Origin of the sequence: Arthrobacter sp. 18067 (genome assembly GCF_902706295.1) — a bacterium.
Classification (GTDB): domain Bacteria; phylum Actinomycetota; class Actinomycetes; order Actinomycetales; family Micrococcaceae; genus Arthrobacter.
The window spans coordinates 57,672-172,738 of the sequence record NZ_CACSJJ010000006.1 but is presented as its reverse complement, the minus strand read 5'-3'; the positions used below and the strand labels follow the sequence as shown (position 1 = coordinate 172,738).

Annotated in this window: 104 protein-coding genes and 5 tRNA genes (2 of these 109 cut by a window edge); 37 read left to right on the top strand and 72 right to left on the bottom strand. The window is 63.0% G+C overall.

Annotated elements, in window-relative coordinates:
* Positions 1-1,546: the 3' end of a DUF4082 domain-containing protein gene (locus tag GVL04_RS08130; RefSeq protein WP_159702302.1), read on the top strand. It extends 3,362 nt beyond the left edge of the window; 1,546 of the gene's 4,908 nt are visible here — the last part of the coding sequence; its start codon lies beyond the left edge, outside the window; the stop codon is at positions 1,544-1,546.
* A gap of 43 nt (positions 1,547-1,589) precedes the next feature.
* On the opposite strand, the gene GVL04_RS08125 is transcribed toward GVL04_RS08130, so the two are convergent.
* The 8 genes from GVL04_RS08125 to coaD all read right to left on the bottom strand — a co-directional run bounded on the left by GVL04_RS08125 (position 1,590) and on the right by coaD (position 7,937).
* Positions 1,590-2,618, bottom strand: coding sequence for a PD40 domain-containing protein (locus tag GVL04_RS08125; protein ID WP_159702299.1), 1,029 nt, complete (start codon positions 2,616-2,618; stop codon positions 1,590-1,592).
* Complete coding sequence (locus GVL04_RS08120; protein ID WP_159702401.1) at positions 2,615-3,838, bottom strand: MFS transporter; 1,224 nt, start codon at positions 3,836-3,838, stop codon at positions 2,615-2,617. Before GVL04_RS08120 ends, GVL04_RS08125 begins: the two co-directional genes overlap by 4 nt.
* An 86-nt stretch (positions 3,839-3,924) precedes the next feature.
* Positions 3,925-4,632, bottom strand: coding sequence for a hypothetical protein (locus tag GVL04_RS08115; protein ID WP_159702296.1), 708 nt, complete (start codon positions 4,630-4,632; stop codon positions 3,925-3,927).
* Positions 4,633-4,806: 174 nt separating this feature from the next.
* The gene (gene mutM / locus GVL04_RS08110) at positions 4,807-5,766 is read right to left on the bottom strand and encodes a bifunctional DNA-formamidopyrimidine glycosylase/DNA-(apurinic or apyrimidinic site) lyase (RefSeq protein ID WP_159702293.1); all 960 of its coding nucleotides are present in this window, start codon (positions 5,764-5,766) and stop codon (positions 4,807-4,809) included.
* 6 nt (positions 5,767-5,772) lie between these two features.
* Positions 5,773-6,483, bottom strand: coding sequence for a ribonuclease III (gene rnc / locus GVL04_RS08105; protein WP_159702290.1), 711 nt, complete (start codon positions 6,481-6,483; stop codon positions 5,773-5,775).
* Positions 6,484-6,506: 23 nt separating this feature from the next.
* A complete protein-coding gene (gene rpmF, locus GVL04_RS08100; RefSeq protein WP_011775139.1) occupies positions 6,507-6,710 on the bottom strand; it encodes a 50S ribosomal protein L32 in 204 nt (67 codons plus the stop codon).
* A 33-nt stretch (positions 6,711-6,743) separates the two neighbouring features.
* Positions 6,744-7,271, bottom strand: coding sequence for a DUF177 domain-containing protein (locus GVL04_RS08095; protein ID WP_159702287.1), 528 nt, complete (start codon positions 7,269-7,271; stop codon positions 6,744-6,746).
* 165 nt (positions 7,272-7,436) lie between these two features.
* The gene (gene coaD, locus GVL04_RS08090; RefSeq protein WP_159702284.1) at positions 7,437-7,937 is read right to left on the bottom strand and encodes a pantetheine-phosphate adenylyltransferase; all 501 of its coding nucleotides are present in this window, start codon (positions 7,935-7,937) and stop codon (positions 7,437-7,439) included.
* 35 nt (positions 7,938-7,972) lie between these two features.
* Here coaD and GVL04_RS08085 point away from each other — a divergent pair, with 35 nt between their 5' ends.
* Complete coding sequence (locus GVL04_RS08085) at positions 7,973-9,238, top strand: aminotransferase class I/II-fold pyridoxal phosphate-dependent enzyme (protein ID WP_159702281.1); 1,266 nt, start codon at positions 7,973-7,975, stop codon at positions 9,236-9,238.
* 131 nt (positions 9,239-9,369) lie between these two features.
* The gene (locus tag GVL04_RS08080) at positions 9,370-10,029 is read left to right on the top strand and encodes a spermidine synthase (protein WP_159702278.1); all 660 of its coding nucleotides are present in this window, start codon (positions 9,370-9,372) and stop codon (positions 10,027-10,029) included.
* Between the two features lie 18 nt (positions 10,030-10,047).
* On the opposite strand, the gene rsmD is transcribed toward GVL04_RS08080, so the two are convergent.
* From rsmD to GVL04_RS08060, 4 genes are read right to left on the bottom strand one after another with little or no spacing between them, the layout of a single operon-like run.
* Entirely contained in the window at positions 10,048-10,614 is a 567-nt protein-coding gene (gene rsmD, locus GVL04_RS08075) for a 16S rRNA (guanine(966)-N(2))-methyltransferase RsmD (RefSeq protein ID WP_159702275.1), read from the bottom strand.
* Between the two features lie 51 nt (positions 10,615-10,665).
* Positions 10,666-12,921 carry an ATP-dependent DNA helicase RecG gene (locus GVL04_RS08070; protein WP_159702272.1) on the bottom strand — a complete coding sequence of 752 codons (2,256 nt, stop codon included), beginning with the start codon at positions 12,919-12,921 and terminating at the stop codon, positions 10,666-10,668.
* Positions 12,911-13,969, bottom strand: coding sequence for a DAK2 domain-containing protein (locus tag GVL04_RS08065; protein ID WP_159702269.1), 1,059 nt, complete (start codon positions 13,967-13,969; stop codon positions 12,911-12,913). The genes GVL04_RS08070 and GVL04_RS08065 overlap by 11 nt, the downstream gene beginning before the upstream one ends.
* A gap of 22 nt (positions 13,970-13,991) precedes the next feature.
* Positions 13,992-15,014 carry a thiamine-phosphate kinase gene (locus GVL04_RS08060; protein WP_235036215.1) on the bottom strand — a complete coding sequence of 341 codons (1,023 nt, stop codon included), beginning with the start codon at positions 15,012-15,014 and terminating at the stop codon, positions 13,992-13,994.
* Between the two features lie 186 nt (positions 15,015-15,200).
* On the opposite strand from GVL04_RS08060, the gene GVL04_RS08055 reads away from it, so the two are divergent.
* Positions 15,201-15,710, top strand: coding sequence for a DUF3515 family protein (locus tag GVL04_RS08055; protein WP_159702263.1), 510 nt, complete (start codon positions 15,201-15,203; stop codon positions 15,708-15,710).
* Between the two features lie 26 nt (positions 15,711-15,736).
* On the opposite strand, the gene GVL04_RS08050 is transcribed toward GVL04_RS08055, so the two are convergent.
* The 6 genes from GVL04_RS08050 to leuC all read right to left on the bottom strand — a co-directional run bounded on the left by GVL04_RS08050 (position 15,737) and on the right by leuC (position 22,307).
* A complete protein-coding gene (locus GVL04_RS08050) occupies positions 15,737-16,870 on the bottom strand; it encodes a D-alanine--D-alanine ligase family protein (RefSeq protein ID WP_159702260.1) in 1,134 nt (377 codons plus the stop codon).
* On the bottom strand, positions 16,870-17,922 hold the full coding sequence (locus GVL04_RS08045) for an NAD(P)H-dependent glycerol-3-phosphate dehydrogenase (protein WP_159702257.1): 1,053 nt from the start codon (positions 17,920-17,922) through the stop codon (positions 16,870-16,872). The genes GVL04_RS08050 and GVL04_RS08045 overlap by 1 nt, the downstream gene beginning before the upstream one ends.
* Entirely contained in the window at positions 17,919-18,689 is a 771-nt protein-coding gene (locus tag GVL04_RS08040) for a 1-acyl-sn-glycerol-3-phosphate acyltransferase (protein WP_159702254.1), read from the bottom strand. The genes GVL04_RS08045 and GVL04_RS08040 overlap by 4 nt, the downstream gene beginning before the upstream one ends.
* 11 nt (positions 18,690-18,700) lie before the next feature.
* Positions 18,701-20,026 (bottom strand): UDP-N-acetylglucosamine 1-carboxyvinyltransferase, encoded by a 1,326-nt coding sequence (gene murA / locus GVL04_RS08035; RefSeq protein ID WP_159702251.1) that lies wholly within the window; start codon positions 20,024-20,026, stop codon positions 18,701-18,703.
* 210 nt (positions 20,027-20,236) lie between these two features.
* Positions 20,237-20,845: a 3-isopropylmalate dehydratase small subunit gene (gene leuD / locus GVL04_RS08030; protein WP_159702248.1), complete on the bottom strand. Its 609-nt coding sequence runs from the start codon at positions 20,843-20,845 to the stop codon at positions 20,237-20,239.
* Between the two features lie 10 nt (positions 20,846-20,855).
* On the bottom strand, positions 20,856-22,307 hold the full coding sequence (gene leuC, locus GVL04_RS08025) for a 3-isopropylmalate dehydratase large subunit (protein ID WP_159702245.1): 1,452 nt from the start codon (positions 22,305-22,307) through the stop codon (positions 20,856-20,858).
* Positions 22,308-22,441: 134 nt separating this feature from the next.
* Here leuC and GVL04_RS08020 point away from each other — a divergent pair, with 134 nt between their 5' ends.
* Both GVL04_RS08020 and GVL04_RS08015 read left to right on the top strand, forming a co-directional pair.
* Complete coding sequence (locus tag GVL04_RS08020; RefSeq protein ID WP_014922101.1) at positions 22,442-23,161, top strand: IclR family transcriptional regulator; 720 nt, start codon at positions 22,442-22,444, stop codon at positions 23,159-23,161.
* 7 nt (positions 23,162-23,168) lie between these two features.
* The gene (locus GVL04_RS08015) at positions 23,169-23,705 is read left to right on the top strand and encodes a DUF1697 domain-containing protein (RefSeq protein ID WP_159702242.1); all 537 of its coding nucleotides are present in this window, start codon (positions 23,169-23,171) and stop codon (positions 23,703-23,705) included.
* Here the strand turns inward: GVL04_RS08015 and GVL04_RS08010 are convergent.
* The 10 genes from GVL04_RS08010 to GVL04_RS07965 all read right to left on the bottom strand — a co-directional run bounded on the left by GVL04_RS08010 (position 23,702) and on the right by GVL04_RS07965 (position 34,237).
* A complete protein-coding gene (locus tag GVL04_RS08010; protein ID WP_159702239.1) occupies positions 23,702-25,321 on the bottom strand; it encodes a GTPase in 1,620 nt (539 codons plus the stop codon). The two genes, GVL04_RS08015 and GVL04_RS08010, sit on opposite strands and share 4 nt — an antisense overlap.
* Positions 25,318-27,099 carry a dynamin family protein gene (locus GVL04_RS08005; protein WP_159702236.1) on the bottom strand — a complete coding sequence of 594 codons (1,782 nt, stop codon included), beginning with the start codon at positions 27,097-27,099 and terminating at the stop codon, positions 25,318-25,320. The genes GVL04_RS08010 and GVL04_RS08005 overlap by 4 nt, the downstream gene beginning before the upstream one ends.
* Positions 27,100-27,206: 107 nt before the next feature.
* Positions 27,207-27,282: transfer RNA gene (locus tag GVL04_RS08000), tRNA-Glu, on the bottom strand.
* 127 nt (positions 27,283-27,409) lie between these two features.
* Positions 27,410-27,481, bottom strand: a tRNA-Gln gene (locus GVL04_RS07995).
* Positions 27,482-27,618: 137 nt separating this feature from the next.
* A complete protein-coding gene (locus tag GVL04_RS07990; RefSeq protein ID WP_159702233.1) occupies positions 27,619-28,347 on the bottom strand; it encodes an HAD family hydrolase in 729 nt (242 codons plus the stop codon).
* 15 nt (positions 28,348-28,362) lie between these two features.
* Positions 28,363-29,883 (bottom strand): glutamate--tRNA ligase, encoded by a 1,521-nt coding sequence (gltX, locus tag GVL04_RS07985; protein WP_159702230.1) that lies wholly within the window; start codon positions 29,881-29,883, stop codon positions 28,363-28,365.
* Positions 29,884-30,013: 130 nt separating this feature from the next.
* Entirely contained in the window at positions 30,014-30,790 is a 777-nt protein-coding gene (locus GVL04_RS07980) for a fumarylacetoacetate hydrolase family protein (RefSeq protein WP_090818840.1), read from the bottom strand.
* Between the two features lie 23 nt (positions 30,791-30,813).
* The gene (locus GVL04_RS07975) at positions 30,814-31,611 is read right to left on the bottom strand and encodes an MBL fold metallo-hydrolase (RefSeq protein WP_159702227.1); all 798 of its coding nucleotides are present in this window, start codon (positions 31,609-31,611) and stop codon (positions 30,814-30,816) included.
* A gap of 343 nt (positions 31,612-31,954) precedes the next feature.
* Positions 31,955-33,067: a branched-chain amino acid aminotransferase gene (locus GVL04_RS07970; protein WP_159702224.1), complete on the bottom strand. Its 1,113-nt coding sequence runs from the start codon at positions 33,065-33,067 to the stop codon at positions 31,955-31,957.
* Between the two features lie 117 nt (positions 33,068-33,184).
* Positions 33,185-34,237, bottom strand: a complete 1,053-nt coding sequence (locus GVL04_RS07965) for a 3-isopropylmalate dehydrogenase (RefSeq protein ID WP_159702221.1) — start codon at positions 34,235-34,237, stop codon at positions 33,185-33,187.
* A gap of 182 nt (positions 34,238-34,419) precedes the next feature.
* Here GVL04_RS07965 and GVL04_RS07960 point away from each other — a divergent pair, with 182 nt between their 5' ends.
* From GVL04_RS07960 to GVL04_RS07945, 4 genes are all read left to right on the top strand, one after another.
* Entirely contained in the window at positions 34,420-35,547 is a 1,128-nt protein-coding gene (locus GVL04_RS07960) for a sensor histidine kinase (protein ID WP_159702218.1), read from the top strand.
* A gap of 3 nt (positions 35,548-35,550) precedes the next feature.
* The gene (locus GVL04_RS07955; RefSeq protein WP_159702215.1) at positions 35,551-36,264 is read left to right on the top strand and encodes a response regulator transcription factor; all 714 of its coding nucleotides are present in this window, start codon (positions 35,551-35,553) and stop codon (positions 36,262-36,264) included.
* Between the two features lie 88 nt (positions 36,265-36,352).
* A complete protein-coding gene (locus GVL04_RS07950) occupies positions 36,353-37,147 on the top strand; it encodes an ABC transporter ATP-binding protein (protein ID WP_159702212.1) in 795 nt (264 codons plus the stop codon).
* Between the two features lie 3 nt (positions 37,148-37,150).
* Positions 37,151-39,619, top strand: coding sequence for an ABC transporter permease (locus GVL04_RS07945; protein WP_159702209.1), 2,469 nt, complete (start codon positions 37,151-37,153; stop codon positions 39,617-39,619).
* A 126-nt stretch (positions 39,620-39,745) separates the two neighbouring features.
* Here the strand turns inward: GVL04_RS07945 and metG are convergent, their stop codons facing one another.
* The 9 genes from metG to GVL04_RS07900 form a co-directional block, all read right to left on the bottom strand.
* Complete coding sequence (gene metG / locus GVL04_RS07940; protein WP_159702206.1) at positions 39,746-41,305, bottom strand: methionine--tRNA ligase; 1,560 nt, start codon at positions 41,303-41,305, stop codon at positions 39,746-39,748.
* A 35-nt stretch (positions 41,306-41,340) separates the two neighbouring features.
* A complete protein-coding gene (locus GVL04_RS07935; RefSeq protein WP_159702203.1) occupies positions 41,341-42,096 on the bottom strand; it encodes an ABC transporter ATP-binding protein in 756 nt (251 codons plus the stop codon).
* Positions 42,093-44,903, bottom strand: a complete 2,811-nt coding sequence (locus GVL04_RS07930) for an FtsX-like permease family protein (RefSeq protein ID WP_159702200.1) — start codon at positions 44,901-44,903, stop codon at positions 42,093-42,095. The genes GVL04_RS07935 and GVL04_RS07930 overlap by 4 nt, the downstream gene beginning before the upstream one ends.
* A gap of 215 nt (positions 44,904-45,118) precedes the next feature.
* The gene (serA, locus tag GVL04_RS07925; RefSeq protein ID WP_159702197.1) at positions 45,119-46,714 is read right to left on the bottom strand and encodes a phosphoglycerate dehydrogenase; all 1,596 of its coding nucleotides are present in this window, start codon (positions 46,712-46,714) and stop codon (positions 45,119-45,121) included.
* Between the two features lie 288 nt (positions 46,715-47,002).
* Entirely contained in the window at positions 47,003-48,028 is a 1,026-nt protein-coding gene (gene ilvC, locus GVL04_RS07920; RefSeq protein WP_159702194.1) for a ketol-acid reductoisomerase, read from the bottom strand.
* Between the two features lie 67 nt (positions 48,029-48,095).
* Positions 48,096-48,608 carry an acetolactate synthase small subunit gene (gene ilvN / locus GVL04_RS07915; RefSeq protein ID WP_021470923.1) on the bottom strand — a complete coding sequence of 171 codons (513 nt, stop codon included), beginning with the start codon at positions 48,606-48,608 and terminating at the stop codon, positions 48,096-48,098.
* Positions 48,609-48,610: 2 nt separating this feature from the next.
* The gene (locus GVL04_RS07910; protein WP_159702191.1) at positions 48,611-50,515 is read right to left on the bottom strand and encodes an acetolactate synthase large subunit; all 1,905 of its coding nucleotides are present in this window, start codon (positions 50,513-50,515) and stop codon (positions 48,611-48,613) included.
* Between the two features lie 294 nt (positions 50,516-50,809).
* A complete protein-coding gene (ilvD, locus tag GVL04_RS07905; protein WP_159702188.1) occupies positions 50,810-52,531 on the bottom strand; it encodes a dihydroxy-acid dehydratase in 1,722 nt (573 codons plus the stop codon).
* A 96-nt stretch (positions 52,532-52,627) separates the two neighbouring features.
* The gene (locus GVL04_RS07900; RefSeq protein WP_159702185.1) at positions 52,628-53,560 is read right to left on the bottom strand and encodes a LysR family transcriptional regulator; all 933 of its coding nucleotides are present in this window, start codon (positions 53,558-53,560) and stop codon (positions 52,628-52,630) included.
* Positions 53,561-53,801: 241 nt separating this feature from the next.
* On the opposite strand from GVL04_RS07900, the gene GVL04_RS07895 reads away from it, so the two are divergent.
* The 4 genes from GVL04_RS07895 to GVL04_RS07880 all read left to right on the top strand — a co-directional run bounded on the left by GVL04_RS07895 (position 53,802) and on the right by GVL04_RS07880 (position 56,340).
* Entirely contained in the window at positions 53,802-54,695 is an 894-nt protein-coding gene (locus tag GVL04_RS07895; protein WP_235036212.1) for a hypothetical protein, read from the top strand.
* 38 nt (positions 54,696-54,733) lie between these two features.
* Entirely contained in the window at positions 54,734-55,879 is a 1,146-nt protein-coding gene (locus GVL04_RS07890; protein WP_159702182.1) for a sorbosone dehydrogenase family protein, read from the top strand.
* Positions 55,880-55,996: 117 nt separating this feature from the next.
* Positions 55,997-56,072, top strand: a tRNA-Lys gene (locus GVL04_RS07885).
* Between the two features lie 192 nt (positions 56,073-56,264).
* Positions 56,265-56,340 (top strand) — tRNA-Lys (locus GVL04_RS07880).
* An 88-nt stretch (positions 56,341-56,428) separates the two neighbouring features.
* On the opposite strand, the gene GVL04_RS07875 is transcribed toward GVL04_RS07880, so the two are convergent.
* Positions 56,429-56,896, bottom strand: a complete 468-nt coding sequence (locus GVL04_RS07875; RefSeq protein WP_159702179.1) for a MarR family winged helix-turn-helix transcriptional regulator — start codon at positions 56,894-56,896, stop codon at positions 56,429-56,431.
* Between the two features lie 84 nt (positions 56,897-56,980).
* Between GVL04_RS07875 and bcp the strand changes: the two genes are divergently transcribed.
* From bcp to GVL04_RS07840, 7 genes are all read left to right on the top strand, one after another.
* Positions 56,981-57,454: a thioredoxin-dependent thiol peroxidase gene (gene bcp, locus GVL04_RS07870; RefSeq protein ID WP_159702176.1), complete on the top strand. Its 474-nt coding sequence runs from the start codon at positions 56,981-56,983 to the stop codon at positions 57,452-57,454.
* 63 nt (positions 57,455-57,517) lie between these two features.
* A tRNA-Leu gene (locus tag GVL04_RS07865) sits at positions 57,518-57,599 on the top strand.
* 277 nt (positions 57,600-57,876) lie between these two features.
* Positions 57,877-59,529 (top strand): ABC transporter substrate-binding protein, encoded by a 1,653-nt coding sequence (locus GVL04_RS07860; protein ID WP_200846791.1) that lies wholly within the window; start codon positions 57,877-57,879, stop codon positions 59,527-59,529.
* 79 nt (positions 59,530-59,608) lie between these two features.
* Positions 59,609-61,114 carry a malate:quinone oxidoreductase gene (locus tag GVL04_RS07855; protein ID WP_159702170.1) on the top strand — a complete coding sequence of 502 codons (1,506 nt, stop codon included), beginning with the start codon at positions 59,609-59,611 and terminating at the stop codon, positions 61,112-61,114.
* A 67-nt stretch (positions 61,115-61,181) separates the two neighbouring features.
* Positions 61,182-64,397, top strand: coding sequence for an efflux RND transporter permease subunit (locus GVL04_RS07850; protein WP_159702167.1), 3,216 nt, complete (start codon positions 61,182-61,184; stop codon positions 64,395-64,397).
* Positions 64,398-64,546: 149 nt separating this feature from the next.
* On the top strand, positions 64,547-65,671 hold the full coding sequence (locus tag GVL04_RS07845; RefSeq protein WP_159702164.1) for an LLM class flavin-dependent oxidoreductase: 1,125 nt from the start codon (positions 64,547-64,549) through the stop codon (positions 65,669-65,671).
* Complete coding sequence (locus tag GVL04_RS07840; protein ID WP_159702161.1) at positions 65,671-66,132, top strand: MarR family winged helix-turn-helix transcriptional regulator; 462 nt, start codon at positions 65,671-65,673, stop codon at positions 66,130-66,132. Before GVL04_RS07845 ends, GVL04_RS07840 begins: the two co-directional genes overlap by 1 nt.
* Here the strand turns inward: GVL04_RS07840 and GVL04_RS07835 are convergent.
* Positions 66,129-66,935, bottom strand: coding sequence for a transglutaminase family protein (locus GVL04_RS07835; RefSeq protein ID WP_159702158.1), 807 nt, complete (start codon positions 66,933-66,935; stop codon positions 66,129-66,131). The genes GVL04_RS07840 and GVL04_RS07835 overlap by 4 nt on opposite strands.
* 70 nt (positions 66,936-67,005) lie before the next feature.
* Positions 67,006-67,869 (bottom strand): hypothetical protein, encoded by an 864-nt coding sequence (locus tag GVL04_RS07830; RefSeq protein ID WP_159702155.1) that lies wholly within the window; start codon positions 67,867-67,869, stop codon positions 67,006-67,008.
* Positions 67,870-67,924: 55 nt separating this feature from the next.
* Between GVL04_RS07830 and GVL04_RS07825 the strand changes: the two genes are divergently transcribed.
* The gene (locus tag GVL04_RS07825; RefSeq protein WP_159702152.1) at positions 67,925-68,593 is read left to right on the top strand and encodes a DUF1684 domain-containing protein; all 669 of its coding nucleotides are present in this window, start codon (positions 67,925-67,927) and stop codon (positions 68,591-68,593) included.
* Here the strand turns inward: GVL04_RS07825 and GVL04_RS07820 are convergent.
* Positions 68,590-69,786 (bottom strand): SLC13 family permease, encoded by a 1,197-nt coding sequence (locus GVL04_RS07820; protein ID WP_159702149.1) that lies wholly within the window; start codon positions 69,784-69,786, stop codon positions 68,590-68,592. The two genes, GVL04_RS07825 and GVL04_RS07820, sit on opposite strands and share 4 nt — an antisense overlap.
* 117 nt (positions 69,787-69,903) lie before the next feature.
* Between GVL04_RS07820 and GVL04_RS07815 the strand changes: the two genes are divergently transcribed.
* The 3 genes from GVL04_RS07815 (at position 69,904) to GVL04_RS07805 (ending at position 71,926) form a co-directional block, all read left to right on the top strand.
* Complete coding sequence (locus tag GVL04_RS07815) at positions 69,904-70,476, top strand: DM13 domain-containing protein (RefSeq protein ID WP_200846786.1); 573 nt, start codon at positions 69,904-69,906, stop codon at positions 70,474-70,476.
* A 98-nt stretch (positions 70,477-70,574) separates the two neighbouring features.
* Positions 70,575-71,423 (top strand): fumarylacetoacetate hydrolase family protein, encoded by an 849-nt coding sequence (locus tag GVL04_RS07810; RefSeq protein ID WP_159702146.1) that lies wholly within the window; start codon positions 70,575-70,577, stop codon positions 71,421-71,423.
* Between the two features lie 17 nt (positions 71,424-71,440).
* Positions 71,441-71,926: a GtrA family protein gene (locus GVL04_RS07805; RefSeq protein WP_159702143.1), complete on the top strand. Its 486-nt coding sequence runs from the start codon at positions 71,441-71,443 to the stop codon at positions 71,924-71,926.
* Here GVL04_RS07805 and GVL04_RS07800 read toward each other — a convergent pair whose 3' ends face one another.
* The 6 genes from GVL04_RS07800 to GVL04_RS07775 all read right to left on the bottom strand — a co-directional run bounded on the left by GVL04_RS07800 (position 71,927) and on the right by GVL04_RS07775 (position 78,386).
* The gene (locus GVL04_RS07800) at positions 71,927-73,093 is read right to left on the bottom strand and encodes a cysteine desulfurase family protein (RefSeq protein WP_159702140.1); all 1,167 of its coding nucleotides are present in this window, start codon (positions 73,091-73,093) and stop codon (positions 71,927-71,929) included.
* 14 nt (positions 73,094-73,107) lie between these two features.
* Positions 73,108-73,986, bottom strand: coding sequence for a carboxylating nicotinate-nucleotide diphosphorylase (nadC, locus tag GVL04_RS07795; RefSeq protein ID WP_159702137.1), 879 nt, complete (start codon positions 73,984-73,986; stop codon positions 73,108-73,110).
* Entirely contained in the window at positions 73,979-75,733 is a 1,755-nt protein-coding gene (locus GVL04_RS07790) for an L-aspartate oxidase (protein WP_159702134.1), read from the bottom strand. Before GVL04_RS07790 ends, nadC begins: the two co-directional genes overlap by 8 nt.
* A 43-nt stretch (positions 75,734-75,776) precedes the next feature.
* Complete coding sequence (nadA, locus tag GVL04_RS07785; RefSeq protein WP_159702131.1) at positions 75,777-77,084, bottom strand: quinolinate synthase NadA; 1,308 nt, start codon at positions 77,082-77,084, stop codon at positions 75,777-75,779.
* The gene (locus tag GVL04_RS07780; protein WP_089595490.1) at positions 77,081-77,800 is read right to left on the bottom strand and encodes an NUDIX domain-containing protein; all 720 of its coding nucleotides are present in this window, start codon (positions 77,798-77,800) and stop codon (positions 77,081-77,083) included. The genes nadA and GVL04_RS07780 overlap by 4 nt, the downstream gene beginning before the upstream one ends.
* Positions 77,801-77,912: 112 nt before the next feature.
* The gene (locus GVL04_RS07775) at positions 77,913-78,386 is read right to left on the bottom strand and encodes an Lrp/AsnC family transcriptional regulator (RefSeq protein ID WP_159702128.1); all 474 of its coding nucleotides are present in this window, start codon (positions 78,384-78,386) and stop codon (positions 77,913-77,915) included.
* Between the two features lie 174 nt (positions 78,387-78,560).
* Between GVL04_RS07775 and GVL04_RS07770 the strand changes: the two genes are divergently transcribed.
* The 5 genes from GVL04_RS07770 (at position 78,561) to GVL04_RS07750 (ending at position 83,363) form a co-directional block, all read left to right on the top strand.
* Positions 78,561-79,946 (top strand): amino acid permease, encoded by a 1,386-nt coding sequence (locus GVL04_RS07770; protein WP_159702125.1) that lies wholly within the window; start codon positions 78,561-78,563, stop codon positions 79,944-79,946.
* A 138-nt stretch (positions 79,947-80,084) separates the two neighbouring features.
* Entirely contained in the window at positions 80,085-81,131 is a 1,047-nt protein-coding gene (locus tag GVL04_RS07765; protein ID WP_159702122.1) for a thiamine pyrophosphate-dependent enzyme, read from the top strand.
* Complete coding sequence (locus GVL04_RS07760; RefSeq protein ID WP_159702119.1) at positions 81,124-82,209, top strand: alpha-ketoacid dehydrogenase subunit beta; 1,086 nt, start codon at positions 81,124-81,126, stop codon at positions 82,207-82,209. The genes GVL04_RS07765 and GVL04_RS07760 overlap by 8 nt, the downstream gene beginning before the upstream one ends.
* Positions 82,202-82,531, top strand: a complete 330-nt coding sequence (locus GVL04_RS07755) for a biotin/lipoyl-containing protein (RefSeq protein WP_017200407.1) — start codon at positions 82,202-82,204, stop codon at positions 82,529-82,531. Before GVL04_RS07760 ends, GVL04_RS07755 begins: the two co-directional genes overlap by 8 nt.
* Before the next feature lie 4 nt (positions 82,532-82,535).
* On the top strand, positions 82,536-83,363 hold the full coding sequence (locus GVL04_RS07750; RefSeq protein ID WP_159702116.1) for an alpha/beta fold hydrolase: 828 nt from the start codon (positions 82,536-82,538) through the stop codon (positions 83,361-83,363).
* 57 nt (positions 83,364-83,420) lie between these two features.
* Here GVL04_RS07750 and GVL04_RS07745 read toward each other — a convergent pair whose 3' ends face one another.
* Positions 83,421-83,834, bottom strand: a complete 414-nt coding sequence (locus tag GVL04_RS07745) for a MarR family transcriptional regulator (RefSeq protein ID WP_159702113.1) — start codon at positions 83,832-83,834, stop codon at positions 83,421-83,423.
* An 86-nt stretch (positions 83,835-83,920) separates the two neighbouring features.
* On the opposite strand from GVL04_RS07745, the gene GVL04_RS07740 reads away from it, so the two are divergent.
* Complete coding sequence (locus GVL04_RS07740; RefSeq protein ID WP_200846790.1) at positions 83,921-84,589, top strand: phosphoribosyltransferase; 669 nt, start codon at positions 83,921-83,923, stop codon at positions 84,587-84,589.
* Between the two features lie 72 nt (positions 84,590-84,661).
* Here GVL04_RS07740 and GVL04_RS07735 read toward each other — a convergent pair whose 3' ends face one another.
* Positions 84,662-85,996 (bottom strand): MFS transporter, encoded by a 1,335-nt coding sequence (locus GVL04_RS07735; RefSeq protein ID WP_159702107.1) that lies wholly within the window; start codon positions 85,994-85,996, stop codon positions 84,662-84,664.
* A 139-nt stretch (positions 85,997-86,135) separates the two neighbouring features.
* On the opposite strand from GVL04_RS07735, the gene GVL04_RS07730 reads away from it, so the two are divergent.
* Positions 86,136-86,873 (top strand): IclR family transcriptional regulator, encoded by a 738-nt coding sequence (locus GVL04_RS07730; RefSeq protein ID WP_200846785.1) that lies wholly within the window; start codon positions 86,136-86,138, stop codon positions 86,871-86,873.
* 121 nt (positions 86,874-86,994) lie between these two features.
* Positions 86,995-87,786, top strand: a complete 792-nt coding sequence (locus GVL04_RS07725) for a MoaF C-terminal domain-containing protein (RefSeq protein WP_200846784.1) — start codon at positions 86,995-86,997, stop codon at positions 87,784-87,786.
* A gap of 72 nt (positions 87,787-87,858) precedes the next feature.
* Here the strand turns inward: GVL04_RS07725 and GVL04_RS07720 are convergent, their stop codons facing one another.
* Positions 87,859-89,334, bottom strand: a complete 1,476-nt coding sequence (locus GVL04_RS07720; RefSeq protein WP_159702102.1) for an APC family permease — start codon at positions 89,332-89,334, stop codon at positions 87,859-87,861.
* A gap of 248 nt (positions 89,335-89,582) precedes the next feature.
* Here GVL04_RS07720 and GVL04_RS07715 point away from each other — a divergent pair, with 248 nt between their 5' ends.
* The gene (locus GVL04_RS07715) at positions 89,583-90,542 is read left to right on the top strand and encodes a helix-turn-helix domain-containing protein (protein WP_159702099.1); all 960 of its coding nucleotides are present in this window, start codon (positions 89,583-89,585) and stop codon (positions 90,540-90,542) included.
* 40 nt (positions 90,543-90,582) lie between these two features.
* On the opposite strand, the gene GVL04_RS07710 is transcribed toward GVL04_RS07715, so the two are convergent.
* The 6 genes from GVL04_RS07710 to GVL04_RS07685 are packed head-to-tail and all read right to left on the bottom strand — an operon-like array spanning position 90,583 to position 97,353.
* Entirely contained in the window at positions 90,583-92,193 is a 1,611-nt protein-coding gene (locus tag GVL04_RS07710; RefSeq protein ID WP_159702096.1) for a sulfatase, read from the bottom strand.
* Positions 92,190-92,993, bottom strand: a complete 804-nt coding sequence (locus tag GVL04_RS07705; protein WP_200846783.1) for an ABC transporter ATP-binding protein — start codon at positions 92,991-92,993, stop codon at positions 92,190-92,192. The genes GVL04_RS07710 and GVL04_RS07705 overlap by 4 nt, the downstream gene beginning before the upstream one ends.
* A 47-nt stretch (positions 92,994-93,040) precedes the next feature.
* The gene (locus GVL04_RS07700) at positions 93,041-93,820 is read right to left on the bottom strand and encodes an ABC transporter permease (protein ID WP_159702090.1); all 780 of its coding nucleotides are present in this window, start codon (positions 93,818-93,820) and stop codon (positions 93,041-93,043) included.
* A complete protein-coding gene (locus GVL04_RS07695; RefSeq protein ID WP_159702087.1) occupies positions 93,820-94,593 on the bottom strand; it encodes an ABC transporter permease in 774 nt (257 codons plus the stop codon). Before GVL04_RS07695 ends, GVL04_RS07700 begins: the two co-directional genes overlap by 1 nt.
* A 27-nt stretch (positions 94,594-94,620) precedes the next feature.
* Positions 94,621-95,613 (bottom strand): ABC transporter substrate-binding protein, encoded by a 993-nt coding sequence (locus tag GVL04_RS07690; RefSeq protein WP_159702084.1) that lies wholly within the window; start codon positions 95,611-95,613, stop codon positions 94,621-94,623.
* Between the two features lie 45 nt (positions 95,614-95,658).
* Positions 95,659-97,353, bottom strand: coding sequence for an amidohydrolase (locus GVL04_RS07685; protein WP_159702081.1), 1,695 nt, complete (start codon positions 97,351-97,353; stop codon positions 95,659-95,661).
* A gap of 229 nt (positions 97,354-97,582) precedes the next feature.
* Here GVL04_RS07685 and GVL04_RS07680 point away from each other — a divergent pair, with 229 nt between their 5' ends.
* Entirely contained in the window at positions 97,583-98,188 is a 606-nt protein-coding gene (locus GVL04_RS07680; RefSeq protein WP_159702078.1) for a TetR/AcrR family transcriptional regulator, read from the top strand.
* Here the strand turns inward: GVL04_RS07680 and GVL04_RS07675 are convergent.
* The 6 genes from GVL04_RS07675 to GVL04_RS07650 form a co-directional block, all read right to left on the bottom strand.
* Positions 98,185-99,549 carry an MFS transporter gene (locus tag GVL04_RS07675; RefSeq protein ID WP_159702075.1) on the bottom strand — a complete coding sequence of 455 codons (1,365 nt, stop codon included), beginning with the start codon at positions 99,547-99,549 and terminating at the stop codon, positions 98,185-98,187. The genes GVL04_RS07680 and GVL04_RS07675 overlap by 4 nt on opposite strands.
* Before the next feature lie 86 nt (positions 99,550-99,635).
* On the bottom strand, positions 99,636-102,671 hold the full coding sequence (locus GVL04_RS07670; RefSeq protein WP_159702072.1) for an AAA family ATPase: 3,036 nt from the start codon (positions 102,669-102,671) through the stop codon (positions 99,636-99,638).
* Entirely contained in the window at positions 102,668-103,843 is a 1,176-nt protein-coding gene (locus GVL04_RS07665) for an exonuclease SbcCD subunit D (RefSeq protein ID WP_159702069.1), read from the bottom strand. Before GVL04_RS07665 ends, GVL04_RS07670 begins: the two co-directional genes overlap by 4 nt.
* 71 nt (positions 103,844-103,914) lie before the next feature.
* Positions 103,915-104,865 (bottom strand): aquaporin, encoded by a 951-nt coding sequence (locus tag GVL04_RS07660; RefSeq protein ID WP_159702066.1) that lies wholly within the window; start codon positions 104,863-104,865, stop codon positions 103,915-103,917.
* Positions 104,866-105,023: 158 nt separating this feature from the next.
* Positions 105,024-105,368 carry a DUF202 domain-containing protein gene (locus tag GVL04_RS07655; protein ID WP_159702063.1) on the bottom strand — a complete coding sequence of 115 codons (345 nt, stop codon included), beginning with the start codon at positions 105,366-105,368 and terminating at the stop codon, positions 105,024-105,026.
* Between the two features lie 19 nt (positions 105,369-105,387).
* Positions 105,388-105,744, bottom strand: a complete 357-nt coding sequence (locus tag GVL04_RS07650; RefSeq protein WP_175538584.1) for a YidH family protein — start codon at positions 105,742-105,744, stop codon at positions 105,388-105,390.
* An 82-nt stretch (positions 105,745-105,826) separates the two neighbouring features.
* On the opposite strand from GVL04_RS07650, the gene GVL04_RS07645 reads away from it, so the two are divergent.
* On the top strand, positions 105,827-106,897 hold the full coding sequence (locus tag GVL04_RS07645) for an ADP-ribosylglycohydrolase family protein (RefSeq protein ID WP_159702057.1): 1,071 nt from the start codon (positions 105,827-105,829) through the stop codon (positions 106,895-106,897).
* A gap of 8 nt (positions 106,898-106,905) precedes the next feature.
* On the opposite strand, the gene GVL04_RS07640 is transcribed toward GVL04_RS07645, so the two are convergent.
* The 5 genes from GVL04_RS07640 to GVL04_RS07620 form a co-directional block, all read right to left on the bottom strand.
* Positions 106,906-107,457, bottom strand: coding sequence for a DUF4395 domain-containing protein (locus GVL04_RS07640; protein WP_200846782.1), 552 nt, complete (start codon positions 107,455-107,457; stop codon positions 106,906-106,908).
* Positions 107,458-107,534: 77 nt separating this feature from the next.
* Positions 107,535-108,545: an exonuclease domain-containing protein gene (locus GVL04_RS07635; protein WP_159702054.1), complete on the bottom strand. Its 1,011-nt coding sequence runs from the start codon at positions 108,543-108,545 to the stop codon at positions 107,535-107,537.
* Positions 108,546-108,641: 96 nt separating this feature from the next.
* Complete coding sequence (locus GVL04_RS07630) at positions 108,642-109,328, bottom strand: hypothetical protein (protein ID WP_200846781.1); 687 nt, start codon at positions 109,326-109,328, stop codon at positions 108,642-108,644.
* Entirely contained in the window at positions 109,325-110,272 is a 948-nt protein-coding gene (locus GVL04_RS07625; RefSeq protein ID WP_159702051.1) for an ABC transporter ATP-binding protein, read from the bottom strand. Before GVL04_RS07625 ends, GVL04_RS07630 begins: the two co-directional genes overlap by 4 nt.
* Entirely contained in the window at positions 110,269-110,670 is a 402-nt protein-coding gene (locus GVL04_RS07620) for a GntR family transcriptional regulator (RefSeq protein ID WP_200846780.1), read from the bottom strand. Before GVL04_RS07620 ends, GVL04_RS07625 begins: the two co-directional genes overlap by 4 nt.
* A 129-nt stretch (positions 110,671-110,799) precedes the next feature.
* Between GVL04_RS07620 and GVL04_RS07615 the strand changes: the two genes are divergently transcribed.
* Positions 110,800-111,564, top strand: coding sequence for a DedA family protein (locus GVL04_RS07615; protein WP_159702383.1), 765 nt, complete (start codon positions 110,800-110,802; stop codon positions 111,562-111,564).
* A 72-nt stretch (positions 111,565-111,636) separates the two neighbouring features.
* Here the strand turns inward: GVL04_RS07615 and rdgB are convergent, their stop codons facing one another.
* From rdgB to GVL04_RS07590, 5 genes are all read right to left on the bottom strand, one after another.
* Complete coding sequence (rdgB, locus tag GVL04_RS07610) at positions 111,637-112,299, bottom strand: RdgB/HAM1 family non-canonical purine NTP pyrophosphatase (RefSeq protein WP_159702045.1); 663 nt, start codon at positions 112,297-112,299, stop codon at positions 111,637-111,639.
* On the bottom strand, positions 112,296-113,054 hold the full coding sequence (rph, locus tag GVL04_RS07605) for a ribonuclease PH (RefSeq protein ID WP_159702042.1): 759 nt from the start codon (positions 113,052-113,054) through the stop codon (positions 112,296-112,298). Before rph ends, rdgB begins: the two co-directional genes overlap by 4 nt.
* Positions 113,055-113,101: 47 nt before the next feature.
* On the bottom strand, positions 113,102-113,899 hold the full coding sequence (locus GVL04_RS07600) for an MBL fold metallo-hydrolase (protein WP_159702039.1): 798 nt from the start codon (positions 113,897-113,899) through the stop codon (positions 113,102-113,104).
* Positions 113,896-114,966: a glutamate racemase gene (gene murI / locus GVL04_RS07595; RefSeq protein ID WP_159702036.1), complete on the bottom strand. Its 1,071-nt coding sequence runs from the start codon at positions 114,964-114,966 to the stop codon at positions 113,896-113,898. The genes GVL04_RS07600 and murI overlap by 4 nt, the downstream gene beginning before the upstream one ends.
* Positions 114,967-115,030: 64 nt before the next feature.
* Positions 115,031-115,067, bottom strand: partial view of a DUF2017 domain-containing protein gene (locus tag GVL04_RS07590; protein ID WP_159702033.1) — the end only. The gene runs 530 nt beyond the window's last position; the window shows 37 of its 567 coding nt (coding positions 531-567); its start codon lies off the right edge, out of view — the gene reads right to left on this strand; it ends in the stop codon at positions 115,031-115,033.

Genomic DNA, 115,067 nt, shown 5'->3' with positions numbered 1-115,067 from the left:
CGCTCCGTTGGCGGCAGGGACCTCGTACACGGCGACGGTGACAGCTACGTCGGTCTCCGGTCAGCCGATGTCCGCTGGTGGTACGTGGACCTTCACCACAGTTCCTGCACCGCGCACGCCGGGCGTGTGTCCGTGCACGCTCTATCAGGACACGGTGACACCCACGACGCCCGACGCCGATGACGGCGTTCCGTTGTCCCTCGGTGTCAGGTTCGCCAGCGACACTGCGGGCCAGATCACCGGCGTGCGTTTCTATAAGGCGGCCGGTAACACGGGAACACACACCGGATCGCTCTACACGGCCGCAGGACAACGCCTGGCAACTGTCACGTTCACCAACGAATCAAGTACAGGTTGGCAGACCGCAACATTCAGCCAACCGGTGGCTATCGAGGCCGACACTGAGTACGTTGCCGCGTACAAGGCTCCCACCGGCAAGTACTCCTACACCGCCGGCGGATTTGGTGCGGGCCTCACCAGCGGTCCGTTGCGTACTGACACAGATTCGGGGGCCTTCGCCTACAACAGCGACTTCCCGGGTTCCTCCTCCACCGCCAGCTATCTGGTGGATGTGGTGTTCGCTACGGCAACGCAGCCCCTGACAGTATCCGAACAGGTACCGGCCCCGGGGGCCACAGGCATTCCGACAGATGTGAAGCCTTCCATCACCTTCTCTTCCGCCATTAATCCAGGAGCGTCGTTCACCTTGACAGCGAACGGCAATCCGGTAGCCGGTGCAGCTGCCCTTTCTGCGGACAGCAGGACCGTAACCTTCACGCCAACCGCGGCACTGCCCAACAGCACCGTGATATCCGCCAGCGTGGCCAACGTCGTCTCCCAACAAGGGCAGGCTTTCGCCACCACCACCTGGCAATTCACCACCGCCGCCCCCACCGTCCAGGTGTCCACGATCTTCGGCTCGCTGACGCCCCAAACGGTCTCGGCGCCGGACATCCTGTCGGTCGAGCTGGGGACAGCCTTCACTGTTTCCCAGGCCGGGAACGTGACAGGCATACGTTTCTACAAGGGGGCCGGCAACACTGGAACCCACGTGGGATCACTCTGGAACTCGGCGGGCACCCGCCTGGCACAGGTGACCTTCACCAACGAGACGGCCACGGGCTGGCAAACAGCTACATTGGCTGCCCCGGTGGCGTTGGTGACAGGCCAAACCTACGTGGTCTCGTACAGGGCACCCAACGGCCGCTACTCCTACACCTCGGCGTTCTTCAACCAGACCTACACAAGCGGTGTGTTCACAGCCAGTGGCCCGAACAACGGCCGGTACCGGTACGGCTCCGGCGGAGTTATGCCGGCCAGTTCCTGGAACGCGACCAACTACTTTGTGGATGTGGTGTACTCCACCACCGCTCCCCAACAGTTGGTTGCACCGTCACCATCACCCACAGCTACTCCTACGGCCACGCCTACTCCCACACCCTCACCCACGGCGACGTCCACCGCCTCACCGAGTCCTTCACCGAGCCCCTCGCCAAGTCCTACGCAGTCCGGCGGGTTGCTCTGCGGGTTGCTCGGGCTCTGCTGAGGCCACCGGCCAGCCTGCAACAGCCTTCAACGGACAAATACTTTCAGCGGACAACGCTGGGTGACCACGCATGGGCAATGAACATAACCGGCTGGGAACCCGGAGTGGTGCCCAGCTGCCAGATGTTGCTGTCCCCTTCCACAGCCTCATCTGCCAAACCGTAGAGAAGGTTTTGGTTGTCCAGCCATTCGATCTGGTCATCCACGCTGCGCTTCTCGGAAAGGACCGTCTCCTGTCCGGTCGCGAGGTCAAGCACAGCGACTTTCCAATGGGCAGCCAGTGCTCCGCCGTCGTTCTTCTTGTAGGCGATCCGCGTGCCGTCAGGCGAGATCGATGGGCATTCCACGTTGTCGTGGATGGCAGTGAGGGTCTTGGCGGACAGACTCCCCCGGACCAGCCAGATGCGACCCGACGATGCAGCGGTGGCATAGAAGAGGTCACTCTCGCCCGGGGCGAAGGTCACCCCCCAGATGTTCCTGTCCGTTGCCACCAATCGCTCACCGTTCACCATCAGCGCGAAGTCCTCAAGGTTCCCTGAGCTCCCGCCCGGCAGGCTGATCTCGGTGGCCGTGGAAAAACCCGCTGTCGCATAGGAGTGGCCGGTGACAAAGACGGTCGTGGCGATCATGGAGCCGTCAGCACTTACCCTTGTCCTGCTCGGAATACCAGGGACCGGCCACGAGCGTTGCACCTGCCAGTCGCGGTTCAGGACGGCCGCTTCGAACGAGGTCACCAGGCCTCGGTTTGTCTTGAGGCACACCACGGTTTCGGCTGTTCCATAGACGCGGTCGCACTCCTGTTCACTCACCGCCCGTGAACCGCCCGGAGCGGTGAGCGGGACTGTTGCCGCGTTGCCATAACCCTGGCCCGATGCCGTGTTCCGAAAAAGGACGAAGGGAGCATTCGGAAGCGGCTGGCCCGCCGTGACACCCACGGATGATGCTGCGGTCCGGCTCTCTTCAAAACGCTGGTAAGCGCCAAAGGCGTAGATGCCTGCCCCCACCAGGACAAGTACGGTGACAGTGAGGAGAATGCCCCATCGCATCTTTCCTCCGGTCAGCGTTCCGCTCATGTGCGGCCGCCTGTGTCCGCGCCAACTCGGGGCGTGGCACTTCTCAGTACAAAGACGACAGCCACCACTGCACAAGCCAGCAAGCCGCCTGCCACCACCATGGCCGTTGGTGCGCCCACGGCATACCAGAGCACTCCAAAGCCCGCAGAAGCGGTCATCCTGCTCAGCGCCACCACCGTTTGTGCCGACGCAATGCCGGTGGCAAGTTTGCCTGCCGGTGTGAGTTGGCTGGCCAAGGCGGCCAGTACCCCATCGGTCGCCGCGTAGAACGCTCCCAGCAGGACCAAGCAGCCCAAGGTTCCCCACAGCCCTCCAAAGGGTGCGGCGGCGAGGAGATAAGTAGCGAGCAACGCGATGTGTCCGCCGACGAATACAGGCACCTTGCCTACCCGGTCAGCCAGCCGCCCCAACGGAATCGCGAGAGCCAGGAAGACCACATTGGTGCCTACGAACAACAACGGAAACCATTGGACGGCGAACGAGTCCCTGGCTTGCAGCACCAGGTAAATGAAGCCGTCACCGATGGTCACCAGACCCAAAAGGCCGGCAGCGATCAGAAGTTTACCGAGCCCAGGTTCCTTCAAATGGCTCCACGAGAAGGCGAAGAGCCGCCTGCCCTCCCGCCCGTCAGCGCTTTTCAGGCCATGGGCACTGATATCCGGAACAACCAAGGCGAGGACGGCAACCCCGATCACTGCGAAGGCGAGAGACACCACAAAAACGGTGCTGAAACCGTTGGGAATCATCAAGAGGACAAAGAACGCGATGAGCGGCCCGGCTGCGGCCCCAATATTGTCCAGCATTCTGTGAACGCCGAAGGACCGGGCCAAATGTTCGGGTTGGGCGGACACCGAGATCAGCGCGTCCCTGGGAGCCGTGCGAATGCCTTTGCCAATCCGGTCGCCGGTCACAATGGCCGCGATAGCCCAGAACCCTCCAGCGAACAGGAAACCAACCCTGGCAAGCATCGACAAGCCGTAGCCGGCCAAAGCTATCCGCTTTGGATGGCCGCTGCGATCGGCTGCCCAACCGGCCGCGATCCTGACGATCGCGCTGGCGCCCTGGTTGATGCCGTCAATAAAGCCAAAGGCGATGGTTGACAGTCCGAGGAACCCCGTCACATACAAGGGAAGTACTGCCGTGACGGATTCAGAGGAAACATCCGTCACCATGCTCACGATGCCCAACCACAGGATTACCGGAGACAAACGGAACGGCACCTCTGCTTTCAGTGCCGTTCCGTTGCCCTGTGATTTGTCCCGTTTACCGCCGCTGCGATCTGAGAGCGAAATGTACATGGATTCCCCTACTCCGCCGTTGTGTGCAGGCTGCCCAACAGCTGGAAGCGTGAGCTTCCTGTCCCCGTCGTCGACACAGAAACAGTCACCGTGTCTGTGCCTCTGACGAAGCGTGCGGCCACGGCACCGTCCGTCGCCGGGGCTTCCTCGGACCAGAAGCCGTGGGAGACCAGCGATTGGCGGAAGGAATCCAGGACCTCGGCCCGCGGCTTGGCAATGATGCCGTCCGCTGTCAGTTGGAGGATGTTGCCGGATGTTGAAACAGACGTGGACCCGATGGTGGTCCCGGATGGCAGCGAAAGGACTCCATCCGGCCAACCGTCCACCAGTACACCGTCCGCGCTGCCAGGTGCCGGGAGCGCCCCGGTAATAAGAGGTTCCGGCGTGGTCGGTTCGGGCAATCCAGTAGGAGTAGCGGTTACTGGCGGCAGGACCTCGAGGGGCTTTGGGGTGGGCGCGCCGGCATTACCTTCGGTGCCGCCGCTCCCGCTGCCGCTGCCCTCGGTTCCGCTGTTCGCAACGTCCGACGCCGTACTTCCGGGCGTGGGCGTGCCGGCACCGGTGGAACTACCACCAACGCCGGGGCTTGAACTGGACGACGACGGGCTCTGCGCGGATGTGGATCCTGGCTTTGCCATTTGGTCGAGCACAATGGCCACGGCGGCGATCAGCACAGCAAGGCAAAGACCAGCTATGACGAGCCGCCGCGCCATCATGGCATACCTGGGCTGCGAAGAGGTCGGTTGCCCCTGGATTCAAAAACGGCTGCAGGTAGAAATGACGCCACCCACATTGTGGTGGCGTTGACCTTTGCGATGGCGATTCGAAGCGCCAAGCTGTTCATGGGGACAGTCTGCCATTGTGATCCCGATTCCGGAACAGTTTTGGCGCTACCAACGTCCGTTCCGTGGTCGGGGTTGGCACACCGGGCAAGTATAGGAGGAACGGTTCATGAACTGTTCCCTCTTCATGATGCTGTGCAGGCCGATTGCCTCGCAGCGGCCGCACAATTCGCCAGCACGCCCATAGGCATTGAGCGACCGGGCGAAGTAACCGGAATCGCCGTTGACATTGACATAGAGGGAATCGAAACTTGTCCCGCCTGCAGCCAACGCGGCGTTCATCACGTCCTTCACGGCCTCTACCAGCCGCTCGGCATCGGCACGGCGCATCGTGTCCGTTGCCCTGGCGTAGTGGAGGCGGGCGCGCCACAAAGCTTCATCGGCATATATGTTGCCAATGCCCGATATGACGGACTGGTCCAGCAGCGCCCTCTTGATGCCTGTTTTGCGGTTCTTGATCTTTCGATAGAACGCGTCGAACGAAAAGTACGGGTCAAGCGGATCCCGGGCAATGTGGGATGCTTCTTCCGCGATCTCGGGCAAGGGCGTTTCGCCCAAGCCGCCGGGGCCGCCGTCGGACGTCGGTACCAGTGCCGTCACGAACAGGCCGCCAAAAATCCTTTGATCCACGAACCGCAACTGCTCCGGCATGCTTTCCACCGGGCTGAGCTTGATCCTGACCTTGAGGTGCTTTTCGTCCGGTACGGCCGGGTCCTGCATCAGCAGTTGGCCGCTCATTCCCAGATGCGCCATCAGCGCCACTTTGGGGAGGTCTTCGGGTGTGGCATCGTGCGGAGTGTTCATGGCCAGGGGCATCCAAAGGAACTTTCCCCGGCGAACGACGTCCAGCACAGTGGCGTGCTCAAGGTTCCCGATGAAGTCTTCCGTGCCGAGGGCATGTCGTCGGATGGAGCGTGGATCGATGACCTCGACGCCGGTGATGGAACGTCCACGGACCCAACGGGCGAGGCCGCGACGCACTACCTCTACTTCGGGAAGCTCAGGCATGGGTGTTCAGGCAGACGCAGGACCGGCAGGCGTCGGGTCCAAGGCGGTCAAGGCGCGCCAGGCATCAGCGGCTGCTTCCTGTTCCGCTTCCTTTTTGGAATGGCCTGAACCGCGGCCGTAAGGAGTGCCGCCGATGTTCAGTACTGCCTCAAAAGTGCGGGCATGGTCCGGCCCCGAACCTTCCACTGCGTAGTGGATGGCACCAAGTTGCCGGCTGGCAGTGAGTTCCTGGATGCTCGTCTTCCAGTCGGTCCCTGCGCCAAGGGCGCCGGCGTCCTTGAGGAGCGGACCCACCAGGCGCATGACCAATTGGCGTGCGGTTTCCATGTCGTTCGACAGGTACGTGGCGCCGATCAAGGCTTCCATGGTGTCGGCCAGGATGGAGGCTTTGTTCTTACCGTCGGTCAGCTTCTCGCCTTGCCCGAGATAGATGAACTCGCCAACGCCGATTTCGCGGCCGATCCCGGCCAGCGCACGCGTGCTGACGACGGCGGAGCGCCGCTTGGCGAGCTCACCTTCGGGCAGCGTGGGGTTCTCACGGTAGAGAGAATCGGTGACGGAGAATCCCAGGATTGAGTCGCCGAGGAACTCGAGGCGCTCGTTGGTGGGAATCCCGCCATTCTCATACGCGTATGAGCGATGTGTCAGAGCAAGACGAAGCGTCTCGGTGTCAATCGAGACACCGAGACGCTTCAGAAGCTCTTCAGTTGAAGACATCCTTAGTCAGCCTGTACGGCAGATTAGGCGTCTGCGACCTTGCGGCCCTTGTATTCAAGGAACAGCGCGGTGCCGGCAGAGTCAGTAACGACCTTTGCCTGGTGCGGCAGGCTGTAGGTAACCTGACCGTTTTCGATGGTCTTGACCAAGTTGGGGGCAGTTGCCTTCCACTGGGCACGGCGGGCGCGTGTATTTGCGCGAGACATTTTCCGCTTGGGAACAGCCACGGCTATCTCATTTCTCTCTTAGACGAACACTTACTAATCGGTTTGCCGGTCAGTCTTAGCCAGATCAGCTAGGGCAGCCCAGCGAGGGTCAATGACCTCGTGGTGGTGCCCCGGCTCGTCTTCCAGGCGCGCTCCGCATTCGGAACACAGACCCTGGCAGTCTTCCCGGCACACCGGCTGGAACGGCAGCATAGTGACAACTGCGTCCCGCAACACCGGCTCAAGATCGATTAGATCGTACTCGACTCGACGTTGCTCTTCATCGTCTTCTTCGCCCGAAAGCTCAAAGCCTTCGTAGAAGAAAAGTTCTTGCACATTGACCTCAAGGTCATACGCAAGGGGATCCAGGCATCGACCGCATTCGCCAGTTACTTCGACGTCTACGGTTCCGGATACCAGAATTCCTTCGTGTACGGCCTCAAGACGAAGATCCAGCTCGACATCCGAGCCTTCCTTTACGCCAATGAGCGCCACACCAAGGTCACTTGGCGCAGGTACATGCTCGTTGAGTGTCCGCATGGTCCCTGGACTACGTCCAAGGTCCTTGACTACCAGCGCCAAGGGCGAACTTGCATCTCGCTTAATGAGAACTCCTGTAGAACATATGACCGACGTACCATCTTAGCCTGATCACGCTTGAGGACTCAAACCGACGCCGGGCGCGCGCAAATGCACGTGGTTTCAGCTTGGGGCACTCCGCATAAGGGCGCGAGGTACCCATCAAGACTACCCTTTGCGCGGGTGTTCCGTTGCAGGCTCGCCCGCGAGCAGCCGCTTAAGCACGGATTTGGGGACAAAATCAGAGATATCCCCTCCCAGCACGTTGACCTCTTTGATGAGCGTGGAGGACAGGTGGACGTAGTGTGCTTCCGCCGGGAGGAACACTGTCTCCACTCCGGCCAGCTGGCGGTTCATCGTGGCCATCGGCAATTCGTAGTCGAAGTCAGAGGACGAACGGAGGCCTTTGACGATGGCCGAGATGCCCCTGTGACGGCAGTATTCCGCCAACAGTCCTTCACCCATCGGCTCGACGATTATCCCTCGAAGCGATGCCAGCGTTTCGCGGGCCATCTCCATCCGGTCTTCGAGGCTGAACCGGTACTTCTTGGCGTAATTGGTGGACACGGCCACAATGACTTCGTCGAACAAGCCCGCGGCCCGCGCAATGACTTCGAGATGTCCGTTGTGGATAGGGTCAAAGGATCCAGGGCAAACCGCGCGTCTCATGAGACGAACCTACCCCATAGCTTCACCGGGATACCATGGCTGACATGGCATCCGCAGGCAGCAGCCCCTCCCTAGATATCAGCGCCGGCACCACCCCGGACACCGGCGCAGCACCGTGGCAACGGGCCGCCATCGGAGCCAACCTGCTCTCGCCCGAGGGAGGGCTGGGAGTGACCATCTTCGAAGAGATGACCACGCTGGCACTCTCCACCGGCGCCATCAACCTCGGCCAAGGTTTCCCTGATGAAGACGGACCCGCCGAGATCAAGGCGGCTGCCCAGACTGCCATCGAATCGGGAGCAAACCAATACGCACCGGGCAAAGGCGTTCCCGCCCTCAGGGAAGCCATCGCGGCACACCAGCAGCGCTTCTACGGGCTGGCCCCGGATCCGGACACTGAAGTCCTGGTCACCACCGGCGCGACAGAAGCGATCGCCGCCACTCTGCTTGCCTTCGTCCAGCCCGGCGACGAAGTACTGACCTTTGAACCCTTCTACGACTCCTACGGGGCCATCATCGGCATGGCAGGCGCCACCCACGTCACCGCTCCCCTTCTGGCCCCGGACTTCCTTCCCGATCTGCCGGCACTTGAAAATGCCTTCAGCAGCCGCACCAAAATCGTCTTGCTGAACAATCCGCATAACCCCACAGGCGCCGTTTTCCCCGAAAGCGTCCTGTCAAGGATCGTGGAACTTGCCGCCAAATACGACGCCATCATTGTCAGCGATGAAGTCTACGAGCACCTGACCTTTGGCGTGGCCCACATCCCGATTACCTCCCTGCCAGGAGCAGCGGAGCGGACCATCACCATCTCCTCCGCCGGAAAGACCTTCTCCTTCACGGGCTGGAAAATAGGCTGGCTCAGCGGACCCGAACACCTGGTATCAGCTGTGCGGACCGTGAAGCAATTCCTGACCTACAGCTCCGGTACACCCTTCCAGAGTGCCATTGCCGTTGGCCTCGGCCTTCCCGATGAGTTCTACACAGGCATCGCCACGACGCTCCAACACAAACGCGACATCCTGGCCGAAGGGCTGCGCGCAGCAGGGTTCGACGTCTACACCCCCAGCGGCACCTACTTCATCAACGTGGACACAGCGCCGCTGGGCATCCGCGATTCCGTGGACCTTGCACGACGCCTCCCCGGACTCGTTGGCGTGGCAGCCATTCCCGTTCCCGTTTTCTGCCACCCGGAAGGAGCTGAGCGGACGCGGAGTTTGCTCCGGTTTGCCTTCTGCAAGAAGACTGATGTCCTGGAAGAAGCTGCCAGCCGCCTGGCCACGCTCAAGGACCGGCTCTGAATCCCACAGGCTCCGGCCAGCACTACGCCACGCGCTTCCTCCGCACAACGGGGCAGCACGCCACCATCGAACCTGACTCCCTCATTGAGGGCAGCTTCGTCCTCAGCATCGGCGGCGCCGAGCAATCACACGTGAATCTCGCGGAACCAACTGAGATCTTCTACGAGTACCTGCGGAGAATCGGCCATGTGGTGGACCTGGCCGCTGAACCAGCAACACCCATCACAGCCCTGCATTTGGGCGCAGGCGCGCTCACTCTTGCCCGCTACATCGAGGCCACTCGCCCGGGTTCTGAACAGTACGCGGTTGAACTCGAACGCGAGCTCCTGGACTTCGTGCTCCAAAAGCTGCCCATGCCTGCGGGCACCACACTGCACAACCACATCGGCGACGCACGCGATGCCTTGGCGGAGCTTCCCGTCCAGGTGCGGTTCGACGTCGTGATTCTCGATATCTTCTCCGGGCCTGATGCCCCGGCCCACATTGCCTGCAAGGAGTTCTACGAAGAAGCCGCGGCGCGGCTGCAGCCCCACGGGGTGTTGATCATCAACGTCGGCGATGAACCTGCGCTGACACTGGTACGCAGCCAGGTGGCAGCCATGCGCAAAGCCATGCCTGACGTCGCCGCCTTCGCTGAAACGGGAATGTTCGCAGGCCGTTACCCGGGCAACATCATCCTGGTAGGCACCCGCGGGCCATGGTCACCGGAGTGGACAACGGAGCTTCTGGCGCGGGGTCCGCATCCAGCCACCGTCCTCACCGGCATCGACCTGGACCGGATAACCGGCTAGCGGGGCGGCTTCGTCCTGTCAGGCCGGTTCAGCGAACCAGAGTTTGGTCTCGCCATACTTCTTGTCCGCGAAGCATTCCAAGGACTCAGGCCACGCTGGTTCAGGGCTCCGTGAACTTCGTTCCACCACAATGACAGCGCCCTCATCCATGTGGGGCGCCAATTTTGCGAGCACCGCACTCAAGGCTGGTTCCTCCAGGGGGTAGGGCGGATCAAGGAAGACAAGATCCCACACGTCAGTGTCCCCCGCGCGTTCCAGGAAGGACTCCACCTTGGAGCGGTGGACCGAGACCTTCCTGACGTCCAAAAGCTGGTTGACCAAGTCCGCATTGCGCTGGCACACGTCGCTTGCTTTGGCATCGAACTCCACGAGATCCACGGTGCGGGCACCCCGGCTGGCGCTTTCAATCCCCAAGGCACCAGAGCCCGCATAGAGGTCCAGGACCCGGGCGTCGTCAATGACCGCCAAGGATTCCAAACGGGAAAACAGCGCTTCCTTGACCCGGTCCGTGGTGGGCCGCGTAGCGGTTCCGGGGACGCTGGTGAGCGGGTTTCCGCCGCCCACACCGGCAATAATCCGGCTCACAGGCGCACGCCATGAATGGACGCTACGCGGCTGTGGCCGGCCCTTGGATGTCTAACCGCGTTCAAGGAACGCCTCCTTTTCGGGGTTCAAGTATTCGTCAATTGCCGCAGCGAGTGCCGGCTGGTGCTGCAGGGATGGGTCCTCTGCCACAAGGCTTTGTGCATCTGTACGCGCGCGGGCAATGATGTCCTCGTGGTCAAGGACACGGAGCAACTTCAGCGTGGAGCGGCCACCGGATTGCGAGGCACCCAGGATGTCGCCTTCGCGGCGGAGCTTCAAGTCTTCCTGCGAGAGTTCAAAGCCGTCAGTGGTCGAGGCAACTGCCTCAAGCCGCCGGCGGCTCGGGTGTCCGGGTTCCAGCGTGGTGACCAACAGGCAAGTACCCGGCAGTCCTCCACGGCCCACCCGGCCGCGGAGCTGGTGAAGTTGCGAAATTCCAAAGCGATCGGCGTCCAGGATCACCATCAAGGTGGCGTTATGGACATCCACACCCACCTCGATGACAGTGGTGGAAACGAGCACCTTGGTCTGGTTGGCTGCGAACGATGCCATGGTCTCGGACTTCACTTGCGCGTCCTGCCGGCCATGGAGCGGAGCTACGGGAACACCCGCCAGGGCCGGCTCCTGCAGCAGGCTTTCGACGACGGCCGTCACCGACGCCAACTCCCGCGCCGACCCTTCATCTGCAAGGTCGGCGTCGCTGGGTTCCGCTTCGCCCGGGCTGAAGTCGCCGTCGTCGTCGTCTCCAATTTTGGGACACACCACGTACACCTGATGGCCTGATTCAACTTCTTCGCGCGACCGCTTCCAAATACGGTCCACCCAGCCGGGATTCTCCACCAGTCCCACCACGTGCGTGGAAATTGGCGCCCGGCCGGCGGGAAGCTCATCGAGGATGGAGGTCTCAAGGTCACCAAAAACCGTCATCGCCACGGTGCGCGGAATAGGGGTGGCAGTCATGACCAGCAGGTGGGGCGGCCGCTGCGCCTTGGCCCGGAGGGCGTCACGTTGCTCCACGCCGAAACGGTGTTGTTCATCAACCACGATCAAGCCGAGGTCCTGGAAGCTCGTTTTGTCGCTCAGCAAAGCGTGGGTGCCGATCACGATTCCGGCATTACCCGAGGCAGCGTCCAACATTGCCTGCTTGCGCGCCGCCGTGGGCATGGAGCCCGTCAAGAGTGTGACCTGCACGGAGTCCGGCGACGAGTCCCCGCCGAGCATCCCTGCGCCCCCGAAAACATGATCGCCCGCCAACGACCCCAAAGTCCTGCGGATGGAGTGGAAGTGTTGGGCCGCCAGCACCTCAGTGGGCGCCAGGAGCGCAGCCTGGCCGCCAGCGTCAACCACCTGCAACATGGCGCGCAAAGCAACGATGGTCTTGCCGGAACCCACTTCGCCCTGCAGCAGCCGGTTCATGGGTGTGTCCCGGGCGAGTTCTTCAGCAAGGGTCTTTCCGACGGCGGATTGGCCGGCGGTCAGCGTAAAGGGCAGATTTTGATCAAACTTGCTGAGCAACCCACCCGCCCTGGGTCGTCGTGCGGTGGCTTCCTCCGCCGCAAGCTGGGCGCGTCGGCGGGCCAAGGCCGTTTGCAGCACGAGGGCTTCCTGGTACCGAAAGCGCTCCTGGGCCCGCTGCCAATCCTTGGAGGTCTCAGGTGAATGGATCAAGCGGTAAGCCTCAGCGACGCTGAGCAACCTGTCCCTCTGGACGATGCTTGCCGGAAGTGGATCCTCCAATGCATCAAGGTCCATGGTCTGGAGCAGGGCAGTAATCACTTTGTGGATGGACCAACTGGTCACCTTGGCCGTTGCCGGATAGACCGGGATGGGCATCGCTGCCAGCTTTTCGGGGTCCATGGAGCCTTCCGCCCCGGGATCCTCGTCCAGCAGCAGGAAGTCCGGGTTGGTCAGGCCCAGCGCACCGCCATAGCGGCTTACCTTGCCAGAGAACATTGCCCGGCGGCCGGCAAGGAGTTCTGCCTTGGCCCGGAACCCATTGAAGAAGCTGACTTTCAAAGTACCTGGAACGCCGCTGCCTCCAGCCTCGTCCGTCACCACCACGTCCGTGATGGAACCACGGCGGGCCCGCATCTGGCGCGTACTGTTGGACAGGACACGTGCGATGAGGGTGACTTCTTCATCCAGTGGCAGATTGCTGATGGGGGTCAGCTCACCGCGGCTCAGATAACGGCGCGGAAAGTAGTTCAGCAGGGCACCTGTGGTTTTGAGACCCAGGTGCTTTTCGATGACTGCTGCCGACCGCTTACCGATTCTCCGCTCGAGGGGTAGTTCCAGCTCAGTAATCATGCCGTGACTGGCCTGTAATGCTGGGCTCTTGACCTTTGGCAGGATCCTCTTCAGCCGATTCCAGCATGTTGCCGCGGGCCAGGGCCAACTGGCTGACGGCGATGTCCGTGGGCTCGCCCAGCGAGCGGATAAGGGCTACTGCCGGCTCCGGGTCAGGGACGTGGACATGGACCCGCCACCGGTAGCTGGCTTCCACTGTCGATTCGTCGTCGTCATCATCCTGGTTTTGAGCACCGCCCACCTGGCTCATGATGACCGAATCGCCCATCTCATCCAGCCGTTGCCGCAAAATAGCTGCATTCAACGGCGAGAGGTTAATGGTGCACATCACTTCCACGCCGTCATCGGCCGGCATGTGCTCATGGATGTGGGGATCCTGCAGTTTGTAGCCATGGAGGCCGTCCAGGAGTTCGTCCTGGAGCTCCTCACCGAGGACGGCTGACCGGAGGCAGTCAAGGACCAGCAGCATGCCCACGCCGCCGGCATCAACCACGTGGGCTTCGTGCAGTTGTGCGAGTTCGTCCTCGGTGCGGACCACGGCCTGGAAGGCAGCTTCCACTACGGCATCGAGTGCCAGGCCCAGTGCATGGTTGCTGTCGTCGGCGTTATGGGAAGCGTCCACGGCCTGTGCCGCATGCGCAGCTGCCTCCAGGACCGAAAGCATGGTCCCGGCTACCGGTTCGCTCAACGCGGACCAGGCCCGGATCTGGGCCCTGTTCAGGGCAGTGGCGAGAAGGGGCGCGCTAAGGCGTGATTTGCCGGCCAACGGCTCAGCGGCGGCACACAGGAAGACAGCAAAGAGAGTGCCCGAGTTTCCCCGGGCCTGCTCCATGGCTGCCTGCCCGGCACGCGACAAAACCGCGCCGACGTCGTTTCCGGTTTCGCTCGTGTCCGGCGCCGGGCCGTCAAGGGCGGACACAGCCGCCCGAACCGTGAGATACAGGTTGGTGCCGGTGTCACCGTCAGCCACGGGGAAGATGTTGATCGCGTTGAGGCGGTCGCTGTGGTTGCCGAGAACCACCTCCGCCTTGCCGAGCCAACGTCTCATGGCGTGCGCATTCGCGGCGATCTTAGTCTGCAAAGTGATCCCATCCAACGGTGTCAGCAGCTTGCCCGGCAATCCGGACGCCGCTGCCTGGCGGCTCGACAACGGCTTGAACTGAGCCTATCGCAGTGAACCCACGCGGCAGCTGAATTCCGGCTGGGAACGTAGCTAGCAATCCATGGTCCTCTCCCCCGCCGAGAACCCAGGGCATAGCGTCCCGGCCCAGCAATGCAGCTGCCGGTTCCAAGGGCAGCGCGTGGATCTTTAAGGCCCCCGGATCAAAATCCAGGATCACGTGACTGGCCGCGGCCAACCTGCTGCCGTCGCGGAGCAGCCCGTCGGAAATATCCAACATAGCGGTGGCACCGCCTTGCGCAGCCAGTGGTCCGGCTTCAAGTGGTGGCTGCGGACGGCACTGGTTGTCCACCAATCCCCGCAGCTCCGGCGTCAGGCTGTCCAAGGGAACGTTGCTCTCCAGCAGCGCCCAGCCGGCCCCTGCCCGCCCCAAGGTCCCCGCGACCGCAACGACGTCACCCGGCGTGGCCCCGGACCTCAGCACCGGCGCCATTCCGCCCAGTGTTCCGACGACAGCCACAGTCACTGCGAGTTCACGGCCCCGTCCGAGGTCTCCCCCGGCGACAGAGCAATCAGGGGCGCCCAAGCCAATAATCGCCGCCGTGAGGCCATCAGCGAAGGCCTCTACCCATTCCACCGGTGTAGACGGTGGCATGGTCAGGCTCACTACCAGGGACGTGGCGCTGCCGCCCATGGCATTGATGTCACTGAGGTTTTGGGCTGCAGCCTTCCAGCCGACGTCGAACCCGGTGGTCCGGTAACCGTTGCTCCACTCCAGCCTGAAGTCCTGGTCCTGGGTTTGGGTATCGATGGAGATCAGCGTTCGGCCGTCCGGGGCCGCAATCAGGGCAGCATCGTCCCCCGGTCCCAACAGGATGCCGGGACTGCGGTTCAGGCGCGGAAAGATCCTGGCAAGGAGCTCGGATTCCGAAAGGTCTTGGACGGTTAACTGTTCTGCTGGCACTGCACTCATCTGTTGTTCGGGCACTGCACTCATCTGTTCTCCGGGCACTTCACTCATCTGTTCTCCGGGCACTTCACTACGCTATCGCGATCCACTGACAGAATAACGCCGCGGCCCATCTCCAGCGGAGGAACGGCAATGTGACCACGGATACACGAAATCCGGTGGGCAGTGCCCGCGGGATAGGCTGGATGGATGCATCAAAAGACCCTTCGCCGGACTGCGCTGGCTGTTTGCCTGGCCTCAGCTTCCGTCCTCGCTTTGTCGGCTTGTTCACCCGCAGTTGACGTCACGGCTGCGGCAGACGCCGCCAATCCTGCTTGTGCCCCCATGATGGTCGCCCTGCCGGACCAGATCGGCGATGCAGCACTCCGCAAGACCAACAGCCAGGCCACTGCGGCATGGGGTGACCCTTCTCAGGTCATCCTCCGGTGCGGTGTGAACGTTCCAGGACCAACCACGGACCGTTGCGTAAGTGTCAATGACATCGACTGGGTCATCAAGGAAGGCGATCCCGTCTACACCCTGACCACTTTCGGCCGCGAGCCGGCCACCGAGATCCTGATTGATCCGGTCAAGCTGGAGGCGGCCAACATCAGTTCCGCAACAGTCCTGACCGAACTCGCAGCAGCAGTGGGCAAGATCAAGGCCACTGGAAAGTGCGTAGGCCAGGAAGACCTGCAGAACCTGCCCACCAGCAAGTAGCGGCAGTTCCGCAGGCCGCCCGGCAGCTAGCGGAGGCCCGTTTTGCGGGTCAGCGCCAAATGAATCAGTTCGTCGATCAACTCGCCGTAGGCGAGGCCTGATGCCGCCCACATTTGCGGGTACATACTCTTGGGCGTGAAGCCCGGCATGGTATTGATCTCATTGATGATCAGTTCACCGGCAGGGGTGTAGAAGAAGTCCACCCGGCTCAGGCCTTCTGCTCCCACGGCGTCGAAGGCCACGGCTGCAAGTTCGCGCACACGGCTGATCGCTTCGTCCGGCATGTCGGCCGGGCAGCTCAGCGCTGCGGCGCCGTCCTCCACGTACTTGGCGGCGAAGTCATAGAACTGGTGCTCTCCGGCAGCCACCGCAATTTCACCGGGCATTGAGGTCCGCGGCGTCTCCGTGCCGCGTCCTTGGAGCACTGCGCATTCAATCTCGCGGCCAACAATTCCGGCTTCGATGACCAGCTTCAGGTCATGGCGGCGGGCTTCTTCGATTGCTGCGTCAAGACCCTCCATGGAATCCACCTTGGAGATTCCCATGGACGACCCTGCACGGGCCGGCTTGACGAAGACGGGGAACCCGAGCTTGTCGACACGCTTCCGGACGGCCTCCGCATCGGTCAGCCATTCGCGGTCCGTGACGGCAATGTACGGTCCAACGCCCAGGCCGGCAGATTCGAATACCACCTTCATGAAATGCTTGTCCATGCCAACAGCCGAGGCCAAAACGCCGGCGCCCACATAGCGGGTATCGGAGAGTTCCAGAAGGCCTTGGATGGTTCCGTCTTCTCCCCAGGGCCCATGCAGGAGGGGAAACACAACGTCCACGGAACCCAGCTCCTGCGGAACGGCATTGGGCTCGGTCACGATGAGCTGGTGTTCGCCACCCACTTCGGCCAGGGTGACCGTCCTGCCCGAAGGCGCCACCTCGGGAAGCGCTGTGGAACTCAACGACCACTGGCTGGTATCTCCGGAAGCAAGCACCCATTGTCCCGACTTGGCGATTCCAATGGGTATGACCTCGTATTTGTCCTTATCGATGGCTCCCATGACACCGGCCGCAGTGACGCAGCTGACGGCGTGTTCGCTGGAGCGACCTCCAAAGAGAATTGCTACGCGGGGGCGGCCCGCAGGGGTGGAGTTATCTGTCACCATCAGTAGTCGCCTTCGGACTTCAGGGCCCGGGCCAGCAGTCGTGGTCCCAGGTCATCAACGGACATTCTGCCTTCAAGCACCGCTACTACGGCCGCTGTGATAGGCATTTCAACGTTCAGTTTGCCAGCCAACTCATGCACGGCGGGGCCGGATTTGATGCCTTCGGCGGTCTGCGTCATCTGTTCCGCCACCTGCTCCAGGCTGAGTCCCTCGCCGAGCAAACGGCCTGCGGCGTGGTTGCGGGACAGTGCTGACGAACACGTGGCCACCAAGTCGCCAAGTCCGGCAAGGCCGGCCATGGTGTGGGCTTCTCCGCCAAGAGCAAGCGCAAGCCGGGAGGTCTCAGCGAGTCCTCGCGTAATCACCGAAGCCTTGGTGTTGTCACCCATTTGCCGGCCCTCGCAAATGCCCACGGCAAGCGCGATCACATTCTTGACGATCCCGCCGATCTCAACACCCACCACGTCTGTGCTGGTGTATGGACGGAAATAGGGGGCTGTGCAGCACAGGGCAATTGCAGCGGCCGTTTCGGCGTCGCTGCAGGCAACCACGGAAGCGGTTGGTTGCTCCCGGGCGATCTCCATCGCAAGGTTGGGGCCTGAAACCACTGCTACCCGGGAGGCTGGAAGCCCCAGCTCCTGCGCAATGACTTCACTCATCCGGGCGTCAGTTCCCAGTTCCAAGCCCTTCATCAGGGACACGACCACGGCATCGGGGGCCAGCAACGGCTTCCACTCACCCAGTTGCGGCCGCAGTGATTGGGCCGGCACCGCCAGGACCACCAAGGTGGCGTCCTTGAGGACCTCCGCCACATCCGTGGATGCGGAGACCGAGCCAGGAAGCTCGATGTCTTTCAAGTACTGCTCGTTGCGATGCTGGGAATTGATCTGCTCCACGACTTCTGCGCGGCGGCCCCAGATCCGGATGCTGCGTTCGGTACCCGTAGCCGCTGCAGCGTCCGCCAGGATCTTGGCAAACGTGGTGCCCCATGATCCGGCACCCAAAACCGCCACAACGTCCGGCGCATGGACAGTGCTTTGGAGAATGGTCATTTACCTTCCTCAGGTTCCGGTGCGTCTGATCCGCGCTCAACGAAGCGGCCGTGCTTGGACTGTTTGTGAACAGCAGGATCCCAGCGTTCAGCTGGAGCGGCCTCATTGCGAAGCGTGGCCAGAAGTCCGGTGATGGCTTCCATGATGACTTCGGTGGCCTCGGTCAGGGTGGCACGGTCCATCGGCCGGTCGCTGAAGGCGCTGAGGTCCACTGGTTTCCCGATCAGGACGCGTACCGTTTTGCGCGGGAAAACGTGAAAACGCTTGGCATAGCGCGGGAAGACTTCGTGGGCACCCCAGTGCGCCATAGGCACCACCGGAGCACCCGTTTGCAGGGCAAGCCGGGCAGCCCCGGTGTGTCCCTTCATAGGCCAAAGATCGGGATCGCGGGTCAGGGTTCCCTCGGGATAGATGATGATGGCACCGCCGGCATCCACCACCTCTTTGGCGACTTGAAGCGAGCGGTTCGCTCCCGCCGTCGAGCGTTCAACCGGAATCTGCCGGGTGGCATGAAGCAGGGCTCCCAGGACAGGGACCTTGAAGAGTCCGGTCTTCGCCAGGAAGTGCGGCGGACGCTTCTGGTTGTACACCATGTGTCCGATCACGATGGGATCGATCTCTGTGCAATGGTTCGGCACAGCGATGAAACCGCCGGGTGGAAGGTTCTCGATCCCTTCCCACTTCTTGGCCATCAGGATGTTCATCAACGGGCGTGCGAGGCCCGCCAGCAGCATGAACGTGGCACGGCTCTTGGCCGATTCCTTCAAAGGATCCCCCGCTACTTGGTGGTGGTGATATCGAAATCGGCGCCGAGGCCGGCCAGTTTCTCGGTAAAACGCTCGTAGCCGCGGTTGATGATGTCGATGCCTGTGACCCGGGAGGTTCCGGTGGCGGCAAGCGCCGCGATGAGGTGGCTGAAACCACCGCGAAGATCCGGGATGTCGATGTCGGTGCCACGGAGCGGGGTGGGGCCCGAGATCACCGCTGAGTGAAGGAAATTCCGCTGTCCGAACCGGCAGGGTACGCTGCCAAGACACTCACGGTGGACCTGGATGTTGGCACCCATCCGCGCCAGGGCATCAGTGAATCCGAAGCGGTTCTCATAAACGGTCTCGTGGACGATCGATACGCCCTCGGCCTGCGTCAAGGCCACTACCAGGGGCTGCTGCCAGTCTGTCATGAAGCCGGGGTGCACATCCGTCTCGAGGACCAGGGGGGAAAGCTTGCCGCCTTGATGGTAGAAGCGGATGCCGTCGTCGCCGATGTCCATCCCGCCGCCTACTTTGCGGTAGGTGTTCAAGAACGTCATCATGTCGCGCTGGGAGGCACCTTCGACGAAGATGTCACCCCGGGTAACCAAGGCAGCCGATGCCCAGGATGCGGACTCGTTGCGGTCCGGGAGTGCACGGTGGTTGTACCCGCGCAGGTCCTTGACGCCCTCAATCCTGATGGTCCGGTCAGTCTGGACGCTGATGATGGCGCCCATTTTCTGCAGGACCGCAATGAGGTCGATGATCTCGGGCTCCGTAGCGGCCCCGATAAGCTCGGTAATGCCCTCGGCGCGCGTTGCGCTGAGCAGGACCTGTTCGGTGGCGCCAACCGAGGGATACGGCAGGGAGATCTTGGCTCCGTGGAGACCGTGCGGGGCGGAGATGTGGATGCCACCCGGGCGCTTCTCCACTACTGCACCGAACTGGCGCAGAACATTCAAGTGGTAGTCAATGGGCCGGTCGCCAATCTTGCAGCCACCCAGATCCGGGATGAAGGCCTCGCCAATGGCGTGGATCAGGGGTCCACACAACAGGATGGGAATCCTGGAGTCGCCGGCATGGGCATCAATGGCTGTGCTGGAGGCCGTCTTGGCATCCTTTGGATCCAGGGTGAGATCACCCGTTACCGGATCCTTCGCGACGGTCACGCCGTGCAACTGCAGCAGGCTGGTGACAACCTCTACATCCTTGATTTCCGGCACGTTCCTCAGCACCGATGGTTCACTGCCCAGCAATGCCGCCACCATGGCTTTGGGCACCAGGTTCTTGGCACCGCGAACGGTCACTCGTCCTGTTAACGGGACGCCACCGCGGATTGTCAGAACACTACTCATCTATACCGGTTTCCTCACGACTACTCGCCCCCCAAACTTACAAAGGCTCCAGCTAAGCATAGAAGCTCGCGTTACCGAACCGAAATGGACGCACCCGGCGGCAAAGGTCTCAGGCATCAGTTGAACGTTGACGAAAAAGGACCGGCAGGCAGTCCCCAAGGGTGCCCACCGGTCCAAATAGCCACAGAGCTGCGGCCTCACAACAAGAAGCTATCCAGCATCAACTTTCGCGGGAAGCGTCTTCGGTTTGAAGGATGGACGCGTGGCCTCGTAGGCAGTGATGTCTTCTTCGTGCTGAAGTGTCAGGCCGATGTCGTCGAGTCCTTCCAGGAGGCGCCACCGGGTGTAGTCGTCGATGTCGAACGGCGCAACAATGTTGCCGCACTCCACCGTCTTGCTGACCAAGTCAACCTTGACCTCAGTGCCGGGATGATTTTCCAGGACCTTCCAGATCAGTTCGATGTCATCCTGTGCCACTTGGGCCGCGAGGAGTCCCTGCTTCCCGGAATTCCCCCGGAAAATATCGGCAAACCGGGAGGACAGGACGGCTTTGAAGCCATAGTCCTTCAGAGCCCAGACAGCGTGCTCACGGGAGGAGCCCGTTCCGAAATCGGGTCCGGCCACCAGTACGGAGCCGGCGTTGAACGGGGCTTGGTTGAGGATGAAGGACTCGTCCTTGCGCCATGCGGCGAACAACGCGTCTTCGAAGCCTGTGCGCGTGATGCGCTTGAGGTAGACCGCGGGGATGATCTGGTCGGTGTCCACGTTGCTCTGGCGCAGCGGAACGCCGATGCCGGTGTGGGTAGTGAAAGCTTCCATGGTGATCCTCCTAGACTGCGATTCCGGTGAGTGTGCCTGCAGCAGCGGACTCAAGGTCCGACGGCGAGCTCAGCGTGCCACGGACGGCCGTGGCAGCAGCCACTACAGGAGAGACCAGGTGGGTGCGGCCACCCTTGCCCTGGCGACCCTCAAAGTTGCGGTTGGACGTTGATGCGCACCGCTCACCCGGCTCGAGCTGGTCCGGGTTCATGCCCAGGCACATGGAGCATCCGGCAAAGCGCCATTCAGCACCAAATTCCTTGAAGACCTTGTCCAGGCCTTCAGCTTCGGCCTCCAACCTGACACGGGCCGATCCCGGGACCACCAACATGCGGACCTTGGGGTCCTTTTCACGGCCGCGGATGATGTCGGCGGCTACGCGGAGGTCCTCGATGCGGGAGTTGGTGCAGGACCCCAGGAAGACCGTATCCACACGGATGTCTTTCATGGGCGTCCCTGCTTCCAAGCCCATGTACTGGAGTGCGCGCTCGGCGGCAGCCTTGGCGTTCTCGTCACCGAAGTCCTCCGGGGACGGGACCTTGGACGAGAGGGAAACGCCTTGGCCGGGGTTGGTACCCCACGTCACGAAGGGTTCCAGGGTGTCGGCGTCGAGGTCCACCTCGACGTCGAAGGTCGCGTCGGCGTCCGTGTGCAGCGTGTTCCAATACTCGACGGCGGCATCCCAGTCCGCGCCTTCGGGCGCGTGGGGGCGGCCCTCCATGTAGTCGTAGGTGGTCTGGTCCGGAGCCACCATGCCGGCGCGGGCGCCGGCTTCGATGGACATGTTGCAGATGGTCATGCGGGCATCCATGGACAGCGCCCGAATGGCGGAGCCACGGTATTCCAGCACGTAGCCCTGACCGCCACCGGTGCCGATCTTGGCGATGACGGCAAGGATGATGTCCTTGGCGGTGACCCCGGGTCGCAGGGTGCCTTCAACGTTGATGGCCATGGTCTTGAACGGCTTCAAGGACAGTGTCTGCGTGGCCATGACGTGCTCAACCTCGGAGGTACCAATACCCATGGCCAGCGCACCAAAGGCGCCGTGGGTGGAGGTGTGGGAATCGCCGCAGACCACCGTCATACCCGGCTGGGTCAGGCCCAGCTGCGGACCCACGACGTGCACAATGCCCTGCTCCTTGTCGCCCAGGGAGTGGAGGCGGACGCCGAATTCCCTGCAGTTTGCACGCAGGGTTTCAATCTGGGTGCGGCTGGTCAGATCGGCAATCGGCTTGTCGATATCCAGCGTGGGAGTGTTGTGGTCCTCCGTGGCAATGGTGAGGTCAACGCGGCGCAAGGGCCGGCCAGCCAGGCGCAGGCCTTCAAATGCCTGCGGGGACGTCACTTCATGGACGAGGTGCAGGTCGATGAAGAGAAGGTCGGGCTGGGCATTGGCTCCTTCGCCCTCACCTTTGCGCACTACGTGCGCATCCCAGACTTTCTCGGCCAGTGTCTTTCCCACGGCCTTGCTCCCTTCACTGCGGTTGGATGGAGGCCATCCACTTGAACTGTTCTTCATCTACTGAAGCAGCAGGCTTGTGAAATAGGCCAGTGAAACAACTTGCATCTCAGATAATGAGACGGCAATATCATTACATGGACAATTCTAGTGGAGTCGGTGTCATTGATAAAGCGGCCCAGGTACTCGATGCACTCGAGGCCGGGCCCACGACACTCGCGCAACTTGTAGCGGCCACGGGCCTTGCCCGGCCTACGGTTCACCGGCTCGCGCTGGCACTGGTTCATCACCGGTTGGTGAGCCGCGACATCCAGGGACGCTTCGTCCTCGGCAGCCGTTTAGTGGAGCTCGCATCCGCCGCAGGCGAAGACCGCCTCATCGCCTCGGCAGGCCCGGTCCTCATCCAGTTGCGTGACGCCACCGGTGAAAGCGCCCAGATCTTCCGCCGGCAGGGTGACTGGCGTGTTTGCGTGGCCTCGGCAGAACGCCCCATCGGCCTGCGCGACACCATTCCGGTGGGCACCCAGCTCTCCATGAAGGCCGGCTCCGCCGCCCAGGTGCTGCTGGCGTGGGAAGACCACGACCGCCTGCTGGAGGGGCTGCAGAACGCCCGCTTTACCCCCACCGTCCTGGCAGGAGTACGACGCCGGGGCTGGGGTCAGAGCCTGGGCGAACGCGAGCCTGGGGTCGCCTCGGTTTCCGCCCCGGTGCGCGGACCCTCGGGAAGGGTCATCGCCGCTGTGTCGATTTCCGGCCCGATCGAGCGCCTCACACGCCAGCCAGGCCGCCTGCACGCCGAAGTGGTCTGTAATGCTGCCCGGGTGCTGACTGAGGCCCTCCGGAAGAACAACGACTAGGTTCAGCATGAACAATTACGCCGTATTCCTTCGCGGCATCAATGTGGGCGGCATCAACATCAAGATGGCCGAACTCAAGACAGCGCTTCAGGACTACCCGTTTGGCAAGGTCAAAACCCTGCTGGCCAGCGGAAACGTTGTGCTGCAGAGTGCACTCAGCGCCAAAGACGTCAAAGCCCGGTTTGAAGAGTGCCTCCGGAAGACGTTCGGTTACGACGCATGGGTGGTGGTGCTCACGGCAGCCAGGGTTGACGAACTGGTCCAAGCCTGCCCGTACCCTGCCGACGACAAATCCACGCACAGCTACATCACACTTGCCTCCGATACCGCGATGCTTGACGACCTTTTCGAGGCCGGGGCTGCCCTTGGCGGGGTGGAACAAGTGCGGCTGGGCCCCGAAGCCTCCGCGTGGCTGGCTCCGGCAGGTGGAACCTTGGACAGCCCGTTCAGCAAGCTTTCCGCCAAGGCACGCTACAAAGCCAGCACCACCACCAGGAATCTTCGCACGCTCATCAAAGTCCGGGACGCCGCAGCAGCGCTCTAGGCCGAACGTGCCGTTTTCAATGCAGCGTTGAAAGCCTTCAAGCGCGTGATCTCCACGTCGACAGGCTCCACGATCCGGTGCTCGGCAACACGTGCCACTGCGGACTTCAACCGCTTCGCTGCCCCGGACGCTCGCGCTCTCGCTGCCCAACCGCCCACTATGCGGCCAGCGACGGCCAGGACAATGCCCAGCAGGACTCCCCCAGCCACCATCAGCGTCGGCCAGGGCCAGCCCTCTGTCCGTGGCACCTCCGGCACAGGCATCTGGAAGTAGCCAAGGGCAGCCAGGACGCCGAGCCAGCCCAGCCCTCCAACGGCGAGGAGCAGTGCCAGCCATTGGAGGGTATTGAACAGCACCCACCACAAGGGACGCTTCATCGCTTTCAGGTCCGTTCCGGCGATGGCCTGATCCAATGCATCAGGCAGTTGTTCCCTGCCATCTCGTGCCACACTTCGGATAGCTGCCCGCCAGGGTCCCGGCGCCCCGGTGGATGCCTCGTCCACAAAATCCCTGACGGCCGCATCCGTCCGCGCGCGCTCTGGTGCGCCGGCAGGAGGTAGTGAGGTCCGGCTGAGCTCAGGCTTGGTATCCGCCCTGCCCAGGTTCAGTCGCCGAAGCGGGTCCGGTCGAAAGCGCAACAGCCACCGCGTCACAGGCCAACCCGTCCTGCGGGCCGATTCCCTCTTGAACGACCGCTGGACCGCATCCACCACGACAGGTACGTTGGCCGCCGTCGCCAGTTCAGATGCGAGCCGGGATTTTGCCCGTCCGTTGATGCCGCGGGCTTCACCTTCGCCGGAGGCAAGAGCGAGTTCCGCGGCGGCCTTCGCTACGTCGGCTGCAAGGCGCTGGGTTGTTGCCTCCCGCTGTACTACGACGTTCCTGATGGCCCCGCGGACGGCCGGGACGCCGTCGCCAGTCAAGGCCGATGCGCCCAGAACGCGGACCTTACCCAGTCCATCACGCTGCAGGATTCCCTCCAGCGATTCCATGACGGCGGAGGCGTCGGCGGCGCTGAGCTTATCCACCTGGTTCAGGACAACCAGGGTAACGGCGCCGTGGGAGGCCATGGGCCGAAGGAAATCATTGTGCACGGCGGCGTCGGCGTACTTTTGCGGATCCAGGACCCAGACCAGGACGTCCACCATGCCCACCATGCGCTGGGCGATCTCGCGGTTTTCCATCCGGGTAGAGTCGAAGTCGGGCAGGTCCAGGAGCACCAGGCCGGTGCCCTCCTCAGCCAGCCCGGGAACCGGCGGCAGTGTGTGGCGTTCCTTGACGTCCAGCCAGTCGAGCAGGGGCCCGCTGCCGTCTTCACCCCAGATTCCTGCCAATGGCGAGGACGTTGTGGGCCGTCGGGCCGTCGCGGTGGCGAGCCCGCTCCCGGACACGGCGTTGAACAAGGACGATTTACCGCTGCCGGTTGCCCCGAAAAAGCCCACCACGGTGTGTCCCGCGGATAATGACCGCCTCGACGTTGCGCGTTCCAGGACGTCGTAGACAGACTGCAGGTCCGCGTCCGGGAGCACGCCTTCGGCGAGTTCGCGGGCTGTGTTCAGAGATTCGAGGCGGCGCTGCAACTGGGAAGATTCACGGACCTGGCTGTGGCGGCTCATACGGCTCCCGCCAGGCGGCCGAGTGCCTTGGCGTGCCGTGCCAGGTCATTGCCAGAGCTTGGATGCGCGGCCTCAAGCCTGTTCAGGAACCGCTGCTTCTCTTCGTCCAGAAGCCTTTGGCACTGGGTGTGCAGGTCATCCCGCGCCTGTTGGGCAAGGCGCCGCACCGCGTCCTCGCCGAACACTGCCTCCAACAGCTTCTGGCCAACCACAGCCGTTCCGCCTGCGATGCCGATCTCCAAACCACTCAAGCCTGCCGTCATGGAGAACACCACCACCATAAGCGCTGCGCCAAGCCCGTTGACGCCGAAGGACAACCACCGGGCTTGGGTTCGCTTTCCCTGGCCCTGCGTACGGATCATCTCCATCAGACCCTCCTGCCAGGACCGGATCGCGGCAGCAGCCTTTGCGTCAAAGTCGTCGCTGGTTCCGGACAGGTCATGGGCGCCGAGGAGTTGTCGGCCTGCGGGGTCCGAACGCCATCGCCTGTCCACGTTCTCTGCTGCGTTGGCAGCTTCATCCAGGATGACGGCCTGCAGCCCGGTTTCGATGGCGGTCTCAACCTTCACTGCCGGGGCGGGTTCGCCGCGGAAGAAGGCCCCCACGCGGTCCCGGAAGCGGCCAATGTTCTGCTCGACAGCCCTAAAGAACTCGCCGGTGCCGACGAAGTCCTGCCACCGGGCCAGTACTTCGCCGCGGAGCAATGCTCCGTCCTTGGTCGCCTCAAGAATGCGCGAAAGAGCCTGCCCATACTCCGCGATGCACACTGCCTGGAGTTCATGCGCAGCGGCATCCTGCTCCGCGGCAGCGTTGGCGATTCCTTCCAAACGAACGCTGACGGCCTTGACGGCACCGTTGAGCGTCCGCCGGGCCACATCCGCCCTTCCCGCCGCATTGGCGGCGAGGGCGCCCAACCACCGACCCAGCGGGGCCACCGATTCCGCGGGGAGCATTCCAAGCCCGTCCAAGTCGCTTTCCGGAACGACGAAGAGTTTCGCTGCCCCGAGCCCCTGCCGGTCAAGCATTGCCTGAAGGTCGGTCTTGACTTCGTCTTCAGCGGCACCCGGCACCCGGTCCAGCACCACGGCTACGGTGATGTCCCGCGAAGCCGCGTCCAGGAGCAGACGCCAGGGTACGGCGTCGGCGTATCGGTTTGCTGTGGTGACAAACACCCAGAGGTCCGCGGCAGCAAGCAGCTGTCCAGCCAGCCTGCGGTTGTCATCGGAAATCGAGTCGACGTCAGGCGCGTCCAGGAGTGCAATTCCCTGGGGCACCGCAGTATGACCTACCAATACCAACGACGTGATGGCCTGGGCGTCGGGGGCGGCACCTGCCTGGTTTGCCGGCAAAGGACTCGTTGAGACAGCGCCTTTGATGCGGTCCAGGCTCGGAAGAATCCTGTGGCCTTCAAACCACCGGGCATCCTCGGGATGGTGCAGCAAGATAGGCTGGCGCGTGGTCGGCCTGATGGCGCCCGCACGTGTCACCGGGTACCCCACCAGCGCGTTGACCAGCGTGGACTTGCCCGCACCAGTTGAACCGCCGACGACGGCCAACAGCGGGGCATCCAAGCTTCTGTAACGTGGAATCACGTAGTCGTCGAGCTGCGCAAGGGACTCGCGAATCCATCGGCGGGCTTCCTCGGCGTCCGGCACGGCGAGCGGAAGGGTGGTGGCCGCCAGTTCCGCACGGGCCGACTCCAAAGTTTCGACGGCGGCCGCCGCACCTTGGGCTACGGAATGTTCCCGGCTTGATGCCGGGTCTTGGTTTGCGGTCACAGCATCATCATGCCAGCCCGATCCACCTTGCAAGCGTGGGGCTGGCACAGCGGATGGAAAACGGAGAAAAAAGAAATCCCCCGGAACCTGGGTTCCGGGGGATTCTGTGGTGACCCCAGCGGGATTCGAACCCGCGTTACCGCCGTGAGAGGGCGGCGTACTAGGCCGCTATACGATGGGGCCTTGCACTTTTTATCACCGTTTCCGGCGATCAAGCTGAATGAGTATTTCATACTTTCAACTTCGCTCCAAATCGCTTCAGCGACTTGGAAGTTCCGAATTTCCAGCGTGTTTACGCGGATTTTCAGAGCTGGGATACCAGGACTCGAACCTAGAATGACGGTACCAGAAACCGTAGTGTTGCCAATTACACCATATCCCAAAGTGACTTTCGGACCGGAGTTCCGCGCTTCGGTTTCCCTTAGCTTTTCCCTCCGTGCCCCTCAGCACGAGTAATGACTCTACCGGAGTCTTGCCGCCTGCACAAATCGAGAAGCCGTTACCTGCATCACATGATTCTCAAGCCGCAGTAGGAGCTTTTGCCAGCAGCCGCGACAGTGAGTCAACCTGGCGTCCGGTGAACTCTTCCACCACTTCCCCGGTCCTGTTGAGCCACACGCCAATGAGTCCGGCCGCCGAGGCACCATCAGCATCGAGCAGCCTGTTGTCACCGACGTAGAGAGTCTTCTCCGCCGCAGTACCCAACAGGCGCACACCCTCGAGGTAGATGGCCGGCTCCGGCTTGGCCGCGCCCACAGTGTCTGTGCCCACCAGGACCTTGATCCTGGAAAGGCCCGCACCGTCCAGCTTGGCGCGCTGGTAGTCATGAACGTTGTTGCTGACGGCTCCGTAGGGAATGCCGGCGGCATCGAGTGCGTCCAGAACCTCTTCGACGTCGTCGAAAGCCCTGACATACGCCGTCTGGCGTTGGTGGTACTCACTTACCCACGCCTGCGATTCGTCACCATCGCCGAGCTCCACGCCAAAATGGCCCAGGGCAGCCCTGCCGCGAAGCAGTCGCTGCTCGTTGAAGGTCAGCTCGCCGGCCAGATAGCGGTCGTAGAAGTGCGTGGTTTCGTGCGTGAAGATGCGACCGAACTTCACCCACCCGGCCTGGTCGAGGCCGGGCAGGAGATGTTCACTGACGTCACGCAAAGCTGTTGTCATGGCGTACTCAAGGTCCACCAAGGTGTCGTCGATGTCGAAGAGGACACCGTGGATGGTGCCGAAAGAGCTTGCGATAGCCATGACGTGGGGCCGCTCTTAGCCGCGGAACGCGCGAACGCGGCCAAGGGACGAGTCCTTGCCCAGGATCACCATGGATTCGAACAGCGGCGGGGAAATACGGCGGCCTGAGATGGCAGTACGCACAGGCCCGAACGCCGCACGCGGCTTGATGCCCAGGTCCTCGACCAGCGCCTGCTTCAGAGCGCTCTGGATGTTCTCGGCCGTCCACTCTTCGATGGGCTCCAGTGCCGCGAGGGCAGCGTCAAGGACTTCCTCAAGGTTGGCCGGGAGGCCCTTGCGCGCGTCGTCGGCAACGTCGATCGCATCGTCTGCCTTGAACAGGAAGGCCAACATCTCGGGAGCCTCGCCCAGAAGGGTGATGCGTTCCTGAACCAGCGGGGCTGCCTCTGCGAGGATCTCTTCCTGCCGCGGAGTGAGGATCTCACCTACGAAACCTGCTGCACGGAGGTACGGAACCAGCCGCTCTTTGAAGTCCTCCGGAGCGAGCATCCGGACGTGGGTTCCATTGATGGCTTCGGCCTTCTTGATGTCGAAGCGCGCAGGGTTGCCCAGGACATCGTGGATGTCGAAGTTCGCCACAAGCTGCTCCACCGTGAAGATGTCCTCATCCGCACTCAGGGACCAGCCCAGCAGCGAGAGGTAGTTGAGCAGGCCCTCGGGAATGAAACCACGTTCGCGGTGCAGGAACAGGCTGGACTCCGGGTCACGCTTGGACAGCTTCTTGTTGCCCTGGCCCATGACATAGGGAAGGTGGCCGAACTCCGGCATGTACTCGGCCACACCGATGGCGTAGAGCGCGCGGTACAGTGCGATCTGGCGCGGGGTGGAGCTCAGCAGGTCCTCGCCGCGCAGGACGTGGGTGATTCCCATCAACGCGTCATCCACCGGGTTCACCAGGGTGTACAGCGGGGCGCCGTTCGCGCGGACCACTGCAAAGTCGGGGACGGAGCCGGCCTTGAAGGTGATCTCGCCGCGGACGAGGTCGTTGAACGTGAGGTCCTCGTCCGGCATGCGGAGACGCAGGACAGCCTCGCGGCCTTCGGCTTTGAACTGTGCCAGCTGCTCCTCCGTCAGGTGGCGGTCGAAGCCGTCGTAGCCCAGCTTCGGGTCGCGGCCGGCCGCCTTGTGGCGGGCTTCGATCTCATCAGGAGTGGAGTAGGACTCGTAAACGTGTCCCCCGGCCTTGAGCTTGGCGATGACGTCCTGGTAGATCTCGCCGCGCTGCGACTGCCGGTACGGCTCGTGCGGTCCGCCAACCTCTACGCCCTCATCCCAGTTGATGCCGAGCCACTTGAGTGCATCCAAAAGCTGGTGGTAGCTCTCTTCGCTGTCACGGGCAGAGTCCGTGTCCTCGATACGGAAGATCAGCTTTCCACCGGTGTGGCGCGCATAGGCCCAGTTGAACAGGGCGGTGCGGATCAGGCCAACGTGCGGTGTTCCCGTAGGTGACGGGCAAAAACGCACGCGGACCGGAGTCTCGGCGTTGACGGCAGGGATGGCGCTGGGGGCAGCGTTCGACGCAGAAGCAGTAGTCATAGTGGTTCCAACTTTACCGCTTGGCGCCGCTCAGGTTTCCCGGTCGGAAGCGCTCGACGGCGGCACTTACCTTTCGTGTGAAAGGCGCGTGCCGCCGTCGGGGTTTGGCGTTTGAGGTTTCGCCGGGAGCTTAGCGGCGAACCACCGGGTTGGAGAGGCGGCCGATGCCTTCAATCTCCACTTCGAACCGGTCGCCCTCGCTGACCAGGCCAACACCCGCCGGGGTTCCGGTCATGATGACGTCACCTGGGAGGAGCGTGAAGGCATGCGAAACGATCGAGACGAGTTCGCGGACGCCGCGGATCATCTGGTTGGTGCTGCCGTCCTGGCGGAGTTCACCGTTGAGGCGGCCCTGGATGGAGAGGTCTTCGTGGTCGAGTTCGGTTTCGATCCACGGACCCAGCGGCGCAGAGGTGTCGAAGCCCTTGGCGCGGGCCCACTGAAGGTCCGTTTTCTGCACATCGCGGGCGGTGAGGTCATTGCCGCAGGTATAGCCGAAGATGACGTCGTCCGCGCGCTCTTCCGGGACGTCCTTGCAGATACGGCCGATCACCACGCACAGCTCGGCTTCGAAGGAGACCTCCTCCGAAAACTCGGGGAGGATGATGGGGTCGTTCGGGCCGATCACCGAGGTATTGGGCTTCAGGAACAACAACGGCTGCTGGGGAACTTCATTGCCCAGTTCCGCTGCGTGCTCGGCGAAGTTCCGGCCGACACCTATCACCTTGCTGCGGGGAATGATGGGCGCCAGGAGCCGCACGTCCTCGAGCTTGTGCTTCACATGGGTACGTTCGACGCCGTTGAAGAACGGGTCACCATTAATGACAGTGATTTCCTCACTGCCGGGCTCACCTTCGACAACGCCGTAAAGGGGATCAGAATCAACTACAAACCGGGCGATACGCATGGGCTCAAGCCTACAGTCCGGGCTTAGCTCCGGAGGTAATCCAACTGGGCCGCAACGGAAGTCTCAGCGGCCCACCTGACGGAAGCGTCGACGTCGGGATAGACAGCGTCGGTGACGGCGGGTATCGAGGCGTCCGCGCCCAACTGGTCCAGCGCTACCCTGATTTGATCGAGCCGCTGCTCCCGGTGTTCGCGGTATTCACGGCATTTCGCATCCAACGCAGGGAGCGCCGGGCCGTGCGCTGGCAGGAGCGTTGCGGCGCCGAGGGTTTCCAAACGGTCCAAGCTCGCGAGGTAGTCCCCCAGCCTTCCGTCCGGGTAGTCCAGCACTGTGGTGCCGCGCCCCAGGATGGTGTCCCCCGTCAGGACTGATCCGTGCGGACCGTCGTCCGGGAGATGGAAGCACACGGAGTCGGAGGTGTGGCCCGGGGTTGCCACGACGCGGATTTCGACGCCACCTGCGTTCAGGACTTCGCCATCGTGGAGGGGCTCTCCGCCATGGCAGTGTTCCGGGGATACTGCGCGGACCGGGGCGCCCGTTAGTTCGTGGAAGCGCGCGGAGGCCTCCGTGTGGTCTGCGTGCCGGTGGGTGATGAGCACAACGTCCACCGCGCCGGCCGCGGCCAACTCGGCCAGGTGCTGTTCGTCTTCCGGGCCCGGGTCCACTACAGCCACGTGTCCAGAGCCCGGCGCTCCGATGACGTAGGAATTGGTGCCGTCCAGGCTCATCGGTCCTGGGTTCGGGGCCAATCGGAAACGGGTGAGCTCACTGCTGCGCTGCAGGGAAGAGTCGTTGGAGGTCGCTGTTGATTCAGAAGTCACTGTCCCATCTTGGCACCGAAGCGACGCTCTCTCACCAATCACCCCCATCCACCCATCCCTCTCTCACCAAACCACCGTCAAAAGGCCCGACGCCGTCACCCGGCTGTAGTGCCGTCGTCGCCGATTAGAGCGCCTCCCACAGGAGGTGAGAGAGCATCCACAAAAAAGGCGCCCATTGGTGAGAGAGCATCCGCAAAATGGCGCCAGTTGGTGAGAGAGCATCCACAAAAAAGCGACGAGGGGTGAGAGAGCATCCCGGGAAGCAGAACGGCGGCCCTTCCGCTTGTCACCAAGGGAACGGACCGCCGTCGTGCGTTTCGGTTGTGTCAGGAAATACTAAGGCTTAGACCAGGCGTGTCAACCAGCCGTGGCGGTCCTCGACGGTTCCGGTCTGGATGCCAAGGAGCTGCTCGCGGATAGCCATGGTGGTCTCGCCCGCCTTGGCGTCCTCGGAGCCGATGAATTCCGTGGCGTCCTTGAGGACACCGATCGGCGTGATCACAGCAGCGGTTCCGCAAGCGAAGACCTCGGTGATCTCGCCGGAGGCAACGCCATCACGCCACTCATCCAACGTAATCTTGCGCTCGGTGACTTCCCGGCCCATGTCCTTGGCCACCTGGATGACGGACATCCGGGTGACGCCTTCCAGGATGGTACCGCTGAGCGCGGGAGTGACCAGCGAGCCGTCCTTCATGACGAAGAAGACGTTCATGCCGCCGAGTTCTTCCACGGCGTCGTCATTGAAGTGGTCCAGGAACAGGACCTGCTTGCAACCGTTGGCTTCGGCTTCCTGCTGCGCGATCAGGGAGGCAGCGTAGTTGCCGCCGCACTTTGCGGCGCCGGTTCCGCCGCGGCCGGCACGGGCGTATTCGCGGGAGATCCAGATGGAGACAGGCTTGAGTTCGCCGCCGAAGTAGTTGCCGGCGGGAGAAGCGATGACGCGGAAGGACACTTCGCGGGCAGCGCGCACACCCAGGAACGCCTCGGTAGCGATCATGAACGGGCGCAGGTAAAGGGCTTCGCCGTCGCCGGAAGGAACCCATCCCTGGTCTGCCTGCACCAGTTCGCGGATGGCGCCGAGGAAGTACTCTTCCGGAAGTTCCGGAAGCGCGAGACGACGGGCCGACTTGTTCAGGCGCGCAGCGTTGGCCTCCGGCCGGAACGTCCAGACGGAGCCGTCAGCGTGGCGGTAGGCCTTGAGGCCCTCGAAGATTTCCTGGCCGTAATGCAGCACAGCAGCCGAGGGGTCCAGGGAAATGGGTCCGTAAGGCTCGATCCGGGCATTCAGCCAACCGCCATTGCCATCGGCGTCAACTTTGTAGTCGACGACGGCGGTGTGGTCGGTGAAGTAGTCGCCAAAGCCTGGGTTCGCCAGGACGGCTGCACGCTCCTCAGCAGACTTCGGTGTTTCCGAAAGCTGCTGGCTGAATTCGACGCCATGGGCAGTCTGAGTCATGTTTCCTCCACAGTCAGCTACCTGGCAGGGCGAACCGGGTCCCAAAGGGTGTGGTTCAGCGATGGACCAGGGAAGCAGGTAAATAATTCAAGACAAGCTTACGCCTGAGAATTGGGCCTAAAGTGCGGCCGCAATGGCGTCGCCAATGGCAGCTGTGCTGCGTGGCTCGCCGGTGCGGCTCTCGACGTCGGCGATCACTGCCGCCTCGATCTTGCGGGCCGCCGTGGTGTAGCCAAGGTGGTCCAGGAGAAGCACTGCGGAGAGGATGGCCGCGGTGGGATCGGCTTTCTGCTGACCGGCGATATCCGGAGCGGAGCCGTGGACGGGTTCAAACATGGACGGCGCTGTGCGGTCCATGTTGATATTGCCCGATGCCGCCAGGCCGATGCCACCGGTGACGGCAGCAGCGAGGTCGGTAAGGATGTCGCCGAACAGGTTGTCGGTGACGATGACATCAAAGCGGGAGGGGTCGGTCACCATGAAAATGGTGGCAGCATCGATGTGCAGGTAATCGTGGGTGACCTCGGGGAATTCCTTGGCCACGGCCTCGACGGTCCGCTTCCACAGGTGCCCGGCGTAAACCAGAACATTGTGCTTATGGACGAGTGTGACGTGCTTGCGCGGACGCTCGCTGGCGCGGCGGAACGCATCGCGCACCACGCGCTCAACGCCATGGGCGGTATTGAGGGAAACTTCGGTTGCAACCTCGTGCGGAGTGCCGCCACGCAGTGTGCCGCCGTTGCCGACATAGGGACCCTCGGTACCTTCGCGGACCACGATGAAGTCGATGGTGCCGGGGTTCGCCAAAGGGCTGCCGACCGTTCCATACAGACGGGACGGGCGCAGGTTCACGTAGTGGTCCAGGCTGAAGCGGAGCTTGAGCAGCATCTCGCGTTCGATGATGCCGGAGGGGATTCGCGTATCGCCGGGGGCCGCACCCACTGCGCCGAAAAGAATGGCATCGCGCGTGCGCAGGTCTGCCAGGACCTCATCCGGAAGGGTCTCGCCAGTCTCAAGCCAGTGCTGGGCACCGAGCTTGTAGTTGGTCAGCTCGAGGGTGACACCCTCCGTGGCGACAGCCTTTTCAAGGACCTTGACGGCTTCGGCGATGACCTCTGGGCCAATGCCGTCGCCAGGGATGACAGCGAGATTGATGGACGTTGCACTCATAGGTCTATCTAGCCAAGCAATCCACATGCTGGTCAAAATCGTCTCATTCTGCGAACACTCGAACCCGCGCGAAGTCAGACCACGGCATGATGTCCGGGCCGGGACCAAGCGCATAGAGTTTTAGCGTGGACAGAAGGCACGCAGTATATGAATGGTTCCGGATCAATCGCTTCAAAGTGGATATGACGGCCACCTCGCTGCTGATACTCCTTTTCGGTCCGGTCTACCTGCTCGCCTCCCGGCCCTGGCTCTTTGTCCTTTCGTGCAGCCTCCTGCTTCCGCTGGCTTGGCGACGTACGCGCCCGGCTGTGGCGGCCGGCGTCGTCATTCTTGTGTGCCTCATTCAGTGGGCAGTAGGCTCCGAACCGGTGGCGGGCCAAATCGCCGTCCCACTCGTCATCTACGCAACCGCCGCCTACGGGCCGGCCTGGGCGAGCCGCACGGTGCTGGTGGCCGGCATGCTGGGTGGCATCATGCTGACCACCCGCGAATATTCCAGTACTGCCGAGTCGGGGATCATGGGGCTCACCATCGGAGCGCTCTACACGGTCCTGATATGGATGCTGGTCCTGGTGAGCTGGACCTTGGGCGACCTCACCCGGGTTCGGCGGCTCCAACTTCAGGCGCTGGAGGACCGGACCCGGCGGCTTGAAGTCGAACAGCAGCAAGAGCGCCAGTTGGCAGCTGCCGACGAACGATCCCATATCGCCCGGGAAATGCATGACATTGTTGCCCACTCACTGTCGGTCATCATCACCCAAGCGGACGGCGCCCGATATGCGGCGGCGGCAAAACCAGAGCTCGCCACCGAAGCGCTGGCCACGATTGCTGCCACGGGCAGGGACTCACTGGGAGAAATGCGCAGGCTGCTGGGGGTACTCCGCTCCGACGACGATTCCCCCACACGTCCGCAACCCCGGTTGTCAGACCTGGACGAACTGCTCCTGGGCTTCCGCGCCGCTACCCTCCAAGTGGCTTTTGAACAGAGCGGTGTCCCCCGCCGGGCACTCCCCGCGGGGGCTGAACTCACGGCCTACCGAATCATCCAGGAAGCCCTCACCAACGTCATGAAGCATGCTGGACCGAAGGCGACGGCGGGCGTCACCCTGACGTGGCAGGCCCGCGGCCTTCAACTGGATATCGTCGACGACGGCCGGGGCGCCGCTGCTGATCCGCCGTCCGCCGGGGGCGGCAACGGCCTGCGGGGAATGGGCGAGCGCGTCTCGCTCTACGATGGTTCTTTGGCCGCAGGCCCGGAACAGGGCGGCGGTTTCCGCGTGTCCGCTTTTATCCCCTATTCGGAGGCCTAAACCATGTCTGACGTTCCTGCGCCTATCAGGGTTGCACTCGTTGATGACCAGCATCTGGTCCGTTCGGGCTTTGGCATGCTGATCAATTCGCAGCCGGACCTGGAAGTAGTCGCCGAGGCGGCAAACGGGATCGAGGCTGTCCAGGCCCTCGCCGCCACCACTGCCGATGTGGTCCTGATGGATGTACGTATGCCCGGGATGGATGGCATCGAGGCAACCCGTCGCATCCTGGAGCAGGCAGCGGCGCAACCCGCTGGTTCCCAACGCGCGGAAATCAAGATCGTTGTCCTGACCACGTTCGATCTGGATGAGTACGCTCTGGCTGCTATCCAAGCCGGTGCCAGCGGATTCCTCCTGAAGGATGCGCCACCCGAAGAACTCCTTGAAGCAATCCGGACCGTTTACCGTGGGGACGCCGTGATCGCTCCCTCCACCACCAGACGCTTGCTGGACCATGTGGCGCCGCTGCTGAGGACACAGACCCCTGAACGGAGTGAGCACGCCGCTGCCGTAGAGCGCCTGACGGCCCGCGAGCGTGAAGTGTTCCAACTGATCGCCCAGGGGCAGTCGAATCCCGAGATTGCGGCGGGCCTGTTCCTGTCCGAGGCAACAGTGAAGACCCATGTGGGCCATATCCTGGCCAAGCTTGGCGCCCGGGACCGTGTGCAGGTAGTGGTGATTGCGTACGAGACAGGGATCGTGGCGCCGGGGACCTGAGAGCTCAGACCACGGTATGAGCACCCCTGCCGGATAATGGGCCCCAGGCCCGATCCCGGCAGGAGGCACCAAAACATAGCGTGGAACCATGACAACATTCACGCCTCTCCCCCACCCGTCAGGAACCGGCCGCCCCACGGGATCGGACGCAGACCAGGTGCGTCCCGCCGTCGAGGCTTTCAAGCTGACAAAGAGCTACGGCCGGGCTGATACCTCCGTAACGGCCCTGAACGAGGTGTCGGTGAGCTTCGACGCCGGCAAGTTCACTGCCATCATGGGCCCATCCGGTTCAGGCAAGTCCACGCTCATGCACTGCCTTGCCGGCCTTGATACTGCGGATTCCGGACGGATTGTGCTGGGCGGCACGGAATTGACGGGGCTGAACGATCGTCAGCTCACCGCCCTCCGCCGGGAGCGCATCGGCTTCGTCTTCCAAGCATTCAACCTGGTGCCCACCTTGACGGCCGAACAGAACATCACGCTTCCGCTTGCCTTGGCGGGAACCACCGCCGACGCCGGGTGGCTGGATACCGTGGTCAGCACGCTTGGGCTCAAGGACCGGTTGAAGCACCGCCCGCATGAGTTGTCCGGCGGCCAGCAGCAGCGCGTGGCCGTAGCCCGCGCCTTGTTGACGCGGCCCGACGTCGTGTTTGGCGATGAACCCACTGGCAATCTCGATTCCAAGGCCGGCGGCGAAGTCCTTGCGCTGCTCCGCCGGAGCAGCCAGGAGATGGGCCAAACCATCATCATGGTCACCCACGATCCCGTGGCCGCCAGCTACGCCGACCGCGTGGTGTTGATGAGTGACGGCGGCCTGGTGGGCGAGATCCACGATCCAACGGCAGATTCCGTCCTGGCCGCACTCGGCAAGCTGGGGGCCTGAGGCATGTTGCGTGTTGCCCTTTCCCAATTGACGACGCATTTCCGGCGGTTCGTTGCGATCGGTCTCGCCGTGATGCTGTCCGTCATGTTCCTCTCCGCCACGCTGATGGTGGGCGCCAGTACGAAGGCGTCCTTGGGTGCCAGCATCGGCGAGGCCTACCGCAACGCCGACCTCGTTGCTACGTCCAAGAACGGTGAAGCGTTCACACAGGCGGCAGTGGATGCAGCCGCGTCCTCCCCTGCCGTGGAGGATAGCTATGCCGAGCGCTCCACATATGTCACGTTCGAGGCCGGTGGCGGCGAGCAATATGGGCGGCTGCGAAATGCAGCCCCCGGGTCGCTTGAAGGCGCGGTCCTGTCGTCTGGATCCATGCCAGCCAAGGCTTCGGAGGCTGTCATTGACGTCAAGACAGCGGAACATCTGGGCCTCGCCATTGGGAGCACACTCGAGCTCCACGGGGCCGGACCCGTCAAGAATGCCAAAGTGACGATCACGGGCCTGACACAGGCCACGAATGATCCCTTCTCATCATCGGCCGCACAGTTGGTGGCGTCCGAATCGGTCCTGAACGCGGTCCAGGATGCCGGGGCCGGGTTCACGGGACTGCAGTTCTCGCTCAAGCCCGGCGAAGACGTCACCGCGGCCAAGGAGTACATCACCCACCGCATGGAAGCTGCGGGCGCAGTTGGGCCCGTGTTGGAAACGGCGCCGGAAAGGGTCACTTCCACCGTGGCCATGCTCAGTGCGGGCCAGGACCAGCTGACGGTGGTGTTGCTCGCGTTCGCGGGCGTGGCCATCCTCGTCTCCACCCTTGTGGTGGCCAACACGTTCTCCGTATTGATTGCCCAACGGACAAGGGAGCTGGCACTCCTGCGATGCCTTGGTGCCGGGCGGGCACAGATCCGCGGATCGGTTATGGTCGAGGCTGTCGTGGTGGGATTCATCTCCTCGGTGCTCGGTGTCCTCGCCGCGACAGGCCTGATGACCGGATTGATTGCCTGGGCCAAGTCACAGCCCGAGCAAGCGTTTGCGACGTTGGCGGTGCCGCCGTCGGCCATCATCGCCGGCTTGGTGGCCGGGACACTGTTGACGGTCCTCGCAGCCTTGGTGCCCGCGAAGGCAGCGACCGCCGTCGCACCTCTTGCGGCCTTGCGGCCAGCCGACGATGCCTCCGTTCGGAACCGGCGCGGCAAGGTCCGGCTTATTCTTGGCCTGTTGGCCTTGGCTGGCGGGACAGCCCTGCTGGTGTACGGCAGCATGAACGTTTCGCTTGGAATCGCGCTGCTGGGTGGTGCTGCCTCGTTCGTAGGCATTCTGCTTTGCTCCACCCTGTTCATCCCCACAGTCGTGGCCCTGGCCGGCCGCCTGGCCGCGCCGGCCGGAGTACCGGGCAAGCTTGCCGCCGTCAACGCCACGCGCAACCCTGCCCGCACTTCGGCTACCGCGGCTGCGCTTCTGATCGGCGTCACGCTGGTGTCCCTGATGATGACGGGCGCAGCGACCTCCCGGCAGGCGTTCAACGACACCTTGGCCGAGAACTATCCCGTGGACCTGTCCGCGCAGACAGCAGTGGACGGCTCTGGCGAGCCCAGCCAGGCTCTGGAAAGGATTCAGTCCCTCGACGGCGTCAGCGCTGCGGTCTTGCTGCAGCCGGTGGGAACACTGAGCGACACCACTACCCCTGACCGCGGCACGACCATCTACGGCCTCTCCGCGGCAGATGCTGCGTCCGTGCTCCGCGACAACAATCTGAAGCCGCTCCCGGGCACCGTGTACCTTCCCGAGGATTCTCCGGAGGGACCCGCCACGATCACGACGGCGGCCGGCAGCGTTTCACTCGACGCCAAGGTTTTGCGGACCCGGCACGTTCCGGCCTTCGTGGAAAGCACCAGCATCTCCTCCGACCCACTGCCGGGAACTGCCTCCATGGTGTGGGTGAAACTGGATGATTCCGTGTCCACGGACCGGGTGCAGGCCATCCAGAAGGAAGTCGCAGCAGCACTTGGCGTTCAGGAACGTACTGTCAGCGGGGCCGCGATCGAGCGCGTGACGTTCAACAGCATCATCGACGTGCTCCTGCTGGTGGTCACTGGGCTGCTCGGCGTCGCAGTGGTCATTGCCTTGATCGGTGTGGCCAATACCTTGTCCCTGTCTGTGCTTGAACGAACCAGGGAGAACTCGCTCCTTCGGGCGCTGGGCCTGACCAAGGGCCAACTGCGCGGGATGCTGGCCATCGAGGCAGTACTAGTAGCAGGCGTAGCCGCCATCATGGGTGCCGGCATGGGCATCGTTTACGGATGGCTGGGGGCACAGGCAACCCTGGGCGGCGTGGCGACTGTTGTCCCAGCGGTGCCGTGGCTGCAGCTGGCAGGGGTCTTTGGGGTGGCTGTGGTGGCCGGGCTGCTCGCGTCCGTGATCCCGGCCCGACGCGCTGCACGCCTGTCACCGGTTGAGGGGTTGGCCACCGCGTAGCCACCAACGCTCTCTCACCTAATCCCGCTTAAAGAGAAACGCTCTCTCACTTCCCGCCAGCGGACCGGCAGGAAGTGAGAGAGCGTTTCGCGTTTGATGGCAGGACGTGAGAGAGCGCCCTAAGTCTTAGGCCTCGACGGGTTCCTCGTACCTCGGGAACACCGGCGCGGGGGCCGGCAACTCCGTTCCCGCCACGATCGGAGTGGCGATGGCGGCGAACTGCCGGGCTTCGCCTTCGGCCTGGCCCAGGACTTCCAGCAGCTTGGCCGACGACGACGGCATGACCGGTTGCGCGAGGATCGCCACAATCCGGACTACCTCCAGCGTGACGTACAAGACTGTGTTCATGCGCTCGACGTCGGTCTTGCGCAGCACCCACGGAGCCTGTTCGGCAAAGTAGGCGTTGGTGTCGCCAAGGACAGTCCAGATTGCCTCCAGGGCGCGGCTGAATTCCTGCTTGTCGAACGCAGCACGGGCAGTTGCCAGCAACTCCCCTGCCTGCGCCAGCAAAGCGTTGTCCTCAGCCGTGAAGCCGCCGGGCACAGGGACTTTTCCTTCGCAGTTCTTCGCCACCATGGACAGCGAACGCTGTGCAAGGTTTCCGAAGTTGTTGGCGAGGTCCGAGTTCATGCGGCCCACGATGGCTTCATGGTTGTAGTTGCCGTCCGCGCCGAAGGGAACTTCGCGGAGGAAGAAGTAGCGGCACTGGTCCAAACCGTACTGGGCAACAAAATCCTGCGGTGCCACCACGTTGCCCAAGGACTTGGACATCTTCACACCGTTGTTGGTGAGGAAGCCGTGGATCATGACGCGCTTGGGCAGCTCAAGCCCTGCGCTCATGAGGAACGCCGGCCAGTAGATCGCGTGGAAGCGGGAAATATCCTTGCCAATGACGTGAACGTCAGCCGGCCAGAACTTCTTGAAGGACTCAGACTCAACGTCCGGGTAACCGACGCCCGTCAGGTAGTTGGTCAGGGCGTCGACCCACACGTACATGACGTGCTTCTCATCGCCCGGAACAGGGACACCCCAGTCGAAGGTGGTGCGGCTGATGGACAGGTCTTCCAGGCCACGCCTGACGAAGCTGATGACCTCATTGAAGCGGGACTGCGGAGCGCCGAACTCAGGCTGTTCCTCGTAGAGCGCCAGGAGCTTCTCCTGGTAGTTGGACAGCCGGAAGAAGTAGCTTTCCTCAGCCGTCCAGGTCACCAGGGTGTCCGTCTCCTTGGAGTAACGGAGACCGTCTTCCTTCACTTCGGTGTCGTCCTCGACGTAGTACGCCTCGTCACGGACCGAGTACCAGCCCTCGTACTTGGACAGGTAGATGTCGCCGTTGGCTTCCATCTTCTTCCAAATGGCCTGCGAGGCGGCGTAGTGGTCCTGGTCCGTGGTGCGGATGAAGCGATCGTGGGAGATGCCCAGGTCCTGGCTCATCTGCTTGAAGGCAGCAGAGTTGCGGTCCGCGAGTTGTTTGGCAGTGATGCCTTCCTTCTCGGCGGACTGCTGCATCTTGAGTCCGTGCTCGTCCGTTCCGGTCATGAAGAACACCTCATGGCCATCCAGGCGCTTGAAGCGCGCCATGGCATCAGTGGCAATGACCTCGTAGGCGTGGCCGATGTGCGGTACGCCGTTGGGGTAGCTGATTGCGGTAGTGATGTAGAACGGGGATTTCTCTGGAGACGTCACTCTAAGAAGTTACCTTTATTTGGGATGAAATAGCTTTAGTTAAGTTCGGTCAGCGTATCGCTGAGCCGCACCAGCTCATGGTCGTGGGAGGCTACCAGCACAGCGATGCCGTCACTCGTGGTGTCCTTCAGAATTCCGATGATGCGGTTGGCTGCGGCCCGGTCGAGGCTCGCGGTGGGCTCATCCACTACCAGTACGCGGGTGCCAAGGATCAGTGCGCGGGCGATGGCCACACGCTGGCGCTCACCGCCGGAGAGCTGGGCGGGACGGTGACGCATGCGTCGTCCGAGGCCCACCAGGTCCAGGAGGTCCTTGGCCATCTCAGTCCGCTGTTCCACTTCCCCATCCGGCACGGCGGGAAGGAGGACGTTTTCCAGGGCACTCATGCCGTCAATCAGGGCACCACCCTGATCCACGTAACCGATGAGTGCACGGCGGCGGTCTGCGATCTCGTCGTCGCCCATGGTGTCCAGCGGCAGGCCTTCCCAAAAGACCTTGCCCGACGTCGGGAGCGTCAATCCGGCGCTCACCGTCAGGATGCTGGTCTTACCGGAGCCGCTTCGGCCCGCGATGCAGTGCATCTCGCCGGCGTGCAGCGTGAGGTTGAAGTCATCGACGACGTCGACTTCCTCAGCGCCGCCCTTGTCGCCACCGTAGTGAATGGTGACCCGGCTCAGTTCCAAGGGAGTTGCGTGGTCCGCGGCCTTCACGATGGTGTTGGCGCGGGTTTGCAGCGACTCGTCCGTGGACTCCGGGGTGGCCGTCAGCTCGGGGTTGAGGTTGTCAGTCATTTGACTACTTTCGTTGCAATCGGAATCCAGCAAATTACGGCCAGCAGACCGGCCAGTCCGGCCCAAAGAGCCGCGTAGGGAGCCAGGAGCAGTCCCAGCCCGAGGGCGCCGAGGACACCCAGGGGAAGTGCCACTGTGCCTACAAGTGCGTTTTCAAAGAAGCGGACCTGCCCAAGCATGTCCGGGTTCCAGCCCATGGCCCGCAGGGTACCCAGGTACTCCCGCTTTGCATGAAGTTCAAAACGCCCGGTGACGAGCGTCAGCAGCAGGCCGACGACCACACCGAAGATGGCCAGGATGACACTCGGCAGGGCAATGCTCGCAGCTGCCAGGCCACTCAAGGCACTGGCACCTGCTGCCCTGGGGATGTCGATCAGCAAGGCGATCAATGCACCCACAGCAGCACCGAACACGCCTACTGCCACTGCCAGCGAAATCGAGTTGAACCTGTTGGTGGTCAGTTGCCTGTTGGCGAATGTCAGCGGTGAGTCCACTGTCACGAGGCGGTCATCATGCTGCGGTTCCTGATCGATCACTACGCGATGACGCAACTGCTGGGCAGCCAGCAGCGCTGCACCGACATAAATGACCAGCATGGTCACTGACACGATGACTGTGGCGAGGTTCCAGCTCAGCAGGCTGAGAATGAGGCCCGCTGCAGCGAGGGCTGCGGCGCCGACAGCAAATTCTTCAAGGACCCAGGATCGGATGCGTTTCTGCGTCCAACCCATCGCCCGGAGGATTCCGGCTTCGCTCCGGCGCTGCCGGATGTAGCTCACCGTGGACGCGCCTGTCAGGAGCGTCGCGCCAAGAAGCGTCAGGAAGAGCAAGGTGATGTTGGTACCGGTCAGGGAACCCGAAACGGCGTCGGCCGCATCCTGGCGGACCCAGGACTGCTGGACGGTGCCCAGCGGCGATTCCTTGCCGGCGTCGTCCTTGCTGTACCCGGGGACGAAGATATTGGCGTCTTCACGTGCGGAACCGGCCACGACAGTGGCTTCGAGGCCGAGCTCGCGGATCTGCGTCGCAAGCTTCTCGACCTCCGGCTGCGCCGTCTTCCAGTTGCCGGTGGCGGATGCCTTGACCCGGATGGCGTCAATGACGTCGGCGTTGGTGTCGTAGCCGCGCGCCGCTGCCAGACCGTAGTAATCGGTGATGGCGCCTGCGGACTGGCTGACCAGGCCTGTTGCACTCAACGAGGGCTTCAGTTCCGTGCCGTCGACATCCTTACCTTCAGCGTCCTTGCTGAGCGTCATGGGGGTGGGATCGTAGCCGCCAAGGGGCAACTTGTTGACGTCCCCTGCTGCGGACTGGACATCGGCGGGATCAAAGGTGCCATAAACCATGGGCAGCGGCGCTGCCGGCTTCTTACCCGTTTCCAGGTCTTCCCGGTAGGAACGCTCATCAACCGGCTTGCGCTGCGTCTGGTCCACGGCCGCGCCGAAGGACGACTTCTCGGGCAAGCGGTTAACAGTGACCCACTCCCCCGGCGTCGCGCTCTTGTCAGATGCGCCGTTGGAGGCCTCGTCGCCGTCCTTGTACTGCGGCGCTGCGGCAAATGCCGTGCTCCACGTGGCCGGGTTGTACAGGCCCTGGCTGAAGGAGGCGGTGCTGCCCAGAAGCTTGCTGTGGTCCGTGGATCCCGGCCATTCGAGGGCAAACGGGGACTTGGAGACGAACGGGAGATAGTCCTTGTCCAAGGACCGCGTCACGGTGCCGACCTCGTTGACCACCTTGCCGCTTGCGTCAAGTTCCTCGATTTTCACCGAGTACTGCAGGTCAAGGGAGGTGCCGGAACGAACAATCAGCGGAATGGCCTGGGAATCATCGGTCAGCAAACCGTCACGCTTGGCCTGCTGGTACTGCGTCATCAGCGGCGCCCAGTACTTGAGCTTGACGCCCAGGAAGTCCGGTCCTTCTTCCAGTTGGTCCATGCTCAGGCCTGTAGTGAACAGGCTCTCGAAGTGGCGTCCGATGGCACCCGCGTCACGGGCGTCGGCCGGCGGAGCCTTCTCAAGCGGAGCCAGGAAGTCACCTGCGGAGCCCAGCAGCGCACGCTCGGCGGCAGGGTCGACTGCGACGACGGATTCGGTCACCTCAGGTGCCAGGGGGAGCGCCACGGAGAGGTTGAAAAGGTTGTGCTCTGAACCGAGTGCCGGAGCAGGGAACTTGACTCCTGTCTCGCCGTCCGGGCCTGCGATCCGGACGTTGGTGCCGCCGGCTGCCTGCTCCTGGATCAAGCGGCCCTTGCCCAAGGTGCCTTCAGCGCTGGTCTTGAACAGCGTCTGCTGGTTCACCCCGTCCGAGCTCGTGGCCGAGGCGGTCAAGCGGTATTTCTTGGGGCTATCGGACAGCACCGATTCCGCAGCAGGCCACTTGCTGGAATCCATGGCGGAAGGATCCCCTGCGGTCACCGCTCCGGCCAGGCCTGCGTTGTACCCGAGGTAGTCCATGGCATTGAGGCGGGGGGCCTCAAGGTTCTGCGATACGCGTGAGACGAGGCTGATGGGCGCGGCCACGGCCGTTTGGCCCATGGTCCGGATCTTTTCCAGCTGCTCGAAGCTGATGCCGCCTTGGCCGTTGGCGATTTCCGGCTGGATCAAGGCACCGCCGTCGCCGTCTTGGGCCTGGTCAGGCTTCGCCTGCACCAGGATGTCGTAGAGTCCCCGCGAGTTCTCGTCCACTGTCCGGTTCAAAGCAGCCTGCGACTGGCTTTGGACGAGGACGGACAAGCACATTGCGACGATCAAAATGGCCGCGGTCAGCAGCAGCACACGGCTTCTGATGAACCTTTGGACGGCGTTCATTGGGCTCCCTGAGACCTTGATTGCGGGCGCGCACACAGAGTCCGTGATTCCTCAAAAGACACAAGGGAATACCGGGCTGTATGTGCAAAAGTTGTGGCCGGCCTGCTGCCGGGTCCGAATCACGGACTCAGCCATTGTAAGCAGACCGGCCACTCCTGCGTGCCAAAGGTGTGTCGCCGGCACGCGAACTTAGCGGGTGGAAATCAGTTCCAGTCCTAGTCCTCCAGGTCCACTTCCCGGACCATGTCTGCGCCAATACCGGCCTTGATGGCCTCCAGGACCTGCTGCGGAACGGAACTGTCGATGGTCAGGAGCGCAAGAACCTGGCCGCCTTCAGTCTGGCGGGCCACCTGCATGCCGCCGATGTTGATGTTGTTCATGCCCAGGATGTGTCCGATGGTGCCGATCACGCCGGGACGGTCGGCGTAGGCCACAACAACCAAGTGCTCGCTGATGGGGATTTCTACGTCGTATCCGTTAACGCCCACGAGCTTCTCCACCTGCTTGGGACCCGTCAGGGTACCGGCAACGGAGATCTGCGAGCCATCGCTGAGCGCACCGCGGATGGTCAGGACGTTGCGGTAGTCCTCTGCGTCCGGGGTGGTGATGAGGCGGGTATTGATACCACGCTGCTCGGCGATGACCGGAGCATTCACGTAGGAGACCTGCTCGGTGACAACGTCGGCGAATACGCCCTTCAGTGCAGCCAGCTCAAGCACCTTGACGTCCAGTGCCGCAATTTCGCCAGCGACCTCGACGTCGATCTGCGTCAAGGATGCGTGGGTCAGCGCAGTGAAGATCCGGCCCAGCTTTTCGATCAGCGGGATGCCCGGGCGCACGTCGGGAGCGATAACGCCGCCGGCAACGTTAACAGCGTCCGGAACAAGTTCTCCCGCAAGCGCCAGGCGGACCGACTTGGCAACAGAAACGCCGGCCTTCTCCTGGGCTTCGTCAGTGGACGCACCAAGGTGCGGGGTGACAATAACGTTGTCCAGCTCGAAGAACGGGAGGTCGGTGCTGGGCTCCTTGACGAAGACATCCACGCCGGCGCCGGCAATCTGGCCTTCCTTCAGAGCGACATAAAGTGCTTCTTCGTCCACCAGCCCGCCACGGGCAACGTTGATGACGTAAGCCGATTCCTTCATCTTGCGGAAGGCGTCCGCGCCCAGCATGCCTACCGTCTCGGGAGTCTTGGGCATGTGGATGGTGATGAAGTCGGAATTCTGCAGAAGTTCATCCAGCGTGACCAACTTGACGCCCAACTGGGCAGCGCGGGCCGCCGTGATGTAGGGATCGTAGGCGAGGATCTCGGTCTCGAAGCCCTGCAGGCGGGCTGCCACCAGGGCGCCGATGCGGCCCAGGCCGATGATGCCGATCTTCTTCTCGAAGAGCTCGATGCCGGTGTACTTGGAGCGCTTCCACTCGCCGTTCTTCAGCGCGGAGCTGGCCTGCGGAATGTGGCGGGCGAGGCTCAGGATGTGGCCCACGGTGAGTTCCGCGGCCGAAACGATGTTGGACGTGGGGGCGTTGACCACCATGACGCCGGCCTGCGTGGCGGACTTGATGTCCACGTTGTCCAGTCCGACGCCTGCACGGGCGATGACCTTGAGGTTCTTGGCCGCAGCGATGGCTTCGGCGTCCACCTGGGTGGCCGAACGCACCAGGATGGCATCGACGTCGGCGATTGCGGACAGCAGCTGGGAACGGTCGGCGCCGTCGGTCTGTCGGATTTCAAAGTCCGGGCCCAATGCCTCGACTGTGGCGGGCGAAAGTTCCTCGGCGAGGAGGACGACGGGTTTGCTGGCTGACACGGGTGGCACCTTACTTTGGACAACTTTGGGACAGAACTGGACAAGGAGCGGATGCGTGGCCCGGGGCACGGCGCCGGGACCAGCCCAGAATATCGAATCCGGGCGGGGATTCCGGTGCCGGCGAGGGATGTTACGGCCGGACCGGTAGCTGTTGTGAAGAAGTTCACAGCCTGGGTGGCTGAGCAATTCGGTGGAGAAACGACGGGTAAAACGGCGACGCCCGCCCGGCTGTGTTGGCCGGACGGGCGTCGTGCAGGGCATGCGCCGCTGGGCTCATGCGTCCAAGGATCAGCGGGCTGCGGAACCTTCAACGTAGTCAGCGTCCTGCTGCTGCCAGGAGAACAGGGAGCGCAGTTCGCGACCGACCTCTTCGATGGGGTGCTGCTCTGCCTTGGCACGCAGTTCCTTGAACTCGGCGCCGCCGTTGTCCTGATCGTCGATGAAGCGCTTGGCGAACGCACCGCTCTGGATGTCGGCGAGGACAGCCTTCATGTTTTCCTTCACCTCGGGGGTGATGACGCGCGGGCCGGAGACGTAGTCGCCGTACTCTGCGGTATCGGAAACGCTCCAGCGCTGCTTGGCGATGCCACCTTCCCACATGAGGTCCACAATGAGCTTGAGCTCGTGGAGAACCTCGAAGTAGGCGATCTGCGGCTGGTAGCCGGCCTCGGTCAGGGTTTCGAAGCCGTACTGGACGAGCTGGGAAACACCGCCGCAAAGGACGGACTGCTCGCCGAAGAGGTCGGTTTCGGTCTCTTCGGTGAAGGTGGTCTTGATGACGCCGGCGCGGGTGCCGCCGATGGCCTTGGCGTAGGACTTCGCCAGGTCCCATGCGGAACCGGAAGCGTCCTGCTCAACGGCGATGATGTCCGGGATACCGCGGCCGGCTTCGAATTCGCGGCGCACGGTGTGGCCCGGAGCCTTCGGAGCGATCAGGATGACGTCAACGCCGGCCGGAGCCTCGATGTAGCCGAAGCGGATGTTGAAGCCGTGTGCAAAGGCAAGCGCCTTGCCCTCGGTCAGCTTGTCCTTGATGGAGTCGTTGAAGATCGAGCGCTGGTGCTGGTCCGGTGCCAGGATCATGATGACGTCTGCCCATTCGGCAGCGTCGGCAACGTTCTTGACCGTGAAGCCTGCATCCTCTGCCTTGGCGGCCGACTTGGAGCCGTCCTTCAGTGCAATAACAACCTCGACGCCGGAATCGCGCAGGTTGAGCGCGTGGGCGTGGCCCTGGGAACCGTAGCCGACGATGGCTACCTTGCGGCCCTGGATGATCGACAGGTCTGCGTCGTCGTCGTAGAACATTTCAGTCACTTGCGTAACTCCTCTTGAGTGGTTTTCTTAGATATTGATTGTGGTGCTGCGGTACTGGACGCACTGCTCACGCGGAGCGGAGCGCCCTGTCACTCATGGAGCGGGATCCCCGTCCAACGGCCAAGGTGCCGGACTGCACGATTTCACGGATGCCGAACGGCTCGAGCACTGAGAGCAGCGCAGCGAGCTTCTCGGGGGTACCGGTTGCCTCGATCACCAACGAGTCTGTGGACACGTCGACGACGGCGGCACGGAACAAGTCTGCAGCTTGGGTAACCTGCAGGCGTGTCGCGGCATCCGCACGTACCTTGACCAGGATGTGGTCGCGTTGTACGGAAGATTCAGAAGTCAGCTCCACAATCTTGATCACGTTGACCAACTTGTTGAGCTGCTTGGTGACCTGCTCAATGAGGTCGCCGTCGGCGTCGACGACAACCGTCATGCGGGACATTCCGGGGACCTCGGTGGGTCCCACAGCCAGGGAATTGATGTTGAATGCGCGCCGGGCGAAGAGGCTGGCCACGCGGGTCAGCACGCCGGGCTTGTCTTCTACCAGAACGGACAGTGTGTGGCGGGTCATGCCTAGTCCTCCTCTTCCCATTCCGGGGTCATGTTGCGGGCAACCTGGATCTGGTCATTGCTGACGCCCGAAGGCACCATCGGCCACACCATCGAGTTGGGGCTGACGACGAAGTCGATGACCACCGGGCGGTCGTTGATCTCGAGTGCCTTCTGGATGGTGGCGTCGATGTCTTCGTCACGCTCACAACGCAGTGCGGCGCAACCGTAGGCATCGGCCAGTTTCACGAAGTCCGGGATCCGGACGGTGTCGTGGCCGGTGTTCAGGTCCGTGTTGGAGTAGCGGCCCTCGTAGAACAGCGTCTGCCATTGGCGGACCATGCCCAGCGAGGAGTTGTTGATGATGGCCACCTTGATGGGGATGTTGTTGATGGCACAAGTAGCCAGTTCCTGATTGGTCATCTGGAAGCAGCCGTCACCGTCGATGGCCCAGACCACGCGGTCCGGCTCACCAACCTTGGCACCCATGGCTGCCGGAACCGAGTATCCCATGGTTCCTGCTCCACCGGAGTTCAGCCAGGCGTGGGGCCGTTCGTACTTGATGAACTGGGCGGCCCACATCTGGTGCTGGCCGACGCCGGCAACATAGATTCCTTCGGGACCAGTGAGCTCGCCGATGCGCTTGATCACGCGCTGCGGTGCGGTGAGCCCATCTTCCGGCTCGGTCCAGCCCAGCGGATAAGTATCGCGCAGGTTGCCAAGGAAAGCCCACCAGGCATCCAGGTCCGGGGTGCCGCTCAGTTCAAACTGTGTCTTCACCGCTTCGGTGAGCTCCGGAATGATCTCCTTGACCGAGCCAACGATCGGGACGTCGGCGGTGCGGTTCTTGGAGATTTCCGCGGGGTCGATGTCAGCGTGGATGACCTTGGCAAACGGGGCGAAGGTCTTCAGCACGCCGGTGACGCGGTCATCGAACCGGGCGCCGAGGGTGATCAGGAGGTCGGCCTGCTGGAGGGCAGTAACGGCGGAGACTGAACCGTGCATGCCGGGCATGCCAACATGCTGGGGATGCGAATCAGGGAAGGCACCGCGCGCCATCAACGTGGTGACCACGGGGGCGCCGGTAGCCAGCGCGAGTTCCATGAGCTCTGCCGAGGCGTGGCCCTTGACAACGCCACCGCCCACGTACAGGACCGGCTTGCTTGCTGCGGCGATCAGCTTGGCAGCTTCGCGGACCTGCTTGTTGTGGCCACGGACCACTGGACGGTAGCCAGGCAGGTCAACCTTCGGAGGCCAGGAGAACGTCATCTGGCCCACCTGGGCGTCCTTGGCAATGTCCACCAGCACAGGACCGGGACGGCCCGTGGAAGCAAGGTGGAAAGCCTCTGCCATGACATGCGGAATGTCGTTGGGGTCCGTCACGAGGAATGAGTGCTTGGTAATGGGCATCGTGATTCCCACGATGTCCGCTTCCTGGAAGGCATCGGTACCGATGACTCCGCTGGAGACCTGGCCGGTAATGGCCACCATCGGCACGGAGTCCATGTGGGCGTCCATGATGGCGGTAACGAGGTTGGTGGCACCGGGTCCCGAGGTAGCGATGCAAACGCCAACCCGTCCAGTGACCATGGCGTAGCCTTGCGCGGCGTGGCCGGCTCCCTGTTCGTGACGGACCAGGATGTGATTCATGCTGGAAGCCATCAAGGGGTCGTAGGTGGGCAGGATCGCGCCACCGGGCAAACCGAAAATATCGTCCACGCCGAGTTCTTCGAGCGAGCGGACAATTGCTTGCGAGCCGGACATCACCGTTGGGGGTACAACGGTGTTCGGCCCAAGTACAGGAGAGAGAGGCGCAACAGCGTCGACGACGACGGCCTCAGCCGTACGGTCGACCTTTTCCGGAGCTTTGTGGGCTCCAGCGGACTTTGCAGCCATCAGCGAGGGGCTGATCGGCGATCCTTTGCTCATCGGACTCTTCCTTAGTGGATCTTCAATAGATGGGTCTTGCTTAGGGGAATAAAAAAACCCCTCAGCCTTCCGGCTCTTCGAGGGGTTTGCGCGTGACAGTTCGTTACCGGTCGGACTAAGCCACGCGCTTGGTAAGGACGACGACGCCGACGGTAACGAATGTGATCATGCGTTCAGTGTTCCCTCAAAGTGAGATACGTGTCAATTGACCACTACCGTATCTCACTATTTGGACAGCATTGTCCGCCCACCGGACTCCGGCTGTCTCAAGGCAGCCGGAGTCTACGGCAGGAACTACCCGCAGTACGCCCCAGTGGAGGCGCTGTGGACCAACTTGGCGTATTTGGCCAGGACACCCTTGGTGAACTTGGCCGGCAGCGGCTCCCAGCCCACCTTGCGGGCTTCAAGCTCGGCTTCGTCAACCAGGAGGTCGAACGATCGGGCCGCGATGTCGACGCGGATGCGGTCGCCATCCTTCACAAAGGCGATAGGACCGCCGTCGACCGCTTCCGGCGCAACGTGGCCGATGCACAGGCCCGTGGTACCACCCGAGAAACGGCCATCGGTGAGCAGGAGGACGTCCTTGCCCAGGCCCGCGCCCTTGATGGCCCCGGTGATCGCCAGCATCTCCCGCATGCCGGGGCCGCCCTTGGGTCCTTCGTAGCGGATGACCACAACATCGCCCTTATGGATTTCGCCATTGTCCAGCGCGTTCAGGGCGCCCTGCTCACGCTCGAACACGCGGGCGGTACCCTCGAAGACGTCGGCGTCGAAGCCGGCGCTCTTCACCACGGCTCCTTCCGGGGCCATGGTGCCGTGGAGGATGGTGATGCCGCCGGTCTTGTGGATGGGGTTGTCCAACGCGCGGAGGATCTTGCCGTCAAGGTCCGGCGGGTTGATCGAGGCGAGGTTTTCGGCCAGCGTCTTGCCGGTAACGGTGAGGCAGTCGCCATGCAGCAGTCCGGCGTCGAGCAGCGCCTTCATGATGACCGGCACGCCGCCGATCTTGTCCACGTCAGTCATGACGTAGCGGCCGAAAGGCTTGAGGTCCCCGAGGTGCGGAATCTTGTCACCAATGCGGTTGAAGTCATCGAGCGTCAGCTCGACTTCCGCCTCGCGGGCAATGGCCAGGAGGTGCAGCACGGCGTTGGTGGAACCACCGAATGCCATGGTGACGGCAATAGCATTCTCGAACGCCTTCTTAGTCATGATGTCGCGGGCCGTGATGCCCAGGCGCAGCAGGTTGACTACCGCTTCGCCGGACTTGCGTGCAAAGTCATCACGACGGCGGTCTGCCGAGGGTGGGGCGGCCGAGCCCGGAAGGGACATGCCCAGGGCCTCGCCAATGCAAGCCATGGTGTTGGCGGTGTACATTCCTCCACAGGCGCCTTCGCCGGGACAAATGGCCTTTTCGATGCGGGTGAGGTCCTCCAAGCTCATCTTGCCGGCAGCGCAGGCACCAACGGCTTCGAAGGCGTCAATCAGGGTGACTTCCTTCTCCGAGCCGTCCTCAAGCTTGACCCAACCCGGCATGATGGAGCCGGCGTAGAGGAAGACTGCGGCAAGGTCCAGGCGGGCAGCGGCCATGAGCATGCCCGGAAGGGACTTATCGCAGCCCGCCAGGAGAACCGAGCCGTCGATGCGCTCGGCCTGCATGACGGTTTCCACGGAGTCGGCAATGACTTCGCGGGAAACGAGGGAGAAGTGCATTCCCTCATGGCCCATGGAAATGCCGTCTGACACGGATATGGTGCCGAACTGCATCGGGAAGCCACCGCCGGCGTGGACGCCTTCTTTGGCACCCTGCGCGAGGCGGTTGAGGGAGAGGTTGCAGGGGGTGATCTCATTCCATGAACTGGCGACACCAATTTGGGGTTTGGCGAAGTCGTCGTCGCCCATGCCGACCGCACGGAACATGCCACGGGCAGGTGCCGCGTGAATGCCGTCGGTGACGACCCGGCTGCGGGGCTTGATGTCCGGCGTGTTGTCTGTCGCAATCTGGGTGGTGTCACTCATGAGCAAAGTCTATGGGTCCCTCGAGTCCGCCAGTACTGTTCTCTGCCGGTTTATGCGTGATCAGCCGAATATTGCGGTCATATCCTGGTCCGGACCTCATATGTCGTGGTGGGATTCTTGGAGTTCCCTGCCGATTGCGGCTGCCTCGTCCTTGAGCATGTCCACCACCAGCGAGATGGTAGCCCGCGCGGCAACCTCCTGGCGCAGCAAGGCAACGATGCTCCTGCTGGCTTTAACATCCGTGAGCGGCCGAAGGACCAAACCCCGTCGTGCACTGGCCCGGGCCGTATAACGCGGGAGAAGGCAGATCCCGTGGCCGGCACCCACGAGGGCTTCAAGCACCCTCAGATCCGGATACCGCTGGCCCCTCGAAGCCTGCCTGCCGGCTTGCAGTTCGATCTGCCGAAGCACGGTGTCGAAAGGGAATCCCTCCGGGACACCGATCCAGGGGTAATCCACGACGTCCTCAGGACTCAACCCCGCCTTGGCCGCCAAGGGGTGGCCGGCAGGCATCGCGACATCCAGGGCTTCTTCCAGCAGCGGCACCACCGTCAGTCCCTGACGCGCAAAAACCTCGGGCCCGTCCACGCTGTGGGCAAGGACTATGTCGTAATCCGCCACCAGGGGCGCGAAATGGGCCGTACCCGGGTCCTCGAAGTGGGCATCAAAGGTGAGGCCGTCCACAGCCGCGACCCGATGCAACACCCCGGGCAACAGCATCTCGGCCGCACTGGGGAAGAAAGCTGCCGAAACGCGCGCCTGCCAGCCCTTCCTATAGGTGTCGATGGTGGATTCCGCCTTTGCCATGGCCGTGGCGACGTCGGCGGCAGCGGCGGCCATCGCGTGTCCGGCCTCCGTGAGCTGAACACCCCTGCCCACTTTCTCCACGAGCACAACGCCGATTTCCGCCTGCAGGGCCTTCAACTGCTGGGAGACAGCCGAAGCCGTGACATTCATGGCATCAGCCGTTGCGCCGACGCTTTGCCGGTCTGCCAACTCGCGCAGAATCTGCAACCTTTTGAAGTCCATTCAGCCAGCCTAGGGGACCCGCCCGAATTCCTTTCCACGGCATTTTGCGGCCCCGGCACATTCCTCAGCACGCTGATTAAGTTCCATGGAACAGCAGGTCAAACGCTGGACAGCCCATTAGGAGGCACGTAACGTCAGGAACACCACGAACTGCACCGCTGTGAGCAGAAGGGCATCCACCATGGACTGGTTAATTTGGGTCATTGTCATTGTGTTGGTCATTGCTATTGTCTGGTGGCTAATGAACCGCAACAAAGCACGTAATTCCGTCTCAACCCATGCTCCTGCCGCAATGGAGCCCAGCAACACCTCGCCCCTTCCGGATGCAGCCGCCGCGACAGCAGGAGTAGCCGGCCTGGCCGGGGTAACAAATTTGGGCAAGGCAGCCGCCGAGGGCAGCGGCCCCGCCGGGGAAGAATCCATCAGTGACGAACCAAGCGGGATAAAGGCCGGCAGGGATGAAGAGACCACCAGCGGCTCCTCCACAGGCGACCTCGACGATGTGCCGGAGACCCACTCCCCCAAACCCCAACCAGCGGAAACTCCGGGCTTGACGGTGGAAGAGCCTGTCATAGCCGCACCTGTGATTGAGGAGCCGGTGATCGAGGAGCCGGTGGTGGACGAGCCCGAAGTGGACACCGATGCGAAACTGCACGCTGCCGACGCCGGCGACGTTGACGACTGGGATGCAGGTTCTTCACAACCAGCCGCCGCAGCGCAGTCTCCGGCACCACCAACACCGGCGCCTTCGCCCCAGGTGACCGCCGATGATGTCAGCAGGGCCGACGACGCAGCCGACAAGGCGGAGTGGGAATCGTCATGGACCGATGAGAGCGGCGCCCCGGTCCATCACCATGAATACACCGATGCGCACTCCCCTACGCTGCCGGGCGCAGAGTCTGCGGCGGCTGAGGATTCCGCGACATCCGGGCACCTTGCCGCCGAACACCCTTATGGAAACGGGTCCTCCAGCAATCCAGGAGATGGCTACCTCGTGAAGGCCAACGCCGCCGACATGACGTACCACGACGAAGACGCGGCCGGGTACGACGACGTCACCGCGGACGTGTGGTTCGAGTCGGCCGCACATGCAGAAGCTGCAGGCTTCCGGCCACCCAGGCGCAACAGGCACTGAACCGGCTGTATCCGCAGGCATCGGTAACGGACGCAGACATGGGCGGGCGCGCAGTGGTAGGGCGAACCTCCCTCGTGCCTGCCTCTGCTTTCGCCTTGATCCTGGCACTGGCGTCATGCACGGGCAGTCCATCGTCCCCGGGATCTGCAGCGACCCCTGGCGCGACAGCCACCTCCTCAACTGCCAGCCCTGGGGGCGGTCAGGGCACACTGGGCACCCAGCCCGCCACTGATGTACTGGGAAAGCTCGACGTCGGGTTGCAGCTCCCATGGTCCGTCGTCTTCCTGCCGAACGGCACAGCGGTGGTATCCGAGCGCGATTCCGCCCAGGTCAAGGGCATTCGCGACGGCCGGGCCACAACAATAGGCGAGATTCCCGGCGTCGATCCCGGAGGCGAAGGCGGCCTGCTGGGTCTTGCTTTGTCGCCGATGTTCCCCACAGACCGTTGGCTGTATGCCTATTTCACTTCTGCGAGCGACAACCGTATTGCGCGGATGCGGCTCGACGAGGACGCAGGGGGGAGGCTGTCACTCGGCGACCCGGAAGTAATCTTCACCGGCATATCCAAGGCATCAACCCATAACGGTGGCCGGATCCGCTTTGGCCCCGATGGATTCCTGTACGTAGGGACAGGCGACTCGCAGCGCAGGGAACAGCCGCAGGACACAAATGCCCTGGGTGGCAAGATCCTGCGCCTTACTCCGGAAGGACGTCCCGCCCCGGGAAATCCGTTCGGCGAAAATCCCGTCTACAGCTACGGTCATCGCAATGTCCAGGGCTTGGCATGGGACAGCGAAGGAAGGTTATGGGCCAGCGAGTTTGGTCCGGACGTGGATGACGAACTGAACCTCATAACGCCGGGAGGCAACTACGGATGGCCGTCAGTGACCGGCGCGCCCGGCAGGGCCGGACTGATCGACGCCAAGGTCGTATGGCCCTCAACATCCGAGGCATCCCCAAGTGGGCTGGAAATCGTGGACGGCGTGGCCTACACGGGTGCCCTGCGAGGTCAGCGGCTCTGGGCCGTTCCGCTCAAAGGCGAGACAGCTGGTGAACCTGTGGGCTATTTCACAGGCGAATATGGGCGCCTGCGGGACGTGGCCCGAGCTCCGGACGGCACGCTGTGGGTCCTGAGCAACAACAAAAACCCCGACTTCGTGCTGATCCTGCGGGGCTCATCCTGAGGTTCACAGCCGGTTGAGAGGCGATTTCCCACTTCGGTGGAAGTCGTGTAGAGTTACATGTCGTTGCGGAGATCGCCGGGGAATGAAAAGCCCCTGGGTTGATCGAATTCAACAGCTGCACCTCTAGCTCAACTGGCAGAGCAATTGACTCTTAATCAATGGGTTCCGGGTTCGAGTCCCGGGGGGTGCACCAAAGAAAGGCCTTGGAGTGAATTTCGCTCCAAGGCCTTTTTGCTTTCCCGGGAAATCCTTGAAAGCAATTACATGGCGTGCATCACGCTCGCCCCTCCATGGTCACGAGCCTGCAAAAAGTGGTGTAGAGTTATTTGTCGTTGCGGAGCTCGCCGAGGAATGCGAATTACTCGAAGCGCCCCGACAAAAAGCTGCACCTCTAGCTCAACTGGCAGAGCAATTGACTCTTAATCAATGGGTTCCGGGTTCGAGTCCCGGGGGGTGCACCAAGAAGAAAGGCTCCGGATCGTATTCCACGATCCGGAGCCTTTCTTGCTTCTCCGCCAGGGCTTCCCGGGAGGGAAACCCTGGCGTTCTTCAAACTTGGGGTACGTCGGTGCCATTCTCCGTGGAATCCGTTTCCGGGGCCGGCAGGCCAGCCAACCCCCGGACTACTATCCTTAGTTCCTCCCGCAACCGTGCGGTATCAACGGCAACAGGGGACAAGACATCCTGCTCAAGCTTTACGGCTTCCGCGAGGGCTGCGCTCCCGGCCTCGGTAAGGGTGACCACGTGGCTCCTGCGGTCGGAGTCGCTGCGTTGGCGGGTGATGTGCCCGTGCAACTCCAGCCGCGCGAGGGTGGTGCCCATTGTCTGGGCCTTGACCCGCGCAACTTCGGCCAGCGCCGCCTGCGTAATTGCACCCTTGGCGGCAAGCACCTGCATGGCAATGACTCCGGCGTGGGTAAGGCCGATGGACTTCAGTTTTTCGTTCCACGAGATTTCCACCAGGCGTGCAGCTGTCGAAAGCAATCGGGTGGTGGGCCATCTCTCCATATCTGGCATGCCGACAGTATATGCGTGGAGGGGATGAGACGCGGCTTCTCCGCACTAAACTGGGAAATCGCGATCGTAAGCAAGGAGCATATTTTGGCAGAACGACTTATCCCGGGCGACGTTGCCCCGAACTTCACCCTTCCGGACGAAACGGGCAATAGCGTCAGCCTGTCGGACTTCCGTGGGCGAAAAACCATCGTCTATTTCTACCCGGCAGCGTCCACGCCCGGCTGCACCAAGGAGGCGTGCGACTTTCGCGACACCCTTGGGTCCCTGCAGGCTGCCGGCTACGACGTCGTTGGCATCTCCCCCGATCCCGCCAAAGCGCTGGCAAAGTTTTCGGCCGAGGAACAACTGACATTCCCGCTCCTCTCGGACGAAGACCACGCCGTCGCGGACGCCTATGCGGCGTGGGGTGAGAAGAAGAACTACGGCAAGACCTATATGGGACTGATCCGATCCACCATCGTTGTCGACCCCGAAGGAAAAGTGTCCCTGGCGCAGTACAACGTTCGCGCCACGGGCCACGTTGCCAAGCTGCGCCGGGACCTCAAGCTGGACAAGTAGCGGGTACACTGTAGTCCGGTATATGGCAGGGTCCGTCCAACAGGACGGCACGCCTGCCGGCCAGCGCGAGTGGTGAAATTGGCAGACACGCAGGATTTAGGTTCCTGTGCCTTCGGGCGTGGGGGTTCAAGTCCCCCCTTGCGCACAGTGTGAAACAGTGTGAAGAAGCATAGTGGTTCTGAAACACAGTGGTTGTGAATCACTGTGGTTAGGAAACGCAGTGGCCTTGGGCCACACGGAACACCCCCGGTCGCAGAAGTCTGCAGAGTCGGGGGTGTTTTTCCTCAAGCAGCGGGGACGGCTTCCTGAAGATGCGCTGGGAGGTGCACTCAGGACGTTCAACTAGACTGGAATGCGGTCTGGCCGAAGCCGGCCACAGTACTTCCAACCGGCTTGAGGGGACAAGAGTGGCAAGCAGCAAAATGCGTCGCCTGACCGTACAGTTCGGAGCTGCCGTTGCGGTTCTGGGACTGGCAGCGTGCACCGGATCCCCCGGGCCGGCACCCTCTTCGTCAGCAAGCAGTTCCGCCCCTGTGGAACCCACTGCAACCTTCAACTTCGGCACGGCCTCCATGCCCTTGGGGCTCGACCCCGCCATGACGGCCGATTCCGAGTCCTACCGGATCACCCGCCAAGTCCTCGAAGGACTGGTCGGCGTCGACGGCGCGACAGGTGAGACCACTCCCCTCCTTGCCACGGAGTGGAAGGACAGCAACAACGGGCTCAGCTACGATTTCACGCTGCGCTCCGAAGTAACGTTCCATGACGGCACGCCGTTGGACGCTTCTGCTGTCTGCGCCAACTTCAACCGCTGGTTCACCTTCCCTGCAGACCTCCGAAAGCAAGCACCCGGGATCTCGTTCCAAGGTGTTTTCAAGGCCTACTCCGACGAACCGGTGTTCTCCATCTTCAAAGACTGCAAGGTGGTCTCGGCCAACGATGTCCAAATCAACCTGACCCGCCCCTTCACCGGTTTCCTGAAGGCGTTGACGCTCCCCGCCTTCGCCATCTCCTCCCCGGCGGCCCTTGAAGCACAAAAGGCCAACGTCCTTGACCAGACCCGCAATGGCCAGGCCGTGTCCGCCTACGCCTCCCATCCCGTAGGAACGGGGCCCTATGAGTTCAGCGCATGGGACGAGAACAAAGTGGCGCTCTCCAGCTACAAGGGCTACTGGGGAAACAGGGGCCAGATAGCCACCATCAACTTCATTCCCTACGATCGTGCTGAAACGCGGCAGCAGGCCCTCCTGGACGGCAAGATCGATGCCTACGACCTAGTGACGTCGGGGACCTTTGACCAATTGGTCAAAAAGGGTGTCCAGATCATCCAACGCGACCCCTTCTCCGTGATGTACCTCGGCATCAACCAAGCCGTGGCGCCCCTGGAAAAGCTCGAGGTCCGCCAGGCAATCGAAATGGCAGTCGACAAGGAAACGCTGATCCGCCGGTTCTTCATCGACAACACGGCGCAGGCATCACAGTTCGTGCCGCCCAAGCTCAGCGGCTTCAACAACAATGCCCCCTCCCTGGGGTACAACCCGGAGAAGGCCAAGGAACTGCTGGAAAAGGCGGGCTATAAGGGCGAGGAAATCAAGTTCTACTACCCCTTGAACGCCACCCGTGCCTACATGCCCACTCCTGAGAAGATTTACGCCGAGATCAGCCGGCAACTGGTTGCAGTGGGCTTCAACATCAAGCCGGTGCCAGTGGACTGGGAAGACGGTTACCTGCAACGGGTTCAGTCGGCGGGCGACCGCGGCCTGCACCTTCTGGGCTGGAACGGCTCCTACGCCGACGCCGACAACTTCCTCGGGCCACTGTTCGGTGAGACCCGGGCAGAGTTCGGCTACTCGGATTCGGAAGTCTTCCACAAGATCGAGCGGGCACGTGCCATGCCCAACGGGGACGACCGAAACGCCCAGTACCAGGCCATCAACGCGGAGATCGCGGCGTCGGTCCCTGCCGTCCCGATTGCCTTCCCGATCTCGGCCTTGGCGTTGTCCAACAAGGTGGAAAGCTACCCGGCTTCACCAGTCCTCAACGAAGTTTTCACAAACGTCCGCCTAAAGCCTTGACGATTCCCCGCAATTTCAGTATTGAGTCTGCGCGGGGATATTCTGTGACAGCCAGTGCCGCCGCTAACGGAGATTGATCGTGACCTTCATTTCCAAGACTCAACATGCCGACGTCGTCCTTATTGGCGGCGGAATCATGAGTGCCACCCTCGGTGCGTTCATCAAGCAACTTGAACCCACCTGGACCATCTCCCTGTTCGAACGACTCGACGAAGCGGGGCTTGAGAGCTCCGGGCCGTGGAACAACGCCGGCACCGGACATGCCGCGCTGTGTGAGCTTAATTACTCCCCCGCAGCCAAAGACGGATCCGTGGACCCGTCCAAGGCCCTCCACATCAACGAGCAGTTCCAGCTCTCACGCCAGTTCTGGTCCCACTTGGTGGACAGCAATGTCATCGGGTCCCCCAAGGGCTTCATCAACACCGTTCCGCACATGAGCTTCGTCATTGGCGATGACCACTCGAACTTCCTCAAGACCCGGTACGAGGCCCTCAAGCCCAACACGCTGTTCCGCAGCATGGAATACACCGAGGACCAGGACCAGATCGCCAAGTGGGCCCCGTTGATCGTCAAGGGACGGGACCGCAAGCAGCGCGTTGCCGCCACCCGCGCAGCTGAAGGTACCGACGTCGACTTCGGCGCCCTGACACGGGAATTGACCACCTACTTGCAGGACGGCGGCGCAGAGGTCAACTACGGCCACGACGTCACCAACATCAGCCGCGCAGCAGGTGGCGGATGGGACTTGTCCATCAAGCACACCAAATCCGGCGAACACGGCCGCATCCACGCCAAATTCGTCTTTGTCGGAGCCGGCGGCGGCGCCCTGCACCTGCTGCAGGCCTCCGGCATTCCCGAAAGCAAGGGCTACGGCGGTTTCCCCGTGTCAGGACAGTTCTTCCGCTGCACGGATGATGCCATCACTTCCCAGCACAGCGCCAAGGTCTACGGCCAGGCGTCCGTGGGTGCTCCTCCCATGTCGGTCCCCCACCTGGACACCCGATACGTGGATGGCAAGCGCTCCCTCCTCTTCGGCCCGTATGCCGGCTTCTCCACCAACTTCCTGAAAACCTCCAGCTATCTTGACCTCCCCCTGTCCATCCGTCCAGGAAACATCATCCCGATGCTGGCAGTGGCCAAGGACAACATGGACCTCACGGCATACCTCATCAAGGAGGTCGCCAAGCGTCACGAGGCCAAGGTGGAGGCCCTTCGGGAGTACTACCCCGAGGCTGCCGGTGCCAATTGGGAATTGATCACCGCAGGCCAGCGTGTGCAAATCATCAAGAAGCACCCCCAGAAGGGCGGCGTCCTGCAGTTCGGCACCGAGGTCATCGCCTCCCGCGATGGTTCCATCGGCGCACTGCTTGGAGCTTCCCCTGGAGCTTCCACCGCCGTGCCCATCATGATCGAGCTGCTGCAAAAGTCCTTCCCCAAGAACTTCAAGGGATGGCAGTCCAAGCTCAAGGACATGATGCCGGGCTACGGCGTCAAGCTCAACGAGAACCCGGACCTCGCCGCCGAACTGGAAGCAAGCACCGCGCGGTCCTTGCAACTGGAAGTGGCCAACGCCGTCCAAAGCTAGGCCATACCCGGGGCTGCGGCCGGTTCCCGTCAGACGAATCGTTTCGTAGACCCTGGGAGTCAATGCAATGTTCCGCCTGGCCAAGCTTTCTCTGGGAAACCGGGCCCTGATCGCGCTGATCACCGTCTTTGCGGCGGTGTTCGGCGTGATCACCATGGGGTCCCTTAAGCAGGAACTCATCCCGTCCATCGAGTTCCCGCAGATCACTGTGGTGACTTCCATGCCTGGCGCTTCGCCTGAGGTCGTGGACAAGCAGTTGAGCCAGCCACTGGAAACAGCACTGAACAGTGTCGAGGGCCTGGAATCCACCACGTCAACGTCCCGCAACGGCGTATCGCAGATCACCATGGTGTTCACGTACGGCTCCAACCTGGACAGGGCCCGCAACCAGATCGACCGGGCCATCTCGAACGCCAAGCGGGTGCTGCCCGCCGACGTCGAACCCCAGTCCATAGCCGGGAACATCAGCGATTTCCCCATCGTCTACCTGGCGGTGTCCTCGGACAAACCGCTCAGCGAACTCAACGCCGACCTCCTGCGGTTGAGCGTTCCCCGCCTCCAGAAGATCGACGGCGTCCGCGGCGCCGATGTGACGGGCGGTTCCAGCCAGCACATCCTGATCCAGCCCCGTCCGGCAGACCTGGCAAGCAGTGGCGCTTCCATCCAGGCCATCAGCAACGCCTTGAAGAACAACGGCACTTTGGTTCCTGTGGGCACAATCGAGGACCAGGGCAAGACGTTGTCCCTCCAACTCGGCAGTCCCGTCGACTCCCTGGACATCATCAAAGGACTGCCCTTGGCGGGGGCGAAGGGTGCTGCCACCATCGGGGCGGTGGCCGACGTCAGCATCGAGGACGACGCCGCCACCTCCATCACGCGCACGAACGGCAAACCGACTCTGGCACTGTCCGTCACCAAAAAGCCTGAGGGCGATACCGTCGCGATCTCCCATGCAGTGCGTGACGCGATCGGACCGATGCAGGACGAGCTGGGCAACAATGCCACGTTCACACCGGTCTTCGACCAGGCCCCGTTCATCGAGAAATCCATCAAGGACCTCACCACGGAAGGACTGCTTGGCCTGGGCTTCGCCGTGGCCGTCATCCTGGTGTTCCTGATGTCCGTACGGTCCACCCTGGTCACAGCCGTGTCCATCCCGCTCTCGCTGCTGATCACGTTCATCGGCATCTCCGCGACCGGATATTCGCTCAACATCCTCACTTTGGGGGCGCTGACCATTGCGATCGGGCGCGTGGTTGACGACTCCATCGTGGTGATTGAGAACATCAAGCGACACCTCAGTTACGGCGAACACAAGCTCACCGCCATTCTGACCTCCATCCGGGAAGTCGCCGGAGCCATCACCGCTTCCACCCTGACCACCGTGGCTGTCTTCCTGCCCATCGCCTTCGTGGGCGACCTCGCCGGGGAACTGTTCAGGCCTTTCGCCCTGACCGTGACCATCGCTCTTCTGTCGTCGCTGTTGGTATCCCTCACGATCGTTCCCGTACTGGCCTACTGGTTCCTCTCCTCGGCGCCAAAGGGCGCTGAGGCTGCAGCGTCCGCCCAGGCAGCGGCCGAGAAGGCCCGTGAGGCCGAGCAGCGGAGCCGGCTTCAGCGCGGGTACCTACCCATCCTGGCGAAAACCCAGAAACACCCGGTCATCACGTTGTCTGCGGCGGCCTTGGTCCTCGTGGCGACCATTGCAGTGTCTCCGCTCCTGGCCACCGACCTGCTGGGGCGCTCCGGCGAGAACAGCATGACGGTGCGCCAGGTCCTGCCGGCTGGGACAAGCCTGCAGGCAACCAGCGATGAGGCCGCAAGGATTGAGGACGCCCTCAAGGGCATTGAGGGCATCAAGGACGTGCAGGTCACCTCCGGAAATGCGCAAACGGGCTTCGCTGCCCTGACATCCACCGGTTCATCCAACTCGACGTTCACGATTGTCACCGACGAGAAAGTGAACCAGACCAAACTCCAGGACGAGGTCCGTTCCAAGCTTGAGGGGGCCGCGGGGAAGGTCACCGTAGGGTCCCAGCAAGGCGGATTCGGAACGTCCTCCACCGTGGACATCACCATCCGGGCCGCGAACTCCGCCGATCTCCAAACCGCCAGCGATGCCTTGGTCAAAGCCATGGACGGAGTGCCCGGAAGTTCCGAGGTGGCAACCAACCTCGCCTCCAAGCAATCGGTGGTTCAGGTCCGGGTTGACCGCGCCAAGGCCGTGGCGGCCGGCCTGACAGAGGAGCAGGTGGGAGCCTTCCTTGCCTCCACTGTCAGCCCCATCCCTGCCGGCACCGTCAGGATCGACACCAACGACTACCCTGTGCAGATCGGTGAGGGTACGCGCTTCACCAGCATTGCCTCGGTGCGGGCACTTCAGCTCCCGGCAGCACGCGGTGGGGTGGCGCTGGAGTCCATCGCCGCCGTCGAACAGGTGGACGCTCCCGTTTCCATCACCAGCAGCAACGGGCAGCGGACCGCGCGGGTAACCGTGACGCCGTCGGGTTCCAACCTGGGCAGCGTCAGCACAGCGGTGCAGGAGCGCCTGGCGGAGGTGGAGCTGCCGGCAGGGGTTACTGCCACCATCGGTGGGGCAACTACCCAACAGGCGGAGTCGTTCCGGCAGTTGGGGCTGGCGCTGCTGGCCGCCATCGCCATCGTCTATGTGATTATGGTTGCGGCCTTCAAGTCTCTGATACAGCCGCTGATCCTGCTGGTCTCGGTCCCCTTCGCCGCAACGGGCGCTGTTGGCTTGCTGCTGGTAACCGGCGTTCCGCTGGGCCTCCCTTCGCTGATCGGCATGCTGATGCTGGTGGGCATCGTCGTGACCAACGCGATCGTCCTGATCGACCTCATCAACCAGTACCGCAGGCCGCACGACGGCAGCCCGGGCATGAACGTGGCAGACGCCATCACCCACGGTGCGCGCCAACGCCTCCGCCCCATCCTGATGACGGCGCTGGCCACTGTATTTGCGCTGACCCCCATGGCACTTGGACTCACGGGCGGCGGTGGGTTCATTTCACAACCGCTGGCCATCGTGGTGATCGGCGGGCTGGTGTCCTCTACGGCCTTGACGCTGGTACTGGTCCCCGTCCTCTACAAATTGGTGGAGGGCCGCAGGGAGAAGAAAGACCTGCAGAAGGCTCTGCAGGACAAGCCGGAGCCGACGTCGGGCAACGGATCTGCCGGAGGTCCGTCGGATGAGTTCCAGGACTGGACCACGGGCATGATTCCCCGCGTCAAGGGTCGCCGCGCGGCCCACAATCCCGGAGAATAGCGGACTCCCAACAGATTGACCCTTGATGGGCAGGGCCGGGAACAATTCCCGGGCCTGCCCTGTTACAGCCATCGATACATGCAAATGCATCTAGTTTGGGTTACACTGTTTACAGAGCCCGGGACCACGGGCAGGGAGAAAGGCACATCATGCAGATCGGCGTATTCAGCGTCAGTGACATCACCACTGACCCCACCACGGGCCGCACGCCCACGGAAAACGAACGCATCAAGGCCTCCGTTGCGATCGCCAAAAAGGTCGAAGAAATCGGCATGGATGTCTACGCCCTTGGCGAGCACCACAACCGGCCGTTCTTCTCCTCCTCCCCTACCACGACCCTGGCGTACATCGCCGCGCAGACCGAGCGCATCACCCTCTCCACCGCCACGACACTGATCACCACCAACGATCCTGTCAAGATTGCCGAAGACTTCGCGATGCTGCAGCACCTGTCCGACGGCCGTGTGGACCTGGTTCTCGGCCGCGGCAACACGGCACCGGTCTACCCTTGGTTCGGCAAGAACATCCAGGACGGCGTAGAACTCGCCATCGAAAACTACAGCCTGCTCCGCAAGCTGTGGGACGAGGACACGGTCAACTGGTCCGGCAAGTTCCGCACTCCGCTGCAGAACTTCACGTCCACACCACGCCCGCTCGACGGCGTCGCCCCCTTTGTCTGGCACGGTTCCATCCGCACGCCGCAAATCGCAGAAGTTGCGGCATACTTCGGCGACGGCTTCTTTGCCAACAACATCTTCTGGCCGAAGGAGCACTACCAGCAGCTGATCGGCCTCTACCGTGAGCGCTACGAACACTATGGGCACGGCAAGGCAGACCAGGCAATCGTGGGACTCGGCGGCCAGTTCTTCATGAGGAAGAACTCCCAGGACGCGGTGAAGGAATTCCGTCCGTACTTCGACAACGCGCCGGTCTACGGCCACGGACCGTCGCTGGAGGACTTCACCTCACAGACGCCCCTGACCGTGGGAAGCCCCCAGGAAGTCATCGAAAAGACGTTGACGTTCCGTGAGGCCTTTGGTGACTACCAACGCCAGTTGTTCCTGATCGACCACGCGGGCCTCCCCCTGAAGACCGTCCTTGAGCAGTTGGACCTCTTCGGCGAGGAAGTCCTTCCCGTCCTGCGCAAGGAGTACGCTGCCCTGAAGCCGGCCCACGTGCCGGACGCTCCAACGCACGCGTCCCGCGTTGCCGAAGCACTGGAAGCCAAGGTCAGCGAATCCGCATCCGCAGGCGCCACGGGGCAGGACGCCTGATGTCCAGCCCGTCGGCGTCCTCCGCCGTTCGCCTCGCCGCCGAGACCTGGGAGTCGTTGTTCCGCTCCCAGGTGGCGGTGATGCGGAAGCTCCAGTCCGGACCGGCGTTCAAAACCCTCCCCGTCAAGGAATACGACGTCCTTTTCACCCTGTCCAGATGCCCGTCGGGCCAGCTCCGGCTCAATGAAATCAACGACAAAGTGCTGCTGAGCCAGTCCAGCTTGAGCCGCTTGGTGGACCGGCTGGAGAAGCGCGGATTGGTAGAGAGGACAACAGCCCCCGACGACGGCCGAGGAGTATTGCTCTCGCTCACCGAAGCGGGCAGTGAGCTTCAAAAGACCATCGGCCGGGAACATGTCCGTGACATCGCGCACTTGGTGGCACCCGCTCTAACTGTCGAAGAACAGCGTGAGTTGTTGCGCCTGACTGAGAAGCTTCGGGCATCCGTGGCGGGACACTAACGCAGGCTGATGAGCTCCCGGGGGTCGTCCACCGGGAGCTCGCCGTTGACCGAGGCGCTCACCTTGAGGGTCTTGAGCGACAGGCTGCCACCCACGGTGGACAGGAACGCCGTGTCCGAGGAGTCACGTCCTGCCGTGATGCGGAGCATGGACCTCCGTGGTGCCAAACCTGTGGGATCGATGATGTGCCAGGCACCGTCAATATACGCTTCGGCCACCGCATGGAAATCCATGGGGCTCAAGCCCGGCGCGTAGACCGCTGCGAGTCGGGCGGGGACATCTTTTGCCCTCAACAGCGCAATGGCGAGGTGGGCAAAGTCGCGGCACACACCCTTGCGGTGAAGCAGGGTTTCCACGGCCCCGTCCGTACCCCGTGAAGAACCGCTGACGTAGCGGAGCTCCCCATTGACCCAGTTGCGGACGGCGTGGAGCAGCTCGGCTCCCTGCAGGCCACCGAACTCGGCGTATGACGTGGGCAGGAGCCGGTCAGACTCCGCATATCGGCTGGGACGTACGTACCGGATCAGTTCCATGGGAGAGGACTCATCAGGGACGCCAAAGCCGTGGACAGTGGCACGGTACTCCACGGACACTTCGCTCGGTTCACTGAACTCCATGTAGTGGAAGCGGCCTCCGTGGTGGTCACTGAGTTCGGCGAAAGGAACGTCCACCCCGGCCGTGGTGATGGACAGGGTTTCCGTCACTGACTCGTAGCCAGGGTTCCCGGCCACGGCAATGGCCATGGCCACTTTTGTGTTGGCTGCGGTCTTGAAAACGAGCGTGGCAGCAACGTTGCGTTCCATTGATCTCCGGGGTGGGTTGCGGCGGGCAGCCCCCATCGCCGCCATATGTGTGAACCAGCCAATCGCAGGACTACAGATTGACCTTCAGAGACAGTAGCATCCGCTGGACATTGGCGAATTCAGAACCATGGACCGCGTACTTCGCCGCCAGGTCCAAAGTGTCGAACGCCTTGGCCGGCGCCACCTTCTCGTCAGTGGCGAAGGAACGTATTGCCGGCACGTCCCCGAAGGAATAATCGCCTTTCCCGGAGGGACCCTGTACTCGGTTCCGGAGTTCGCAGGACTGCCCGTCCGCCCCCGCCACCATATTGGTGATGCCGTAGGAGCCGAAGAACTTGTAGCCCTGGATTACCCGGAAGACCACCCGCGGATCAATGGTGTCCGGACCGTCGGAGTGCGGGATGTCCAAGGGCACGCTGCTGATCACCACGTAAGGGCGCCCCTGTCCGGCAGGGCAGGCAACGGGAGTGGCTGGTGGGAGCCCGGTTTGCAGGGTGGCAAGGTATCTTCCTGCAGCATCCTTGACTTCCACCTTAACGGCTCCCGACAAGGAGCCGGCGTCGGGTGATACCGACTGGGCAATCCAGTCCCGGGGAAGATCGAAGCTGACGGTCTTGGCAGAGTCCGTGTAGGTCTTCCATGACACCGCGGTTGCCTGTGCACTTGGGCTGGCAGTGGCTTGATCCGTGGACGTCCCCTCCGAACCCGGCGTCACGGACGGTGGGCTACCCGCATTCCCAGGTTCCGGCGTCGTGCTGTCTGTTGGCGTCCCTGTTCCGGACTCCGAACTGTTGGGCTTTGACGTAGCCGTGGACGTTACCTGTGGTCCCTTGTTTTCGGCGGAGCAGGCTGTGGTCGCCGCGAGCACTGCACCCGCCAGCGCCAGGGCAGCAAGCTTCACTGGAACGCACTTCAGGTTCATGATGCCCTTCATGACCACAGCCTATCGGCGGCGGTGCCGCGACACGCACAGGACTAGGCTGGGGGGTATGGCTCCCGATCAGCAGGACTATTTCGAGGACGACATCCCCACCATGTCAGCGGTTGATATAGCTGACTGGCGCCTGCGGACGTTCGCTCTTTACGACAAGGTGCGGCAGCTTGCAGCCACCAATCCGTTCGATGCGCACGTTTTCTGGCGCCAGGAGCGGGACCTGCTGTTCGCCACCCATCCCGCATCGGCGCTGACGGCGGACATGAAGGCTTCCTTCTCAGGTCTGCGCACAGCCGGGTATGATCCCGCTTTCCGCCGACACGCGGCCTTGTCGCCGGAGGGTGCCGGGCAGGAAATGAACGTTGAGACCGGCACTGACGGTGTGGTGCCTTTTGTTCGCATCGGCACTTTCGAGCTGCCCGGTCTTGGCTCGCTGGCGGCCTGGAGACTGCGGAGCTATGGCGGCGGGATCTTCGTACCTTTCCGCGACGCAACGGCCGGGAAGGATGGCGGTAGCTACGGAGCCGGACGTTACCTGCTGGACACCGTCAAGGGCTCCTTCCACGGAACCAGGGGAACTGCAGGAAACCAGGAATTCATCCTCGACTTCAACTTTGCCTACAACCCCTCCTGCGCCTACAACGAAGCGTGGGCCTGCCCCTTGGCCGGGCCGGACAACCGCCTGGCTACGGAAATTCCCGTAGGCGAACTGTACTTGGGCTAGCCAAAAACACCTCCGGGGCCAACAGCTGCGAGCGCCGCGATGGCCGCCACTATTGTCAGGGGTGCCACGACCAGGCCGAACACCGCATAACCCTTCCACTTGATCAGCACGTTCATCCGCACCAATCGGTCATGCCATAGCAGGGTGGCCAGGGAAGCCCACGGCGTGATCAGCGGTCCCGCATTCACACCGACCAGCAGTGCGGCCATTCGCTCGGGACTTCCGGCCAAGGGTTCCGCCAGAAGGTAGGCGGGCAGGTTGTTGACTACGTTGGAGCCGAGGGCGCCTGTCATGGCCAGCCTGAGCAGTTCAACAAACCCGCTTCCCTGGCCTGCTACCTGTCCCAGCAGTACCGAGGCGCCGAGGTATTGGGTGGCCTCAACCACCAGGAAAAGGCCACAGGTGAAGAGCAACAACGACCAGGGAATCAGGGCCACCTTGAGCACCTTGGGGCGCCGGATGGCAAACACGCCCGCCAGGATGAGGGCAGCCGCGGTGGCAGGAATCCAGATGGCAACCCCGGACACCAGGGACGGCAACAGCAACACCAGGACCACGGCGCTGACCACGAGCAAGACTTTGTCGGAGGCTGCGGTGGATGAGGGTGTTTGAACGGGACGGGCGGAATCGAGAGCATAGGTCTTGCGAAGTTCACGCCGGAATACCAGTGCGATGAAGGCCAACGGAACAAGGACTGCAGCCAGCGACGGTGCCCACATCAGCTGGGCAAACTGTGCGGGGCTGATGCCGCCCAGGTTGTGCTGCGCCAGAAGGTTGGTCAGGTTGGAAATGGGGAGCAACAGGCTGGCGGTGTTCGCCAGCCACACCGTTGTCAGCGCGAAGGGCAGGACCGGCAGTCCGGCTTGGCGGGCCACCGTGACCACCACGGGGGTCAGGAGCACCGCCGTTGTATCCAATGACAGGAACACGGTGCTCAGGGTGGCGAACAGTGCCACAAGCAACCACAGCAGGACGCTGCGCCCACGGCCCCACCCCCGCAAATGGCGCGCGATCCACTGGAACGCGCCGGCTTCGCTGACGAGCTCCGTCACCACGGTCATGGCAACCACGAATGTCAGGATGGGTGCCACCCGGTCCCCCAGGACCGCCACTTCCTGCCACGGCAGGACACCCGTGGCGACGGTTACCCCACCCGCCACGAGGAGAACCAATCCGATGATCGCCAGCCGCATGAGTCGGATTCTAAGCCCCGTCCCTGTGTATCTTCCGGCGACACAGGCTGAATCAGCGTCATCGTACTGTAAGCAATGAAGCCCCCGAAGCAGGGCCCGGAAGCCTAGCCTTGAACCATGAACCGATTGCGGAGTTCGTTCCGGACCCACAAGACCCTGGCGGCGATGATTGCGGTTCTGGTCCTTTCCGCCGCGGTGGTAGGGGCTGCCCTCTTCCAGCCGTGGCGATTGTTCACCAGCAGCAGCGTGAACGAAGCCCTGCCCGCCGCCGAAGTCTCGGCGGGTGCGGCTGGTGAGGGTGAAGCCGCAGCCGCCGATCCCCCGCCGACCACAGCGCCGGCCCTCACAGCACCGGTGATTCTCAGTTCAGGCACGTTCCAGTCCCAGGAACATGCAACCACCGGCACCGCGCAGTTGCTGATGCTCCCCGACGGGAGCCATCTGCTGCGCCTCGATAACCTGGCCAGCAGCGATGGGCCAGACGTCAAAGTTTGGCTCAGCGGCTTGGAAGCCGGCGGCGACTGGTTCAAGTACCGTTCGGGGCGCTATGTGGACCTTGGTGCCATCAAAGCCACGCACGGCAACCACAACTATGCGATCCCGGCCGGCACCGACCTCGAAGGGTTGACCTCTGTTGTCCTCTGGTGCGACCGCTTCAGCGTGGCCTTCGGATCGGCGCCGCTCACCTGATGCGTTGCGGCGCACTCCGCGCGCCTTCGAAGGGTCGCGGGGCGTAAAGCGGGCCCTGCAACGCAGAACAGGCACACCCGAGGACGTAGGATGTCATCATGACTTCACGCCTTCCCCTCCGCATCGCCCGTGTCCGACCCATCTCACCGCAGTCACCGGACGAGCAATTCTTCGTGGCCAATGATGCCGAAGACTTCGACACGCGCGCGGGCAGGGAATGGACCGTCATCGACTCTCCGTTCCCGTCTTCACGGGCTAACACCAGCAGCCCCGCCCGTCCCGGGTGGGAGACCGGCGCAGCAGCCAGCGAAGACTCCTTCACCTTCCTGGCCCCGTCCGTCCCCGTCAACGTGTTCGGCATGGCCCACAACACCGGGCAGCCGGGCCGGGACCTGCCGCCGCAGGCTTTCCACAAAGCGGCCTCGAGCGTCATCGGCCCGGGCGAGGCGATCCAGCTGGGCTCCACCGTTGGTTATGTGGACCCGGAAGCCGAACTGACCGTCGTCGTCGGCAGTACTGCGCGCGGCTTGACGCTCGAAACGGCACGTTCGGCAATCCTTGGCTACACGATCGGCAACGACGTCTCGGCGAGGGACCTTCAAAAGACGGACGAACTCTGGATCAGCGCTAAAAGCCAGGACACCTTCACTCCCGCGGGTCCGTGGATGGTCACAGACCTGGATGACGCCAACCTGGAGATAGGAATAGTCCACAACGGTACCGAACTGAAGACCGCCAGTTCAGCGGACCTGGGCTGGAAAGTGGACGAAATCATGGTGTACCTGACCTCGTTCATGACACTCCAACCCGGCGATCTGGTGCTCACAGGTTTCCCCGCCGAGTGCGCCCGCATCCACCCCGGAGACACTGTGGTGTGCCGGGTTGAAGGAATCGGTGAGCTCCGGAACCCCGTTACGAGCGCTTCCTGGGAGGTCGCGCCGGCATAGTGTGTCAGGCTTAACCCATGGAGACAGCCGCGGATGCCACTGAGCTACGGCCGTCTCCCCCACATAAGCCATCGCGCAGACGGCACCGCGGAGTCCTCAAGTACCCGGTGGTGCGGCAACTGATCCGCTTTACCGGCGTTGGAATTGTGTGTACTGCGAGTTCCCTGGCCATCTATGCGTTGCTGCGTCCTTGGATTGATCCCCAGCTGGCGAATGCCGTGGCGCTGATTCTGACGTCGTTGATGAACACGGCGCTGAACCGCCGCTTGACCTTCAAAATCACCGGTAAGAAGAAGCGCACTCAGGATCACCTGAGTGGGGTCATTGTGATCGCCATTGCCTTGGTGATTACCGGGGGCAGCCTCGGGGTACTGCATCTCTTCCGTCCGGACGCTACTGTCTCCGAGGAGCTGTGGACCACCACGTTGTCCGGGTTCGTCGCCACTGCAGTCCGGTTTACCCTGCTGCGGCACTGGATCTTCCGGCGTGCACGGCACGTGTAACTAACCCGATTGCGGGGACGCCAGATTCCGGACGCGTCCGACGGCGGTTTCCACGGCGGAGGCAGCCTGCTCCAGGTCGGCGTCGGTGACAGTTGAGGTGAAGCTGAAGCGGACAGCCGTCTGGGCCGTTTCAGGGGCGATGCCAAGTGCCACCAGCACTGGCGAGGGCGCGTCGGATCCTGCGGCGCAGGCGGAACCACTCGAACACACCACGCCCAGCCGCTCCAGCTCTAGCAACACCGATTCGCCGCTGGTGCCCGGAAAGCAGAACGACGCAACCGATGGCAGACGCTGTTGCCGGTGACCTGTGACCAAGGCATTCGGTACGCCGGCGAGGACACGGTCGATGAACTGGTCCCTCAAGCCCGAAACCCGTGCTGCCTGCTCCGGCTGCTCAGCGTGGGACAAGCCCAGCGCCGTGGACAGCGCCACAGCACCGGCCACGTTCTCAGTCCCCGAACGCTTTCCCCGCTCCTGCCCTCCACCGTGGACCAGGGGCTCCACGCGAAGCCGGCCCTTGGTGAACAGGACACCGGATCCCTTGGGCGCACCAAGTTTGTGTCCGGAAATGCTCAGCGCATCCACTCCGAGCGCCTTGACGTCCAGAGGCAACCACCCGGCAGCCTGCACAGCATCCGTGTGGAACGGGACGCCGTGTTCCCGCGCCACGGACGCCAGGGATGCGATTGGCTGGACGGTTCCGATCTCGTTGTTCGCATACATGATGCTCACCAAGGCGGTTTCTGGCCCTATCACCGTCCGCAAGGCATCCACCGAAAGCAAGCCCTCCCGATCCACCGGCAGCACGTCCACAGCGAAGCCGTGCACACGTTCGAGGTACCTCGCCGATTCCTCCACCGCCGGATGTTCGATGGCGCTGATCACCACTCGGTTCAACGAGGGGTCAGCTGCCCGCCGGGCCAGTGCAATGCCTTTGACGGCAAGATTGTCCGCTTCCGTGCCCCCAGAGGTGAAGGTCACCTCGCCTGCACGGCAGTTGAGGACCTTCGCGACGCCGGAACGCGCCCCTGCGAGCGCAGCTGCTGCCGCTTCGCCGAGGGTGTGGTGGCTGGAAGGATTGCCGAACTCACCGCTCAGGTACGGCCACATCGCCTCAAGGGCCTCGCGGCGGACCGGAGTAGTAGCGGCGGCGTCGAGGAAGATCATGGTGTGCGTGGCCTTCAGCCCTGGCTTGTGGTGAGTTCGATGTCGAGGCCAAGGTCCAGCGCGCTCACGCTGTGGGTCAGGCCCCCGATGGAGATGACATCCACACCGGCCGCGGCGATTTCCGTGACGGTGTTGATGTTGACGTTGCCGCTGGCTTCGATGATGGCCCGCCCGTCTACCTGCTTGACCCCTGCCCGGAGCTCGTCGATGGAGAAGTTGTCCAGCATGATGGTGTCAACGCCTGCCGCCAGCACGGGTTCGATCTGCTCGGCCTTATCCACTTCAACTTCGAAGTGTGTGGTGTGGCCAAGCTGGGCCTTGGCGGCAATCAGCAGCCCGGTCAGCTTGCTGGGGTCGCCCCCGGTCATGACAGCCAGGTGGTTGTCCTTGGCCAGCACGGCATCGGAGAGGCTGTAGCGGTGGTTCGCTCCCCCACCGCAGCGCACTGCGTAACGCTCAAGCACACGCAGGCCGGGTGTGGTCTTCCGGGTGTCGGTGATCCGCGCGCGGGTTCCCTCGACGAGCCTCACGAATTCGGCGGTCTTGGTGGCGATGGCGCTCATCCGTTGCACCAGGTTAAGGCCGACCCTTTCGGCGAGCAACACCGACCTCGCCCTTCCGCTGACCCGCGCGAGGTGGGTTCCGGCGTCGAACGCTTCGCCGTCTGCGAGGAGCAGTTCCACCTCGGTGTCCGGGTCCACCAGCTTCATGGCGTCGCGGAACACGGTACCGCCGCTGAAGACGCCGGCGACACGCGCATTCAGCACGGCGGTTGCCCGGGCATCGGCGGGGATCAGCAGTTGCGAGGTGATGTCGCCGCTTGGTGCGTCCTCCGCGAATGCCCTTTCCAGGATGTCCCGGACAGGGGCTGCGGGGAGGGTCAGGTTAGTCATGGACGAGGCTCGCTTTCCGGCTCAGGGTGTAACGCTTGTCAAAATCGTCGACGGCGGCTGGTTCCGCCTCGCTGTCGCTGCGGTAATGCGCCCCCAGTGACGTCCGCCGTTCCCGCGCCGCATGAACGAGCAGTTGCGCCGCCAGCAACAAATTGGAATCCTCATGCTCCCGAACGTCAAGGGAATCAGGAACATTCAAAGGCAGAACATCGCCCGCCCAGGCTGCCAACGTCACTCCGGCTTCACGGAGAAGAACGCCATCACGCAAAACCCCTGACTTCGCTGTCATCAAACGTCGCAGAGCCCACCGCGAAAACACCCCCGCCTGCGCAAACGATGCCTCACGAGTACCCGGCCCCGGCAAAGACTCAAACTCCCACGAAACGGGAGCCGGCAGGTCATCGCCCACATCATCCAGCGGCACCGGAGGCCCCGACAGCGCAGGTGCCAAAGGACCTGCGGCGCCGCCTGTCGAACCAAGGAACGCGTCAACAGCACGCCGCCCGAACACGAGTCCTTCAAGCAGGGAGTTACTGGCCAGCCGATTGGCCCCCTGCACACCCGTACAAGCAACTTCGCCAGCGGCCAACAGTCCAGGAACGGACGTCCGGCCGTAGAGATCGGTGACGACGCCGCCCATCCAGTAGTGCGCCGCGGGCGCCACAGGGACGAGTTCCCGGGTCCAGTCGACTCCGGCCTGTCGTGTGCGCTTACTGAGGGTCGGGAACCGCTTTTCCAGGAACCCCTGGCCGCGTTGTCCTTCGATGACGGTGGCGTCGAGGAACACGTGGCCGTTGGGGTCGCCGAGTTGCGCAAGGTGCAGGGCGATGCTGCGGGAGACGACGTCCCTGGGCGCCAGTTCTGCATCAGGGTGGTAGTCGGGCATGAAGCGATGCCCGTTGGCGTCCAGGAGGATGGCACCTTCACCGCGGACGGCCTCGGAGATCAGGAGGGGGTCATTATTGCCTTCAGCCTCCCGGGCGTCGGCAGCAAGAACCATGCAGGTTGGGTGGAACTGAAAAAACTCAAGGTCTGCAACGGCGGCTCCGACGCGCCACGCGAGCGCCAGGCCATCCGCTGTGGCCACTGCAGGGTTGGTGGTTTGGGCGAAAAGCTGCCCCGCTCCCCCTGTAGCGAGCAGGACTGAGTCGCCGTGGACGCCGCGGTGGCGTCCGTCGTGGAGGAAATTCGCTCCCACCACGCGGCCACCTTGCTGTCCGCCCAGCGAAAGCGATGTCACTTGGGCGTGTCCGATGACCTGGATCTTGCCTGCCGCCTGGAAGTCCAGGACTGTCCTGATCAGCGCAGCCGCCACCCCGGCGCCGGTAGCGTCGCCGCCGGCGTGCAGAATTCGCGGGGCAGAGTGTGCGGCCTCGAGACCCAAGGCGGGGTCGCCGTCGTCGTCAAGGTCGAACCGGACGCCGAACCGCCCCAGCCCGGCGATGTCCAACCGCGCTTCCGTGCACAATACCCGTACTGCTTCTTCATTGCAGTGGCCCGCGCCGGCTTTGAGGGTGTCCGCGATGTGTGCAGCCACCGTGTCACCGGGTGCCGGCTCCTCCAGGACGGCCGAAATGCCGCCCTGGGCGTAGTAGGTGTTGCTGTCCGCGAGCGCACCCTTGGTCAGCAGCACAACTTCCGCGCCCGCTTCCGCGGCAAGAAGCGCAGAGTAAAGTCCCGCGATCCCGCTTCCGACGACGATCAGCCGTTTGGGGGCAGGCCCTCCAGCAACGCTCGCTGTAGTCATGTGACGCTCGATTCGGCTAGTCCGCTGTGATGTGCCGGTTTGGTTAGGCCGGTTTGGCTGCCAGCATGCGCTCCAGCGCAATCTTGGCGTTGTCCTGCACGGAGTCATCCACGGTGATGCGGTTGACGACGCGTCCTTCCACGAGTTCCTCCAGGACCCAGGCGAGGTATCCGGGGTGGATGCGGTACATGGTGGAGCACGGGCAGATGACGGGATCAAGGCAGAAGATGGTGTGCTGCGGGTTTTCGGCGGCCAGACGGTTCACCATGTTGATCTCGGTGCCGATGGCGAACGTGGTGGGTTCGGTGGCGGCCGCGATCGCCTTTTTGATGAAGTCGGTGGACCCGGCAGAGTCAGCAGCGTCCACTACCTCCATGGGGCATTCGGGGTGGACGATCACGTTGACGCCCGGGAAGTCCTGGCGGGCTTTCTCGATCTGGCCTACGTTGAAGCGCTTGTGGACCGAGCAGAAGCCGTGCCACAGGATCACCCGGGAGTCGAGCAGTTGCTGTTCGTCGTTGCCGCCCAGTTCCTTGCGCGGGTTCCACATGGGCATCTGTTCCAGCGGAACGCCGAGTGCTTTGGCGGTGTTCCGGCCCAGGTGCTGATCGGGGAAGAACAGAACACGCTGGCCACGTTCGAAGGCCCATTCCAGGACCACCTTTGCGTTGGACGAGGTGCAGACAATGCCGCCGTTTCGGCCGCAGAAAGCCTTGAGCGCGGCAGACGAGTTCATGTAGGTGACAGGGATGACCGGTACGCGGCCACTGGCGTCCGGTTCGGTGCCGAAGATCTCCTCGAGCTGCTCCCAGCACTCTTCCACGGAGTCTTCGTCTGCCATATCTGCCATGGAGCAACCGGCGGCAAGGTTGGGCAGGATGACTGCTTGCTCCGGGGTGGAGAGGATATCGGCGGTTTCTGCCATGAAATGGACGCCGCAGAAGATGATCGCTTCGGCGTCCGGCTTGGTCAGGGCCGCGTTGGCCAGCTGAAAGGAATCACCCACGAAGTCCGCGTACTGGATGACTTCGTCGCGCTGGTAGAAGTGCCCCAGGATGACGGCGCGGTCCCCGAGCGTCGCTTTGGCTGCCCGAATGCGGGAATCGAGTTCGGCGTCGCTGGCCTTTTTGTACTTCTCAGGCAACTGGCCCTGGCGAGGAGTGGCTATGGGTGCGACATCAGCGCTGGATGCCCCCGGCCCGTAGGCAGGTGCACCGGCAACGGCCTCGGCGAGGTCGTACTCCCATGGGCCCTTGGCCAGGGCCGGGCTGCACGTGGACCCTGCGCGGGAGAGGCCCTTCTCGGCTTCTTCGCGAGTGATCAGCTGGACGGCAGTGTTGACGCTGCTCATGGTGTACTCCTGTTATCTGGCCCGAGGCCGGGCGTGCCGGTGAAGCGGTAGAGGCGTGGTGGACGGTGTTTCCCGCCCTGGAGGTATTCACCGGTTTCTTCGATTTCCGGTGTTGCCTTGACGTGTCGACGGAAGTTCGCGGGATCGAGCTGGCGGTCCAGCACAGCCTCGTAGACTTCGCGGACCTGGGCGAGGGTGAAGAACTCTCCCAGCAGGTGGTAGGCGATGGACCCGTAGGCCATCTTGTTGCGGAGCCGCCACAGGGCGTAGTCCACGATTGCGTTGTGATCGAAAGCGAGTTCGCCCAGCCGGTCTGCACGGAACCACCGCACATTTTCCGACTCGTCAGCCAAAGCAGCTTCCGTGGGCTGCACGAGCGCCCAGTACACGATGGAGACAACCCGCTGGGTCGGCGACCTGTGGAGGCCGCCAAACGCGTAGAGCTGTTCGAGGTAGTGCGGTGTCAGCCCCGTGGTCTCGCGAAGGTTCCGGGACGCCGCGTCCTGGAGCGATTCGTCGTGGGCCAACGGACCGCCCGGGAGGGCCCACATGTCTTTGTACGGTTCCCGGATCCTGCGGACCAACGGCAGCCACAACGTGGGGCGGCCGGACTTTTCACTGGGGCGAAGAGCGAAGATCACCGTTGAAATAGCCAACGACGGCGGCGCGAGCCGCCTCTCGGCGACATTGGCTGAGTTGGTGTTCACGGCGTTCACCTCGCTTCATCGCCGTCCGGAGCACTCCCTTTAAGGACTGGAGCACTAGTTAAAGTCATGTTGACTAGAACTAATGGTACGACTCTCCGGGCGCATGGCAAAATGCTTTACGTCACACGGGCTTCGCCGCAGCTTCCATCAGCGGCAGTGTCCGGCCCTGGATGTGGCTGTTCAGGACAATCACCGACGAACACCGGACCACGGACTTCGTGGCGATCATGGCATCGAGCACCCGCTGCATGTCCGGATTGGAACGCGCGGCAATCCGCACCATGAGGTCCGAGTTCCCCGTGACCGTGTGGACCTCGATGATTTCCGGGATGGCGCCCAGGCTTTCGATAATGGCGTCATGACCGATCTCCTGGGTGATGGTGACCGAACAGAACGCCACCACCGGGAAACCGAAATTGGCAGGGTCGGGCTGCGGAACCCACGAACCAATGACCCCGTTCTCAATCATTCGGTCAATCCGGGACTGCACGGTAGCCCGGGCAACCCTGAGCACCCGGGATGCCTCCAGCACTGAGGATCGCGGTGAATCCGTGAAGAAACGTACAATTTTTGCATCAAGCGCATCGACCAGCATCAAAGTTCCTGTCCCCGGGGATCCTTACCCATCACATCGCCACAGCAAAAAGTGATGTATCTTACAAACTGCGAGAATTATTCCACGGCTCTTGCTGCGTCGTCGACGCCCGCTTGCCAAGCCCATGAGGCCGGCACGCCAAACCAGCATGTAATCCATAGAAGGTAGACACGTATGACAACGAAGTCCATCGCGGCTCCTGCGCCAACATCCGGCCTCGGCCATTCGCTGAAACCCCGCCAGCTGACCATGATGGGACTTGGCAGCGCGATTGGCGCCGGCCTCTTCCTCGGCTCCGGCGCGGGCGTACAGGCCGCCGGCCCGGCAGTCCTCATTTCCTACCTCGTCGCCGGCACGCTGATCATCCTGGTCATGTGGGCCCTTGGCGAGATGGCAGCCGCCAACCCCAACAGCGGCGCTTTCTCCGTGTACGCAGAGAAGGCCATGGGAAAGACGGCAGGCGGCACCATCGGCTGGCTGTGGTGGCTTCAGCTGGTGGTGGTCATCGCGGCCGAAGCCATCGGAGCAGCCGGCCTGCTGTTCTCCATCTGGCCCGTCATCCCCGTGTGGGTCCTTGCCCTGGTGTTCATGGTGGTCTTCACCGGCATCAACCTTGTGGGAGTCCGCAACTTCGGCGAGTTCGAGTTCTGGTTCGCCATCCTTAAAGTTGCCGCAATCGTCATCTTCCTGCTGATCGGCGCAGCCCTGCTCTTCGGCTGGCTGCCGAACGTCCCCTCTCCCGGATTCTCTGCATTCGGCGACTTTGCCCCCAACGGCATCGGTGGCATCGCCGCCGCACTGTTCGTGGTGATCTTCGCCTTTGGCGGAACCGAGATCGTCAGCGTTGCCGCCGCCGAAACCGAGAACCCGGCCCATAGCGTAGGCAAGGCCATCCGCACCGTTGTCTGGCGCATCCTGGTGTTCTACATCGGCTCCGTGTTTGTCATCGCAGCCGTTCTTCCCGTGGGCTCGGAAGGACTGAAGTCCCCGTTCGCCGGCGTGCTGGACCTCGCGGGAATCCCCGGCGCCGGCGCGGCCATCACCCTGGTAGCCGTCGTCGCCCTGCTGTCCGCCCTCAACGCCAACCTGTACGGCGCTTCCAGGATGATCTTCTCCCTTTCAGAGCGCGGGGAAGCCCCCCGCTTCCTGTCCCGCCTCAGCGGCTCAAAGGTTCCCGTTGCGGCCGTCGGAGTATCGGTTGCCTTCGGCTTTATCGCCACGGTCCTTGAGTTGCTCTTCCCTGAGAAGATCCTGCCGGCACTGCTGAACCTCGTCGGCTCCACCTGCCTGGTGGTCTGGGGCACTGCACTGGTGTCACAGTTCATCCTCCGCCGCAGGGCTGACAGGGAGGGCACGGAACTGCCCCTTCGCATGAAAGGCTTCCCCTTCCTCACCATTCTTGGCCTCGCCCTGCTGGGCCTGATCCTGGTGGTCGGCTTTGCGAACCCCGAGAGCGCCGGGCAGTTGATTGGAACCTTCATCCTGATCCTCGTCATCGCCGCAGGCTGCTTCATCAACGCCAAGGCGAAGGCCTCCAGGCAGTCCATGCCCGCGGAGTAACTGCCTGCTCACCACCCGAGGGAAGCCCTGCACAGTTTGTACTGTGCAGGGCTTCCTTATATGCCCAAATTGTACAAAGTGTTCCGTTCCAACTGAGCTGATTGCGCATGGCATGATCCGGTGACTAGGGTCACAATCATGACTACAGAACCTGCGCTGGCCGCCGTCGATGATGACGCAGCCCCGCTCACCCACCATCAACTCCGTGAGCTGTACACGCTGATGGCAGCAGTCCGCCACCTGGACACCTCGGCCGTCGCCTGGCAGCGCCAGGGCATCATCCCTGGCTATGCCCCCGAGCTCGGCCAGGAAGCCGCGCAGGTAGGCAGCGGCTATGCCGTTGACCGGACCCGCGACTTCGTTTTTCCCACCTACCGCGAAATGGGCGTTGCACGGGCGATGGGCGTGGACATGGTGGGCTACATGTCTACTCACAAGGCCACGTGGCACGGCGGGATGTACAACCCGCTTGAGTCCAGGTTCGCTCCAATCCAAGCGGTGGTGGCCGGTTCCGTTTTGCACGCCGTGGGCTGGGCCCATGGACAGACCCTCTCCGGGGCGCCGGACATGGGCGTCGCCATGACGTACTTCGGTGACGGCGCCTCCTCCCAGGGTGACGTTCACGAAGCCATGAACTTCGCCGCAGTCATGAACGCCCCAGTGATCTTCTTCATCCAGAACAACGGCTGGGCCATCTCGGTCCCCACCGACCGACAGGTTGCGGGCGGCTCTGTAGCCGCACGTGCAGCCGGTTATGGAATCCCCTCCCTGCAGATCGATGGCAATGACGTGGTCGCCGTCTACGAAGCCACACGTTCCGCTTTCGCGCATTGCCGCGCCGGAAACGGCCCTGTGGTGATAGAAGCCATGACCTACCGTCGCGGCCCGCACTCCACCGCCGACGATCCCGGCCGCTACCGCACTTTGGAGGAGGAACGCCTCGACGCCGGCGGGGATCCGCTGGAGCGCTTCAAGCAGCGGCTCCTCGCAGAAGGCGTAGCGGATGAGGCCTTCTTCGCGGCGGCGCAGCGCGCGGCAGAAGAGGAAGAAGAAGCCATCCGTGCCGGCATCGCCGACCTCGGCCCACGTCCCGGCTCCGAGATGTTCAGCCTCGTCTTCCAGGAACCAACACCCGCCCTTCAATCCCAGGCCACCGCGTGGCGCGAGGAGTCCGAACATGTCTGAGACCACCACAACAGTGCGCAGCATTGGAGACAGCACAGATACGGGCGCCTCGGACGTTCAGCAAATGTCCATGCAGCAGGCCCTCAACCGCGCCCTCGACGAGGTTTTGGCCGAAAACCCCAAGACCGTCATCTTCGGCGAGGACTGCGGCCGGCTGGGCGGCGTCTTCCGCATTACGGACGGCCTGCAGGCAAAGCACGGTGAGGAACGGGTCTTCGACACACCGCTTGCTGAGTCCGGCATACTCGGCATGTCGGTTGGCCTCGCGATGGCCGGATTCCACCCCATTCCCGAAGTCCAGTTCGACGGCTTCGCCTACCCGGCCATCAACCAGATCGTTTGCCAGATCGCCCGGATGAATTACCGCAGCCGCGGAACCCTGCCCATGCCCATCACGCTGCGGGTCCCCAGCTTCGGCGGCATCCGCGCCCCTGAACACCATGGCGAGAGCCTGGAAGCGCTCTTCGCCCACGTCCCGGGGCTCAAGGTGGTCTCACCATCAAACCCGCACGACGCCTACCATCTGCTCAAGTACGCTGCCACCCGCCCGGACCCGGTGATCTTCATGGAACCGAAATCGCGTTATTGGCAGAAAGGACCCGTGGACGTCGCCCATGCCGCCCACGGCCAAGCAACGCACGACGCCGGAGTCGACGACGGCGGCAGCCTCACGGGAGCCCGCGTGGTCAGGGACGGCCGCCACCTCACCCTTGTGGCGTGGGGCGCGATGGTCTCACGCTGCCTGCAGGTAGCCGAGCTCGCGGCGGAGGACGGTATCGACGTCGAAGTCCTGGACCTGCGCTGGCTGAAACCGATTGATGCCGAAGCTTTGGCGAGGTCCGTTGGGAAGACGCGGCGCGCCGTCGTCGTCCATGAAGCGCCCCTCACCTCCGGACTTGGTGCCGAAGTCGCCCAACTCATCACGCAAAGCTGTTTCGAAACACTGAAAGCGCCGGTGGAACGCATCACCGGTTTCGACGTGCCCTACCCCTCCGGCGACCTGGAGGACGAATACATCCCCAACATCGATCGCATCCTCTTTGGGATCCAACGCGTACTGGAGTACCGCCGTGGCTGAAATTTCCTTCCCGCTTCCCGACCTTGGCGAAGGCCTCATCGAGGCAACCGTGCTGGATTGGCTGGTGGAGCCCGGCCAGCAGGTGGAACGCAACCAGCCGATCGTGGAGCTCGAAACCACCAAGTCGGCCCTCGAATTGCCCAGCCCTCAGGCGGGTAAAGTGGTGCGTATTCACGGGGCGCCCGGAGACACCATCAACGTTGGCGAACCGCTGATTGTGTTCGAGGTTCCGGATGACACTGCCGGTATCGTGGGCACTGTTCCGAAGGACGAAGCACCCAAGCGCCGGGTCCGCCTGAGCGCCGTACTCGATGAGGACTGACACCATGACCGGCAGGCACACCGTGGAACACAGCAGACACACCGTGGAGGGCACGGACCCCGGACTGTTCGTGGAAGTCCATGAACCGGCCACAGACGCCGGCCTGCGGCCCGTCCTGCTGATCCACGGCTTTTCGTCATCCACGAAACTGAACTGGGTGGATAGCGGCTGGATCACTACCCTTCGGGACGCAGGCCGTCGGGTGATCACCGTGGACCTGCCAGGCCATGGCCGGAGCCACTCCCCCGAGGACCTGGATTCGTATACGCCCAGCCGCATACGCGCTGACCTCCTCCAGATAGTGACCGACGCCGGAGCCCGGCCTCTGCGCGATGGTGACCCGTCCACGGGACTGGACGTCATCGGCTACTCGCTCGGCTCAAGGCTGGCTTGGGAATTTGGCGCCACCCAGCCGGATCTTGTCCACCGCATCGTCCTGGGTGGCCCCAGCTCGGCAGATCCGCTGGCAGCTTTCGACCTCGTCGCCGCGCAACGGCACTTGGCCGACGGCACACCCATTGAGGACGCGTCCACGGCCGGACTGCTGAAGATGGCACAGATGCTTCCCAGCAACAACCTGTTCGCCATGTTGTCGCTCATTGAGGCCATCAAGGGGGAACCTTTCGATCCTGCCGAGGCTGCCCCGCACATGCCCCTCTTGCTCGTAGCCGGCGAAAAAGACGAACGGGCAGCCACCATGCCGGAACTCGCCTCCATTGCGGGCAAGCGTGGCGGCCCGGTGGAAACGCTGGTCATTCCAGGGCGCACCCACACCAACGTCATCACCAGCCGGGCGTTCAAGGAAGCTGCTGTCGAATTCCTTGGGGTGTAGGGCCACCGTCCCCCTGGGAAGGCTCAGTTGGGAGCGGCTGGTTCTGCTGGCTGAAAGTCAGCGGGCCAGCCGCTCCGCGTTCAGGCTCATGCGCTCCAACACACTTAGTGCCATGGCGTACTCATCGATGCCGATGCCCATGGAAAGGTCCTGACGCGCCGCTTCCACCAGCCGCTGGGCTTCGTGGTATTTCTCCCGTCCGCGGTCACTCAGGACCAGTCGGTCATCGATCATGGTGATCATTCCCCGGCCCACGAGCGCTGCAAGTTCCCTTTCCCGCATCCGGACATCATTTCCCCACAACGGATGCAGGGACTCCTCAAGCTGGTCCGGAAGCATGGCGCCCTCTGACAGGACACTGAGGGTATGCCATTGGCGCCGGCTGAGTTTGATCCTGGCAAGGATGCTGTCCAACTGGGCTTCCAGTGCTGCGTCGAGCCTCTTGATCCAATATCCGATGGGCTTGTTCACAAGCCCATGCTTTCAGCGGAGGCGCTACCGGGCAAGGTCTGGACGGTAGGCTTGGAACTGCAACGAATTACGTGGAAGTGGAGCAGATGGGCATGCGTTTCAAGGACCGTGCGGAAGCCGGTCGACGCCTGGCTGAAGCCCTCCCCCAACTCAGGGAACAGCCGGACACCATCGTGCTGGGCCTGGCACGCGGAGGAGTCCCCGTGGCCGCCGCGGCAGCGGCCGAACTGTACCTGCCATTCGGCGCGGTCCTGGTACGTAAGCTCGGCATTCCGGGTCGCGACGAAACCGCCTTCGGAGCCTTGGCTTGGTCGCATGGGGATGTACTCCGGATCGTCAACAAACCGCTGAGGGACCTCATCCTCGCCCACGGTATCTCCCAATCCGCTCTCGATGCCGTGGAAGCACACGAACGTTCCGAGCTTCTCCGGCGGGCGCAGCAGTACCCGGGCACCGGCTATGACCTCCGTGGGAAAACGGTGGTGCTGGCGGATGACGGACTTGCCACTGGCGCCACCATGCGGGCCGCCGTGGAAGCGGTCCGCTCCGCCGGCGCACGCACCGTAATAGCCGCAGTACCGGTCGCATCATTGGAAGCCTCGACGTCGCTGGCACGGGTGAGCGACGTCGTCATGGCCCTGCACACACCCGGTAAGTTCCATGCCGTGGGCGCCTTCTACGAACACTTCGGGCAGTTGTCCGACGCCGATGTGGTGAGCCAATTGGAAGGCGCCTCAGCCGGCGGGCGCAAGTAACCGCCGTCGTTCTCCAACGCAAAAGCGGGTGCGGTCCGCTGTGGACCGCACCCGCTTTTCCTATGCTCTGAATTAGTGATGAACGCTGAAGCCCAGCGGCCGGCCGCGGGTTTCCTTGGCGAGGATCACGCCAATTGCGGAGATCACGCAGAGAACCATGATGTAGATGCCAACCGAGCCGGACCACTTGGTGGTGTCCAGGAGCGCCTGGGCAATGAGCGGCGCGAAGGCGCCGCCCAGGATTGCCCCCAAAGCGTACCCAATGGAGATTCCGGAGTACCGGACCTGGGCGGGGAACATCTCCGCATACATCGCGGACATGGGGCCGTAGGACAGGCCCAGGCCGATCGTCAGGACGAACAGGGCGGTTCCATAGAGCACGATGTCCTTGGAATCGATCAGCACGAACATGGGGATCATCCAGGCAAAGACCAAGCCGTACCCGATCAGGAACGTCTTGACGCGCCCGATCTTGTCGGAGAGCCAGCCGCCAACCATGGTGAAAATGAGCCAGCCAAATGAGGCGACGGTAGTGGCCAACAAGACCTGCGGGGTGGGCATCTTCAATGTCCTGGTGGCGTAGGAGATGAAGAAGGCAATCAGAAGGTAACCGGCCGCGTTGTTGGCAATGAAGATCAGCGCAGCGAGGACAACTTCCTTCTTATTCTTGCGGAAGAGCTCTCCAAGGGGCGCCTTGCTTTCGGCCTTGCGCAGGGCAATTTCCTTGAACACCGGGCTTTCGCCAACGGCACGCCGGATGAGGTAGCCCACCACGATCAGGACCACGGACAGCAGGAACGGCACCCGCCAACCCCATGCCGCAAAGTCTTCCTTGGACATGCCCGACTGGAGGAGGAACAGCAGGCCAGTAGCCAGGATCATGCCGATCGGTACACCGATCTGCGGGTAGGCGCCAAAGAGGCCGCGCTTCTTCAGGGGCGCGTGCTCCACAGCCATGAGTGCGGCACCGCCCCACTCACCGCCCGCAGAGAAGCCCTGGACCACGCGCAGGGTGATCAGCAGGACCGGAGCCCATACACCGATGGTCGCGTAGGTGGGCAGTAAACCAATGAGCGCCGTAGCTGCGCCCATCATGACGAGCGTCATGACCAGGACGGCCTTGCGGCCCATCCTGTCGCCGAGGTGCCCGGCAACAAAGGCCCCGAGGGGACGGAACAGGAAGCTGATACCGATCGTGGCGAACGACAGGAGCTGTGCAACTCCCGGGTTGGACTTCTCCAAGGGAGAGAGGAACAGCGGCGCCAAGAGCGTGGCGGTGAGCTGGGCGAAGATGAAGAAGTCGTACCACTCAATGGTGGTGCCCACCAGTGTCCCGGCCAGAACCCGGCGCTCTTCACGCTTGCTGCTGGGTCCTGACGGAGAGTCGACAGTGGAAGTTGCGGTCATTGGAACTCCATGGGGTGAGAGTGACTGGTCGGCGCTTGACTTGCAATAACCGACAGAACGGTCAGTTAGGAAAGAATACTACACCCTGTGACCCAAAGCACAGACCCCCGGAAGGCTCCGTCAACATAGGATGGTTCGCATGAATCCCCGCAGCGACGTCAAGGGTCCACCGGAACCAACAACCCAGGTACCGCCGTCGCAAACGCTCTCACGGGGAATCCGCGCTCTGGAGATCCTCGCCGCAGCCGATCGGCCCCTCACCATCGCAGAGCTCACGGAGGCGCTGGGCGTGCACCGGTCCGTCGCCTATCGAATCCTGCGGACTCTTGAGGACCATTCCCTGCTGGTGCGTGACGACTCCGGACGCGTGCAGCCCGGCCCCGGCCTGGCGGTCCTGGCAAGCGGCGTCTCACGGAACCTTCAAACCGCGGCCCTTCCCGAACTGACGCAGCTTGCCAACACCCTCCATATGACGGCCTTCGTCGCCGTGTGGGACCACCAGGAATGCGTCACCCTGGTCACTGTTGAGCCACGGCACTCCGGCGCCGCCCTGGCCCAACATCCTGGGAGCCGTCACCCAGTCAGCACCGGCGCTCCCGGAATAGCCATCCAATCAACCATGACAGAGGAGCGCTGGCAGCAGGTGGGCGCCGGCAACCCTTACCGCCCCGAAGCCCACGAGGCCCGGCGCCTCGGCTACGCCACCAGCCATGATGAGGTCATTGCCGGGCTGTCCTCCATTGCCGCCCCCATCAAGGTTCCGGGCGGACGGCCGGCAGCGATCGCCGTCGTCTATATCCGCTTGGACCAGGACGCCGACGCCGTCGGCAAGGCACTGGCTGCCAGCGCCGCCCGCATCGAAGGCCAGCTCGCCTGAACCTTTCCTTACAGGTCAAACAACGTGCCTCACAGCACAAGACCGGCAGCAACGGGAACTGAATACTCAAGGAAGGACCGGACATCCCGTCCCGTCCCTCTTCGAGTACGAGAAGGAACCCATGAGCCTGAATCTTCTTGACACCTCCAACTGGCTGCCCCTGGAAGGACTTGCGCCCGGCTTCGATGCCAACAAGGCCCCACTGGTGCAGGATTTGTCGGGGCAACAATTTTCCGTCCTCTTCGAGGGCGATCCCATGACTTTCCGCTTCGACGACGAACAGGTTCAGTGGGATGCGGCCGGGCATGCGGGAACAGCTCCCTACGAGGCTTTCCTCGTGGCCGAGCAGCTCTACTACGCCCAATGGCACAGCGTGGTTGAGCCGGACCTCGCCATTTCCCTGGTCCTGGACCTCACGAATGGAACGGCGCTGTACATTGGCGCCGCGCTGGGAAGGCCAACCCCGTCCAGGGTGGCAGTCCATCACGATTTCCGGCCCGGCACCCTTGACGGTTTCGCCGCAGGAGTACCCATGGCCGAGAGCACCGGACTCATTGGACGTCGCGTTGAGTGGGTGTACAGCGAGTCGCACGCCTACGAGCACATCTACCTCAGCCCCACCTGGTACACGTGGCAGTGCCTCGCGGGGCCGGAGCGTGGACTGGCAGATACCGACTCAAACACCGTTTTCCAGGTCCGTCCGGGAATCTTCGTTTTCACGTGGCGCGAAAAGGTTATTCCTTGCGGTTCTGTCACCATTGCCGACCACCGGGATGTCAACGCCATCCGCTCCCACGGAAGCCTGTTTGGCTGGGATGACTCAGGCACACAACCGGTACATTTCACGTTCGGCGCCCACGGACGGTTGGTCAGCATGACCCACCACCGGCCGGATCTGGACCCGGCCCTCTAGCCCTGGAGCACAAAAAGCTGCCCCGGCGGACTCTCTATCGAGTCCGCCGGGGCAGCCTTGTCCTTGGGGGCTTCAGTCTTCCGAGCCGTGGCCGATCCGGGCGTAAAGGGCCGGCTGCGAGCGCCGAAGCCGTAAACCCCAGACGACCCCCACCACTCCGGGCAGCAGTACCAGTGCAGGGAGAACGAACGATGCGGCGGTGGATTCGGTTTGTCCGAGCAGGACGTTGAAGTTGGCCAGGATGAGCACAAAGACAATGGCGAGGAGCACGAATCCAAGGACGGGCGCAATGACCCTGACCCACAGGCTGGCCCCGTGCTGGTTTCGGCGGAAGAAGCCGATGACAGCCACCGATACAACCGTCATCAGCAAGACCAGTCCCATGGCGCCACTGTTGGTCAGCCAGGTGAACATCGTCAGCACGGGGTACAGCTCGCCGAGCTCGGAACCGGTCCCGGCAATGGCGAAGGCAACGGTCACGACGACGGCAATCGCCGTCTGCGCCAGGGAACCGGCGAAGGGCGCGCCGCTCCCCTGCCGGACTTTGGCAAGCACCGGCGGCAGGACCCGCTCGCGGCCCAGGGAGAAGAAGTACCGTGCCACTGCGTTGTGGAAGCTGACGAGTGCAGCAAAGAGGCTGGTGACGAAAAGGACCTGCGCGATGTCACTGAGCAGTACTCCGCCGTTGGCGCCAAGGAATGCGAACATCATGTCCGGGCCGTTGGCGGCCGCTGAATCAATGACCGCCGACGGTCCTGCGCCCACGGTCATGGCCCAGGCGGAAACGGCATAGAACACCGCGATGATCCCCACGGCAGCGAACGTTGCCCTGGCGACCGTTCGCTTGGGATCCTTTGATTCCTCGCCGTAGATGGCGGCCGACTCAAAGCCCATGAACGCGGCGATGCCAAAGGAGAGCACGGCTCCGATTCCCGGTACGAACAAGCTCTCCGGGCTGAATGCCACGGCGCTGACACCCTCGGGAGCGACAGCCAGGCTGATGACGTCGTAAACGATGACAACCAGGAACTCGAGGGCGACCAGGACGCCCAGTACTTTGGCGGACAGGTCCACCCGGTTCACGCCCAACCACCCGACGATGGCGATGCATGCCAGAACAGGGATCCACCACGGAACGGTGACGCCGAGCCGCGCCGACAGGAGCGAGGAGACCGTGAAACCGAACAAGCCGTAGATGCCAACTTGCATGAGGTTGTAGGCCATCAGGGCAACAAGGGAAGCGCCCACTCCAGCGGGCCTGGAAATGCCTTGCGCTATGTACGCGTAGAAGGCTCCTGCGTTGGTGACGTAGCGGCTCATGGCGGCATACCCCACAGCGAACAGCGCCAGGATGCCGCCCAGTATCAGGAAGGACAGGGGCACACCCATCACTCCGGTGACAGCGAACGTCGTAGTCACTCCGCCCGCCAGGACGGTCAGCGGCGCCGAGGCCGCGATAATCATGAAAGTCACAGCCGGTACCCCAAGAAGCCTCTTGGTCTTTGCGGGCCCGGCGGTCCTGCCCTTAACGGGGTTGTCCACGCTCATAGTGTGCTCCTGCCTCGGTGCCGCGGGAGATGTGCGCGGCACGGTGTCGGTCATTCCGCAATCTTCCACCGCGGAAGCGCTGAGTGACTTGTCTCACACGGCAGGGTGTTTGTCGGTGGACGCACGCACGTTGTGGCGCGGAGGCCCGGTGTAGAATCGTGGGCAAGCTCACGTCCTCCCCGACGGCCCACTGGTCGACAAATATGTCGAAGGATATGAGGCGGCGCGGGCCATTGAAAGGGAGTTTGATGACTGTCGCCGCTGATACGGGCCCCACAACCGTGCAAACAATCGTGGCGGAGTCCTTCCAGGAATGGAGCCGGGCCATCTCCACCTCCTTCGTGCCGCTGCTGGCAACGGGGCCCCGCGATTCAACATTCCACGGAACCATGCGGGCACGCGTGCTGGGACAAATTTCGGTTGTGGAGATCACCGCCGGTCCCCACACCGTTCTTCGCACACCGGAACTCATTGCAAAGTCCACAGGACGCTTTTTCAAGCTCAGCATCCAGCTCGCTGGATCGGGCCGCCTGGTTCAGGACGAGCGCGAAGCGGTACTTCGGCCCGGCGACCTCTCCATCTACGACACGTCCCGTCCGTACCAGCTCACATTCGACGACAACTTCCGCACCTTGGTGCTGATGTTCCCCCACGTTCTGCTCGACTTGCCGACCGAGGCCATGGGGCACGTGACAGCACTGCGGATTCCGGGAGACGAAGGCTTGGGCGAGCTCATCAGCCCCTTCCTGGTGAAGCTGGCCGACAACCTGGAAGCGCTCTCCGGGACCAACGGGCTCAGGCTGGTCCACAACGCCTTGGACCTTGTCACCACGCTCTTCAACGGCGAACTGGACCAGCTCATCGAGACGGGACGCGACCCGCACCTGCTGTTGCTGGGGCGGATCCACGACTACATCGAGGCAAACCTTGGCGACCCCGGGCTCTCCCCGGGAACCATCGCTTCGGCCCACTACATCTCCACGCGGCACCTCCACGATCTCTTCCAGGAAATCGGAACAACTGTGGCCTCCTCCATCCGGCAGCGGCGACTTGAACGTTGCCGCCGCGACCTCCGGGATCCCGTCCTGGCTGACCGACCAGTGACGGCCATCGCGGCACGGTGGGGGTTCACCGATGCCGCGCACTTCAGCAGAATCTTCAGGGCAGCGTTCGGGAACTCCCCCACGGGCTACCGCAATGAGGTTTAGCGGTTCCAGTTACGGAACGGCAGGAAGCCGGCGTCGTGTCCTAGGCGGCCGCCGTTGGCGCTGTTCCTTGGTCCGATAGCGCGGCCATCTCCTCCAGCATTGCCCGCGTGAGGCGATCCTCCAATTCTGTAAAAGCAGGATCACCCGCACGGTTATGGAGCTCTCCGGGGTCGCTGCTGTGATCGTACAGTTCATAGGTTTCCGTCCCGAAATACCGTGTCAGCCGGCCCTCGGCAGTGATGAGGGTCCTCATCCTGACTGGACCAGGGAGCCCATCGAGGCCGAACGGCTGTTCTTCTTCCACCAGTACAGCGTCCCGGTGATGCCTTGCAATCCCCTGGAGCACCGGCACCAGCGAGCGACCCTGGATACCCCGGTAGCCTTCGGATCCAGTGAGTTCGAGCAAGGTGGGTGCCAGGTCTGCACTGGACACCAGCGCATCGGTACGGAACGGTGAAGCACCGGGAACATGCAGTATCAAGGGAACATTCGTCACGGCCCGGTAATGGACAAAGTGCTTAAGCATCAGGCCGTGGTCGCCAAACAGGTCTCCATGGTCACTGGTAAAGACCACGATGGTGTCCTCAGCCAGGCCCTGCCTGTCCAACTCGCCCAGTATTCGGCCGATGTGTTCATCCATCATGGTGATCAAACCGTATTGGGCTGCTGCCGCGTACCTGTACTGTTCCTCAGTGGCCGCCCAGGTCATGGTCGGATCGGGGTTCGGCTCACCGCGATGTTCGATCATGGCCCGGACGTGCGGGGGTGATGCTGAATGGTCTTGTTCGAACCCGGGAGGCAGCGGCAACGCACCGGGATCGTAGAGCTCCGAGTAGCCCGCGGGAGGGGAGAACGGATGGTGGGGGTCCGGGAAGGATACGAACATGAAAAATGGTTGGTCCCGGCCCGCCGCGTCCTTCAAGTGCTCTATGGCCTTCTCGCTGACGTAGCTGGTGGGATGTGCTTCGGCCGGAATCGCGGTCTCATATACCTGTTCCCATCCGACATATGGCTTGGAGGAGTTTTCCGCCCCGCCCAGCGTCCCGGGATCTACGCCCCGTTCCCGTGCCCAATGCACGTAGTGGCCTCCGGGACGGTCCCCATGCCCGATCACCAGATCCACATGCTGATAGCCGTAGTAGTCGGCAGGAAGTCCAATGAAGCGCTCATCGTGTGCGTCACGATTCTCCCACTGGTCCCAGCCGGGCGCATATCCCTGGTGCCGGGCATCACCTGCTTCCGGAGCCAGAAGCAGGGGATCCGTTGCCCGGATCTCGTCGGCCTGATGCGGTTCGAACTCCCAGCCCATGTTTTGGTGGTGCAGTTTTCCGACGCCCACCGTCCGATAGCCGCCGGCCGCCAGGGAGCCGGGAACTGTCCGGGCATGGGGGTCGAGGGTGATGCCGTTGCAACGGGTTCCATGAGTTGAAGGCCACCGGCCAGTCATCAGGCTGGCGCGGTTGGGCATGCAGGTCGGGTTGGCAACAGTCGCATTGTCGAAGACAACGCTCCTGGCAGCGAGCGCATCGAGGTTCGGCGTTTTTACGGTGTTGTTGCCAGCGAAACCCAGATGATCTGCCCGGAGTTGGTCAGCTATGAAAAACAGGACGTTCGGCCGGCGTTTGGCGCCTGAACCCAACCCGCCCGTCACGCCGGCCTCTTAATGAGGGACAGCACCTCGGTGCGTTGGCGGGCGAACTCCGGCAGCGACCGCGTAGTGATCTGCTCACGCGGAACCGGGAGGTCCACGTCAACAACCTTCAGGACCCGTGCCGGCCTGGAACCCAACACCACAACGCGGTCTGCCAGGTACACGGCCTCGTCGATGTCGTGGGTAACCACCAGGATGGTCATGTTGAAGTCGCGCCTGATCTTGAGGCACAGGTCTTCGAGATCGAAGCGCGTCTGTGCGTCCACGGAAGCGAAGGGCTCGTCCATGATGAGGATCTCGGGTCGGTAGGCCAGCGCGCGAGCGATCGCCACCCGCTGCTGCATGCCCCCTGACAACTGCCACGGATACTGGTTGCCGGCGTGGGAAAGCCCGACGGCGGCCAGGGCACTGTCGCAGCGTTCCTTCAATTCCGATGCTGGGAGCCGGAGATGGCGCAGGGGCAGGATGAGGTTCTTCCGGACAGTCAGCCACGGCATGAGCGAGCGGTTGTAGTCCTGGAACACCAATGCCATCTCAGCAGGTGGACCGCTGATGGCCCGCCCGTCAATGGAGGCCCTCCCGCTGCTTGCCGGATGGAGGCCGGCCAAGCACTTCAGGAGGGTCGTCTTGCCAACGCCTGAAGGGCCAACGATGCAGACAATCTCGCCCGCATCCACCGTAAAGGTGAGGTCTTCGATGACTTTGTGGGCTTTCTCTCCGCTGCCATAGCTTTTGGCAAGATGTGCCACGTCCAGCCGTGGCGTGGTGGTACTGATGCGGGTTTCCGGTTGCTGTGCCATGGAGGACTTTCTTGGTCGAGGGGACAGAGTGGCGAGTTGCCGGATGCTCATGCTGCACGCGCCATGCGCCGAGAGCCGATGTACCAGGACAGGACCCTGTGTTTGAGCAGGCCGAACAGGACGTTGACCAGGAACCCGATGACGCCCAATAGCAGGATCCCTGCCCACATATCGGCTGTCATGAAGCTTTGCTGTGCGAGCAGCGTCATCGCACCGATGCCCTGTGAACTGCCCAGCATCTCGCTGGCGATCATCACGATGAAGGCCACCTGGAGGCTAACCTGCAGTCCGGAAAAGATCTGGGGAGTGGCCGCGGGCAGGAGAACATTGAGCAACCGCTCCCTTCGGCTCAGCCGGTAAACCCTGGCGACGTCCATGAGGTCGTTGCTGACGCTCCGGATACCGTCCACCGTGGCGATCATTGTGGGAAACAAGGCCGCCAGCGCGATGCTGGCCACGCGCATCTCCGTACCGAACCCAATAAGCGAGATGAAGATCGGTACCAAGGCAACTGGAGGAATTCCACGGAGGAAATGGATCAATGGGTCCACCATCCAACGGACCGTGGGAACCAGGGCAGTCGCACATCCGATCCCCACACCCGCCGCGGCGGCGATCGCGAAGCCCAGGAACAGGTTGCCCAGGCTCACCAAGACGTCGGACTGGAAGTGTTCAAAGAGCCACAGCTCCTGGAAGCGGACCAGGATGGTCCGCAACGGGGGGAAGAACGGATCCGTGGAGTTCTCAGACGAGAGCCACCATGCCGTCAGGAGCAGCACAGGTGTGCCGGCACCAATCAGCCAGTTTCGCATTTTGACGTTCATCATCAGGGCACCACTTCCCGGTAGGACTCATGCCAGTGCAGAACCCGGCGCTCGGCGACCCGGGTGGCACCTTGGAACAACAGGCCCAGCAGGCCCAGGACAATCACTAATCCATAGAGACCGGCGTAGTCACCGGCTGCTTGGGCCTGGTAGATGCTCTGGCCCAGGCCCGGACCACCCCCGAGGAGCCCCGCTACGACCGTGACCACCAAGGCTGCCGGCGCTGCCACCCGCAGGGCAGTGCCGATGTAGGGCATGGCGCTGGGAAGCACTACACGGGCCAGGATTTCGCCTTCACCCATTCCGTACGAGCGCGCCGTGTCCCGCGCCACGGGATCAGTACTCTGAACCCCGTCGACGGTCTGCATGACGATTGGCAGCAAGCAACCGAACACCACCAGAAAGAGCGACATCTCCACTGTTGGACCCAGCACCAGGACGGCCAGGGGAAGAATGACGATGGGCGGTACAGGCTTCAGGAATTCCAGCACCGCCAAGGTGGCATAACGAACGGATTCGAAACTGCCCACCAGCAGGCCAATCACTATCCCCGCCACGGCCGAAAGCGCCAAGGCGAGCAGTGCGATCCCGATCGTGGAAGCCAGCGAAGACCAAAACGACCCCAGTCCCAGGGTCGATGCCAGGTTGGCGAAGACGGTGGTGGCCGACGGCAAGGCATTTCCCGCCACCCTGGCTTCGGCAAGGACCTGCCAAATGACCAGGGCTGTCACGATCCCCAGCACGCTGAACGCCAACGGACGGATGGACGGTTTCATGATGACTCTCCCATACCCGGTTCGCACCTAGTTTCCGAAAACGAGATCGCCGGGGAGCTTCACTGGTGCGCTCAGGAAACCAAGGTCGGCAAGGTTGTTGTTGGCTCGCTCGATGTCCTCCACACGGACTCCCTCCGGCCAATAGTTCACGGCGCCGGATTTAACCACGTCGAGCGAAGTCTTGGTGATCTGGGCGCTGAGCTGCTGCGCTTCATCAGTGTTGCGGTTGGCATAGGCGTTTGCCTTGTAGATAGCGGCTTTGAAACCCTCCAAGGCCTTCTCCTTTGACTTCACAGTGTTGGCGCCGGAAACCCAGAGCCCGATGGCACCTTGTTCAAAGAACTCGACGCCGGGTGAAGCCAGGAGCCGGTTTCCCTCCGCCACCGCTTTGGACGTGAACGGTGCGACGAGTGAGGCCGCGTCTACGCGTCCTGAATTGAGTGATTGGAGTGCCGACGAAGGATCCAGGACCATCCACTTCACTTTGGTGGGATCACCGCCGTCGTCCTTGACGAGTTTGCTGACTGTCACTTCCAACTGGGCCTTGCGGGCCGGGACACTGACGTTCTTGCCCTCAAGGTCCCTCGGCCGGGAGATGGCGGATGCCTTCTGGACCAGCAGGCCTGTGTCATCCACGCGGTTGAGATCGGACTCTTCGCCGGCTCCGTCTTTATAGCCGTCGGCAGCTGCCACGATCTTGAGGGGAACGTTCTGGCTCAGGGCATTCAAGAGCGGGATGGAAGGCGTGTAGGTGACATCGATCTGGCCGCTCTGGGCCGCTGCGATGCCGGCCGGAGGGTTGGCGATGACAGATATCTCGACGTTGAGACCCTGTTCCTTGAAATAACCCTTGTCGACGGCAAGCCGGATGCCGGCGTCGGACCCGATGCCGATGGTGCCTACCTTGAGGGTGGTCATCCCGTCAGCGGCGGGAGTGCTTGCCGGACTTGAACCGCCTCCGCAGGCTGCAAGAGTCATGGACAGGACTGCGGCCAGTGCCAAAGGAATACTGCGTCGCATGTGGTGCTCCTTGATGTGCGAATGGTTGGAACGGGTGGGAAGGGTCTAGCTGGTTGTTCGGTGGACTACCCGGCCGCCGCTCAGCGTGAGCGTGATGTCCAGGTCGAGAAGCTTTTCGATCTCTTCGTCTTCGGGCCACGGGTCCGAAAGCACACAAAGGTCAGCGGCCATGCCTGGTGTGAGTGCACCTTTGAGATGCTCGGCGTGGTCCTGCCATGCAGCGTCGATGGTCATCGCAGCGAGGGCTTGAAGACCGGTAATCCGTTCGGGATCGCCGGGGTTGCCCGGAGTTGAACGCGTACCTCGCCGAACTGCTGCCACCACCGTGCGACGCCAGTCCGTACTGGTGACGGGTGCATCTGAGGCCAGGTTGAAACGCACACCGGCGTCGGCGGCCGAACGAAGGGGTTGGTGGACAGAGAACCGCCCTTCGCCAAGTACCTGGCGCATCATGTCCCCTGCTTCGGCGCGGATGAGTGGATTGGTGCTGTACCCAATGCCGTTGGCGGCCATGGTGGCCAAAATGCTGGTATCGGTGAAGGCTCCATGGATGATGTAGTGGCGGTTCCCCGCACCCATGGAACCGCGGCTGTCCGCCGTTGCGAGGATGGCCTCCACCGCTGCGGCTGTAGCTGCGTCACCCGTGGCATGGATTCCGGCCTGTAACCCCGCGTCGGTGATGAGCTCAAGGATCGCGTTGAGCTCGGCAACCCTTTCGGCATCATCGGAGCCCTGGATCACAAGGCTGCCATGGGTGCACGCCTTGCCGTAGGGTTCGCTCATCCAGGCGGTACCGCTGCGGGGGATGCCATCGGCAAAGATCTTCACGCCGGCGATCCGCAACTGCTGCGGATCGATGCCGCGGTTGGCATAGGTTTCGGCCAGCCCGGTGCGCAGTCCCTCGTCAACTGCCCTGGCATTCGCTCCTCCAGTTCCGGCGAACAGCATCAGGACGGTGACGCGCAACGTCAGTTCCCCCGCCTCGGCGAGGTCCCCCAGAAGCCCAAGTGCCGCCGTCGAACCTGCACCATCCATGAGTCCGGCGCTCGCAGGACCCAATCCCGGATCGGTGAGCGATGTGATCCCCAGGGCATGAAGGTGCTCCTGAAATTTCAGCAGGGCCGGACGCAGCGTGGATACGGGCACAGGTGACATTGCCCGCGAGACGAGTTCCATGGCGCCGTCCTGGAAGAGGCCGGTTGGGTTGCCGTCCTCCGCCCTGGCAACGACACCGCCGTCGAGGTCTGCTGTTTCGGCGTTGATGCCTGCCCGCTTCAGTGCTTCCCGATTGGCCAGTAACTGGTGGCCGGTCGAGTCGAAGGCCACTACCGGTATGCCCGGGCGGCATTCGAGCAGGTTGCCCCACGCCGGACCCATGACGGCTTCGTCCCAGCCGTGGGCCCGGATCCAGCCATCCTCGCCCGCAGGGGCTGCGTTGATGACGTCGACGACGGCGGCCCAGTCCGGCGCGAGGCCCGGGTCCAAGCGGACGTACCCGAAAGCGGACATGGCTGCCGAGACGAAATGCAGGTGGGCGTCGTTGATTCCGGGGATGACGGCGCCGCCAGCGGCATCGACGACGCTGGTATTTGGGCCAATCGCCCGGCGGACATCGTCCTGGCCAAGGGCTGCGATGCGGCCGCCCTTTACTGCGACAGCGTCGGTCATACGGCGTGGCTGTGCCGGGTCCATGGTGTGGACCGAGGCATTAACGATCACCAGATCGGCGGATTCTTGCATCGGTTCTCCTCAGGTCACTGCATCCGAATGTGATGCAGGCAACGTTCCTGAAAAAAGTATGTCGCTTGACTGGGTCACTTGACTAGGTTTGGGCGTAAAATTTCTTCAAAGGTCTTTTCCGGGCCCGCACGGCACGGCCAAGACAAGTCGTGAACGGATACCGCCTACGATCAATGGGACCGCCGGTCGGTGACCCGATCACGGGAATACCAAACAGAAGGGTGTACGGATGGCCAGGGTTCCCGCTGAAGAACGGCGGCTCCAGTTCGTGGAAGCTGCGGCGAGGGTGATTGCCCAGGACGGCCTCGCCTCGGCAACAACGCGACGGATCGCCAGTGAGGCGGACGCCCCGCTGGCCGCGTTGCACTACTGTTTCCGGAGCAAGGACGAACTCCTTGAAGAGGTGTACAACTTCCTTAGCCGGGACTACGCGAAGGCGCTCGAACCGGTTGCCGATCCGGGCATGGGGTTGCGCCAGATGATCGGCGCCCACGCCCGCCGCATCTGGATGCGCATGCTGGAGAACCCCCACGAACAGGTCACCACGTTTGAACTGCTGCTGCGCCGCTTCCGGGTAGAGGCTGACGACCAGCCACAAGCCCAGCTCATGAACCGATCCATGTACGACGGCTGGGTGAGCTCTACCTTGAAGCTGTTCCGGGAAGCGGCTGATGCAGCAAACGAACCCGTTCCCGAGAACCTGGAAGACATCACGCGGCTGTTCATCTCGGGCATCGACGGCATCAGCATGCAGCATCTGGCAGACCCCGACGAAGAACGTTCATCGCGGCTGGTGGAACTCATGGCCCGCTCGCTGGCCGCTGGATTGGACTAACCCTGAGGCTGGCGCTTCATGACCAACGACGTGACGACGCCCAGCAGCAACAGACCGGCAGCGGCCGCCATGGAAACTACGAACGCAGCGCCGGCGCCCTGTGTTTCGGCAAGCTGCCCCGCCAGGTAGGCGCCCAACGCCGTGCCCGCGACGATGCCGCTGGCAAGGGCCGTCATCACCGTTGCCATGCGGCCTGCCGGGGCCACCACGCCGCCGATGCTGAAGACGGTGACCATGACCGGTCCCACGGGTATACCGAGCACCAGCAGGACAAAGATCATCGGCCAGATACCGGCCGGTAAAAGCAGCAAGAGCGACAACCCGGACATCGCCAAGGCCGCCGCCACCCAACGCGAAGCGAGGCTGAACCGCTGTGGCCAGAACGCCACGGACAATGCGGCTACGGCTGAGCTAAGGCCCATCACCGCGTAGAGGAGCCCGGCGATCTCGGCCGTGGCGTACTCCGCGGAAAAGGCACTCAACGCGTTTTGTGTTGCTCCAAAAAAGGTACCCATGCAGACCATTGCCATGACGGGGACGGCCACCACTGCGCCCGCCCAACGCTTGGTGCGTCGCGGACCCGCGTGAGGGCCTGGCCCGCTGGCAGGTACGACGCCGGCAGTCACGTTCCGGGGTGCCGGCACCACGGCCTGCTGACTGGGGTGAACTGCGAACGCGGGCACCAGCGTGATCGTCATAACGGCAGCCAATGCCAGCGGCAACCACGGCGCCACCATGCTGGCGAGGACACCGACCAATGCCGGCCCAAGGACGAAAGTGATCTCGTCCGCAGTGCCCTCATAGGACAACGCGGTATCGAGGTCGGCGCGGTTGGCAGCAACGCTTCTGTTGCCGCTGGCTGCGCCAGGGGAAAGATTGCGGGTAGTCAAGGCCATCCAGCGAACCCTGGCCATCGGACCAACCTGGGGACAGCTGGCCCCGGCGAGGAAGGCCGTGATGAGGACGGCAACAGCGTCATTCACTGACCCGTAGCCCGGGGTGAAGTAGGCCGCGGCAAGGAGTCCCGCCACGGCAAGAGTGTTGATGACTGCCGCAACCAGGAGAACGATGCGCTGCCCGGCACGATCAGCCAACGAGCCAAGTACGGGGGCGCCCAGGGCCGAACCGATACCAACGGCGCCGGCGGCCATACCGCCGATTGCGTACGACTGGCTGACTGCCGTCACGAGCGTCAAGGTACCGACGGTCAGCATGGCAAGGGGAAGCCTGGCAAAAAGGCCCAACGGAAGGAACCCGGGCCCCGCCAGTTCGGGAAGCCGTGCGAAACGGCCTGGCAGACGTGAGGGGCGGCGTGCGGGCGCCGATGACAAGGCCTGGGAGGCCACAGAAGAGTTTTCCATTAATCCGGGTTCGCTAAAGTATGCGCATCGTCCCTCCTCCCGATGCGCGTGACCCGGTGTAACGGGTTAAGTCTATCGGATATGTCTCAGGCGGGAACTGCTTCAGCAATTCGCACGCTGGATCCGTTGCGTCCCTTGACCACCTGAAGCTGGCTGGTAATGCGTTGCTTCATCTCCCCCACGTGGCTGACAAGGCCAACCACCCTGCCGCCGTCGCGCAGTCCTTCCAGTGCGTCCATCACCTGCTCCAACGCCTGCTCGTCGAGGCTGCCGAAGCCTTCGTCGACGAAAAGGGTCTCGATGTCCACGCCGCCGGCCTCTTGTTGAACGACGTCCGCGAGACCGAGGGCCAGGGACAACGAGGCCATGAAGGACTCACCGCCGGACAGGGTGGACGTGTCGCGCCGTTGGCCGGTCCACTCGTCCACCACCTCCAGGCCAAGCCCGGACTTCTGGTTCCGTGCCGCCCGGGCGTCGGTGTGTTGCAAGGTGTAGCGGCCGTCACTCATGGCCACAAGCCTTTCCGAGGCCGCGAGGGCAACCTGTTCCAGACGGGCAGCCAGCACGTACGCATTCAGGCTCATCCGGTAGTTGTTATCGCCGGCACCCCGAACGGTGTCAGCCAGTTCGGCCAGGATGCGGGCCCGGTTGCGCGGCTCCCTGCCGGCCTCGGCAAAGGTGTTGTAGTCGTCACGGAACCGGCCGACAGCCTCAGCCGACTTGCCGGCAAGCGCCGCCGCAACAGCCGCGGTCCTCGCCGCGTCCCCGGCACTGGCGGCGTGAACCTTCGCCTCGACGAGTTCAGGCTCCGGCAACGGAAGTTCGCCGATTTGGACTTCCTTGGCTGCCAGGACCAGGTCCTCGCTGGCAAACAATTCGTCCAAGCGGGCCGTTTCAGTATCGAAATCAGTCACGTCTTTCTCCAGGCCCACCACATCGGCCGGCGGAAGGAGCTCCCGGCGCGCTTCCTCGGCCGAGCCGAACCCGGAGTCAGGCAACGCTTTGTCGAGGGAGGCGACGGCCTCTGACTGGGCCTGCTGGGCCCGTTCCATCCCGCGGTCGGCATCAGCTGCGGACTGCAGGAGTGCGCGCTCGGCGGCCAAGGCATCCAAACGTTCACGCAGGCTCGGAAATTCTTCCCGCAAGCCGGCCAGGTCCGCCTCGAGGGCAACACTTTGCTCCTGCAGCAGGAGGACGGCAGACGACGCTTGCGCCGCTGCGGCTGCGTAATCCGCATGATCCTCCTGGACCTGAACCATTCTCTTCGTGATGGCCTCGTGCTTGTCCCGAAGCTGGTCCAGGGTCGCTGATGCCTTCTTCGCGGCCGAGGCAGCCGCTTGGGCAGACGCCAGCCGTGAATCTGCCTCTTCAGCATCCAAGGTGCCGCCCTGGGCGGCCAGCCCGGCAAGGATCTGGGCAGCCGAGGAAACGCGCTCCGCGAGATGTGCGAGGACTTTCTCACTTGCCTCGAAGCGCTCCTTGGCTTCCTCTTCCTCCTGTGCGAGGGAGAGAGCCGACCGCACAGCTGCAGCGGGGTTCGGGTGATCCTCGCTCCCGCATACGGCACACGGCTTGCCGTTCTCCAAAGCCGCAGCCAACTCCCCCGCAGCGTTGGCCAGCCTGAGCTCACGGACGTCCAGCCACTGCTGTCGGTGGTCCTGGGAGGTTTCACGCGCTTGGAGGTACTGCGCGGTGATCTCTTCCAGTTTTCCGGTGGCCGTGGCGTGGCGTGCCACGATGCCCACCAGCTCGGTGGCGGCCGATGCTTCCCGTTCCGCGTCGGCCAGTCCGTCAGCAACCGGTTCCAGGGGCTCGATTCGGCTTTCCACAGCGGCGGCTTCTTCGCGCAAGCTTTCCAGGGTAGCCATTGCTGTATTGGCAGCTGCTGCATGGTCTGCTTGTTCGCCACGCTTGGCCACAAGGCGGGCAGCGATGTCTTCCAAACGCAGTTCGTCAGGAAGGCGTGCTTCGAGAACCGCGTACGTTGCTTTGAGCCGTTCAAGGGATGCCGAGGGTTGTGCTGCGTCCAGGCCTGCTGCGTCCAGCTTTTCCCGAATGCCTGCCACGTTGGCTACGGCCGCCTGGTATTTACGCCCGGAGGACTCCAACGCCTCAAGCTGGCCGCTCAGTACAGAAGCGCGGCGGTTCCTTCCCAGCATGTCCTTGTTTTCGAGAGCCCGCGGCGCAGCCAATTCAAGCAGGACCCGCCGCTGCATCGCGGCCCCAAGCTTGCCGTGTCGCAACGACTTCTCCTGGGCCTGCTGGAGCTGTTCGGCAAGGCGCGACGAGATGCTCTCGGCCTGGCTTGCCTCGTCCTTCCTTCGCATCCATTCGGCGTTCACGCCGGCATGCACCTCTGCCAGCCATACCTCCGGATCGTGGCCCGAGGTGGGTGCTGCGGCGGTATCTCCTGCCGTGTTCCCGGCCGTCCCGGCAACGGCCAGCCCGAGCTGGTCCCGTTCTGCGGCCACACGGTCCAGCAGCATCTTCAGTTCCGACGCATTTTCCTGCACGGCACGGGTGGCCTCGGCCGCTTGGCGCGCGATCTGGGCTTCAACGGCTTCAAAACGTTGCGTGCCGAACAGCTTCTGGAGGAGTTCCATCCGGTCGTTGGCTTTGGACCGAAGGAAGGCCGCGAAGTCACCTTGTGGAAGCATCACCACCCGGGTGAATTGCTCCCTGTCCATACCGAGGACTTCGGAGAGCTCGGCGCCCACTTCTTCGTTCCGGGAAGACTTCTCGTCCCAGCTCCCGGCCACCCATTCCCGAAGGAGGGTCTTGGCCTGCTGAGTGGTGAAACCGTTCCGGCCCCGCGCGCTCGGGCGGTCCCAGGCCGGCGACCGTGTGACCTCGAAACGCCGGCCGCGCGCGGAGAACTCACAGACCACGCGTGGTTCGGCCGCAGGTGCCGCGTGGTCGCTGCGAAGCCGCTTTCCTTCTTGGCGTGCTCCCGGAACGGCCCCATACAAAGCGAAGCAGATGGCGTCCAGGATGCTGGTCTTGCCCGCACCTGTTGCACCGTTGAGGAGGAAAAGTCCCTGCGCGCCCAAGCGATCGAAATCGATGTGCTGGGGTGCGGCGAAAGGCCCGAAAGCTTCAATCTCCAGGCGATGGATTCTCACAGTTCCGCCTCTTCCAAGCGAACGGCCTCAAGTGCCGCACGCAACGCAGCTTCCTCGGCGTCGCCTGCTGCACGTTCCCGGACATGTTCCAGAAAGCCGCAGCAGATTTCGAGGTCGTCTTCCGCCTCGGCGAGCCGATTGCTGTAACTGGTCTTTGTCCGGACCTCGGCTCCCTGAGGATCGAACGAGAGAACCAAAGTGTCGGGGAAACGGGTGCGCACCTTCTCCATCGCCTGTGCGGGACGCTGCGCATCCGTCAAAGTGACCTGGCAGTAAGCACCTTCCGCCCAAGCATGGTCCGGCGATTCCAGGAGGTCATCCAGCTGCCCGCGCAGAGTGGCCAGGGTTCTGGGGGCGTCCCAACGGACTTCCTCAACTTCAACTGCGCCGCTGGCGTCAATGTCCACCAGCCAGGCACCCTTATGGTGCTTGGCTTCCGAGAATGAATAGGCCAGGGGTGAGCCAGAGTAGCGGACATTCCGCGCCAATTCCTGACGCCCGTGAAGGTGGCCCAACGCCGTATAGGTGAACCCTTCGAAGAGGTCCAGGGGCACGGCACCCAAACCTCCAATACTGAGATCCCGCTCGCTGTCCGACGTGATGCCCCCACTGGCAAAAGTATGGGCCAGGACCACCGGATACACAGGCCCGGCTTCGCGGCGGTGCTCAACATCACGTCTGATCCGCTCGACGGCTTCCTGAGTGACGTCGAAGTGGCTGGCGTTGTCCACGCCCAGCCGCTCGGCCACGAGCCTGGGTTCAAGATACGGAATGCCGTAGATGGCCACGTGGCCCAGGTTGTTCCCCTCCGCTCCGACAGGGAGAACCACCGGTACATCCAGCTCCTCAACCCGGGTGCGCAGATGCACTCCCCCACGCTCCAGCAGGCGGGAAGCAAAGCCCAAGCGGATAGCGGAGTCGTGGTTACCGCTGGTCAAGACAACGGAAGCACCTGCCTGCGTAATCCGGACAAGGGCGTCATCGAGGAGCCGGACGACGTCCAGCCCCGGCAACGCACGATCGTAGACGTCGCCTGCGATCAAAACGACATCAACGGCCTTTGCTTCGACCAGGAGCACAAGCTGGTCGACAAAGTTGCGTTGGGCTTCAAGCATGCCAACGCCGTGGAATGACCGGCCAAGGTGCCAATCGGAGGTATGGAGTAACCGCATATTCCCAAGTTAACCGGGGGCACCGACAATAAAGCGCAGGCAGGCCGCCCGCCGTCGATCCTGTCCGGCTGCTAGCCCTTCTTGCCGTCGAAGAAGTCCCGGGCGTCATCGCTCACGGCCGCGGAGGGGGCCGGTTCAGAGGACACTGCCGTCTTCTTCACGGGAGCCTGTGGGACCTTGTCTCCGCCGGTTTCAGCAGCGTCGTCCGTGAGGTCATGATCGGCGTCGAACGCATCGTTGACGCCGTCATCAGTGTTTGCCTGGAAACCGTCAGCCTCGGTGTGGTTGGCACCCGACAGGACCTGGAAGCCCCGGAAGACGAGTCCGGCAAGGGCCGCGCCCATCAGTGGCGCCACCCAGAAGAGCCACAATCCTTCAATGGCCCACGACGAGCTGAAGAACGCCTGGGCCGTTGCGCGTGCAGGGTTGAAGGGAAGGTTGCCCAGGACCTGGCCGAGCTGAAGCAACACAGCCATGGCAAGGCCCACCGCGAAGGGAGCCATCGCAGGAACAGCCCGGCGACCGGCCGACGCCCCCAGGAAGACGGCAACCAGCAAGGCGGAACCAAGGATTTCGACCAGCAGGACTCCGGCCATCTGCGTTTGTGCAGCAGCATGCTCGCCGTAACCCGGCGCCACAACATCGAAGGCAGCGCGGGCGTCCGTCAGCACAGGCACCGTGGTCACCACGAAGTAGATCAGCGCAGCGCCAACCACGCTTCCAATGAGCTGCGCCGCAAGGTACGCGACGGCGGCGACGGCCCGGATCCGGCCGGCAATCAAGGTGCCCAAAGTGATGACCGGGTTGAAGTGTCCGCCGGAGACGTGCCCGAACGCCAGCATGGCCACAGCCACCGTGAGGCCGGTGGCCAAGGCGACTGGCAACGGTGCCCCACTGGGATTCGAAAAGATGCCCACGCCTACCGCTACGACCACAACGAACATCGATCCCAACGCTTCAGCCGACAGCCGGGCAAGAAGTCCCGGCTGGTCTTCGGGAGTGGCCTGTACAGGAGAGGTCATGTCGAATGTGTCCTTACGGTTGGTATGGAAGCCGGCGTGGGCGGCCGGCAGCGCACTGCACGATGATGTGGATGGCGTAGTTCTCCCACGCAAAGAGGCGAAGCCCTAAAGCATCTTGCCAGCCGAGTCTGGACAGTTGCTGAATCCCTCCTCCGAGCTTAGCCGCCTAAGGCTATGGCCGCGATCGCCGAGCCACCAAGGCCCATCACGGCCAGTGTGCTGACCAGGACAAGGCGGGCCGATGCTGCCCCGTTACCAACGTGGAGCTGGCGTGAGCGAACCCACACGACGGAGGCCAGGACGATGGTGGCAAGGGCTGCCATGAGCGCACAAATCCCCTGGTAATCAAGTCCGGGAAGGCCCGCGACGAGGTTGCCTGTGGAGGGCTCGGACGTCAGCCAACTCCGCCAAATGAACAGGTCCACCACCACAAGGGAGATAAGGGTCCGCCGCCATGCAAGGGTGGTGCGCTCGGGCTGGAGGCCGGGATCGCGGGTTTCCATGCTTACCGGGCGACCCTGGTCATCGGGCCACCAGGATCAGCACCGCGAAAGCGAATGCTGCGACGGCCACCACGATTGTCATGAACAGCATGACGCGCGAGAACGGCAGCGCCTGGTCGTTGCGCATGGCCGCTTCCATCTGCCCCCACCTGCGATAGGACAATGCGGCCAGGCCTGCCCCAACCAGCGCCAGCAAGACGCACAGGACCAGCCGGACGGGCGTCGGCGCGATATTCGGGGCCAGTTGGTCAACGGCAACCGCACCGGCAAGCAAGGCCAGGGAGGTGCGGATCCATGCGAGGAAAGTACGTTCGTTGGCAAGCGAAAACCTGTAGTCAGGTGTCTTGCCCGTCCGTCGCCAAGCAGGTTCGCGCACGTTGTCTCTCCAAGGTTTCATAGGTGCCGGGCAGCTTCCCCACCATACCAGCGGGGGTTCCCGGGCACGGTAAGTTACTGGCATGAGTGTTGAACCTGCCGCCCCCGTTGCGCCGTCCTTCGAATCCCGTGTCCACGGCTCACTATTGGGTGGTGCACTGGGTGATTCCCTTGGTTACGCAGTGGAGTTTGATTCCGTTGCCGCGATTCGCGGGCGCTACGGTTCGGCCGGCCTCACCACTTTTGGGCAGCTCGAGGGCGCAAGCCACTTTTCGGACGACACCCAGATGACGCTCTACACCGTTGACGGACTGGTGGAAGCCCTCGAATGGGCGAACGACGGGGTTGCAGCTGACGAAATCGCCTGCCTGTGGCTCGCTTACCTGCGGTGGCTCAACACCCAGGATGTCGCTGCTTCAGCCTCCGCTCCCGTCCCGCAGCCGCGATGGATCGACGCCCAGGAAGTCCTGCGGCACCGCCGCGCACCGGGCAACGCCTGCCTCAGTGGCCTGGCAACCGGTGGCATGGGTACTGTGGCGCGGCCCGTCAATCCCGATTCGAAGGGATGCGGCACAGTGATGCGCTCCGCCCCCTTCGGGCTCATCCCCCACATTTCCCGGGAGGCCGTCTACAAGCTCAGCTCCGACGCCGCTTCGCTCACGCACGGGCACCCCTCGGCGCGACTCAGTGCAGCGGCTTTCAGCCTGCTTATCCATAACATCGTGGCCGGCAGCGATGTCCGCGGTGCCGCCAACGCGGCACTTGACTACGTGAACGGGGTTCCCACGAAGGCCCCCGAACTGGGGGAAAGGCTTGAAGCTGCACTGCAGTTGTCGCTCCAGCCCACGGTAGTTGGTCCCGAAGAACTGACCACAGCGCTGGGCGAGGGGTGGATCGCCGAGGAGGCACTCGCCGTCGGGCTCTATGCGGTGCTGGCCACGGGCGGCACCTCACCGGCGGAGCATTTCCGCAACGCGATCGTCCTTGCCATCAACCACAGCGGCGACAGTGACTCGACAGGATCCATCGCCGGCAACATCCTCGGGGCCTACTACGGCGAAGAATGCCTGCCAGGCGACTGGCTGGAGGCTTTGGAAGCACCGAAGGTCATCCGTGGCATGGCAGAGAGGCTGCTCGCCGTCACCACCGGCTGATGGGCGCCCTACGTCCGGCGAAGCGCGACGTTGTTGCAGGCCTCGCACACGTCGTCCGGAATGAGACCACGGCGCTGCAGGAAGCCAAAGATCGCGCACCCGAGGCAAAAGCCAACGAACGCCTCCAACGAGGCAGCCACGATGAGGAGCGCCAGCAGCACCCAGGCGGCCGGCTGGTAGCCGATGAGGAAAAGCACGACGGCGGCACTGGTCAAGGCGGCGCCCATTCCTTGGGCGAAGCGCTTCGGAGGACCGGCTACCAGCTTGGCGTGCCCAATGCGGGGTGCCAGCACCTTAACCGAAAGCAGCGCGAGCGGGGATATCCGGGGACCAAACAGCACACGAAGCCAGAAGCCGACAGCAAGAACCGCCAAACCCCAGCCCCAGCCGGTCAGCAGCGTTGCGACAGCCAGCACCACGACCAGTCCCGCAGTGATCCGGGCGGCGTATTCGTTCACTGGGTTGGGGAAAGCGAAAACAGCCCGCCAATCCACCCCGCCGTTTGTGGCAGCGCTGGCAGGCTGGCGCTCGGCTGTTGGGGAAGGGGTTGGTTTGGTCATGCCCCAAGGCTAGGAGCGCTGCTCTCGAAGCAGGAAGCATTGTTGCGCCGTATGACCACATCAACGGCTGGCTGCAGCTAAGCGCCGCCAACCATTTGCAGGAACTCGCCCTCGGAGACCACTTCGATCTGTTGGCCCTTGGCATGAAGTTCCAAGACCCGCTTGGCCTTGCCCGTGAGCCGTCCGGCCCGAAGGTCCCCTGCCACGAACCCGTCGCCCACAATGAGCACAGTGGTCCTTGCGGTCACCCGGCTTTCGGGCCGCGCCCCCATGTCCGCGGCACGCGATTTGGCTTCCGGCCGCGTGATCGCGAGGTCGCCCGTGAACACCACTGTCTGCCCGAAGAGCGGGTGTCCAGGCTCCGCCGCGGGGTTGGGCAAGGGGTTGGGCCCTTCCTCCGGCCAGGCGGACCAACCGCTGGGGCCACCGAGGGCTCGTTCCAGGGTGGGTTCGGCAGAGCCTCCGGCCCTGGCCGCGAGCGCCGACATTGTCGCTTTGGAGAGGCCGTGCGCGGGATCAAACGCCGGCTGCTTGGGCAGGTTGAGGCCGAGGGACAGATAGAGTTCGGCGATGCTGTTGGCGCTGTTGCGCCGGGCGATGTCCACCAGGATACCGGCGCAGGCGCGGGCGTCTTCTGCGGCGTCGTGGTGGTTGACCAGGGGCACACCGGCCTCTTCCGCTGCATAAGGCAAGGAGTTGGACACCAGTGAGTAGCAGCGGCGGGACAGCATCACGGTGCACACGTAGTCATAGGCGGGTCCTGCAAGGCCCGAGACTTCCAAGCCCGACCTGATGACGCCGAGGTCGAAGGCTGCGTTGTGTGCGGCGAGTACATCGTTTCCGATGAAGGCGCCGATCTCAGGGAAAAGGTCGCCGAACCGCGGGCGTCCGGCAACGTCTTCGGCCCGGATGCCATGGATACGCGTGTTGTGGAACTCGAAGTGGTCATGGTTCTCCGGTGGGCGCATGAGCCAAGAGGCTTCTTCCACCACAACACCGCCGCGGACTTTACTGAGGCCCACCGAGCACGGCGACCCCCGGAAGCCGTTGGCTGTTTCAAAGTCGATCGCCGTAAAGTCCAATGCCACTGGACAAGATTACAGCCGGAAAAGGCCGCCCCTGCCGATTTCCCCGGCGGGGCGGCCCTTCCGGCCTGCTTTGTGGTGAACACTACATTTCGAGGCTTACGGCGTCGCCCTGCGAAGGGTTGTGTAGGACCCGGCTGCGAGCACAACGCACAGCAGGGCTGCCCACCCGCTGATGCTCAACGGGGTCTGTTGGGCGAACCAGCTTCCAACGTGTCCCCACCACTCGAGCCAGGTGGTGAGGGCGGCAAGGCCGATCAGGGCCACTGCCGATCCCAGTGTGGAGACCAGCGTGCCGCTTGTCCCCCAGCGCTTGAAAATGGTGGCGAACCAGAACCCGATGATGAACATGAACATCATCACCACGAAGAAGAAGGCCGCGGTGGAGTACCAAGGTCCGTCTGTTACCCACGGGATCTTGAAGAAGTAGCCGTAGACGCCCCAACCGTTGGTGGCCCCTTCAATCACACCGCCCAACAAGTAAAGGCCCGTCATCCCGAGTGCGATCAGGGAGAAGAGTCCCAGGGTTCCGAGATAGAACGCCCTGCGGCTGATGCTCAGGCCCTGCGAGAACGGGAATGCCAGGGTCATGCTCTGGATTCCAAGGACCAGGAAGTACCACATTGGCGCCTGGCTGCCCCCGCCGTACTTGCCTTCCTGAACGGGGATCAGGGCGAAGATGGCGAGCGACATCAGGAAGGAGGCCGCCAGGATGGTCAGGGGCCACCCAATGTATGTCCACTTGTTGATCAGCTGCATCCGGGCAACTGCCATAGTCCTGCTCATCGCTTTGCCTCCAACGTGTCATCGGCGAAATCTCCGGCGGTGGGTCCTGCGCCGGCAGCTCCCGCACCGCCTTCCCGGATCATGGTTTTACGGACCACCAACTGCTGCAGGGAAACGGGCGACAACTCAAGTCCCAACTCCTGCGCCTCGGCTCGCTCACGGCTGCCGAGGACTTCGTCCACAGTCACAGATGCCAAGGACCCGAGGGTCTCACGGTGGAGAATCTTCTTGCCTGCCAGGAAGGCATCCACCTTTTCAGCGGAACCGGAGACTGTGACGGCCGAACCCCGGATGTCCTCGGCATCTGCATCCATGATGATCCGCCCCCTGTCGATCACCACCACGTGTTCCAAAAGGTTGGCCACTTCGTCGATCAGGTGCGAGGACAGGATGATGGTGCGCGGGTGCTCCGCATAGTCCTCAACCAGGCGGTCGTAGAACAATTGCCGGGCAACGGCGTCGAGTCCCAAATATGGTTCGTCGAAGAAGGTCAGCTCGGCCCGCGAGGCGAGGCCAATGATGACGCCGACGGCGGAGAGCTGACCCCGGGAGAGTTTCTTGATACGCCGCTTGATGGGGAGCTGGAAATCCTCGGCCAGACGGTCGGCGAACTCCTGGTCCCAGTTCTTGTAGAACAGTGCTGCGGAGCGGAAGGCATGCCGCGGCTGGAAGTCATCAGGGTATTTCTGCGATTCCCGGATGAAGCAGATCCGGGACAGCACGGCGTCGTTCTCATAGGCGCTGGCACCGAAGACAAGGGCTTCGCCGGAGGTGGCGAAGGCCTGTGCGGTCAGGATGGACATCAACGTGGTCTTGCCTGCGCCGTTTCGCCCCAGCAGTCCGTAGATGCGGTTCGCAGAGAGGCTCAGGTTGACGTTGTCCAGTGCATTAACGTCTTTGTAGTGCTTGATCAGGTTACGGGCCTCGACGATGGTTTCGTTCACAGGGCCGCGCTCCTTTCCTTGTCTGTCCCGGGTTCCGGGGCAAGCCCGGAGCTGCGTTCAATCATGGTGTTCAGCTGCTCAGCCGAGATGCCCAGCTTCCGGGCCTCCAGTGCCAGCGGCTTGACGTACTGTTCGAAGAATTCTTCGGTCCGACGCGCTATCAACTGGGCACGCGCTCCCGATGCAACGAACATCCCTATCCCCCTGCGTTTGTAGAGAATCCCTGAATCCACCAGCACATTGACGCCCTTGGCAGCTGTTGCCGGGTTGATGCGGTGGAAAGCTGCGAACTCATTGGTGGAGGGCACTTGGGATTCCTCGGCCATGCTGCCGTCCACAATTCCGTTCTCAATGAGTTCGGCGATCTGCATGAAGATCGGCTTGCTGTCATCGATCATGAGCACCACCGCCTCACTGGTTCATTACTCATGTAACTAACCATACAACCAAGGAAGTAACTGTCAAGGCTTCTGCGGAAAATCGCGACGACGGCCGTCAAGTAGGCTTGTTGGGTGATCTTTTCTGCGATAAGCGACCTTGCCGTATCCACTTTCGGGGGCGCGGGACCGGTGCAGCCTTCCATGGCTTCGTTCCTGCCGGACTGGTTGAACCCCCAGATCTTCCTCGCCGACCCCGCCCTGGCACCTTGGGTTGTGCTGCTGGTGTGCGGCATTGTCTTTGCGGAGACCGGCTTGTTGGTGGGCTTCTTCCTGCCCGGCGACTCCATGCTGTTCACAGCGGGCCTACTGGTTGCCACAGACACGATCAAATTCAACATCTGGGCGTTGGCTGGCCTGATTATCGTCTCGGCAATCCTGGGTAACCAGACCGGCTACCTCATCGGATCCAAGGCCGGCCCTGCCATCTTCAACCGCCCCGACTCAAAGCTCTTCAAGAAAGAGAACGTCGAGAGCGCCCACGCCTTCTTTGAAAAGCACGGCGGCAAGGCATTGATCCTGGCGAGGTTCGTGCCCATCATCCGTACCTTTGTGCCGGTGATCGTCGGCGTTGCCCAGATGGACAAGCGGAAATTCTTCCTCTTCAACGTCATTGGAGCCGTCCTCTGGGGCGGCGGAGTTACCCTGCTGGGCTATGTCCTTGGCGATCGCGTTCCGTGGGTCAGTGACAATCTGGACATCATTTTCATCGTCATTGTCCTGATCTCCGTTATCCCGGTCATCATTGAGGTTGCCCGGGGGTTCATGGCCAAGCGCAAGGCCGCAGCCCAGGGAACCGATCCGGTGGAGGAATTCATCGAGGAACACGAGGGCGGCAAGCACGGCGAGCACTGAGGCTCCCGCAACGCGCAAAGCAGAGCAAAAGGCACCCCGCATGGAGGGGTGCCTTTTGTTTGCAGTCAGAGGCTACGGGGCGTTGCTACCGGTCAAAGCAGACACGATCGCGGGAAGCAGGGCCCGGAACGCCTGGCCACGATGGCTGATGGCGTTCTTCTCCTCGGAGCTCAGCTCTGCGCAACTGCGGTTCATCCCGGCCGGCTGCAGCACGGGATCGTAGCCGAAGCCACCTTCACCGCGGGGTTCACGCAGGAGTGTTCCTTCCAGCTGGCCATACTCCACGGTCTCATGGGCGATGCCATCGGGACCGGGCACGGCCAAGGCCGCCGCACAGACAAACGCTGCTCCCCGGAACGAATCCGGCACATCAGAGAGCTGGGCCAGAAGGAGCCTTAGGTTGGCAGCGTCGTCCCCATGGGTTCCTGACCACCGGGCGGAGAAAATTCCCGGAGCTCCACCCAGGACATCCACAGCCAGGCCGGAGTCATCGGCGATGGCCACCAGGCCCGTCGCCTCTGCCACCGCGCGGGCTTTGAGGAGCGAGTTTTCCGCAAACGTGACGCCTGTTTCGGCAACATCCGGGCCACCTGCTGCAGCCGCGTCCACCACTTGGGTGTCGACGTCGAGCCCTGGGACCTGGCCCCGCAGCAGTTCGCGGAGTTCCTTTAGCTTGCCCTTGTTGTGGGTGGCAAGGACGAGGCGGGGACCCCCGGATTCCAATGCGCTGCTCACGGGGCTTCAGCCAAGGTCTCGCGCTGGATAGCGGACAGTTGGCTGGTGCCCAGGAGGGCAAGGTCCAGTAATGCGTTCAGTTCGGCCCGGTCGAACGGGGCGCCCTCAGCAGTTCCCTGGACTTCCACGAACTTGCCGGAACCGGTGACCACCACGTTCATGTCCGTCTCCGCGCGGACATCCTCCACGTACGGCAGGTCAAGCATGGGAACGCCGTCGATGATGCCCACGGAGACAGCTGCAATCGTGTCCACGAGCGGCTCGGCGTTGCGGGCAATGAGCTTGTTTTCCCGAGCGAAACGAATCGCTTCTGCCAGTGCTACGTACGCGCCGGTGATCGCAGCGGTGCGGGTTCCGCCGTCTGCCTGCAAGACATCGCAGTCAAGGACAATGGTGTTTTCGCCGAGCGCCTTGGTGTCGATGATCGAGCGCAGCGAGCGGCCGATCAGGCGCGAGATCTCATGAGTGCGTCCACCGATCTTGCCTTTGACAGACTCGCGGTCCGAACGGGTGTTGGTGGCACGGGGAAGCATCGCGTACTCGGCAGTGACCCACCCGCGGCCTTCGCCCTTGAGCCAGCGCGGCACACCCTCGGTCAAAGAAGCCGTGCACAGGACCCGGGTGTTGCCGAACTCGATCAGTGCCGATCCTTCGGCCTGCTTGGACCAGCCGCGGGTAATGCTGATGGGTCGCAGTTGGTCGGGTGTACGGCCGTCAGCACGAATGACGGGTGTGGCTGTAGCTTCAGAAGTCATGGTTCAAGCTTAGCCAAGCTGATGGCACTGCCCGACGCCGGGTAGGGCTAGATCGTGTAGTGGACTCCGGCCACGGCCACTGCGACATCGCCGGCGAACACTGGTTTGGCCTCGGACAGCACCTTGGTTTGCGATGTCCACACAGGGATATGGGTGAGGAGGAGACGCCTTGCCCCGGCGTTCGTTGCGGCCTCGCCTGCGCGCTTGCCGGTGAGGTGGACGTCCTTGATGTCGTCGTCCCTGCCTTCCTCGAAGGCCGCCTCGCAGAGGAACAAATCGGATCCCTTGGCCGCGTCTTCGAGCCCCTGGCAGGAATCGGTGTCGCCCGAGTACGTCAGGATCTTCGTCACCGGGACGCCGTCCTTCCCGGGCTCCGTGGCCGTCACGCGCAGAGCGTACGCCTCTTCAACCGGGTGATTGACAGCGTAGGGAGTCACTGTGAATGGACCCACGGTGACAGGCTTGAGTTCGGCCCAGTTGGTGAAGTCGAATTCCTCGTGCATGCCGGGATCCAGTTCCAGGCCATAGGCCGTGGCCATCCGGTCCGCAGTCGCAGCAGGCCCCCACACGGGCAGCCTGTCCCGGCCCCATCCCCCGGGCTTCCAGCGGACAGCCACGTGGAGTCCGCACAGGTCCATGCAGTGATCCGGATGCAGGTGGGTGAGGAAGATCGCGTCGATGTCCTCAAGGTCGGTGTAGCGCTGGATCGCTCCCAGGGCTCCGCTGCCGAGGTCCATGACGATCTTCCACTCGCGCTCACCGTCGTGCGCCGTTACCAAATAGCACGACGCCGGCGATCCGGGACCGGGGAAGGAACCGGTGCACCCGACAATGGTCAGCTTCACAGTCCACGCCCCATGGTTGCGCCCGCTCCAGCGTTGAGGGTGTCGCCGGGTTGCACGAAATACGAACGGCGGGACAGGCCGGAACCGGAACGTGCCGCTTCCAGCATTTCGGGAGTAATGCGGGCAAGGCTGCCTGTCGGGTACTGGGCCGCTACATGGTCCACATGCTTTACCGAGAGAACTTCAGGTCCCAGGAAGCGGCGGGCCAGGGTCTCGAACTGGTCGGCATCGCCGGTGGCGATGAATTCGTGGCTGGGCGTGCTGGACTCTGTCCGCTGGATCCCATGGTTGGCCAAAGCCCGGTAGACGTCCTTGGCGGTCTCCTCGGCGCTGGAAACCAGAGTGACGTCCTCTCCCATGACGAAGGAGATGACACCTGTCAGCAGCGGGTAGTGCGTGCATCCCAGGACAACGGTGTCCACGCCGGCGCGTTTGAGCGGCTCCAGGTACTCATGTGCAGCCGCGAGCAGGTCCGGGCCGGTGGTGATTCCGGCCTCCACGAAATTCACGAAGGCGGGGCACGCCACCGACGTTATGGTGAGGTCGGGAGCGGCAGCGAAGGTGTCTTCGTACGCCCGGGACCCCACGGTGGCCGACGTTCCGATGACCCCGATCTTGCCCGAGCGCGTAGCCGCAACCGCACGACGCACTGCCGGCTGGATGACCTCGATGACCGGAATGCCATAGCGGGCCGTATAGCGTTCGCGGGCGTCCCGGAGCACGGCCGCTGACGCTGAATTACACGCAATGGTCAGCAATTTCACGCCCGAGTCCACCAGCTCGTCCATAACGCCCAGGGCATTGGCACGCACTTCGGCGATCGGAAGTGGACCGTAGGGGCCGTTGGCCGTGTCACCGACGTACAGGATTGATTCATTGGGGAGTTGGTCGATGATGGACCGCGCTACGGTCAATCCGCCCACGCCGGAGTCAAAAATGCCGATCGGGCGGGCGCTTACCATTTCCCCCGCGCTGATGGAGTCCCCATTGCCTGGCGCGCTGCCTGCTGAACCCGATGCTGAAGTCATAATTATTCGAGAATAAGGCTTCCCATGGTGTGCGGCCATTACCTGTGGTCTCCGCCTCGTGTCTGATTTGTCACAGGGCAGGAGCACCAACGGGCCGTCGCGATCAGGATTTCGCCTGCCTTGCGGCCATCATGGCCTGA

Excerpts from the sequence above, each read along its gene's own strand:
- GVL04_RS08125 (WP_159702299.1), bottom strand. The coding sequence starts at position 2,618 with ATGAGCGGAACGCTGACCGGAGGAAAGATGCGATGGGGCATTCTCCTC.
- GVL04_RS08115 (WP_159702296.1), bottom strand. The coding sequence starts at position 4,632 with ATGATGGCGCGGCGGCTCGTCATAGCTGGTCTTTGCCTTGCTGTGCTG.
- mutM (WP_159702293.1), bottom strand. The coding sequence starts at position 5,766 with ATGCCTGAGCTTCCCGAAGTAGAGGTAGTGCGTCGCGGCCTCGCCCGT.
- rnc (WP_159702290.1), bottom strand. The coding sequence starts at position 6,483 with ATGTCTTCAACTGAAGAGCTTCTGAAGCGTCTCGGTGTCTCGATTGAC.
- coaD (WP_159702284.1), bottom strand. The coding sequence starts at position 7,937 with ATGAGACGCGCGGTTTGCCCTGGATCCTTTGACCCTATCCACAACGGA.
- GVL04_RS08085 (WP_159702281.1), top strand. The coding sequence starts at position 7,973 with ATGGCTGACATGGCATCCGCAGGCAGCAGCCCCTCCCTAGATATCAGC.
- GVL04_RS08070 (WP_159702272.1), bottom strand. The coding sequence starts at position 12,921 with ATGATTACTGAGCTGGAACTACCCCTCGAGCGGAGAATCGGTAAGCGG.
- GVL04_RS08065 (WP_159702269.1), bottom strand. The coding sequence starts at position 13,969 with ATGAGACGTTGGCTCGGCAAGGCGGAGGTGGTTCTCGGCAACCACAGC.
- GVL04_RS08060 (WP_235036215.1), bottom strand. The coding sequence starts at position 15,014 with ATGAGTGCAGTGCCAGCAGAACAGTTAACCGTCCAAGACCTTTCGGAA.
- GVL04_RS08055 (WP_159702263.1), top strand. The coding sequence starts at position 15,201 with ATGCATCAAAAGACCCTTCGCCGGACTGCGCTGGCTGTTTGCCTGGCC.
- GVL04_RS08050 (WP_159702260.1), bottom strand. The coding sequence starts at position 16,870 with ATGGTGACAGATAACTCCACCCCTGCGGGCCGCCCCCGCGTAGCAATT.
- GVL04_RS08045 (WP_159702257.1), bottom strand. The coding sequence starts at position 17,922 with ATGACCATTCTCCAAAGCACTGTCCATGCGCCGGACGTTGTGGCGGTT.
- murA (WP_159702251.1), bottom strand. The coding sequence starts at position 20,026 with ATGAGTAGTGTTCTGACAATCCGCGGTGGCGTCCCGTTAACAGGACGA.
- leuD (WP_159702248.1), bottom strand. The coding sequence starts at position 20,845 with ATGGAAGCTTTCACTACCCACACCGGCATCGGCGTTCCGCTGCGCCAG.
- GVL04_RS08020 (WP_014922101.1), top strand. The coding sequence starts at position 22,442 with ATGGACAATTCTAGTGGAGTCGGTGTCATTGATAAAGCGGCCCAGGTA.
- GVL04_RS08015 (WP_159702242.1), top strand. The coding sequence starts at position 23,169 with ATGAACAATTACGCCGTATTCCTTCGCGGCATCAATGTGGGCGGCATC.
- GVL04_RS08010 (WP_159702239.1), bottom strand. The coding sequence starts at position 25,321 with ATGAGCCGCCACAGCCAGGTCCGTGAATCTTCCCAGTTGCAGCGCCGC.
- GVL04_RS07990 (WP_159702233.1), bottom strand. The coding sequence starts at position 28,347 with ATGGCTATCGCAAGCTCTTTCGGCACCATCCACGGTGTCCTCTTCGAC.
- gltX (WP_159702230.1), bottom strand. The coding sequence starts at position 29,883 with ATGACTACTGCTTCTGCGTCGAACGCTGCCCCCAGCGCCATCCCTGCC.
- GVL04_RS07980 (WP_090818840.1), bottom strand. The coding sequence starts at position 30,790 with ATGCGTATCGCCCGGTTTGTAGTTGATTCTGATCCCCTTTACGGCGTT.
- GVL04_RS07970 (WP_159702224.1), bottom strand. The coding sequence starts at position 33,067 with ATGACTCAGACTGCCCATGGCGTCGAATTCAGCCAGCAGCTTTCGGAA.
- GVL04_RS07965 (WP_159702221.1), bottom strand. The coding sequence starts at position 34,237 with ATGAGTGCAACGTCCATCAATCTCGCTGTCATCCCTGGCGACGGCATT.
- GVL04_RS07960 (WP_159702218.1), top strand. The coding sequence starts at position 34,420 with ATGACGGCCACCTCGCTGCTGATACTCCTTTTCGGTCCGGTCTACCTG.
- GVL04_RS07955 (WP_159702215.1), top strand. The coding sequence starts at position 35,551 with ATGTCTGACGTTCCTGCGCCTATCAGGGTTGCACTCGTTGATGACCAG.
- GVL04_RS07950 (WP_159702212.1), top strand. The coding sequence starts at position 36,353 with ATGACAACATTCACGCCTCTCCCCCACCCGTCAGGAACCGGCCGCCCC.
- GVL04_RS07945 (WP_159702209.1), top strand. The coding sequence starts at position 37,151 with ATGTTGCGTGTTGCCCTTTCCCAATTGACGACGCATTTCCGGCGGTTC.
- GVL04_RS07935 (WP_159702203.1), bottom strand. The coding sequence starts at position 42,096 with ATGACTGACAACCTCAACCCCGAGCTGACGGCCACCCCGGAGTCCACG.
- GVL04_RS07930 (WP_159702200.1), bottom strand. The coding sequence starts at position 44,903 with ATGAACGCCGTCCAAAGGTTCATCAGAAGCCGTGTGCTGCTGCTGACC.
- ilvN (WP_021470923.1), bottom strand. The coding sequence starts at position 48,608 with ATGACCCGCCACACACTGTCCGTTCTGGTAGAAGACAAGCCCGGCGTG.
- GVL04_RS07910 (WP_159702191.1), bottom strand. The coding sequence starts at position 50,515 with ATGAGCAAAGGATCGCCGATCAGCCCCTCGCTGATGGCTGCAAAGTCC.
- ilvD (WP_159702188.1), bottom strand. The coding sequence starts at position 52,531 with ATGAGTGACACCACCCAGATTGCGACAGACAACACGCCGGACATCAAG.
- GVL04_RS07900 (WP_159702185.1), bottom strand. The coding sequence starts at position 53,560 with ATGGACTTCAAAAGGTTGCAGATTCTGCGCGAGTTGGCAGACCGGCAA.
- GVL04_RS07895 (WP_235036212.1), top strand. The coding sequence starts at position 53,802 with ATGAACCGCAACAAAGCACGTAATTCCGTCTCAACCCATGCTCCTGCC.
- GVL04_RS07890 (WP_159702182.1), top strand. The coding sequence starts at position 54,734 with ATGGGCGGGCGCGCAGTGGTAGGGCGAACCTCCCTCGTGCCTGCCTCT.
- GVL04_RS07875 (WP_159702179.1), bottom strand. The coding sequence starts at position 56,896 with ATGCCAGATATGGAGAGATGGCCCACCACCCGATTGCTTTCGACAGCT.
- GVL04_RS07860 (WP_200846791.1), top strand. The coding sequence starts at position 57,877 with ATGCGTCGCCTGACCGTACAGTTCGGAGCTGCCGTTGCGGTTCTGGGA.
- GVL04_RS07850 (WP_159702167.1), top strand. The coding sequence starts at position 61,182 with ATGTTCCGCCTGGCCAAGCTTTCTCTGGGAAACCGGGCCCTGATCGCG.
- GVL04_RS07845 (WP_159702164.1), top strand. The coding sequence starts at position 64,547 with ATGCAGATCGGCGTATTCAGCGTCAGTGACATCACCACTGACCCCACC.
- GVL04_RS07840 (WP_159702161.1), top strand. The coding sequence starts at position 65,671 with ATGTCCAGCCCGTCGGCGTCCTCCGCCGTTCGCCTCGCCGCCGAGACC.
- GVL04_RS07835 (WP_159702158.1), bottom strand. The coding sequence starts at position 66,935 with ATGGAACGCAACGTTGCTGCCACGCTCGTTTTCAAGACCGCAGCCAAC.
- GVL04_RS07830 (WP_159702155.1), bottom strand. The coding sequence starts at position 67,869 with ATGAAGGGCATCATGAACCTGAAGTGCGTTCCAGTGAAGCTTGCTGCC.
- GVL04_RS07825 (WP_159702152.1), top strand. The coding sequence starts at position 67,925 with ATGGCTCCCGATCAGCAGGACTATTTCGAGGACGACATCCCCACCATG.
- GVL04_RS07820 (WP_159702149.1), bottom strand. The coding sequence starts at position 69,786 with ATGCGGCTGGCGATCATCGGATTGGTTCTCCTCGTGGCGGGTGGGGTA.
- GVL04_RS07815 (WP_200846786.1), top strand. The coding sequence starts at position 69,904 with ATGAACCGATTGCGGAGTTCGTTCCGGACCCACAAGACCCTGGCGGCG.
- GVL04_RS07810 (WP_159702146.1), top strand. The coding sequence starts at position 70,575 with ATGACTTCACGCCTTCCCCTCCGCATCGCCCGTGTCCGACCCATCTCA.
- GVL04_RS07805 (WP_159702143.1), top strand. The coding sequence starts at position 71,441 with ATGGAGACAGCCGCGGATGCCACTGAGCTACGGCCGTCTCCCCCACAT.
- GVL04_RS07800 (WP_159702140.1), bottom strand. The coding sequence starts at position 73,093 with ATGATCTTCCTCGACGCCGCCGCTACTACTCCGGTCCGCCGCGAGGCC.
- nadC (WP_159702137.1), bottom strand. The coding sequence starts at position 73,986 with ATGACTAACCTGACCCTCCCCGCAGCCCCTGTCCGGGACATCCTGGAA.
- GVL04_RS07790 (WP_159702134.1), bottom strand. The coding sequence starts at position 75,733 with ATGACTACAGCGAGCGTTGCTGGAGGGCCTGCCCCCAAACGGCTGATC.
- nadA (WP_159702131.1), bottom strand. The coding sequence starts at position 77,084 with ATGAGCAGCGTCAACACTGCCGTCCAGCTGATCACTCGCGAAGAAGCC.
- GVL04_RS07775 (WP_159702128.1), bottom strand. The coding sequence starts at position 78,386 with ATGCTGGTCGATGCGCTTGATGCAAAAATTGTACGTTTCTTCACGGAT.
- GVL04_RS07770 (WP_159702125.1), top strand. The coding sequence starts at position 78,561 with ATGACAACGAAGTCCATCGCGGCTCCTGCGCCAACATCCGGCCTCGGC.
- GVL04_RS07765 (WP_159702122.1), top strand. The coding sequence starts at position 80,085 with ATGACTACAGAACCTGCGCTGGCCGCCGTCGATGATGACGCAGCCCCG.
- GVL04_RS07760 (WP_159702119.1), top strand. The coding sequence starts at position 81,124 with ATGTCTGAGACCACCACAACAGTGCGCAGCATTGGAGACAGCACAGAT.
- GVL04_RS07750 (WP_159702116.1), top strand. The coding sequence starts at position 82,536 with ATGACCGGCAGGCACACCGTGGAACACAGCAGACACACCGTGGAGGGC.
- GVL04_RS07740 (WP_200846790.1), top strand. The coding sequence starts at position 83,921 with ATGGGCATGCGTTTCAAGGACCGTGCGGAAGCCGGTCGACGCCTGGCT.
- GVL04_RS07735 (WP_159702107.1), bottom strand. The coding sequence starts at position 85,996 with ATGACCGCAACTTCCACTGTCGACTCTCCGTCAGGACCCAGCAGCAAG.
- GVL04_RS07730 (WP_200846785.1), top strand. The coding sequence starts at position 86,136 with ATGAATCCCCGCAGCGACGTCAAGGGTCCACCGGAACCAACAACCCAG.
- GVL04_RS07725 (WP_200846784.1), top strand. The coding sequence starts at position 86,995 with ATGAGCCTGAATCTTCTTGACACCTCCAACTGGCTGCCCCTGGAAGGA.
- GVL04_RS07720 (WP_159702102.1), bottom strand. The coding sequence starts at position 89,334 with ATGAGCGTGGACAACCCCGTTAAGGGCAGGACCGCCGGGCCCGCAAAG.
- GVL04_RS07715 (WP_159702099.1), top strand. The coding sequence starts at position 89,583 with ATGACTGTCGCCGCTGATACGGGCCCCACAACCGTGCAAACAATCGTG.
- GVL04_RS07705 (WP_200846783.1), bottom strand. The coding sequence starts at position 92,993 with ATGGCACAGCAACCGGAAACCCGCATCAGTACCACCACGCCACGGCTG.
- GVL04_RS07700 (WP_159702090.1), bottom strand. The coding sequence starts at position 93,820 with ATGATGAACGTCAAAATGCGAAACTGGCTGATTGGTGCCGGCACACCT.
- GVL04_RS07695 (WP_159702087.1), bottom strand. The coding sequence starts at position 94,593 with ATGAAACCGTCCATCCGTCCGTTGGCGTTCAGCGTGCTGGGGATCGTG.
- GVL04_RS07690 (WP_159702084.1), bottom strand. The coding sequence starts at position 95,613 with ATGCGACGCAGTATTCCTTTGGCACTGGCCGCAGTCCTGTCCATGACT.
- GVL04_RS07685 (WP_159702081.1), bottom strand. The coding sequence starts at position 97,353 with ATGCAAGAATCCGCCGATCTGGTGATCGTTAATGCCTCGGTCCACACC.
- GVL04_RS07680 (WP_159702078.1), top strand. The coding sequence starts at position 97,583 with ATGGCCAGGGTTCCCGCTGAAGAACGGCGGCTCCAGTTCGTGGAAGCT.
- GVL04_RS07675 (WP_159702075.1), bottom strand. The coding sequence starts at position 99,549 with ATGGAAAACTCTTCTGTGGCCTCCCAGGCCTTGTCATCGGCGCCCGCA.
- GVL04_RS07665 (WP_159702069.1), bottom strand. The coding sequence starts at position 103,843 with ATGCGGTTACTCCATACCTCCGATTGGCACCTTGGCCGGTCATTCCAC.
- GVL04_RS07660 (WP_159702066.1), bottom strand. The coding sequence starts at position 104,865 with ATGACCTCTCCTGTACAGGCCACTCCCGAAGACCAGCCGGGACTTCTT.
- GVL04_RS07655 (WP_159702063.1), bottom strand. The coding sequence starts at position 105,368 with ATGGAAACCCGCGATCCCGGCCTCCAGCCCGAGCGCACCACCCTTGCA.
- GVL04_RS07645 (WP_159702057.1), top strand. The coding sequence starts at position 105,827 with ATGAGTGTTGAACCTGCCGCCCCCGTTGCGCCGTCCTTCGAATCCCGT.
- GVL04_RS07640 (WP_200846782.1), bottom strand. The coding sequence starts at position 107,457 with ATGACCAAACCAACCCCTTCCCCAACAGCCGAGCGCCAGCCTGCCAGC.
- GVL04_RS07630 (WP_200846781.1), bottom strand. The coding sequence starts at position 109,328 with ATGAGCAGGACTATGGCAGTTGCCCGGATGCAGCTGATCAACAAGTGG.
- GVL04_RS07620 (WP_200846780.1), bottom strand. The coding sequence starts at position 110,670 with ATGATCGATGACAGCAAGCCGATCTTCATGCAGATCGCCGAACTCATT.
- rph (WP_159702042.1), bottom strand. The coding sequence starts at position 113,054 with ATGACTTCTGAAGCTACAGCCACACCCGTCATTCGTGCTGACGGCCGT.
- murI (WP_159702036.1), bottom strand. The coding sequence starts at position 114,966 with ATGGCCGCACACCATGGGAAGCCTTATTCTCGAATAATTATGACTTCA.